The following is a 115343-nucleotide window of genomic DNA, read 5'->3' as shown; positions in this document are numbered from 1 at the left end:
CCGCTCCGTCCGACAGGCGCATGATCAGGGTCGGGTCGTCCTCGCCCCGGTTCGGGTCGATCAACAACCGGGAAAAGGTCGACAGACAGGCCGGAGCCTGCAGGCGCCGGGCCAGGTCCAGCGTAAGCGCGCGCGCACCGATATCATAACCGATATGCCGCTCGAACTGCTCAGGCGCAACACCGAGATCACCATATTCCGTTGGAACCCGGTTCTGCGCGTGATCGCACAGAAGCAGCACGCCCGCGCTCAAGTCGCCTTGCACATATTCATAGGGCTGAAAGAGGTCGCCGGAGGTCTCTCTTGGCATTGCTGCGGTCTGTCTCATTGTCTGGCATCATGGAAAGGGGCGCGCGGCCCGCGGCTCAAGGCGCTCAGGTTTACGGCAAACGGCTGCCGGAACCAAGCCGGAATGCACAAAACCGGTCTTTGGATAGGATTTGATTCGAACGCCCGGACAATTCGGGACAGCCTTTGGAAAAGTCTGTGAATTCAAATATCTGCAGTTGCAGGAAATCCACTTGTCACCGCTTTATTCATGGCTAACCTCTTTGCGGGCGGAAACTGCCATGTTCCCGCCCCAATTCTGGCCACATAGGTGACAGTCTGGGTCCTGCGGGCAATTTTTCGGGGCAGTTTTAATAATTCCGGTTGGCGCAACGCCCGCACTTAAACCGGCGAACGGCGTTGACAAGACCCTGTTGTCGACGCAAAAAGCGAATGTCAGTAAAGCAGCAAAGTGAACGACTGCATATGGTTGAAGTTGGGGAAGGGTACCAGGGGTGGTCTCGGGCTCGGGTTGCCGCGCCTGTGAGAACCTGTGCCGCCACTTTCCTCACCTTGCTGTTTCTCTCCGTAACCGGTAACGCCGCGAAAGCCGATCTCAGGCTTTGCAACAAGACCGACAGTCAGGTTGGTGTGGCCATTGGCTACAAGGACAAGGCGGACTGGGTCACCGAGGGCTGGTGGAATCTTGCCTCCAACTCCTGTGAAACGCTGGTCCCCGGCTCGCTTGTGTCGCGGTACTACTACATCTACGCGGTCGATTATGACCAGTTCGGCGAATGGGGGGGGCGCGCTTTCATGTGCACCCGGGAGAAGGAATTCACCATCCGCGGAATTGAGGACTGCGTGGCGCGCGGGTACGAACGGACAGGCTTTTTTGAAATCGACACGGGGGAGCAAAGCAGCTGGACGGTCCAGCTCACCGAACCCGTGCAACAAGGGACAGGTGGGCGATGAGGCGAAACCGGCGAGTCAAAATTCTGGCAACTCTCGGACCCTCTTCCTCAGAACAAGACATCATTGAAAAACTGTATCGCTCCGGTGCGGATGTGTTCCGCATCAACATGAGCCATACGGACCATGACCGTCTGAAAATGCTCGTTGAGCGCATTCGTTCTGTTGAGGAAACTATTGGGCGGCCGATCGGCATTCTGGCAGATCTGCAAGGCCCGAAACTGCGCGTGGGCACCTTCTCCGATGGTCCGGTGCAGCTGGAAAACGGCGCCACTTTCACGCTCGATGCAGACACGTCCGGCGGCGACGTTGCCCGGGTGCATCTGCCGCATCCGGAAATCCTCAAGGCTTTGGAACCGGGACACCGGCTGCTGCTGGATGACGGCAAGATCCAGCTGAAAGTGACCGAGGCCAGCAGCACCCGCGCCGTGACCGAGGTGGTTGTCGGCGGCAAGCTGTCGGACCGCAAGGGCGTCAGCGTACCGGATTCGGAAATCGCCACCAGCGCCATGACCGAGAAGGACCACAAGGACCTGATCGCCGCCCTCGACCAGAAGGTGGACTGGGTCGCGCTCTCCTTTGTTCAGCGTCCGGACGACCTTGCCGAGGTGCGCAAGATCACCCGGGGCCGCGCCGGGGTTCTGGCCAAGATCGAAAAACCCCAGGCCATTGGCCGCCTGGACGAAATCATTGAATTGTCCGACGCCATCATGGTCGCCCGTGGCGATCTGGGCGTGGAAATGCCTCTGGAACATGTGCCAGGCCTGCAAAAACGCATCACCCGCGCCTGCCGCCGGGCCGGCAAGCCGGTGGTGGTCGCCACCCAGATGCTGGAGTCCATGATCTCCTCCCCCGTGCCGACGCGCGCGGAAGTCTCAGACGTGGCCACCGCCGTGTTCGAAGGCGCCGATGCGGTCATGCTGTCAGCGGAATCGGCGGCCGGGGACTTCCCGGTGGAAGCCGTTTCCACCATGGACAAGATCGCCCAGCAGGTCGAGCAGGACGCCAACTACCGCACCATCATCGATGCCCAGCGGGCGGAGCCGGAAGCAACCGGCGCCGATGCGATTTCCGCAGCGGCCCGCCAGATTGCCGAAACGCTCAATCTGGCGGCTGTGGTCTGTTACACCACTTCCGGGGCCACGGGCCTGCGCGCCTCGCGCGAACGCCCGTCCTCGCCGGTGATCGTTCTGTCGCCGGTTCTGGCCACCGCCCGCCGCCTGTCCCTCGGCTGGGGGCTCCACTGCGTTGTCAGTGAGGATGCCGCCAGCGAGGAAGACATGGTGGACCGGGCCTGCCGGATCTCCTTTTCGGAAGGCTTCGCCAAGCCGGGCCAGCGCGTGATCGTGACCGCCGGTGTGCCGTTCGGAACGCCCGGATCCACCAACATGCTGCGCATTGCCTTTGTCGGCAATGACGGCCAGGGCGGCATCTGAGATCTGAAAAATCAGCATCCGGCCTGCCGAAGGACGAGCCGCCCCATGGGCGGCTCAAGTCTTTTCCGGAACCTTCCGGGCCCTTTCAGAGGGTATGGGCCCTTGCGCAGCGCCTGCCGGTGCTTTTCCTCCAGAAGCCTCTGAGACGACTGCCGCCACCAACTCCTCCAGAGCGCTGACAATCGTTTCGCCATGGGTGTGATGCGGCATGTGGCCAGCCCTGTCGAGCATAAGAAGCCGCGCGTTCGGTAAATCCCGGATCAGCCCCTCACAATGGATCGACGGCCATACGACCGTGTCTTCGGTACCCGTCACCACAAGCGCGGGCTGGGTCAGGCTAGTGTAGCGCTTGGACTGTTCGGCAATCACCCCTTTCAGCCTGGCGATCTGGCGGGCATTCGCCTGAAAGCTGGCAGGCCGGAACAGCAGCGGCAGGCGGATCTCCTGCGCATAGGTCTTGGGGGCCGGATCGGGAAAGAAGACATTATCCATGGACCGCCCGGCCAGCCGTTCCCCGGCCGGGACAACAAGCACCCAGGAAAACAGCGGCCCGATCACCGGCCAGGACGCCAAAGAGTAATACCAGGTCACGCCTCCGGGCCAGACATGGCTGACGGGCGCCAGAAAGGCAAGGCCCTTGACCCGGTCCGGCGCCAGAAGGCCAAGCGCCGCCGTTACCGCGCCACCATAGGAATGACCGATCACAATCGCCGACGAAATACACAAATAGTCCAGAAGACCGGCCAGCACTTTTGCCTGCCCCGCCGGCACGTCATGCCGGCCGGGAATGGCCTCGGAAAATCCGAGCCCGGGCCTGTCGGCAAACAGCACAGAATAGCGGCCCTTCACCCGGTCCAGAAAAGCCATCCGCGCATCATAGGCATTGCCGCTGGCCCCATGGACAAAGACCAGCACGGGCCCGGCGTCAGCCTCCCCCTTCCCGGCCTCCCTGCTCAAAGGGTAATAATGATAGTGGACCTTGATCCCGTCAATCTGTGCAAACTGGCCATCAGGCTGAAGCCGGGCTGCAAGCTGCCGGGTCCTGAACAACGTGTAACAATATCCAGATAGAGCAAGGGCGGCGGCCAGAAGAACAAGCGTGATCATGGCGGAGACAGAGGACTACTCTTGGCTGGACGGAAAGGCGGACGGTCTCAGGCCGGTTCCCCCTCGGCGGTTTTTTCCAGATCCTCAATCGACTCGACCGCATTCTCCAGGCCGGGATTGATGTCCAGAGCCCGCCGGAACGTGTCCAGTGCGTTCTCCTCAAACCCGAGGCGGCGCTGAATGATGCCAAGCCCGGAAAGCGCCCCCCAATGACGGGGCTCCAGGGCCAGAGTGCGTTCAATATCCACCAGGGACTTGCCGAAGTCTTCACGCATATAAAAGACGGTCGCCCGGCGGTTCCAGCCCTCGGCATAGGAGGGTTTGAGAACCACGACCACGTCCAGCAAATCGAGGGCCAGAGACAGGTCTTCCGCCTGGATCGCCTTGCCTGCCCGGGACATCAGGATATCCACTGTGGGACTGCCGGAGTCCATCCAGATCCGCTGGATTTCGCGCGCCACTTTCTTGGCGGCGGAGGGATCATCGGCTTCGGCCAGATCGGAGAAGAGTCCGTCAAGCCGGGACAGTTCCTCTTCCGGGTCCGCTTCGTCGACGGCCACCTGACCGCCTTCTTCCGGCTGGTCTTCCGGCAACGGACTGAAATCCTCCACGGAGGGCGGTTCCACTTCCGGTCCAAGATCGGGAACAGGCTGCGCCGCCGCAAGGGCAGGCATGAGAGCTATCAGGGCTGTAAACACAAAAATCCGCATCCAACGATTATGGGACGTTGAATGCGGCGGTCAATCCGGGAATTTGACACAACTTCGTGCGCGTTTTTGTCTGGCGCCAGAAACGGTCATCTACAATCAGACAACCATCTGGCGCCAAAGGACTTTCCGGGCCGACCCGAAGAGCCGCAGCGCAGGAGCTTAGCCCTGACGTGCCTTGAAGCGCGGGTTTTTCTTGTTGATGATGTAAACACGGCCTTTGCGGCGCACCATGCGGTTGTCGCGGTGGCGGGTCATCAACGCTTTGAGCGAGTTCTTGATCTTCATGTCACTGTCCCCCTGAAGGGCCCTGCTACTTTAAAACCAAATGAGCGCCTGAGGCGCTCACAATCGACTTGACCGATCCTAGAAGCAGCTGCAGGCCCTGCGCCTGTCTTCTGATCAATCCGCGCTTCATGAAACCTTCATTCAGCGCAACAATGGTGGGCGTGACAGGGATTGAACCTGTGACCCCTTCGATGTCAACGAAGTGCTCTCCCGCTGAGCTACACGCCCGAATTTCTCGGTAGTTGGCGCCGCCGCGCCGTGGTGGAGTGCGATATAACGGGGATCTTCCGCCAGTGCAACCCCCCTTTTTCACCGAACTGTCAAAATTTCCCCAGTCCAGTCAAACTCCTGCGAGGCGCCTGACATCAGGCCGCCAGCATGCGCTCCACTTCCTGCACGAGATCCTTCAAATGGAACGGTTTGGACAGCACCTTGGCATCTTTCGGCGCGTCCGATTCCGGATTGAGCGCGACCGCCGCAAATCCGGTGATGAACATGACCTTGAGATCCGGGTCCAGCTCGGTCGCCCGCCGGGCCAGCTCGATTCCATCCATCTCCGGCATCACAATATCCGTCAGAAGCAGGGAAAACGGCTCTTCCCGCAAGCGCTCATAGGCGCTTCTGCCATTATCGAACGAGACGACATCATGCCCGGCATTCTCCAGTGCCTTGGCAAGGAAGCGGCGCATGTCGTTATCATCTTCAGCAAGCAGGATACGCGGCATTTTCAACGACCAGTCTTCTTTTTAGGTTTGGTGGCGTAAGGTCACACCTTGTGTGGGTTATAGCTCGAATTCCACAGAATGATAGGGTGAATTGGTTCTCGAAAGGTTTTGATCCGGCGACTGTGGACTGCGTGTTGATTCCTTGGCACCATGGACCAGGGCTTTGAGAACCGTTGAAACCGGCGGCCCCATGGTCACAATGTGCAGGACAGACCCTTTGACGGACGACAAGCAGTCTTCAAACACACCGCCGTTCGAGGCCGATTTCAATGGCCTGCCTGCCTTCGATGTCCTGTGCCCCGCTGACCAGCGCGTGCCTTTTGTGTTCAACTCCCCCCATTCCGGCCGGCAATATTCTGACAGCTTCCTGGCCTCGTCCCGGCTCAACAGAACCTCCATCCGCCGCTCGGAAGATGCCTTTGTCGATGACCTGTTTGCCCATGTGGTGCCTCTTGGAGCGCCGCTCTTGCGCGCCCATTTCCCTCGCGCCTATCTGGATGTGAACCGGGAGCCATATGAGCTCGACCCGAAAATGTTCAACGGCCGCCTGCCGCCCTATGCAAATGTGCGCTCCATCCGGGTGGCTGGAGGGCTCGGCACCGTAGCCCGGATTGTGAGCGAAAATCACGAGATTTACCGGCACCGGCTGCCGGTGGAAGAAGCGATTGGCCGGATCGAGGAAATCTACAAGCCCTACCATTCCACCCTGCGCCGCCTGCTGGCCCAGACCCATGTCACCTTCGGCCATGCTGTGCTGATCGATTGCCACTCCATGCCCTCCAGCGTGAAGTGTCAGACGACCGATGCCCGGCCCGACTTTATTCTGGGGGACCGGTATGGGACGAGCTGCAACAGCGACCTGACCGAATATGCCTGTATGATCCTGCGGGGCATGGGCTACAGCGTCAGCCGGAACAAGCCCTATGCGGGCGGCTTCATCACCGAACATTACGGCCGCCCCGCCAGCGGGCTGCACGCGCTTCAGGTCGAAATCAACCGCGGCCTTTACATGAACGAGACCACCCAAGAGCCCTCAGAAGGCTTTGGCGATCTTTTTCACAATCTGAAGGATTTCGCCCAGCAGCTGGTGGCCATGCCCGACGCCGCCCTGCCCGCCGATCCGATTGCCGCTGAATAGAGCCAATCCGGCCCCGCACTCGCGCAAAGGTGATCGCGCCCTGCCAGGAAATGGACATAAAGACGCCACCACCCAGCCGCACACTCCGCAGCTGGTAAACTTAACAGGTGGACGGGCAGTTATACATGACACGCAGAACTTTCATGAAAAGCGGATTGGCGGCCTTGATCTTGAAATTGATCCAGCCCCGTGCCGCACGGGCTGAACAGGATAAAACCCCAGATAGCCTAGCGCTTGTAACGGTGGATCTTCCAAGTCCGGCCCAGCTGCGCGGCGCTTGGGCTGCAGTGGCGGCCCTCCATGCAGCCTATGGCTGGACACAATTTGTCTATGCCACCCCGGAGCAATGGTATTTCCATGATGGCGGCGGCAACTGGGCATGCCTGCGCTTCAAGGCCAAGGGCCAGGCAGTGCTTCTCGGCCATGACCACGAATATTCTGATACCTATTTCCGGGAGGCCGCAGCCTATTTCCAGGAACAGGAAACGGATCTGCTCGCAGGTGCGCCGGACTGGTGGGGCTTCAACCTCGACCCGCAACCCTTCGGCGAGTGGATCGGCTTTATCTATGGCTGGAACGGAACCGGCTGGCAGCGGGCTCCTTATGAAACGAAGGACGGCTTCAACCACGTCGGACTGCTGCGGGACCTGGCCCCGGCGTCCATGGCCGAGTTTGCCGCACAAGCCCCCGGCAATGAGGGCCGCAAACCGGATGAAGATCTTTTGAAGGCTCTCATTGCCGCGGACGGCAACCTCACGCATGAGATGCTGGAAAAGGCCGTGCCCGGCTGGAACTCAGAGGCAGGCCTTGAGGCTGCCGCAAAGTTTCTCCAAGCAGACGTCTAGTGACACAGCAGATTATTCTGAGAGTTTTTCCATAGATTTTTATCCGGCCCAAATTTGCCGACCAAAGAACCAATCATCACAGCCGCTGAGGTCCTCCACGGGTTTGGATACGGACCGCAGATCATGATTTCCACTCGGACCCAAGACAATTTCCGCTCTGGGAGGTGCCCGGACATCACGTGTCAGTCTTTGTGAAGGAACACGCAATGCCCACGACCCGAACCGCAGGTGCACGCCGCTCCCATTTCATTCAAAGCGCCCTGGGCGCCGCCGCTCTGATCCTTGCTTTGCTTCTGCCCAAGCTGGTGCAAGCGCAGGAACCGCGCGACATACTTGACGACAACGCCGCCTCGATTGCTGTTGTGATCGGCAACCGCGATTACAGACAGACGGTGCCGGTCGAGTATGCGGTCAATGACGCTAACGCGATCACAGCCTATCTGATCGAGACCCTGGGTTTCCGCCGCGAAAATATCTTCGTGCTTGAAAACGGCACCCTGAGCGAGATGACCCAGATGTTCGGCTCGGTTGCGCGCCCGCAATCGGGCAAGCTCTGGCGCAGTGTCAAACCAGGCGCGTCGAATGTCTTCGTCTATTACTCTGGACACGGGGTCCCTGATCTTGTGTCGGGTGAAGCTTTTCTGCTGCCCTCCGACGGCGATCCGAACTCCGCCGACAGCGGCTACCGCCTGGACACGCTCTACCGTAATCTGGAACTCGTCCGCCGCAAGGTTGGCGAGGATCGCGATGTCATCGTCATGATCGATGCCTGTTTCACCGGCGAAACCGGACGGGGGGAAACGCTTCTGGCAGTCTCCGCCCCCGGCTTTACGCCCGCCCTGCCTGAAACCGGAGAGGGGGTGATCCGGCTTGTGGCCACGTCGGGCTCATCACCCGCGAACTGGGACGAAGAGGCCCAGCTCGGTCTTTTCACCAGCCGATTTCTGATGGGCGCTGCGGGACTTGCTGATGCGGACGGCCCGGTCAGCTGGGATGCCCTCAGCACCTATCTGGTCTCGTCCGTTACGGAAGCGGCCTTGCGCGAGACGGGGCGCCGTCAGGTGCCTGAGATCGATGCTGCACCGCTGGCCCTGCCGAAGGGAGCACCCGTTGCGCCTGTGGCTGGCGCCGTCGCAAGAGCTCTTGACGAACGTGCATGGACCGCAGCTCAAACCGATCGCTCCCGCCTTGAGCGCTATGTCGCGGAATGCGACGGCTGCCTGCACAAGGAAGAAGCGCTGGCAGAGCTTGCCTCACTGGCGCAAGGGGCAGCAGCTGAAGAGGACCGCACAACATGGCGCCGCCTGTCCGCTGCCAAGGACTACCAGGGCTATCTCGATCAATGCGGCACGGTCTGCGCCTATCGGGGCGTCGCCGATTCTTATCTATCGGCAGACAACCCGTCACGCGATGCGCGGGTCGCCCGCTGCGACAGCATGGCCGCCGCCCCGGCCGATTCTGACCGGCCCGCCACTGTGAACGGTGTCGCCTGGCCGGGCATGGACGGGCATGGCGCGCTTGAAGCCTGCCGGGAGGCCGCACAGGCCTATCCCGGCCTGCGCCGGCTCTCCTACCAGATGGGCCGCGCGCTCGACCGACTGGGCCGGTATGACGAAGCCCTTGAGGCCTATGGCCGGGCCGCTGACATGGGCTCGACGGCGGCGCTCAACAACATGGCGGCCCTGCATGAGAATGGCGAAGGGGTTCCGGCCTCTCCAGAAACCGCTTTTCCCCTTTATGTGCGCGCTGCCGAAGGCGGCGACCTTCTGGCCATGACCAATGCAGCCCGCATGCTCGAATATGGCCGGGGCACACAAAAGGACGTTTCGGCCGCGATTGACTGGTACAAGCGCGCCGCAGAGGCAGGCGACGGCTTTGCGATCTCCAAACTGGTTCCCTACTACATTGAGGGTGGCCCTGGCATCGCGCCGGACACCCAAAAGGCAATGGAGCTGTACAGGAAGGCCATTGACCTGCGTGCGCCGCTCGCAATGGCAAGCATGGCGGTCCTGATTGACAACGGCTTTGCCAGGTTCTTCCCGGACCTGACCTCCGAGCAGGTGCTGATGGACGCGCTGGCTGTCGGCGATGAAGGGGTTGCTGCCGTGGTCGCCACCTCCTCCGGACCGCAGCAGCTTTCGCGCCAGACAATCGCGCGGCTGCAGCGCAGGCTGATCGACAAAAGTTTCTACACCGGACAGGAAGACGGCACCTTCAACCCCCTGTTTCTCCGCGCGCTTGACGCCTATGCGCGCTCGGCCAGCAGCCAGAAAAATGACTGACCGGCCTGGCCGTCTCTTGCGGAGCCTGGCGCTGGCAGCCCTCCTGAGCAGCGCTGCCACGGCGGCAGGGGCCAGCGAGCTCGCCGCAATGATCGAGGACTTCGCGGCCTGCACCGGGATCTCAGCACCGGTGCAGGTTGTGGTCGCGGGCCTGCCAAACGGCCAATCGGTTCTCAGCAAAGATGAAGCGGACCGGCTACGGATCGGCGTTGAGGCAAAGCTGCAACGCACGAACCGCGTTCACATCTCCGCTGCACGCGACGTGCGGAAACTACGCGCACTGTTTGAGGCGTCCGGATCCGTAAACACGGCTGGCACCAGGACCCTTCTGAGCACCGCCCATTCGGGTGATGCGGCGATTTTCATCATTGAGCCCGAGCGGCGCGGGGAAACCATCGCCTTCCGCCTTCAGGCCCTCTCCCCCGACGCCCGATGCAAGGTGATCAGCAAAGGTCTGGTAGTCTCGTTGCCGCCTGCAGGGGCCGAAAGCGCGGAACGCATTCTTGAGGCCGGACTTCGCCAGTTGCTGCAAACGGCACCCGATACGGAGGCGCTGGCAGCCTGCCCGGTTGTCACCGAAGCAGGATATAGCGGGTGCGCGCGAGCTGTCCGCGACCGCCTGATCGCAACAGCAACCGAGCTGGCGGCCAGCTCGAACCGGATCCTGTCAGGGCGCAGGCTGAAGGTGGTCCGGCCCGGTCCGGCCGCCTGCGCGGCAGAGGCGCCTTTTGCAGACGCAACGGTGCGCTCTGTCGTCCGGCTGTCCCAAGATTCGGGCGGCGGCATGTGGCTCGCCCTGGAATTCCGGCGGGGCGCAGAAATTGTCTCTGCCGGAAAACGGACGCGGGTCGATTTGGTCCCCCTGGGCTGCGACGCAACGGTCCGGCCACTGCTTGACCATGTCAGGGTTACGGCCAGCCGCAACCCGCAGCGGCTTGACCTGACCGCGCCGCCGTTCCGGGCGGGAGACCGGCTGAATGTCCGTGTGGAGCTGGGCGAACAGGCGGCGCTTTATTGCATGATCATCGCCCCGGACCAGACCGCTTACGTGATGCTTCCCGCACGCGCATCGGCGGAGTTTCCGCCGGGCAAGTACAGCTACCCCGGAGACTTCGGATTGAGCGATGTGGTCCTGTCCGGCCATTTTGAGAATCTGTTCCACTGCTTCGCCCCCTCAAGCCCTCTGCCGGCCGGCCTCGAAACCCTCTGGCAGAAGACCGGGCCTGCCCTGGGCACGCCAAAGCTGCTCGATGCCACCGGGATCCGGACCTTGCTGGACCGGATGCGGGCGTTGCCGGGAATGGATGAAGCCACAGCCAGGATCATTGTGCGGGAAACGAAGTGATGATGGAGGATAGTGTTGACAGGCGTGACCTGCCGCTTGGCCATGACGAGGTTTGCCTCGCCGATCTTCAGGCGGTCGTGCAGGGCCGCCTTCTGGATCGCGGTGACAGGTCCTGGCTTGCGCGGGCCGTCGCTGGCGCGGTCCGTCCCAGCCGGGACCGTCCGGTCTGGGATCTGGCCCACACGATTGCCGCTCTTGGTCTTGACGGGCTGGGACTGATCGATCTGGCACTGGACCCCCGGCTTGCCTCAGGCGCTGACTTTCAGGAACGGTTTCATGACCGGCCCGGGACGGATGAACGCGGCCTGCTTCTCTCAGAGCCTCGGGCCTGGCGCTGTTCGTGGAAGGGGCTGGCGCGGGTGATGGCGCTGGCTGAATTTCTGCTGACCGCCGATGAAATGGAGGGGTTTGCAGAGATTTCCAATGCGGTGGGACAGGGCCTTGCGCCAAAAGAGGCTCCCGCCTTCGCGCGGTGGCTGGCCGCCCGGCTGGCAGCCTACCGCAACGCTCATATGCCGGCCGCCCCGGTTGAGCAGCGGTTCCGGGCCATCCGGTCCTATTTGCGCGGACTTGGCCGGAGCAGCGGGTTTGATGACGATGATATTCTGGTGTTCTGGCAGACAAGACGCTCTGACGACATTCTGTATGCCACCGTCGTGGAGCACTTTATCACATATGACCGGGTTCGGGCCGAACTCGACACCCTGTCTCAGCTGACCGATGCTGAACGGCTGGAGACCTTAGAGACCTGGGACGCACGGCTTGAAGCGGCCGCGCAGCCCCATACGGATACACCCGTTCTGGCCGAGGCCCTCGCCCTGCTTCAGGGAACGCTTGATCAACCAAAGCTTTTGACAGGAACAGAGTTCAAGGCGCTCGAAGAAACGCTGCGCCTTGATCCCTTTCACAAAACCCGGCCTCTGACAGCTCTCAGAGTGCGGGTCTTCGGCCGCATTCAGTCGGGCATTGCGAACCGGTTGCGGCGCGGCTCCGGCGGGCCTGATATCGCCGAACGCGCCCGTTGCAGCGACGCAGATTACGGTTCGGCAGCCGAGACGGCCCGAAAGCTCTCAGACCATTTGCGCAATTGCCTGACAATCGCGCTGGCTCTGCGCAGCGGCGATGATGCAGATCCGCTTGTCGAAGCGGGCAAGCGGGCCCTGCGCACAACCCGGCGTGCAGGGTTCGATCTGCCTCGTGAACGACTGGCTGCAGCCATCGCGGAAGTGGACGATGCGTTGGCGACCACCGCCATGGCCCTGGAAGAGCACCGGGCCGGATTGGACCATCTGAACCGCGCCGAACCGCTGTCAGGCCGTCTGGAGCAGGACCGTGCGGCCTTCTCCAACACGTTTGCCACGATCTACAGCCAGCACATACAGCAGGAGGCCGTGCAATGACCGGCGCAGATGAGCATGATGAGGCCGGAATGGACGGCCTGATGGCAGCCATTCACATCGCCCGCCAGCTGTCACAGGCCCAGGGAACCGAAAGGATGCAAGCACCGGCAGCCGCCGAACTCTGGGCCGAGGTCCGGCGGGCTGGAAGCGCACCTGTTTCGCTCGCCGTCGCACGCGCCTTGCGAGAGGATGAGGCCGCAGCCGCACGCTATCGCAAGATGCTGGCGGCCGTCGCCGTGGCCCACTCCCCGGTGGCGCTTGCAGCCTCAGATGGCGAGGTGACCCGCCGGATCGGCGAAACGGTGCTGCGGCTCTTGCCCGCAACGGGGGACGGCGCGCCCCTGCTGCTGCTGGAAGGCCACCAGGCAGCCACCGCTCTTGAGATGGTCGGAGAGGACGGCCAGACACTCCGGCTCGACCTGCCGCAACCGGATCAGGACACGGTCATTCTCGCGCTCGGCCCCGATCTGCCCGAGACGCAGGTGGCGCTCGATCTGCTGGCCAATCCCGGCACCGCACTTTATCTGCTTGCCTGATGGCGATGGGGCGGTTTTCGATCATCGTGCCGACCACGGGTGCGGCGCTTATCTTGCGCACGCTGGCCGCGCGCCCCGGCCTGCCCCATGGCGCGGCTTTTGCCGAAGGCGACTATCGGCCCCTGCCGCTGTCGGCTGACTACCGCGCCCTGAGTGGCCCGGAAGGCCCCATCGCCCGGGCCTTGCGCCGCACCATTACACCGCACGAGTTGCGCCTGTCCGGCGCTCCCGACGGGGGAAAAAGCTGGGAAGCGCCTGTCGCGCTGGCGCATTTGCTTCTGGAGCAGGGCTGGACACTGGCCGGGCGGGACGAAGCGGCAGACATACTGATCTGGGCGACCGGAGCCGTGGATCTGGACCTCACCCTGCTGCCGGGCGAGTACGCACTGGAACAGAAGATCAAGCAGTCCCAGGACGCGATTTGCGGACCTGTCCCCTGCATAGCGGTCCTGCCACCTGGACCTGACCGGGAAGCGGCCAGCAAGATGCTGCATGCACTGGGGGTGAAGGTGCTGACTCCAGACCGGTTGGACGCTGTGCCCGCACGGCTTGCCGAAGCCCGCACCGGCCCCATGCAGGAAGCAGCTCCCCTTACCAGGAAGAAGCTCTGTTTTTTCATTGGACTGGCTGCTGCCCTTACGGCACTGGCAGCTGGCCTCGTCTGGAGCGGTCATCAACTGCCGGACACAGATCCGGCGCAAGCCAACGCGCCAACGCCCCCGGAAGCCCCTTCCCCCGCCCTTGTCTCAGCCCTGCCCAGCGCAAATGCGCCTGCGGATGCTGTCGCCGGACAGCGCGCAACCGGCACAGCAAGACAAGCCCCATCCGTTGCGCTTTTTGAGGTTCGGGCCCGGCCTGGAAGCTCCTGCCGCACCGCCCTGTTCAACCCGCCAGAGCGTATATTGACCCCTGTTCCCTGGGCTGAAAACGGATTTCCCCCGACCCGATATGGTGCTTCGCTCTGTGGCATCGCTCTGTCCGCTGGCACGGGGGCAGCAGTCCCTACGATCTCGCCCGAGCCGCCATCGGCCTTTGTCGAGGCGCCATCACACGATGGCGCGCGCACCTTCTTCCTGCGCGGGGCCGTGCAAAACGCCGTCTACACATTCCCTGATCCGGATCGAGGCCCAGAAGCGCCTCCACTGCGCCATTCGATTGTATCCCCTGAGTGAGAGGAGAAACACCGTGCATTTGCCCCGAACTGCCCTCGCCCTTGCTGCCGTCTTACTGACAAACGCACCTTCCCAGGCCCAGATCGCGGCCTTCGAGCCAGACACATATGGCAAGTCCAATCTGTCCGTCCGCCAGAGCACCGGAGATGCCGCCGCGTTCATTGCCGCCAGCGAAGGCGGTGCATTCGAGCCAATCGTGGAATTGTCACCAAACGACCAGATGGCGCTGCTCGCACGGCCGGTCGGCCGGGTGGATATCCTGATGCGCGATCCCAAGACGGGCGACATGCTGGCCAATACCTGCACCGGTTCCTTGCTCGGGGGCGGACTCCTGATCACGAACCACCACTGCCTGCCCCAGGACGGGGGGCATGAGATCGTCAAGGCCTCGATCCTGATGGGCTACAACTCCCTGGATGGGGCCGGCGCCGAGCGTTTCGCGATGGAACCCGCTCCGGTCGAGTGGAGCGCGAAGCTGGACTTTGCAATCGCCCGCGTTGATCCCGCCGCCGAGGAACGCTGGGGGCACGTTGCTCTGGGGCCTCTGGTCAAGGGGGCGAGCCCGGCGAGGGTCGTCCTGCACCATCCGCTAGGCCGCCCCAAGGTGATGAGCCGTTTCCGCTGTTTTGTCTTCAACGACCGTGGAGCCCCACCCATCGTTGCCCACCGCTGTGACACGCTTCCCGGATCGTCCGGATCCTTGCTGTTCGACAACCGGGGCATCGCCGTGGCCCTGCACCGGGCAGGCGGGCTCAAAGCCTCTGATCCGACGAGCTTCAATATGGCCATCGACATGGACACCATTCTCAAGGCGAGCCGGGTGTTGTCCAAAACCCCCGCCTCGCTCGCAGCAGCGCAAACTGGCCATACAGCCGCATCACAAAAGAACCAGGCAGGCAGCGCTGACGCCTCCACCAGCGAAACCACCCGTCCCGCAGATGGAAGAGACGCAAGCCAGTCTCTCTCCACCGAGCAGATGAACAACATCTTGAGCGGCAACTAAGCGGATCTCACACAATTTCCGCTCTGCCTTTCGCCTGTTCCCGATGAGGGCGCAATCAGGCCCTGAAAAGGAGAAACGAGATGAACAGAAAAGATTGGCTCTTGTCCATTCCTGCCGCCCTGCTGTGCCTGTCGCTTGGCGCGCCTGCAGGGGCGCAGTCGCCTTTGAACGAAGCGGCTCCCGGCCTCGAAGACGGGCAGCCTGCTGCGGCAGCCCCTGCCACACAGCCAGGGAACGCAGCGGACACCGGGACCGAGGCCGGGCCGGCCTCCGGATCAGAAGTGAATTATGGCAAGACGGATGTCCCGGCGACCAGCATTGTCCGGGAACTTGCCCCCATGGCGGGAGGCAACCCGGGCGCACCACGCCAGGTGAAGACGCCGCGTGGCACCGTGACGATCGACGCGGCCCGCTCCATCGATCTCACGGTGTTTTTTGCCTTTGACAGTGACCGTCTGCTGCCGGAGGCCCGGACACAACTTAACGCCCTTGGCGTTGCCTTGAACGACCCGGCCCTGCGGCCGCATTCCTTCCTGATTGCCGGTCATACCGATGCAAAAGGGTCCCGCAGCTACAATCTCGACCTGTCCGGCCGGCGTGCCCTGGCCGTCGCCAGCTATCTGATCCGCTACCACCGTATTGCACCAGGGCGGCTCGCCGCCCATGGCTGGGGCGAAGCCCGGCTGAAACTGCCCTCCGACCCGCTGTCGGGCGTGAACCGCCGCGTGGAGGTGTCGTTGCTGCTTCCGGGCCGGAGCAACGTGACCGCACCGCTAGGAGACTGGCATCACAGCGCCCCCAGGGGCGACCTCCGGCGGGTGACCTGGATCCCGTTCATGGAGACCCCGATCCGCCAGACACGGCACTATCACGAATTGAGCGATCCCCGCTGGTGGCTGTCCTCCGGCGCACTGGACGACTTCAACGCGGCCCCAACCCGCGCTGACGATTGACCCATTTGAACATAAGGAGTTTTTGAAATGCTCAGAACCTTTTCCCTTCTCGCCGGTCTCAGCGCCGCCCTGCTCGCCCCTGTTTTCCAGGCCTCCGCAGCCGAAACCCAGCCTCTCAACATTCTCATCATGGGAGAAGATGCAGACAAGGACAGCGTTCCGCGTGGCAACCGCGTCTTCAACCGTGTCATTTCAGCAATGAACGAGGAGCTGAATGTGAAAGGCTATCAGGTCTTCGACGAGACTGCGGTTGCGATGAACATCAACAAGGCCCACCGTGTCCGCCGCCGCGACAGTGAGCTGATCGATGTGGCCCGCGCGGTTCAGGCGCCCCCGCTTGATGTAATCGCGGTTTTCACCATCTATGCGTCGGTGCGAGAAGCCGCATATGCGGACATCAAAAGACCGAATGTGCGCATTCCAGGCCGGCTGCTGAATGTGCGGACCGGGCAGCAAATCGGCTCCTTCGAGGTTTCCGGTCTCGAACTGCCCCCGCTGCCGGTGGAATGCCAACGCGAGTGCTTGCTGGAAGAAGTGGGTAAAAACGCCGCGACACTCGGAGCAGAACTGGCCGATGCGCTCAGCCTGAAGCTTGCCGGGTTCACCACAGCACCGGCGCCGAACGCGTTGACAAGCCCCTCTGGCGCGAGCACGGCCGCCGCCACTGGCGATGGCTGCGGATCGCTGCCGACAGCCTATGTGATCCGCTTTGACGGTTTCGAGACAGAAGAAGTGACCGCGCTTGAGGAATACATCAACTCCTTCGCCTGTGTGGAAAGCGCCCGTGCGGTCCGCGCTTCGGGCCGCACGGCCGAGTATTGGTATGAAACCCGGTCGGATTCCTCGCGGCTGAACCGCAATCTTCGGCTGACGCTCGAGCATATGGGGGTTGAAGGGCAACTGAAATTTGCCGGCAACACCTTCGTGCTGGTCAAAGTCGCCACCCGCTGACCGGAACCAGAGGTTCCAGACTCATTGATCTCCCGGTGGCGCAGCTCCAGAGGCCGTGCCACCGGAAGCTTTGGGCCCGCTGCGAAGGCATGACGGGCCACTTGCAACGGCACCTGCGGCCTCTGCCCATCCCGCGCAGCGCGCAGCCTGTTCTTCCCCCAATCTTAAACAACTGCCCTGCCCCGAGGCCCCATAGCGTTGCGGAAACCGGTGCACAAAAAAAGAGGCCGCACTCAAATGAGGCGGCCCGAGTCTAGGGAGGAAACGCCCAAGGAGGGCGGCGCGATAACATATCGCACTGCAATAAAGTCGCATCGCACCGCACAAAGGTCAAGCAGGAAACAGAGAATATCCTGTATAAACTATGAGCAATTTATGCCGTTTTGCCGATTCAATTTTCAGCAGAAAGGGTTATACAAGCAGCAGACCGGTTGTCTTGAGACGCTTACAGGCATTCCACTAAAGGAAATTCCGATGACAGAGCCCGTTTACAGCTCGAACATGTTTGCCCCCTTTCTGGACCGGCTTGCAGATGCTTCCACAAAGGCGATCATGCCTCATTTCAGGCAGGCCTTTGCCATCGACAACAAGCTGGATCAGGGCTTCGATCCGGTCACCATCGCGGACCGGGACGGGGAAACCGCCATGCGGACCCTGATCAACAGCACCTATCCCGATCACGGCATCCTGGGGGAAGAGCATGGGCCGGAAAACCTGAGCGCAGATCATGTCTGGGTACTGGATCCGGTGGACGGAACCCGGGCCTTTATCACGGGACTGCCCACTTGGGGCACTCTGATTGGCCTGCGAAGTGGCAGTGTACCAAGTCTTGGCATGATGGTGCAGCCCTATGTCAATGAGCGCTTTGCCGGAGACGGCAAAACAGCCTGGTACCGGGGCCCGCTTGGCGACAAAACCCTCACAACCCGGCCCTGCAGCCGCCTGGAAGACGCGACGCTGTTCACCACGACACCCGCTCTTTTTTCTGAAAAAGAACGCAGTATCTATGACAAGGTGGAAGCCACAGCCCGCCTCGCCCGCTACGGCACGGATTGTTATGCCTATTGCATGGTGGCGGCCGGGCACGGGGACGCGGTGATTGAATCCGGCCTGCAGGCCTATGACATTGTTGCCCTGGTGCCGATTGTGGAAGGCGCCGGCGGTGTGGTCACCACATGGACCGGCGGGTCGCCCGCAGACGGCGGTCAGATCCTGGCGTCCGGAGACCCGCGCCTGCATGACCTTCTGCTAAGCGAGCTTGCCAAAGCCACCTGATCTCTTGATGTCGTTTGGTGCCTACCTCTGCCGCTCAAGGCCAAACAGCCTTGCCTTTTGCCGCGATCTCTTTGAGGTCAAACAGCGAATGGCTCCGCGTCAGACTTCCATTCTCGCCGGATCTTCTTCCGCCTCAAAACCGGGAATGAAAGCATCAAAAGCAGCCCAGAACTGATCCCGGAACACATCGCGTTCCATCATCAGTTCATGGGCCGCCCCGGCAATTTCCAGATAGGCCGCCGCCCGGGTTCTTGACACAAATTCCTCAATCGCCGGGCTGGAAACGATCCGGTCCTCACCGGCGGCCAGCAACAGGCAGGGCAGTTTGACCGACGGCCCAAAACCCCGCTGGCGCAGAGCGGTCATGGTGCGGGCCGCCGCATTGAGCCAGCCAACCGTTGGCGCGCCGATCCCAAGCTCTGGCGCCTGCTCCAGCACCTTGCTGAACCGCTCAAACCGGACCTTGTCCGAGGTCTGCCGGTTGCCCTTGAACGGCAGGAGCACCTTGCTGTTGCCGCCGGGCACAAACAGGCGGCCCAGCCCGGCAAGGGACAGGGCCCGGGCCAGGGGAAAGCCAATTTTTTCCAGAAAAACCGAGGTTTTGGGCTGCTGCGCTTTCAGCCGCACCTTGCCGAGCCAGCCAAGTGTGAGCTTGCGCAGGAGCCAGCGCAGCCCCCCGGCAAGGTCCAGGGTCCAGGCCCCTGACGGCAGACCCAGAAGCGGTGCGGTGATCACAGCCCGGTCCAGCATGGTACGCAGGCGCTGGGCATCCGACAGCAGCACAAGGCCGCCGGTGGAATGGGCCAGGGCAAAATGCGGCCCCGGATAGGTCGCAAGAGACACCTCTTTCAGCACCGTGCGCAGATCCAGCCGGAATTTCCGGAAATTCGACACATGGCCGCGTTTCGGATTGCGTGTGAGCCGCTGGGAGCCGCCCTGCCCGCGCCAGTCAAATGTGACCACATCAAAGCCGCGCTGGCGCAGGTCCGTGACCACTTCAAAGTATTTTTCGATAAATTCGGCGCGCCCCTGAAGCAGCGTGACCGCCCCCCGCCGGGGATGGCCAAGCGCGGGCCAATGGGCGTAGCGGATCCGGATTTTGTCCACGGTTGTGACAAACCCTGACTGCGCCCCGTCCGGCACCGGATTTTCGGGATGATCGAACAGTTTCATGGGAAAAAGTGATAGCGGGCTTCGCCCGGCCCCACAACAAGCTTTCAGGCCAGCCCTGAGGAAGGACTGGCCTTGAAACCCTTATCCACCGGCAAAGCGGTTACCAGCGCGGCTGCCAGTATCCACGGCCGCCAACCGGGTGGCTGCGCACGATACGGGCATTTCGGGAATCAACCACCAGCCGCACAGGCATGCCGCGCCAGCCAATGGCCTTGACGATAAACATCGGGCCGCGCCGGTCCACAATCTTGATCCGGTGAAAACCGCGATGGCGCAGGCTGCGGCGAATCTGACGCGGGCCCATATGGTCATGGTGGCCATGCCAGCCCGGACCACCCCAATGGCCACCCCCATGCCCACCCCCATGCCCACCTCTGGGGCCGCCGCGATGACCGTCAAAATGCTGGCCGCGATGCCCGCCCCGGCGGCCGTCATGACCATGTCCATGGCGGTGCGGCCGGTCGCGGTCATGCACCTTGACGACGGGCGGCTGCGACGCTTTTTCCTGGAGCGCGGGGGCTGCTTGCGGGCCACTCAGCTGCGCAGCCCCTGAAAGCGGTGCGGCAGCCGCCGTATGGGCAAGGCCGAGCGAGGCGGCAAGAACCACTGCTGCAATCGGAGCGGACAGTCGGGACAAAAAAGCGGGCATGGAAAATCTCCTGGTCCTGGGAACGTCTTGGGAACTCTTTGAACCGCCAGCGCCGGGCCGACGGTGAGTGCAAGATGCGCCGCGCCGCTTGAACCGGACCGGAAGGCTCCATTCATCTACCGTTCATCTGCACAAGACCGGCCAGGTTCCGGGCCTCTTGAAATCAATTCCCGCAATGCCCACCTCAGTTTTGCAGGCGCCGCTATGGGTCTGCGAAAACCTTCTGTCCCGCCACATTGGGGGACAGGAAACCGATGAAAACAGTCGTGAAGTATCTGTTGCTCACAGGAGGACACTTAAATGCGTCACTTGGATTTCTCCCCCCTTTACCGGTCTACCGTCGGGTTCGACCGCCTCTTCTCCATGCTGGATGCCGCCGGAAACGACGCTCCCAGCTATCCGCCCTATAATATTGAGCGCACCGGCGAAAACGCCTACCGCATCACCATGGCCGTGGCCGGGTTCACCGATGAGGAACTCTCGGTGGAAGCCAAGGAACATGTTCTGACCATCAAGGGTGAGAAGTCGGAAGAAGACAGCGACCGCGAGGTGCTCTACCGGGGCATTGCCTCGCGCACTTTCGAACGCCGGTTCCAGATTGCCGAACATGTGCGCGTTGACGGGGCACTGCTCCAGAACGGCCTGCTCCATGTGGACCTTGTGCGCGAGCTTCCCGAAGCGATGAAGCCGCGCAAGATCGAGATCACGTCTGGAACTGCATCCAGGCAGATCGAATCTCAGGCGCACTAAGCCGTTTCGAAAGACATAACAATGTTCATATGAACGTTGTTGTGTGATGATTGCGCGGCTGGCATATCGCCAGCCGCGCTTTTCTCAAAAGAAACACCTCACGCGGCCCTCCCCGGCTCGCCCCGGAGGTGACACGCGGACTGAGTAGGAAGTCCTATTTCGAACCTTCCCTCAGACAGACACGCTCTCTCATCTTGAGGAAACGGAGCGCGGCAGTCTCATGACACGCCACAAGCCGCCGGTTCCCCGTGTCCTCACGCATTCGCGCCGAGCGCAGTCAAAAAGGCCGTCACATCCTCATCCGTGGTGGCAAAGCTTGTAACCATGCGGAAGCAGATCTCGTCTGGCTGCACGGCATGGTCCGGCTCCAGGTTCTTGGCAGGCCATTCATATATCTTGGCACCTGCGGCCGTGAGCCTTTCGAACAGCTCCCGTTTGACAATCGGAAACACTTCGTTCGCTTCCACTGGCCAGGCCGTGCGCCCGCCTCCAGACCGGATGCCCTCCGCCAGCTTCTGTGCCATTCTATTGGCATGGCTTGCCGTGGTCAGCCAGGCGTCATCGTCGAAATAGCCCTCCAGCTGCGCGGAGACAAAGCGGCTTTTGGAAAACAAATGCCCGGCCCGTTTGCGGAAATATTCAAACCCCTTGGCCACGTCCAGATCAAAGAAAACAACGGCCTCGGCGCACCAGCAACCATTCTTGGTCGCGCCGAAGGAGAGCACATCCACCCCCGTCTTCCAGGTCATCTCCGCCGGTGTGCAGCCCAGTGTGACCAGGGCATTGGCAAAGCGGGCACCATCCATATGAAGCGGAACGGACCGGGAGCTGGCCGCATCCTTGAGCGCTGCAATTTCCTCCAGCGTATAGACCGTGCCGCTTTCGGTGGCCTGGCTGATGGAAACCGAGGCCACCTGACCATGATGCACCACCCCGTCCGGAAAGGCGGACATGGCCTCCGATAGCGCCTCAGCGGTCATTTTCCCGCCAGGGCCTGCAACACTTACCAGTTTGTTGCCGGAGGTCATGAATTCAGGGCAATTGCACTCATCCACCTGAATATGGCTGTCCGAATGGCAGAAAACCGCCCCACCCGGCTTGGCCAGCGCAGCCAACGCCAGCGCATTGGCCGCCGTGCCTGTGGCCACGTAGAAGACGGCGACCTGCCGCTCGAATATCTCGTTGAACCGCTGATGGATACGGTCGGTGGGCGGGTCGATGCCATAAGACGGCTCGAACCCGGAATTGTGGCGGGCCAGCGCCGACATCACCGCCGGAGCTGCACCCGCCCAGTTGTCGCTGGCAAAGTTCATGGTTCCGGTTTAAGCACCCTGGCTTTCACCCGGCAACCGGATTTTCAGGACTTGGCCACGTTTCACCCGCGTGCCTAGTAGTAGAGTTCCCGCTGCCGGTAGTAACGCCCCAGGAGAAAGTCCAGGGAAATCACCCCGGGCCCTTTCAGAGCCGGGACGAGCAGCAAGAAGATCCAAAGCAGGCGGTCATCGGCAATGATCGCATAAGGCTGGCCGTCAAACAGCGCCCCGATGGTTTTGGCATCCGCCCCGTGTCCGTAAACATCCACGTAACTCATAACAATGATGAAGACGATCATGCCAAGGCTGGCGAACCGGGTGAACAGGCCCAGCACCACCATCACCGGCAAGATAAATTCTCCCCAGGTCCCGGCCAGAACCATCAGACCATAGGGAAAGAAAGGCAGCTGGCTCGGATCGTAGCTGACCTGCTCCATGAGCTTGGGCAACATCTGGGCATAGGCCCCGGCCGTTGGGGAAAAGAGGTTCATGAAATCGCCGCCGATTTTCGTCAGGGCCGAGTTCCAAAAAAACTGAAACAGCACGGCCGCAAAAATGAAGCGTGCGGCAAATCCCATCAGCCAGCCATTGGTCAGCCGTTCCAGCGTGCCGAACACCGCCGTATACAACCGCACAAAAAAACCCGCGAGTGCGCCCATGAAATACCCCTTCCCTTGTCCATGTCAGGACCCCGGCCATCTTGGCTCAGTCAAATAAAAGGCCCTTGAAAACACCTTTTGAAAGACAATCCGACAGACAGCCGGACAGTGAAAACGTGGCCGTGTGTGCCACCGCCTGCGTTGCGGCCTCGCCAAGCATGGCGCCTTCCAGCAGCGCCGTCACGAAAAGACCGCCCCCGGGAGGCAGAAGATGCAGACCCACCTCCAGATCCGGACGTGTGACCAGAACCGATTGGGGCCGGTCCAGATCTGGCACAGATGCGTCTTCCGGCGCAAACCGGTTCGCCCGCGCCAGATCGAGAACCGGCCAGGGCGACACGACCACCGCAGTGGCCGGATGGGCGGCGAAACGGACGCCGCCAAGCCGGGCCGGATCCACCTGCCCCAACACTGCCGGATCCAGCGGCGCGGCATCTGCCGCATGATAAGACTGCAGCCACGCCCATTCCAGCCGGGCGACATCGGCCAAATAAGGATAGGCCTTGAGCGGCTCAAAGCCGTCGATGAACGCCGCGAAGTCCTGACCGTACCAGATCAAAACCGGGGAAGCGGGCGGATGTTGGGCAATAAAGGCGCGCGCCAGCGCGTTGAAATAGTCTTCGCCCAGGAGAGAGGACAGGGCGGGAAATGTCTGCCGGAGCGCTTCACACAGGGAAACGATGACGTTGTTGCGGTAGATATTGAACCGCTTGGGCGCAGGCGCCCCATCCGGGCCTGTCAGGCCGGCCGGGGGGGCCGCCTGCGGGTCCCACAGGGCCGCCCCAAAAGCCTTGGCTCCGACACTACGTCTCCGTCCGGCTGCACCCATGTCAGACCACCCGTTGCAAAGAAGGGTGTCCGGCCCGGGTCAGCAGCCGGTCGGCGGCCTGCACTTCGGCCTGCAAAACCGGCCAGGCGGGCACGTCATTGTCCCACTCGATCAGGGTCGGCAGCGCCCCGGTTTTCTGAAGCACTGTGTCATAAAGCGCCCAGACGGCCGCATCCACTTCCCGGTCATGGGCATCGATCAGCAGCGGACGGCCCTGATCATCCGTGTCTGGCGCATGGCCACCCAGATGGATCTCCTCGATCAGTGACAGCGGAAAGGCCGCCAGATAGTTCAGCGCCGACTGCTGGTGGTTGGTACACGAGACATGGACGTTGTTGACATCCAGAAGCAGGCCGCAGCCGGTGCGCCCGGCCACCTCGCCCAGAAACGCCAGTTCGCTCATGGTGCTTTGTTCAAACGCCACATAGGTGGACGGGTTTTCCAGAAGCATCCGGCGCCCGAGCGTTTCCTGAACCTCGTCAATATGGTCACAGACCCGGTCAAGCGCCGCCTTGTCATAGGGAACCGGCAGAAGATCATTGAAATAGGTGGTGTCATGGGTGGACCAGGCCAGATGTTCTGAAAACAGGCCCGGCTCGTAGCGCCGGTTGAGCGCGGCCAGCCGCTGCAGATGGTCCTTGTCCAGTGGACCTTCCCCGCCAATGGAAAGGCCAACCCCGTGAAGAGACAGGGGATAGTCGGCCCGCACCGCTTCAAGCTGGCGGTGAGGCACACCGCCCGCGCCCATGTAATTTTCCGCGTGAATTTCGAAAAAACCGATCCGGGCCCGGCTGTCGAGAATCGCGCCAACATGCTCCGCCTTCAACCCGGCTCCGGCCCGGGCCGGAATGGCGGCGGCAACACGCTGGCGGGACGGGTCAGATCGCTGATCAGACATGGCTGTCTCCCTGGCTAGGGACGCAGAGGGCAAGAACGGAAAAGACACGGGCAGGCGGTCACTGTCCACCGGCCCATACTCGCATCCCGGACGCTTGCCGGGCGGGCCCTGGTCAGGCTTTCGGCAGGTCGCGCTGCAATTCGGTCAAAGACCCCGTGCGCCCATCGGGAAGTTTCATGGTGGTGCAGGTGCCTTTGGGCACAAGCGTCCAGGCATTGCCCTGATAGTCAACGGTGGAGGTTCCGGCACAGGTGGTGCCCGGCCCGGCCTTGCAATCGTTCTTGCCCTTCAGGGATACGCCGTAGCATTTTTCCTTTGCCTGCGCCTGTGCAGGGCTGGTTGTGGCAAGACCGGCCACCGCAGTGGCAACAGCACCGGCAACGATTGCCGCAGACATAGCCTTGTGTTTCATTTCAGTCTCCTCTCATGAATAAAATCAATGTCTGCCTGCACAGTCCTGATCCCGTACGGGCACAAAAGTTACATGAGCCTATCGAGCTTCAATGGGAAATCAAAGGCCTGTGACCAATTTGCGAGCACATCGGACCAGAATTCCGCCGACGAAATATTCTTGCCAAAAACACGCTTGAATCGACCTTTCGAGATAATTGGCACAAGCAACATGAAACAATTATAATGAGGCAACGCAGAAAGACCCTTGCCCCTGGCGGGGAAATCTGTCATGTTCCGCCCGCCTAGAATAGGACAGGTATACTGTCCCAATTGCGGGGGGGGGGTGCTGGTGGGGAGAGCCGGACACCGCCAAACAAACGGCGATCAGACCAAGCGGTCGACGGATCCGGGGAGGATTCGCTGACACGACGGAACACATCAGTTTCGGCAGCGGTCAGTCCGCTGCGGCGATGTGGTGGTTTGTTTTCATGAACCGCCGCGGTAAATACAACGACAGAGCCGGGGCAGGAAAGCCAGGGTTCGCCGAGCCGCATTCTTGATGGAATGCGACCCGAACGGAACCCGACGCTTCAAGCCACGGCAACACTGGGCTTAACAGTGAGGGCGCACATGACGAGAGACGAGCTGACGACCAGCACAGCCATGCAGGCAGGCGGCGGGCAACACACGGGAACCGCACCCAAGACACTTGCCGAACGACTGGGCACGGCCGCCGAAAAAGGGCTCTATGATCCGTCACGCGAACACGATGCCTGCGGTGTTGGCTTTGTGGCCCATATGAAGGGTGAAAAATCTCACAAGATTGTGGCCGATGGCCTTCAGGTGCTGGAAAACCTGACCCATCGCGGCGCCGTTGGCGCGGACCCGCTGATGGGCGATGGCGCCGGCATGCTGGTGCAGATCCCGCACCGGTTCTTTGCCGAAGAAATGGACCAGGCCGGAACGCCCCTGCCCGAGGTGGGCCAATATGGCGTCGGTTTTCTGTTTCTGCCCCAGGATGACACCTTGCGCGCAACATGCGAAGAGATCGTGGAACGGGTGATCAAGGCCGAAGGTGAAGACCTGATCGGCTGGCGCACCGTTCCGGTCGACAATGCGTCCCTGTCCAAGGCCCCCGACATTGCGGCCACCGAACCGGTGTCCCGCCAGGTCTTCATCAAGCGCAAGAGCTGTGAAGACCCCGATGCGTTCGAGCGCCGTCTTTATGTGCTGCGCAAGGTGATTTCCAACACGGTGCGCGCAGAGACCGATGCGGTCGAGAAGGGCTTTTACATCGTCTCCCTGTCAAGCCGCACGCTGGTTTACAAGGGCATGTTCCTGGCCTATCAGCTGGGCGCCTATTATGCCGACCTGAAAGATGAGCGTTTCACTTCCGCTCTTGCGCTGGTGCACCAGCGTTTTTCCACCAACACCTTCCCCTCCTGGGACCTGTCGCATCCGTACCGGATGGTGGCCCATAACGGGGAAATCAACACCCTGCGCGGCAATGTGAACTGGATGGCCGCCCGTCAGGCCTCCGTTTCCTCCGCGCTTCTGGGCGACGACATTTCCAAACTCTGGCCAATTTCCTATGAAGGCCAGTCGGACACGGCCTGTTTCGACAATGCCCTGGAATTCCTGGTCATGGGCGGCTACTCGCTGGCCCATGCCGCCATGATGCTCATCCCGGAGGCCTGGGCAGGCAATCCGCTGATGGATGAAAACCGCCGCGCCTTTTACGAATACCACGCGGCTCTGATGGAGCCGTGGGACGGCCCCGCCGCCGTTGCCTTCACCGACGGGCGCCAGATCGGCGCAACGCTGGACCGCAACGGCCTGCGCCCAGCCCGCTACATTGTGACCGACGACAATTTTGTCATCATGTCCTCCGAAGTCGGTGTCCTGCCGGTAGCCGAAGAGCGCATTGTCCAGAAATGGCGGCTGCAGCCGGGCAAGATGCTGCTGATCGATCTGGAGGAAGGCCGCATCGTCTCCGACGATGAAATCAAGCGCCAGCTGTCAACTGCCAATCCTTACAAGGACTGGCTGCACCGCAGCCAGATCGTGCTGGAAGACCTGCCGGGCGTGCGCCAGCGTGCGCCTGTAGCGGGGGAAAGCCTGCTCGACCGCCAGCAGGCCTTTGGCTACACTCAGGAAGACATCAAGCTTCTCATGATCCCGATGGCCACCGTGGGCCAGGAAGCAATCGGTTCCATGGGCACCGACACGCCGATTTCCGCGCTGTCCGACAAGTCGAAGCTGCTCTACACCTATTTCAAGCAGAACTTTGCCCAGGTCACCAACCCGCCGATCGATCCGATCCGGGAAGAGCTGGTGATGAGCCTGGTCTCCTTCATCGGCCCGCGCCCGAATATTTTCGACCTGAAAGGCCTGTCCACTTCCAAACGCCTGGAAGTGCGCCAGCCGATCCTGACCAATGAGGATCTTGAGAAGATCCGGGCCATTGGCGACATTGCCGACAACCAGTTCTCCGCCAAGACGCTCGACATCACCTACAACGCCGAAAAAAGCGCCCACGGTATGGAAGGCGCGCTGGACGAATTGTGCGAACGGGCGGAAAAGGCCGTGCGCGACGGCTACAACATCATCATCCTGTCCGACCGGCTGATCAGCCGGTCCCGGATCGCGATCCCCGCACTTCTGGCGACTGCCGCCGTGCACCATCACCTGATCCGCAAGGGCCTGCGCACCTCCGTCGGCCTTGTGGTGGAAACCGGCGAAGCGCGTGAAGTGCATCACTTCTGCGTTCTGGCCGGGTATGGGGCGGAAGCCATCAACCCCTATCTGGCCTTCGAAACGCTGCTGTCCATGCATATGGAAATGGACTTCCCGGAAGAAGTGGACCAGTTCGAGGTTGTCGAGCGCTACATCAAGTCCATCGACAAAGGCATCTTGAAGGTCATGTCCAAGATGGGCATTTCGACCTACCAGTCCTATTGCGGCGCGCAGATCTTTGACGCGGTCGGCCTCGGTACGGACTTCGTGAAGAAATATTTCTTCGGCACCGCCACCATGATCGAAGGCATTGGCCTTGCGGAAGTGGCCAATGAAACGGTGCTGCGCCATTCCGAAGCCTTCGGGGACGTCGCCATCCTGCGCCGCTCGCTTGAGGTCGGCGGCGAATATGCCTACCGAACCCGGGGCGAAAGCCATATGTGGACCCCGGACTCCATCGCCCAGCTGCAGCATGCGGTGCGCTCAAATCTGCCCGAGATGTACCGGGCCTTTGCCGAGGAAGTGAACGGCAAGAGCGGGCGCTATGCGATTCGCGGTCTCTTCCGCATCAAGGGTGCTGAGGAAATCGGCTCCAGCCCGATTGCGCTGGACAAGGTGGAACCGGCGGAAAGCATCGTCAAACGCTTTGTCACCGGCGCCATGTCCTTCGGCTCGATTTCCCGCGAGGCCCATACGGCGCTCGCCGTTGCCATGAACCGGATCGGCGGCAAGTCGAACACCGGCGAAGGCGGCGAAGAGCCGGAACGGTTCAATCCGCTGCCCGACGGGTCCCAGAACCCCCGGCGTTCAGCGATCAAGCAGGTCGCCTCTGGCCGCTTCGGGGTGACCACCGAGTATCTGGTCAATTCCGACATGATTCAGATCAAGGTGGCTCAGGGGGCCAAGCCCGGCGAAGGCGGGCAGCTTCCCGGCCACAAGGTCGATGCGGTCATTGCCAAGGTCCGCCATTCCACGCCGGGGGTTGGCCTGATCTCGCCGCCGCCGCACCATGACATCTATTCCATCGAGGATCTGGCTCAGCTCATTTATGACCTGAAAAACGTCAATCCGGCTGCGGACATTTCCGTCAAGCTTGTCTCCGAAGTCGGGGTTGGCACCGTGGCGGCCGGGGTGGCCAAGGCCCGCGCGGACCACATCACCGTGTCTGGCTATGACGGCGGCACCGGCGCCTCCCCGCTGACCTCGATCAAACATGCGGGCAGTCCGTGGGAAATCGGCCTTGCTGAAACCCAGCAGACGCTGGTGCTCAACGGCTTGCGTTCGCGCGTCGCACTTCAGGTCGATGGTGGCCTGCGCACGGGCCGGGACGTGATTGTCGGCGCGCTTCTGGGCGCCGATGAATTCGGCTTCTCCACCGCACCGCTGATCGCGGCCGGCTGCCTGATGATGCGCAAGTGCCACCTGAACACCTGCCCGGTCGGCATTGCCACCCAAGACCCGGTTCTGCGCAAGCGCTTCAAGGGCACGCCCGAACATGTGATCAACTACTTCTTCTATGTCGCTGAGGAAGTGCGGGAGATCATGGCCGGGCTCGGGGTGGAAAAACTGGACGACCTGATCGGCCGGTCCGACTATCTCGACAAGAATGCGGCCATTGAGCACTGGAAAGCCCAGGGTCTCGACTTCACGCGGATCTTCTTCCAGCCGGACGCCGCGCCGGAAGCCACCCGCTGGACCGAGACCCAGGACCACCCGATTGACGACATTCTCGACCGGCGCCTGATTGCCGCCGCCAAACCGGCCCTTGAGACCAAGGAACCGACGGTGATCGAGGAGACGATCTGTTCCGTCGACCGGTCTGTCGGCGCCATGCTCTCCGGCGAGATTGCCAAACGCTATGGCAGCAAGGGTCTCAAAAAGCCCGACACGCTGACAATCAATCTGAAGGGCACCGCCGGTCAGGCCTTTGGTGCCTTCGTCTCCCGCGGCGTGACCATCAATCTCGTCGGCGATGCAAATGACTATGTCGGCAAGGGCCTTGCCGGTGGCAAGCTCATTGTGCGGCCACCGGATAACACCCGGATTGTTGCTGAAAACTCCATTATTGTCGGCAACACGGTGCTCTACGGCGCGACCGAGGGGGAATGTTATTTCCGCGGCGTGGCCGGGGAACGCTTCGCCGTCCGCAACTCCGGCGCCATTGCCGTTGTGGAAGGAGTAGGCGACCATGGCTGCGAATACATGACCGGCGGGGTCGTCGTGGTGATCGGCCAGACTGGCCGGAACTTCGCGGCCGGCATGTCCGGCGGCATTGCCTATGTTCTTGATGAGGACGGCACGTTCGGCTCCCGCTGCAACCTGGCCATGGTCGATCTGGAACCGGTGACGGAAGAGGACGACCTTCTGGAAAAGCTGCACCACCATGGCGGCGACATCGAGCACAAGGGCCGCGTCGACCTTTCCTCCGACATGACCCGCCATGACGATGAGCGCCTGCGCCAGATGCTGGCCAAGCATTTGGAACTGACCGGCTCTGCGAAAGCGCAGGCCATTTTGGACGACTGGACCAGTTTCCGGCCGAAATTCGTCAAGGTCATGCCGGTTGAATACCGTCGCGCGCTGCGGGAAATGGAAGAGCAGCGCCTGGGCATGGTCGCCGCCGAATAGGGCCAACAACACAAAAGGCTCTCGGCCGCAGCGCGCGGCCGATTGCAGCCGACTTGAGGACGCACACAGTTGAGGAGGTCACCTTGGGCAAGGTAACCGGTTTTTTGGAAATCGACCGTCAGGAACAGAAGTATCAGCCGGCTTCTGACCGCATCCGCCATTTCCGCGAATTCACCATTCCGCTGAATGAGCAGGAAGTCGCCAACCAGGCGGCCCGCTGCATGGATTGCGGCATCCCATTCTGCCATGGACCGACCGGATGTCCGGTCAACAACCAGATCCCGGACTGGAACGATCTGGTCTATCAGGGCGACTGGGACATTGCCCTGCGCAACCTGCATTCCACCAACAACTTCCCCGAATTCACCGGCCGCATCTGCCCGGCGCCCTGTGAAGAAGCCTGCACGCTGAACCTGGAAGACATTCCCGTCAATATCAAAACCGTGGAACAAGCCATTGCCGACAAGGGCTGGGAAGAAGGCTGGATCGTGCCCGAACCCGCAGCCAGCAAGACCGGCAAGGCGGTTGCGATCATCGGTTCGGGCCCGGCTGGCATGGCCGCCGCCCAACAGCTCGCCCGGGCGGGCCACACGGTGCATGTCTATGAGCGCGAGGCCAAGGCCGGCGGCCTGCTGCGCTACGGTATTCCCGATTTCAAGATGGAAAAACACTATATCGACCGGCGCGTCGCCCAGATGGAAGCCGAAGGTGTGACCTTCCACTATGGGGTTAATGTGGGCGTCGATACGTCGCTGGAAGAACTGGCCGAACGCCATGACGCGGTTATCCTGTGCGCCGGGGCCGAGCGCCCGCGCGATCCGGGTGTCTCGGGCATGGAACTGGAAGGCTGCCACTGGGCCATGGACTATCTCGTCCAGCAGAACCGCCGAGTCGGCGGCGAGCCGGAAGGCGACGCCCAGCCGGTCTGGGCAGGTGGCAAGCATGTGGTCGTGATCGGCGGCGGCGACACCGCGTCCGACTGTGTCGGTACCGCGTTCCGCCAAGGGGCGCTGTCCGTTACCCAGCTGGACATCCGCCCGATCCCGCCGCTGAAGGAAGACAAGATGGCGGTCTGGCCCTATTGGCCGACCAAGTTCCGCACCTCCTCCTCACAGGCAGAAGGCGCGGAACGGGAATTTTCCGCAGCCACCCTTGGCCTTGTGGGCGAAGACGGCGTGGTCACCGGCGTAAAATGCGCCCGGGTGGACGAAAAGCGCCGCCCGATTGAAGGCACGGAGTTCATCCTGCGCGCCGATCTGGTGCTGGCGGCCATCGGCTTTTCCGGACCGCTGCTGGAAACCTATATCGCCGAAGCCGGGGACAAGCTGGAACTGGACGGGCGCACCAACGTGAAGGCCAATACGGACGACTACAAAACCAGCATGAAAAAGGTTTTTGCTGCAGGCGACGTGCGCAAAGGCCAGTCGCTGGTCGTCTGGGCCATCCGGGAAGGCCGCCAGGCCGCCCGCTCTGTAGACGAATTCCTGACCGGGTCCTCGGACCTGCCGCGGTAAGCGCCCCGCAAAAGATAAGGCGCGCTTAGAGCATCGTGCGATAAGTCAGGCGCTTTGGCGAAACTCAAAAGCCCTCTTGCAGATCTGATGTGCAAGAGGGCTTTTTGTATCAGCTGGGGGTCTGGCTGGGAAACCGCAAAGCCTGCCGGCACGCCCGGATATCGGGGCAAGATGGGCACGCTCAGAGAAAATCGCGCTTGAACGGTACTTGCATGCCGCTGCCTGAACTCAGAGATTTCAATTCAAAAGACAACAGGGATTGGAACCTCTATGAACGCGGCGCGTTCTAAGAGCATCGTGCGATCAGTCTGCACCATTTGATGCTGGAAAGCAGATCATCCGGCAAGGCGCATCGCGCAGCGCGATGCGGTGTATCGGGCAAGCGACGCAACGCTGCCGATGGGCTGCTTTCAATCACCCCAGGGGCCGGTCTGCTTTGCCCGCTGACATCGTTGGATCGAACTTGTGGTGGGAAACACCACGGCGCGCGATCCGCCTCCTCAGCAGACAAAGCAGATCCGGCCAAATGGTGCAGACTGATCGCACGATGCTCTAAGAGCCGCTGGGAACCGCCCCGCCCAGGGCCGATGTGCCGTCGGCCTCCATATAAGGATCATCCACCCGGCCCGGCACGGGCTGAAGCGGCTCGCCCTTGACGAAAAAGCGGTAGGCGGCGCTGTCTGTATCGATTTCGCGCTGATCGTCCTCACCACCCAGCAGCAAGCCCTCAGGCGAAGTGGTCCGGCCGGTCAGCACGATGAAATTCGGGTCGTCCTCAATGCCCTCATAGGCAAGCCCGCCATATCCGCCCAAAAGCCGCAAAAGTTCCCGGTCAACAAAAAACGCCACCTTGCGGTAGCCCGGCCATGAAAAGCCGATCCGGTCCTGGGTCCGCAATCGTGTGTTCTTGCCGTCCACATCCGGGCCAAAGGAAGAGTAGCTGCCATCTTCAGCCAAAAAGATATCCCAGATATCCACATACCGGACCCGCCGGTCTTCGGACGCCGACTGGAAAATGGCATTCAGCTGGGTGAAATCCGCATTGACGCTCTTCTTGCTGGTGGGCGGCAGGCCGACCCAGACAATCGGCTTCTTCTCCTGGCGCACAACACGCACCAGCGCTTCCACCTTCTTGCGGTAGGCCGAGGTCCAGTCCTCGCTCATATATTCGATTAGCGGATCTTCCTCAAAGAGCTTGCCGAGATCCCTGCGGCCGATCATCACCACCATCGCCTTTACATCCGCGCCGCGGATCTTGGCCAGCACCTTTTCCGGCCAGTCAGGGCCCGCTTTTCCGGCAAATCCGGCCTTGTCCTCTGTCAGACGTTCCACCCGGATCTGGGGTTTGTCAGCCAGAATGTAATCGAGCCCGTCCGCGACCCCGCGCGCCATGCGGTCCCCCACCACCAGAATGGCACCGGCATCCGGGTTCTTGGGCTGGATCTGGAGCCTGGGCGGCGCCCCGGCGGCCCGGGAGGACGTGCTGCGCTTCTGGATGCTGCCCGGCGGCCGCTTCGTCTTGCGCCGTTCCTTGTTGCCAAAGAGCTTTTGCAGGGGAGCAAACGGATTGAAGCCACGCAAAAGACCATTTTGGGCAACTACAATGCCCTTATGCGCCCCTTGTCCGCCCGCAGGCTCCTCTGCGGCGGCAGGTGCCAGCCCCGCGCCCAGAACCAAGATGCATACAGCCAAAGCCAGCGGACACGCCAGCCCGGTCCGAATCTTCCAGAAATCGGTCACAAAAAACGCAGACACGGTCACCCTACTCTCCAGGAAGGACAGATCTGCGCCTAGCTTACCCGCCCATTTTCAGATGCGCCAGCAAAACCACGGACGGATAGCCATCCGGCACAAGGCCACGTGCACTTTGATAGGCCCGTATCCCTCTGCGTGTGGCCGGACCAGCCTTGCCATCTGCAGATCCGACAGAAAAACCCTGCCGGTTCAGGAGATTTTGCAGCTCTGCGGTTTCAGACCGGTTCAGCGGCAAATAATCCCGCGACCAGTCCCCCGCCAGCGGCCCGCCGCCGATCAGACGGTCTGCCAGATGCCCGACCGCAAGCGCATAGGCGGTCGCATTGTTGTAACGCTTGATGACATAGAAATTGCGCAGCATCAGAAAGGCCGGTCCCTTTGCCCCTGCAGGCAGAACCATGATTGCCTTGTCGGAGCGGCGCGGGAATCCCTTGCCATTGGACCTGCGCACGCCGCGCTTGGCCCACTCGCCAAGGGTCATGGTCAGATCGCCATCGGCCAGATGATAATCGAACCCGGCGGGCAGCTTGACTTCATAGCCCCAGGTCTTGCCGGTCTGCCAGCCGTGCTTTTTCAGATAATTTGCCGTGGAGGCAAGCGCATCGGGCACGGATGTCCAGATGTCCCGGCGGCCATCGCCGTTGTAATCCGCCGCATAGGCCTTCCAGCTGGACGGCATGAACTGGGTATGTCCCATTGCCCCGGCCCAGGACCCTTCCATATCCTGAAACCGCACATGGCCCGCCTGCACAATGGCGAGGGCAGTCAGAAGCTCCCGGTTCCAGAATTTCTTGCGCCTTGGCGCCGCATAGGCCAGCGTGGCCAGCGCCTGGATCACATTGTGGCGCCCCATATAGCCGCCATAATTGGTTTCCATACCCCAAATCGCCAGAACGGCTTCCCGGTCGACCCCGTAGCGGGCCTCGATCTGCGCCAGGACCGGCCCATATTTCTTGAGCAGCTCCCGGCCTTTTTCGACCCGGCTTTCAGACACCGCGCTGTCCAGATAATCCCAGATCGGCTTGACGAATTCCGACTGCTTGTTCATCAGCCGCAGGGTGTCGTCATCCGGCTTCATGCCGGTGAACACAGCGTTATAGGTGTTGGCGGAAATCCCGGCCGCCTTGGCTTTTGGCCAGAAATCACGCACGAACCGGTCAAATCCCGGATCGGCGTGGGCCGGGCACAACGTGGCTGTCAGACCAACGGCCACGAGCAGGCCACCGGCCAGCCGTTTCAGTCCACCTGCCGGCCAGATGGTCCGGGGCATCACCACAATTGCCTTCGCAGTCCGCAGCACAAAGCTCCGCATCAGGGCCTCCTATGCCCAGGTCCGTGTTCGCTTCTGCCCCCGCCCCATGAATGGCCGTTTTTTGGTTACCGTAAAGTTAATGACGGAACCGAAGACCGGCTTCCACTGCGTTTTCCGTGTAATCGCTTGCCTCTTCGGAACTGTCGAACCTGCGGTGGGTATAGTCCGCCGTCAGGGCCACGTTTCTGGTCAGGGCAAATGTCACGCCGCCAAACCCGGTCAGGGTCCGTTCCTCAATGGAAACGCCCTCATAGGTCCGGTAACTGTAGCCTGTGCCTGTTTCAGCAACGAGACGGTCGCTGAACGCATGGGCCAGACGCAGATCTCCTGAATAGATGATCGAGCCACTCGCCATGTCAATATCCGTTGCTTCAAAACGGGTGCCAACACCGGCCGTCACGGTTGTCAGGCGGCTGGGCGACCAGACCAGCGACCCGTCCACAATCAGCCCACTGAGATTGTCGAGCCGTCCGTCTTCCAGATCCTCGATCCGCCAGCCAGCCCCAAGGGTGCCGGTCACCTTGGGACCGGACGCAATGGCCAGGCCCCCGCGCAGCTGATAACCATTGGCATTACGCTTTTCGCACAAGGCGTCGCTGCAGCTCTCGTCATAACGGCGCAGCAGCAAAGCCCCTTCCACAAAAGGCGTCAGAATACTGCCGGTATCCGCATCCAGACGCAGGCTGGCTGAATAGAGCGTGTTGTCCCGGCCTCTATCTTGCGTGTCATCGGACGTATAGACGCTGCGGTCCACAGCAAAGGACGTGGTCACGGCCACCAGCCCCACGGCCCGGCTTGCGCCCAAAGATCCCGAATAGGTTTGGATATGATCGGTCTCCGAAGACGTTGATTCCGCACTGCCGTCTTCTTCGCGCGAATAGGTGTAGCTGACGCCAGACGTCACCTGGGTGGCGTCGCTGACATCAAGCCGCAGACTAGCGGCCGCAGAAACGCTGCCGTCATTGTCATCCGGCTTCTCCGGATAGCCGGTATAGCTGCCCCGCAAGGAGGCATCGAACCGGTGCCGGGACCAGTTGGACGTAAGCGCCAGATCCGGCGAGATCCGGTAAAGGGCCCCGGACGTGCCGGAGGCGGATTGGGCTGTGTTGTCCGTCCAGCCGGTGGAGACTGTGACTTGCGGAGTGAAGGTAAACGTGCCCAGCCGGATGCCCTGGGCCTCATCGAATGTGGTGTCCCCACCAAAGACACTGTCGTCAACAAGGTCATCGGAGAGCGGCACGGCCCGGTTCACAGCCGCCAGCCGGTCGGAAAAGGGCCGCACCGGCAGCACCTGCCCGTTCGTGCCGAGCCCGCTTGAGCCGGTTTCTGCTTCCGCACTGTTCAGGCTGCGGCGCAAGGCAAACACATTCGACTGCACCGGAGTGCTGTCCGCCGCTTCCACTGCCTGGTCAGAGGCCTCTTCGGAGCCCAGCCCATCCTCTGCTGAACCGGACCCACGCAAGCCTGTCACCGTCTGCGCAAACGGTGACCCCACCTGAAAGGCGGTCAGACAAACAAGGATAGGCAGAATACGGCGCATTCACATCTACTGTTCAAATCGCTCGAAACCGGCCGGTTCCAAGAACAGCCCCAACCTGACGAATGATGGTTAATGCTTCGTTTCCGTGTTGCAAATTGCCACAGGATTCCCTTTGGAGGAGATCTCACTCCGCCGGGTACCAGGCCTGGTCAACGCCATCGAAAAACCACAAAAAACGGCAGAGTTCTTGATCCCGACCGGCGTCTGGCATAGTCCTAGGCAGACCGCGCCCGGGGCGCTGGACGGGCGGCCAGTCCGTAAGGCCCGCGTCCGGTAAACCATGCGCCAAATACAAAGATAAGAAAGCCACAATGGCCACATCCCCAACCAATTCTCAATCCGGCCCGGTGTCAGAGACACTCGCCCAATGCCTTGTATCCGCTGAACGGACTTTCGAAACGGAAATTGCCGGTCTCAGCGCCGTTAGGGCCGCTCTGAAAAATGGATTGGCGGAGCCTTTCAAGCAAACCTTCGATCTGATCTGCAACAGCAAGGGCCGTGTGGTCGTGACTGGCATCGGCAAAAGCGGCCATATCGGCACCAAGATTGCCGCCAGCCTGGCCTCAACCGGCACGCCGTCCTTTTTTGTGCATGCGAGTGAAGCCAGCCATGGCGACCTTGGCATGGTCACCGGCGATGATGTGGTAATTGCCCTGTCCTGGTCCGGCGAGACCCAGGAACTGGCCAGCATCGTCAACTATTCAAGGCGCTTCAAGGTGCCGCTGGTGGCCATCACATCGCGCAGCGACAGTGCGCTTGGCCGGGCGGCCGATGTGGTGCTGAAGCTGCCAAGCGTGGCTGAGGCCTGCCCCCACGGGCTGGCGCCGACGACCTCTGCCCTCATCCAGTTGGCCATCGGCGATGCGCTTGCCGTTGCCCTTCTGGAAGGACGTGGCTTCACCGCTCAGGATTTCCGGGTGTTCCATCCGGGCGGCCGCCTTGGTGCCAGCCTGAAGACCGCCCGGGACATCATGCATACTGGCGATCATTTGCCGCTGGTCCCGCAGTCAATCCCCATGAGCGAGGGCATCGTGCTGATGACCCAGCGGGGCTTCGGCGTCCTGGGCGTCACGGATGAGCTCAACCGGCTCATCGGCATCATCACCGATGGGGATTTGCGCCGCCATGTGTCTGCAAATCTTCTGGAAAAGACGGCTGGCGACATCATGACCCGTGAACCGAAAACGGTCGCGCCCGACACCCTGTCCGCCTCGATCCTGGAGCTGGTGAACAGCCTGTCGATCACCTCCGTTTTTGTGATTGAGGACGGCCGGCCGGCCGGCATTGTCCATCTTCACGACCTGTTGCGCATTGGCACCGCCTGACCTGACCGGTCTGGCGCGCCTCCTTTTTTCCGCATTTTCACGGAGCTGGGACACTGAAAAGTTGATTTTCAGGCCCGCAAGGCGCGCCGCATTAGGATTTGATTAGCCATAGCGCCCTTAGACTGCAGCCAAGTTCAACCGGCATGATGCCGCAGACCTTGGTGTGTAGACAGAATGGATCTGGCGACCTTAATCGGAATTGTTGGTGCCTTCGGCATTGTTGTCACCGCGATTTTCCTTGGTGGCAGCTTCGGGCAGTTCATTGACGTGCCTTCGATCCTCATCGTGATCGGCGGCGGTCTGGCCGCGACCCTGATTCGTTTTCAGATCTCGGACATTGCCGCCGCCTTTGTGACCGGATTCAAGGTGGCTCTGGCCGGGCGGGGCGCCAGCCCGCGCGACCTGATTTCGGAAATCACCAATCTGGGTGAAATCGTACGCAAGTCCGGCCCGCTGGGTCTGGAAAATGTCGATGTCTCCGATCCGGTGCTGGCCAAGGGTGTCCAGTATATCGCCGACGGCTACGAACTGGACTTCATCAAGGAAGCGATGGAGCGGGAACGGGACCTGCAATTGTCGCGCCTGTCGGAAGGCAAGCGTGTCATGAAGGCCCTTGGCGATTCCGCTCCGGCTTTCGGCATGATCGGGACCCTTGTGGGTCTGGTTCAGATGCTGGCCAATATGGATGACCCGGCCGCCATCGGCCCCTCCATGGCCGTCGCCCTGCTGACCACCCTCTACGGCGCCCTCATCTCCAACATCATCTGTCTGCCGCTGGTGGACAAGCTGGACGCGAAATTCGATGTCGACGAGCTCAACCAGACCCTGATCATCGACGGTGTCTGCCAGATCCGGGAATCCAAGAGCCCGGCGCTCATCAAGGAAATGCTCATCGCATACCTTCCGGAAAAGGCCCGCGCCGAGCTGGCGGACGCCGCCTGACGCAGCGCACAGGAACGGACCAACAAGATGGCCAAGAAAAAACAGCAAGGCGGTGGCGGCGCTCCCGATTGGCTGGTCACCTTTGCCGATCTCATGTCCCTGCTTGTGTGTTTCTTCGTTCTGATCATTTCCTTCTCGATCCAGGACAAGGAAAAGCTGCAGGTTGTGGCCGGGTCCATGCGCGAGGCCTTCGGCGTGAAGGAAACCTCCAGCCGCACCGGCATCATCGAGGTCGAAGGCATTCCGATCCGCGACTACATGAAGGATATCAGCCAGGTCGAACAGGAAATGGATTCCGACTTTGCCACCGAGCGCCACGAGAAGCGGCGCAAACAGGGGCCGGAAGCCAACACCCACGACACGATGGAAGCCGATATCGAAAAGCCGCGCCAGTTCGCAACGGCAGCGGCCTCCCTGCGCCAGGCCTGGCAGGAAATGCCCGAAATCACGGAAGTCTCAACCAACATCATTCTGGAAGAGAGCGAGGATGGCCTGAACATCATGCTGGTCGACCAGGATGGCCGCTCCATGTTCCGCGAAGGCTCCAAATATCCTTATGAGACCACCCGGCGGCTGATCGCAAAGATGGCCCCGGTTCTGGCCCGTATGCCCAACCGGATCGAAATCACCGGCCACACCACCTCCGGCCAGCAGACAAGCGATCCGAGCTATACCGGCTGGGACCTGTCCACCGAGCGGGCAAACGTGGCCCGGCAGATCCTGTCCGAATATGGCGTACCGGATGATCAGTTCTATGCGGTGGTCGGCAAGGCGGACACCGAGCCGCTGTTTCCCAACGATCCCTATCTGGCCGCCAACCGGCGCATCGGCATCCTGCTGAAAGCCGAAGAGCCGCCAATCCCGCCGGGCCACAAGCTCTAAGACTGACCTGTTCAGGCTCATACCAACCTCAATAGATAGAAACCCATCTGATGGCGCTGGTCGAGATTGGCCGGCAAGGCGCGTTGCGCAGGACGGCCTTTATGGCCGTTCAAGCGGCGCAACGCAGTCCGGCGGGCCGGAGCAGGCCACCGAGGCCGTGTTTGAGGACTGTTCAGCTGCGTCCCAGGTTTTGAACGATAAACCATATCGCCCTGCAACCTGCTCCTTGCCGAACAGCCCCCAAACACGGTCAGATCGGTTCCTATCTATTGAGGTTGGTATCAACAAAGCCGCAGCGCCGGGAACCCATTTGAAAGCTGAAGGAGCCGGGCCGTTTTATCGTCCGGTCCGGGCCCGGTTCCCGTTACTCCGAGGCAGACACCACCAGCCGAGCGCCGTCCACCGCCTCGACCCGCACCTTTGTGCCTGCAGGCAGGTCCGGTCCAGTGATCCGCCAGACCGTATCGTCAATCGAAAGATTTCCCGCGCCGTCGCTCAAGGGTTTTTCCAGCGTGAATTTCCGGCCCACATAGCGGCTGCCGCGCCGGTTTAGGCCGGGATCACCGCTTTCTGAAGACAGGTTCACCATCAGGCGGCGCCCGATCAGAAGGCTTGTGATGGACAGCACCAGAAACAGGGTGATCATCACCTGCCAGCCCGGATCGGCGACCAGCGCGACGGCGCCCACCACCAGGGCCGCCAGGCCGAACCACAAGAAGATGCTGCCCGGTGCCACGATTTCCAGCCCCAGCAGGACAAGACCCAGGACAAACCAGCTCCAGGGTCCAAGGGCCGCAATGGTGCTTTCGATCAGCGTCACAAATTGCCTCCCTCAGGGCGCCCAAAGCCAGTGTTGGGAATACGGGAACCGCTCTGGCCCTCCTCATTGCGGCCGTCCTTGCTGAAGGCTTCCTTGGCAATCTCGCCGATGCCGCTCAAGGACCCGAGCAGCGAGGTCGCTTCCATGGGCAGGATCAGGGTTTTCTGATTGCGCGAGGTGGCCAGGGCGGTGAAGGCCTCCACATATTTGTTGGCCACAAAGTAGTTGATCGCCTGAACATCCCCGGCTGCGATGGCTTCGCTGACCATGCGGGTTGCCTTGGCTTCGGCTTCTGCCTCGCGCTCACGGGCTTCCGCGTCGCGGAAGGCGGACTCCCGGCGGCCTTCCGCCTCCAGAATGAGCGACTGTTTTTCACCTTCCGCCTTCAGAACTTCAGACTGCCGCTTGCCTTCCGCTTCCAGGATCGCCGCGCGCTTGTCACGTTCGGCCTTCATCTGCCGGGCCATGGCGTCTACCAGATCCCGGGGCGGGTTGATGTCCTTGATCTCGATGCGAGTGATCTTGACACCCCAGGGCTCGGCGGCCGCATCGACCACACGAAGGACCTGGGCATTGATTTCATCGCGGTTGGACAGGAGCGAATCCAGATCCATGGAGCCCATGACCGAGCGGATATTGGTCATGGTCAGATTGAGGATCGCATTTTTGAGCCCGAGCACCTCATAGGCCGCCCGCGCCGCATCCAGCACCTGATAGAAGGTCACCCCGTCGGCGGTCACCGTCGCGTTGTCCCGGGTGATCACCTCCTGGGAGGGCACATCCAGCACCTGTTCCATCATGTTCAGCTTGTGTCCAATCGTATCGATGAAGGGAATGATGAAATTCAGACCGGGAGTCAGTGTCTTGCGGTATTTTCCGAACCGTTCGACCGTAAAATTATACCCCTGGGGAACGGTCTTAACCCCGGCAAAAAACACCAGGACGACAAGAACAACAAGAAAGATCAGAACAACACTGTATGCATCAAAACCCGGCATGAATTTCTCCCGCTAAAGCCTGAGCCCCGGCACACCCGCCAAGGCGCGCCCAAGAGGCCCTCAGAGTCGGAATGGGATCGTCTTCACGATGGTCAATCGCCCCCTTTGACCATCCCGTGATCCACAAAACCAAAGTCACTATGCGCCGATCAGGCGCAAGCTTCCAGTGTCTTTCCCGCGTCTTCCCAGACACGGTAAAACACCGTCAGCGCAAATCTCGTTCCCCCGGATTTGCCTTTCGCAGCCTGAGATCGCAGATTTCAACGCAAAGACAAAATGGTTTGAGCCCCTATAAACGCGACACGATATAGAAGTGCCTTAAGTGCGATAAAGTCACGATACTCAAACGTCTTGTCCCAGTTACGAAAACACCTGCCCCGCCCTGTTATGGCGGAGCATAGCCAGACCACTCTCTTATTCTGGCCTCATCTCAAGACTTTTTGACGGCAGCCCGCGTTCGATTCGGGCACCAGATAAGAAATATGGGGCCTCTGTGTTGGGTTTGCCAGAATTACCAGTTCCGAAGCCTTGAGGATCAGCGCGTTATTTCACGTCGCATTTCATTGGATTAGCCTGTCGCTGGCTGACTTCAGAGCAGTCAACGCAACAGACAAAACAGCGTGTCCCGATTGAACGCGGCACGCTGCCTAGAGCCAGCCGCCAAGCTCACGGCGGACAATATGCTCAATCACCTTCATGCCGAGATCACTGTCATTGAGGCAAGGAATGTGGCTGAAATGGCCGCCGCCATTCTCCTCGAAGATCTCGCCCGCTTCTCCGGCGATTTCCTCAAGCGTTTCAAGACAGTCGGACACAAAGCCCGGGTTCATAACCGCGACATTCTTGACCCCGTCCTTGGCCAGCTGCTCCACGGTCTTGTCCGTATAGGGCTGCAGCCATTCTTCCGGGCCGAAGCGGGACTGAAACGTTACCCGCAGCTTGGCTTCGTCCCAGCCGAGCACATCGCGCATCAGCCGTGTCGTCTTCATACAATGGCAATGATAGGGGTCGCCGCGCTTGAAATAGGACTGCGGAATACCGTGATAGGAAGTCAGCACCACATCCGGTTCAAAATCGAGACTGTCCAGATGCTCCTTCACGGACGCGGCCAGCGCATTCACATAGACCGGATCGTCGTGATAGGGCGGCACCGTGCGGATGGCTGGCTGCCAGCGCATCTCCAGAAGCGTCTTGCAGACCACGTCATTGACGGTTGCTGTCGTGGTTGCCGAATATTGCGGATAGAGCGGGAACACCAGGATCCGGTCGCAGCCTTCCTCCTTCATCGCCTTCAGCTTGTCTGGAATGGAAGGCTGGCCATAGCGCATGGCCCAGTCCACCTTCAGGGACCTGCCCTCAGACCCCAGCATCCCGGCCAGTTTTTCCGACTGGCTGCGCGTGATCGTCCGAAGCGGAGATTCGTTCTTGTCGTGGTTCCAGATCTCGTCATAGGCCTTGCCGGACTTGCCCGGCCGGGTCATCAGGACGATCCCGTAGAGGATCGGATACCAGATCGCCCGCGGCCATTCGATCACCCGCTTGTCCGACAGGAACTCACGCAAATACCGGCGCATGGGCCAGTAATCCGTCGCATCCGGAGTTCCAAGATTGACCAGCAGAACGCCGGCCTTACCGCTTTTCACCGGCGGATGATCCTGTGGCAAATGCAGTTTGCGGAACTCTGCTGCCGTATCAGCAGCAAGAGGTGCGGTCGGATGAACGGTCATGGGTGTGGGATCCCTGAATGCGGTATGGTCTTTTGCCTTACATAGGCCAAGCGGAGGCCAACGCCAATGCGGCAAATATCATACGCGCCACAATCGCGCCGGATCACCTTTGCCCGCATGTTGCGGCAGGCCCCCTATTCAGGCCTTGCCGTCAGCCATAGTCCCTCTCATCGGCAATGACCTTGCCGTCATTGGGCAGCGCGCCGGGAGCCACAAGCTCCACCTCCCCCTTCAACCGGGTGACATCCCGCAAGGTCGCTGCGACCCGCTCCGCAAGCCCGCCGGCCGGGGCATCGCCCGGGGCTTCGGTTTCGACCGACAGGGTCATGGCGTCGGTCTCGCCCGCGCGACTGACGGCCAGGCGTGCCTTGCCGACTTCCGGATGCGCCGCCACGATCTGCGCGATCTGGGCAGGGTCCACAAACATACCCTTGACCTTGGTGCGCTGGTCAGCCCGGCCCATCCAGCCCGCCAGCCGCATATTGGTGCGCCCGCACGGGGACTCTCCCGGCACGATGCGTGACAGATCTCCGGTCGCAAAGCGGATCAGCGGATAAAGACGGTTGAAATTGGTGACCACAAGCTCGCCGACCTCTCCGTCGGCCACCGGATCTCCGGTGCCCGGACGGACAATTTCAACAAGATAGTCTTCATTGACGACCATTCCGTCCCGGGCCTCGGTCTCATAGGCGATCACGCCCAGATCGGCAGTTGCATAACACTGACTGACCCGAATGCCCTGGTCCTCATAGTCCTGCCGGAGTGAGGGAAACAGAGCCCCCCCGGACACAAGCGCCTTGGTGATGGAGGAGACATCGCGGCCCTGCTCCCGGCCCCTGTCCAGGAGGATCTTGAGATAGTCCGGGGTGCCGACAAATCCGGCGGGTTTCAAGACCTCGACAGCCTCCACCTGCATATCCGTGTTTCCGACGCCCGCCGGAAACACGGTGCAGCCAAGCGCAACGGCGCCCTGGTCCAGAATGAACCCGCCCGGCGTCAGGTGGTAGGAAAAGGCATTGAGAACAGTGTCGCCCTTGCGGAACCCGGCCGCATAAAGGCTTCGCGCACCGTTCCAGGCATCAAGGCCCGGCGCCTGCGGCTCCCAGATGGGCCCCGGCGACATGAACACCCGCGCGGCCTCCGACAGATCTCCCGCCAGGAACCTGCCAAAGGGCGGATCGGCCTTCTGCCGCTCCATCAGGACTGATTTGCGCAAAACCGGCAAGCGGGCCAGAGCAGACCGGCCGGACACGCCGGCCAGATCCTGTCCGGAGAGCTGCTCCGCCCACCCCGGTGCGGCGGTGGCCGCGTGGGCCAGCAGCTCCGGCAACCGGGCAAAAAGATCCCGTTCACGCTGAGCGGGGTCCTGCCGCTCGCGCGCATCAAACTGTTCGTTGCTCATGGTCTACTCCGCGTGTTCGGCCCCGGGTGCCCGGTCAGGCCAGCCAGCGTTTCCTTCGCTTGTAATGTTTGACATTCCGGAACGACCGGCGGCCTTCGCCGCCAACGCCCAGATAAAATTCCTTCACATCCTCGTTCTCGCGCAACGCCTTGGCGTCCCCATCCAGGACGATCCGGCCCGATTCAAGGATGTAGCCATAAGTGGCGTATTTCAGCGCCACATTGGTGTTCTGTTCCGCCAGCAGAAAGGACACGCCTTCCTTTTCGTTCAGCTGCCGGACGATCTCGAAAATTTCTTCGACCAGCTGGGGCGCCAGACCCATGCTGGGCTCATCCAGGAGGATCATTTTCGGCCGGCTCATCAGGGCCCGGCCAATGGCGCACATCTGCTGTTCACCACCGGATGTGTAGCCCGCCTGGCTTTGCCGACGTTCGCGCAGGCGCGGGAAATAGTCATAGACCATCTCAAGATCGGCCTTCACCGCCCCATGGCCATCCTTGCGGGTATAAGCACCGGTCAGAAGATTCTCTTCAATAGACAGATGGCCGAAACAATGGCGGCCTTCCATCACCTGAATGCAGCCGCGCCGCACCAGTTCATTGGGGGACAGGGCCTGAACCTCGTCTCTGTCGAACAGAATTGTGCCCTTGGTCACCTCCCCGCGCTCAGCGCTCAGAAGATTGGAGACCGCCTTCAAGGTCGTGGTCTTGCCCGCGCCATTGGCCCCCAACAGCGCAACAATGCCGCCTTTCGGCACGGTCAGGGACACCCCTTTCAACACCAGGATAACGTGGTCGTAGATCACTTCGATATTGTTGACCGAAAGGATCGTCTCCGCAGCCTCCGCCGAGGTCTTCGAACCGGTCTGATCTTCGTCCAGCAGTGCCATTCCATCCTCGCAAGGTTCCACACGCCCCAAAGCTGCAAAAGGGGCTGCAAAGGGCGTCAAGCGCCTCTCCAGTCCGGAGAGGGACGTCCCGGGTCCGGATGGGGGCAGACGGACCGGGCCTGCCGCTCCTTCCGTCCCCATCCCGGCACTTCCGCGTCCAGGCGGAGAGCCTTCAAGTTCCTGCCCTGCCGAACCTGTTGCAATCGGCCGGTCCGGCAAGGCAGGTCCGCCCATCAGTTCGGGCAGGGTTCCGTGCGCTCCGGCCAGGGCGCATTCTTTTCCGCGTATTCGGCTGCGGCCTTTTCCAGAAGCGGGCGCACCAGATCGGTCATCGGCTCGATCCAGCCGGAGGCCTGGCGCCATTTTTTGCCGTCCCACTCCTGAATGAACACCGGATGGCTGCCCGCATGGTCTTCACAAGTCACTTTCATGGGATGGGCAAAACCGGACAGGCCCAGCTCCTTCAGACGGGCTTCGTCCAAATTGAGCGCTTCCAGGCCCATGCGCATGTCTTCACCGGTGATGACTTTCTTGCCGGTGAGCTGCTGCGCACTGCGGATGCCTTCGGCAATGATGACCGAATTCAGGACACCCCGGTTGTAGAGCGTGCCACCGATGGTCTCCGCATCCGTGGAGCTCAGCCCCGCATCAACGACATATTTCCTGATGTCGTCCAGCGCCGGGAAGTCGCCGCCCACGCCGGAGAAGTTCATGGCCTTGTAGCCTTTTGCCCCGGCCCCGCCGGCGGCGGCATCATCGTCACCGGCCGACCACCAGACCCCAATGAACTTGTCCATCGGGTAGCGGATTTTCACCGCTTCCTTGATTGCCGTCGGGTTCATGGCGCCCCATCCCCACATGACCATGTAGTCGGGGCGGTCCCGGCGCACATTCAGCCACTGGGACGACTGGTTCTGCATTTCCTTCACACCAACCGGATATTGCAGCAATTCAAAGCCGTATTTCTCCGACAGCTGTTCCAGAAGCGGGATCGGCTCGCGGCCATATCCGGCATCCAAGAAGATATAGCCGATCTTCTTGCCTTTCAGATTCTCAAGACCGCCTTCCTGCTCGCCAATATATTTGATGGCCACCGAGGCACCGTCCCAATAGGTGTCCGGCACATTGAACACCCAGGGGAAGGTGGAGCCCACCGCCGCCGCCGACAGGCCATAGCCCATGGACAGGACCGGGATCTTGTCGACCCCTGCCTTGGGGATCAGCTGCAGGGTAATACCGGTGGAATAGGGGTTATAGACCAGCGCGCCTTTGCCCTTGGTGGCCTCGTAGCACTCAACTCCCTTTTGGGCGTTGTAGCCAGTCTCGCATTCTTCCAGCGCCAGCTTGACGCCGCCAATGCCGCCATCGCGCTCGTTCAGCATTTTCAAATAGTCATGCATGCCGTTGGCAATGTGAATACCGGACGCGGCGAACGGGCCGGTGCGGTAGGTCAGCAGCGGTACATAATTGGTGTCTTCCGCATAGGCAGCCGGTGTGGCAAGGCCGGACAAGGCGACCCCGCAGACTACCGCCGTTCCCAGCGCAAGTTGCTTGATGCTTTTCATATTTCACCTCCCATGCGGTCCCGGACCACCCGGCACCGCCAGACCAGTTGCGCCATTCCTCCCCGGACCGGTCCAAGCCCGGATGGCGTTGCGAAGGGCCTGTCCCGTCAATACGGGAAGGGCCAGACCCGCAGTTTCTGCTTTGCGATCTGCCAGAGCCGGGCAAATCCGTGGGGCTCGACGATCAGGAAAAAGATGATCAAGGCTCCGACAATCATGAAGGTGACATGCTCGACCGTTTCGGCCGCCACGTCGATGCCCATCATGCCGGGAACAAATTTGAGAAAGACCGGCAGGATCCAGATGAAAGCGGCTCCCATGAAGGCCCCGCCAAGACTGCCCAGCCCGCCCAGGATCACCATGAACAGGATTTGAAAGGACAGGGAAATCGAATAGGAAGACGGCTCGGCCGCGTTCAGCCAGAAGAACACCATCATCGCGCCTGCAACACCGCAGATGTATGAGGACACCGCAAACGCCATCAGCTTTGTCTGGAGCGGACGGATGCCCATCAGCTCGGCGGCGATGTCCATGTCGCGGATCATCATCCAGGAACGGCCGATACGCCCGCGCAGCACATTTGCCATCAGATAGGCAATCAGTGCGGTGATGCTGAGCACAATGAAATAGCGCACGATCGGTGTGGCCTCGGCGCCCGAGACCACCAGGCCGAAGGCTTCGCGGTGAGGCACTTCAATCGCGCCCGACGCATTGTCATTGTAGAGCCAGGAAATGCGGATAAAGCACCATTCCAGAAAGAACTGCGCCGCCAGCGTGGTCACGGCCAGATAGAGCCCCTTGATGCGCAGGCTCGGAAGTCCGAAGATCGCGCCAATGGCTGCTGAAAACACCCCGGACAACAACACCATCACGATGACATTGGCCTCGGGAAAGATCGTGGTCAGCTTGTAGGCAGCGTAGGCCCCCACACCCATGAACGCGCCCGTTCCGAGAGACAGCTGACCGCAGAACCCCGTGAGCACATTGAGGCCGATGGCCGCCAGCGAAAACACCAGGAACGGGATCATGATCGAGGTGAGGAAAAAGTCATTGGCAAAGAAGGGGATAACCACAAAGGCAAGGAGCAGGATCACCGTCAGGCCGATCCGGTCCTGCAGGATCGGCAGCAGGGCCTGATCCGCCTTGTAGCTTGTCTTGAATTGGCCAGCTTCGCGATAAAACATGAGGTCTTGTCTCTTGTCCGTTAGATGCGCTCGATGATGCGTTCGCCGAAGAGGCCTTGCGGGCGGAACAGGAGGAACACCAGGGCAATGATATAGGCGAGCCAGGATTCAATGCCGCCGCCCACCAGACCACCCCAATAGAGTTCGCCGATCTTTTCGCCGAAGCCGATGATCAGACCGCCGACAATGGCACCGGGTATGGAGGTAAAGCCTCCGAGGATCAGAACTGGCAGCGCCTTGAAAGCAACAATCTCCAGCGCGAAGGACACATCCGAGCGCGCGCCCCACATGATCCCTGTGGCCAGAGCCACCAGCCCGGCGGCAAACCATACGATTGCCCAGATCTGATTCAGCGAGATCCCGACGGAGAGCGCGGCCTGGTGGTCATCCGCCACCGCCCGCAGCGCCCGGCCGATGCGGGTCTTGTTAAAGAAGATGCCGAGCGCGGCCACCATGAGAACAGCAATCACCGCAGCGGCGATATCGATATGCTGCAGGATGATCAGGCCGCCATCGCCGAATTCGAACGCTGTCGACCCGGTGGGCAGGCCCAACTCCTCGGTGATCATCTGTTTCGGCTCGCCGCCAAAGACAAATTCGCCGAAACCGATCAGGAAATAGGTCAGGCCGATGGTCGCCATCAGCAGAATGATGTCCGGCTGGTTCACCAGCGGCCGCATGACAACCCGCTCCACCCCATAGGCCAGAACGCCCATGGCGACGATTGTCAGCGCCAGCGCCAGATAGGCCGGAACACCGTTTTCATGGAGGCCCACCAGCGTCAGACCGGCAAACACCACCATGATGCCCTGGGCGAAGTTGAACACGCCCGAGGCCTTGAAGATCAGCACGAAGCCGAGCGCGATCAGGGCATACAGAATTCCCGCGACGAAGCCTTCCCACAGGACCTGCAGAAAGAAGTCCGGCATCTGGTACATCTGAACGAAGGGATCGATGAAAATGTCGTAAAGCATGGTCCTGTCCCCTCTAGTGACTGACGCCGAGATAGGCATCGATCACGTTCTGATTGGCCTGTACTTCTTCCGGCGGGCCATCTGCGATCTTCTTGCCGTAATCGAGAACAACCACCCGGTCGGACAGGTCCATCACAACCCCCATGTCATGTTCGATCAGGGCAATGGTTGTCCCGAATTCCTGGTTCACATCGAGAATGAACCGGCTCATGTCTTCTTTTTCTTCCAGGTTCATGCCGGCCATCGGCTCGTCCAGCAAAAGAAGATCCGGCTCCATGGCCAGGGCCCGGCCCAGCTCCACCCGCTTCTGCAAGCCATAGGGCAGACGGCCCACCGGCGTCTTGCGGATCGCCTGAATCTCCAGGAAATCGATAATGTCCTCCACCTTGCGGCGGTGCTCGATTTCCTCCTGCTCCGCGGGCCCGTGCCAGATCAGCTGCCAGAAGAAATTGCGGTGCATCTTCAAGGACCGGCCGGACATGATGTTGTCCAGCGTGGTCATGCCCTTGAACAGCGCCACATTCTGAAAGGTGCGGGCAATGCCCTGGCTCGCCGCCTCATAGGGTTTCATCTTGCGCCGCTGCTGGCCGTGCCAGGTGATCGTGCCTTCCTGCGGGTGGTAGAACCCGTTGATGACATTCAGCATGGAGGTCTTGCCGGCACCGTTGGGTCCGATGATTGCGCGGATTTCCCCTTTCAGGATGTTGAAGGAAATGTTGGTGATCGCTTTCACCCCGCCAAAGGAGAGCGACACATTGTCGACCCGCAGCAATTCCTCCCCGGAGGCCGATGCAGCGGCCCCGGCGGGGGCAATCGCCTTGTCGGTTACAAAGGCATTCATTCGGCGGCCTCCTGAAATCCGGTGCCGGGCGCATGCGGGGTCATGTCCCGGATCTCGACCGTTGCCTCAATGGCCCCCTTGCGGCCATCTTCAAAGGTTACTTCCGTGCGCACATGTTTTGAGGACGAGCCGTCATAGAGCGCCTCGATCAGGGGCGCATAGCGGTCGGCGATGAAGGACCGGCGCACTTTCTGGGTGCGGGTCAGTTCGCCATCATCTGCATCAAGTTCCTTGTGCAGGATCAGGAACCGCCGGATCTGCGCCCCGGCCATCATCGGCTCATTGGCAAGATCCCGGTTCACCTGATCCACATGGCTTTCCACCATGCCGTAAACATCCGGATGGGCGGCCAGCTCCTGATAGGAAGCGTAGTTGACATTGTTGCGCTCCGCCCAGGAGCCGACGGCCGTCAGATCGATATTGAGAAAGACGGAGACCCTGTCCCGCTCATGGCCGAAAGCAACCGCCTCCTTGATATTGGGGAAGAACTTCAACTTGTTCTCGATGTATTTGGGGGCAAACAGGGCACCATCGGTGAGCTTGCCCACATCTTTGGCCCGGTCGATGATCTTCAGATGGCCGTTCTCGGCGATGATCCCGGCATCCCCCGTATGCACCCAGCCATCGGCCGTCTTGGTTTGGGCAGTGGCCTCGTCATTTTTGAAATAGCCCACAAAGACCCCCGGCGAGCGGTAGAGCACCTCGCCGCTTTCGGCAATTTTCAGCTCCACATCCGGGGCCGGTTTGCCGACCGTATCGCCATAGATCTCACCGTCCGGCTGGAGGGTGATATAGACGCTTGCTTCTGTCTGGCCGTAAAGCTGTTTCAGGTTGAGGCCAAGCGAGCGGTAAAAACGGAAGATCTCCGGCCCGATGGCTTCGCCTGCCGTGTAGCCGACCTTCATACGGGTCAGGCCCATGCGGTTTTTCAGCGGACCATAAACCATCAGCTCGCCAAGCCGGTAGCGCATCCGGTCGCCAAAGGCGACCTCCTCACCGTTCAGGATCTTCTCGCCGACCTTGCGGGCAACTCCCATGAAATAGTCGAACATGGCCCGTTTGGTTGTGCCCGCATCTTCCATACGCACCATGATCTGGGTGAGCATGCTTTCAAACACCCGGGGCGGGGCGAAGAAGTAGCTCGGCGCGATCTCCCGCCGGTCTACATCGATTGTATCCAGGCTTTCCGGACAATTGACGCAATAGCCGGCTGTGAAGGCCTGGGCGAGCGAGAACACGTGATCGCCGATCCAGGCCATGGGCAGATAGGCAAGCACCTCCTCGGTCTCGTTGAGGTGATCGAACTTGTTGGCGTTGCGCGCGGACACCGCCAGATTGTCGAAGGAGAGCATCACCCCCTTGGGACGCCCGGTGGTGCCGGACGTATAGAGCATGACGGCAATGTCCTTGCCCGCGGCCTCGGCAAATCCTGCTTCCCAGCGAGCGGCCAGGGCGCCATCGGCCGCAAGCAGCTCCCGGCCCTTGTCCTGAACCGCATCATAGGGGTGCAGGCGGCTGTGGTCATAGTCGCGCAGACCGCGCTGCTCATCATAGATGATGTGTTTCAGCCCCGGCACCTCTTCAGTCATGGACAGAAGCTTGTCGACCTGCTCCTGGTCTTCCACAACGGCGAAGGCAACCTCGGCATGGCCCAGCACGTAGGCCATTTCCTCGGCGACGGAATCCGCATAGACCGGCACCGGAATGGCCCCGAGCGCCTGGGCCGCCACCATAGCCCAGTATAGCCGCGGCCGGTTGGCCCCGACAATTGCCACCTTGTCTCCGGGCGCCAGCCCGAGGGTTTCAAGTCCGATTGAAAATGCGCGGATTTCTTCACACACCTCGGACCAGGTCCAGCTTTGCCAGATCCCGAAATCCTTTTCCCGGAACGCGGTCCGGTCTCCGAAAACCGCCGCGTTGCGCAGCAGAATTTTCGGAAAGGTGTCCTCCCCGCGCGCAGACGCGCTGGCCAACCCTACCATGCTTCGTTTCTTCCCTCCGGAGACTGTTCCAGGGGCCGTTCAGCCCGGCCGGACAGTGTCCTGTTTTGAGTTGCCCGCCGCTTCTTGTGACGAAGCTGGCCGGCCATCAAAGCGCCCCGTTTTCGAGGTCATTCTTTCAAGGAGCATGAAACAATCTAAAGCTGCAGGCTTCAACCTCTAAATGGTCAGCTGCAGACAGGAAGCCGGTCCACACTCCTCACCACCAGACGCTAGAGCAGCGGATTTGCAGCATTATGTGCCAATCCTATCGAATTGTTACAAATGCGCTGCGGGTGCGAAATCAAGACCCGAGACTGCAAGCTGCCTCCTCGGCTCTTTTGGGTATCAGGCCGCAGGTTTTCAGGCTCGGGCGCCCTCTGCTACCAAGCGCAATTGATGATTTGGCCGTCTGTAAGCAGCTGCTTGTGGACAGCAACCGCTCCAGGAATGAGGTTGCGGCAGGCTGTCGCGAGACATTTTGCCAGGGCTCAATTCAGTGAGCCTGCGGTATTGTTTGCAGCACTTGTTGTGCACTGCCCTTCGAAAGGCCAGGCTGTCTCTCAATGCCTCTGGCCCGCCTGGACCATTTGAAACTGAATTCATGCGTGGCAGAAGCCACCTGCCGCAGCTTGAGCTCAAAGGATTTTTATTGTGCGCTTTTCGCTGAACCGCCGCCGTTTCCGGGATTTAACCGAGCAGGAAATACTGGCTCTTGCAATTTCTTCAGAAGAGGACGACGCCCGGATCTATCGTCTTTATGCGAACCATTTGCGATCGCTTTATCCTGACAGCGCTCAGCTGTTTGACGGTATGGCCAACGAGGAAGACGGCCACCGGCAACGGCTGATCGACCTGCACCGCGCCCGGTTCGGTGACGTTATTCCGCTGATCCGCCGCGAGCATGTGGCCGGATATTATGCACGCAGGCCTGTCTGGCTGATGCAGAATCTGGGGGTTGAGCGCATTCGCGAAGAAGCGGACGCGATGGAACGGGAGGCCGAAACATTCTACCGCAAAGCCCTGGAACGCACATCGGATGCAGCGACCCGCAAACTGCTCGGCGATCTTGCCGCCGCAGAATCTGAGCATCGCGATTGGGCAGAAAGCCTTGCCAGAACCCATCTTGATGACGGACACAGAGACCGGGAGAACGAACACGCCCGCAGACAGTTTCTGCTCACTTGGGTACAGCCGGGCCTTGCCGGTCTGATGGATGGATCGGTGTCCACGCTAGCTCCGATCTTCGCAGCAGCCTTCGCGACCCAGGACACCACAACCACCTTTCTCGTTGGATTGGCGGCCTCGGTTGGTGCAGGAATTTCCATGGGTTTCACCGAAGCAGCATCTGATGATGGAGAACTGTCCGGCCGTGGGTCTCCACTCAAACGCGGTATCGCCTCCGGGATCATGACGACTGTCGGCGGCCTTGGCCACGCATTGCCCTACCTGGTTCCTCATTTCTGGACAGCCACGGCGATCGCGTTTGCGGTTGTCTTCCTGGAACTCTGGGCCATCGCCTGGATCCAAAACCGGTTCATGGACACGCCCTTCCTCAGGGCCGCGTTCCAGGTTGTTCTGGGCGGGTCGCTTGTCTTTGCCGCCGGTGTCCTGATTGGCAGTGGCTGAGGCCATCCTTTCCAACTGGCGGTCCCGACCCGACTTGAAGACGGTCACATCCGTCTTGTCCTTCAGGCGGTACAGCATCGCCGGACGATGCGCGCCCTCGGCGCGCTTGGCCCCGGTTTCCACCACGCTAGAATATCGTGCGAAAAGTCTGCGCCAACGGATGACATTCGGCGCCTCGTCTCACCCCTGCAGCGGCGCCGTGCTCTTGCGCGCCACCAGCCAGGGTTCCAGCTGAACTTTTTCAGCTTCCGGCGGGGCGCCGTTCAGGAGGCTGATCAGCAGATGGGCCGCCTGTTCGCCGACCGCCCGGCGGGGTTGGTGGATGGTGGTCAGCGGCGGCACAAAATGGGCGGCAATGTCGATATCGTCATAGCCGGCCACCGAACAATCCTCCGGCACCCGCACGCCCGCCTCAACCAGTGTGGAGATAAAGCCGAAGGCAGACCGGTCGCTGCCGCAGAACACCGCTGTCGGCCGGTCAGGCAACTCCAGCCAGGCGGCCGCCGCACGCGCACCGGTCGCAAGGCCATAATCGCCTTCGAACATCCAGGCAGCGCCCCCATCCTGCCCGGCCGCATTCAGCCTCTGGCGAAAGCCGTCCAGCCGGTCCCGGCCCGGCTTGTGGGTCAAAAGCCCGCTCACATGGCCGATTTTCCGATGGCCGAGCTCCAGAAGGTGAGACACGGCCAGATCTGCCCCCAGCCGGTTATCGATCACCGCAATCGGCACGTCCGGGTCATCACTCCATTCCCCGCAGGCCACGATGGGCGGCAGTTTCGGGCTTGTTGCACGGATGCCCGCAACCGAGAACTGCCCGTCCATGATGACGATGCCGTCGCAATTGTTGGTGCTGAAATAATCGTTGATCCGGGCCTGGGACATGGCGGGCTTGCGGGTATCGGCAATCAGCACCTTCAAATGGCTGTCGGCGCAAACGGTCTCGATCCCCTGCAGGATGTTGGAAAAATGGGAATTGCCGATATCCGGCACCAGGGCCACGACCGTGCCGGTGGCCCGCCGGCGCAGATTGCGCGCCGCGTGATTGAGCACATACCCGGTCTGCACGACCGCTCGTTCGACCTTGTCCCGGGTTTTTGGCGACACCTGTTCCGGCGCGGACAAGGTCCGGCTGACGGTCGCCGTTGACACCTCGGCGGCACGGGCCACGTCGTGAATGGTGGGAGATGCTGATGGAAGACCCGGTTTCGGCATGCTTTTGTCTGACTTTTGTTTGACTTTCGGTTTTACACGTCAAAGCCACGGGCTCAAAGCCCCTTCACACCCCGGCCCGCCCGGGCGGCCCTTGCACGTTGTGCCTCCCCCCTTACCGGTTTGGCTTATGCCGGAACGGTTCTGTCCGAGCCTCTTTTGATCTACTCTCCTTTTATGGAGGAAGCACATCATCTCAAGGCCCAGCTCGACCTGATGCAGGCCGCGCTGGATCATATCAACCAGGGTTTCACGGTGTTTGACCGGGATCTCAGGCTGGTCGCCTGGAACCGTGGCCTGAATGAAATGCTCGACATGCCAGCGGATATTATCCAGCGCGGTGCCCATCTGGAACAGTTCATCCGGGTGAATGCGGAACGGGGGGAATACGGCACCGGCGATATTGAAGGCAAGATCGCCCGGCGAATCGAACGGGCCAAGCGGTTCGAGCCCCATTATTTCGAACGGGTCCGGCCCAATGGCCAGATCATTGCCGTTTCCGGAACCCCTCTGCCCCAGGGTGGGTTTGTCACCATCTATTCCGACGTTACCGAAGAACGGCGCAAACAGGAAAGCCTGGAAAAGACGGTTGAAGAGCGCACCCGTGCCCTGCGCCAGAGCGAAGACTGGCTGCGGCTGGTCACCGACAATATTCCGGCTCTCATCGCCTATCTTTCCCCCGGCCCGGTGTTCCGCTTTGCCAACCGGCGCTATGCGGACTGGTTCGGCCAGTCGGTTGCCTCCATTGCCGGGCGTCCGGCGCCCGAGGTGATCGGATCCGAACTTTTTGAAGAGATCCGGCCCCATATCGAACACGCCTTTGACGGCAATGCGGTCAGCTATGAATATCAGCGCGACCGGCCTGACGGGTCCAAAGCCTATATGCGCTCCACCCTGATCCCGGACATGACCGTGGATGGCCGGACCCTCGGGATCTTTGTGCTCTCCCTGGACGCGACCGGACAGAAACAGGCGGAGGAAACGCTGGTCCAATCCCAGCGCATGGATGCGGTCGGCAAGCTGACGGGCGGGCTCGCCCATGATTTCAACAACCTTCTGGCCATCCTGATGGGCAATCTTCTGACCCTCAGCCGCATGGAAGCGCCTCTGCAAAAAGACGCCCTGGACCAGAAACTCACACCCATGCTGGAAGCGGCCAAACGGGGCACAGATCTGATCCAGCGTCTACTGGCCTTCAGCCGGGGCAAGGCAGTGGATCCGCAAACGGTTGCCCTGGCCCAGCCGCTCAGCAATGCCGGCCATCTTCTTGACGGCAGCCTGCCCGCGTCCATCACCCTGGTCACGGAGGTTTCAGACACGGGCATCGGGGCCAGGATCGATCCGACCCAAATGGAAACCGCGCTGATCAATCTGGCCTTCAATGCCCGCGACGCCATGCCGGAGGGCGGCACCCTGTCCCTCACCCTGGACGGCACACAGCTGGACCGGCGCGAAGCCGATGAGCTGGGCGTGCCGTCCGGCCGCTATGGGCGCATCACCGTGACCGATACAGGCCTGGGCATGGATGAGGACACGCGGCTGAAGATTTTTGAACCGTTCTTCACCACCAAGGCCTTCGGCACCGGCAGCGGCCTTGGCCTCTCCATGGTCTACGGCTTCATCCGCCAGTCCGGCGGCGCCATTGCCGTCGACAGCCAGCCCGGCAAGGGCACGACGCTGACCCTCTATCTGCCATTCCATCCCGCCCCCGACACGTGCGGTGAACCGCACTCGTCTGCGGCAGACCCGCCACATCTGCCCGGACAAGGCGACCTGCTGCTGCTGGTGGAGGATGACCCGGACGTGGCCACAACGGTGAGCGAACAGCTGCAACGGCTCGGCTTTGCGGTGCTGCGGGCCGAAGGCACGGAGGATGCGCGGCAGCTGGCAATTGACCTGCCCGATCTGAAGGGGGTTGTCAGTGACATCATCATGCCCGGACAGGCCAACGGATTGACCCTGGCTAGAGAGATCCGCCAGCACCGGCCCGACCTCGGCATTGCGCTGATGAGCGGATATGCGGACTGGTCGGAGCTGACCGGCCAGGATACGGCCTGTGAATTTCCGGTCTTGGCGAAACCTTTCGCAGATGATCAACTGGCCGCCACCCTGCAAAAGATTCTCTTCCGCCCGTCAGCTTCCAACCCCATATGAGACCGACCTTGCAGACACGTGCCGCGCCGCAGACAGCTCTGACCGTCTTCATCGTCGATGACGAGCCGGATATCGGCCAGTTGCTCCAGGACGCCATGGACCAGTTCGGCATGCGCGGGGTGGTTCATACGACTGCCACCGCCCTTTTGGCCGCCCTGGATGTGGACACACCCGACGCCTGCATTGTCGATCTCGGCCTGCCCGATATGGAAGGCATGGCCTTGATCAACGAAATCCGGCGCAAGTCTTCGGTTCCAATTCTTGTCCTGTCCGCACGCGGCCACGCCACAGACAGGGTCATGGGCCTTGAACTCGGCGCGGATGACTACGTGGTCAAACCCTTCGACCCACGGGAAGTGGTCGCCCGTATCCGCTCCATCCTGCGCCGGTCTGCAGAGCCACAATCGCCCACGTCTCCCGAGCAAGCCTGTTTTGAGGGATGGGTCTACCAGCCGGCCAGCCACAGCCTGATTTCTCCGGAAGGGCAAGAAACCTTCCTGTCCACCGGTGAGGCAACGCTGCTGGAAGCGCTCTTGCGGGCACCTAAACGGGTGCTTTCGCGGGACTATCTGCTGGAGCATGGCGGCCGGGATGAAAGCCTCGACCGGTCGATTGACGTGCGCATCTCACGCCTGCGCAAGAAACTTAACCGCAAGAATGAGCCCGCCCATATCCGGACCATCTACGGCTCCGGCTATATGTTTGCGACCGGCGTGACCTGGAAAAGCTGAGTTCGGGCAGCGAAAGAGAAATCCGCCCCAGAGCATCGGACGATAAGTTTGCAAGACGCTCTAATGGTGTCCCGCAAGGACAGACGCCAACCAGCGTCGGTCCTTGCGGGAACAGTTTCAGAAGCTCAGGGAAATATCCCTGTGATAGGACAGACACCCGGCCACATCGAGAGCCATTCCGGTCGGCAGGCGCGGCTGCTGTCTGAGGCCGATATTGGCGGCAACCGCCACATCATATGTCTGCAGCACCGGAAGCAGTTCTTGCGCGCCCTTCTGACGCCAGGCCAGATCGGCCTGAAGCGCAGCAATCGACTTGTCGATTTCCGCGACCGCCTTCGCCGCATCCGGTTGGCGGCTGCGCATAATTTTGCGCGCTTCCGTCAGCCCCTTGCGAATGTCGCTGGTGCCCTCGGCTTCCCCAACCTTGGAGCGCATGGCGGCAATCGCGTCAACAGCGGCTTCCGGCTCCAGACCCGGGATCTGCTCCTTGAGGGCCTCCAGCTCCGGCCCGAACGCGGCAACCTTATCCGCATCGCCCAGAACCGCCTTCAGCTCCAGCACCGGCTCATAGGCCTGATCCACCGTGCGGCGGTAGGACCGGCGGGCATTTGTCTCCTGCTTCTGGATTTCAGCGAAGGTGCCATAGACCTCATCCCAGTCATCCGGGATCTCGGCCAGGATCGCGTCATGTTGTTCCTTCAGCTGATCAATGGTGGCCTGGGCGCGGGCGCCCTGTTCCGCCGTATAGACCCGATTGTCACCGGACCGGTCGACAATAACCTGAAGGTCAGCAATCCGCTCGTCCACCCTGCGGGCGTCCCGCTCCAGGGCGCGCACCTTGATGTGCACCGGCCGGTAGTCACCGGAAACGGCCGCCACATCGCCTTCCGCATCATGGATGGACTGCATGAGCGGCAGGGCCTCACGGGCTTTTTCAAAGCCTTCTGTCAGGTTCTTCTGCAGTTTTTCCGGCAGGTAGCTGATATCCGCCCCGGCTGCCGTGTCGATGGCCTCCAGAATGCTGGTGCCATTTTGCTGGAAGTCCTCATAGACGAGCTGTTCCATGCAATATTGCAGACGCGGGTTTTTCGGGGGTGGTGCCGTCTCCGACAACAGGGTTGAGCGGTTGGGCAGATAGTTCACCAGCTGCGGATAGAACCCGACAATGCCGAGCGCCACCAGCTGCAGGGCAATAAAGGCAATCACGCCTTTGTACATGTCGATGGTCTTGACCACCGCAGGGGCCACCCCGCGCAGATAAAAGAGCGCAAAGCCAAAGGGTGGTGTGAGGAACGAGGTTTGAATGTTCAGACCGATCATCACCCCCAGCCACACGGCGGTGACGTTGGCAGACGGGTCTGCCAACAGGATCGGCGCCACGATGGGCACGACCACCACGGCAATTTCGATGAAGTCGAGAAAAAAGCCGAGCACGAAGATCACCAGCATGACGATCAGGAACTGGGCCCAGAACCCACCCGGCAGGCCTTGCAGGAAGTTCTTGACCAGTTCTTCGCCGCCAAAGGCCCGGAAGGCCGAGGTGAGCATCGCCGCCCCGAGCAGGATGATAAAAACCAGCGACGTTGTTTTCGCCGTTTCGATCATCACACCGCGCAGCGTGTCTTCCAGTTTAAGCGTGCGCCAGCCGGACCAGAAGATCGCGATCAGCAGCAGGGAGACCGCAATCACGGCCAGTACCAGACCAAGCACGTCCTGGCTGGTGTTGATCAGCTTGATGTTCACTGCACCGATGAAGCTGACGACAACCGCAATGGTGAGCAGGCCGACAATGGCGATGATCGCCGGGCTGTAGGCTCCGCGCTCGCCGTCCCGCAGTCGGTAACCGGCCATGATCATGGCGCCTACAGCACCAATGGCGCCCGCCTGGTTCACCGTTGCTACACCTGCAATGATCGAACCCAAAACCAGGAAGATCAGAGCCAGCGGCGGCACCAGGGTAAGCACAACCTTGCCTGCGAACTGACGGGTAAACGTGCCTTCCTCATGAACGGCCGGAGCCGCTTTCGGGTTCATCAGGGCGAAGCCGAGAATGAAAAGCATATAGAGTCCGACCAGAACCAGGCCCGGCAGGAAGGCGCCCAGAAACATTTCGCCGGCACTGGTTGAAACGACCGCATAGTCCGATGGCATGGACAATTCGCCGGTGCTCGCCTTGTAAAGCGTCTGGCGCAGGGACCCGGCCTGATCAACCGCGCTGGCCAGCTGGTCCGCCAGAATGATGAGCACGATCGACGGGGGAATGATCTGCCCCAGCGTACCGGAGGCCGCAATCGTGCCCGTGGCCAGCGGCACGGAATAATTGTTACGCAGCATGGCCGGCAGGGAGATCAGGCCCATCGCCACAACGGTCGCCCCGACAATGCCGGTGGTGGCCGCCAGCAGCGCACCAACAAAGACAACGGAAATGCCGAGACCACCGGGCACGGGGCCGAACAGGCGGGCCATGGTGACCAGCAGGTCCTCAGCAATTTTCGAGCGCTGCAACATGATGCCCATGAAAACGAAGAGCGGAATGGCAATCAGCGTATCGCGCTCCGCCTCCCAGTAGATGCCGCGAAAATTGGTCACGCCCGCGCTCAGCCACTGTCCGGGGCCGCCATGGGAGAAGAAGGCATCCGGGTCTCCGGCAAACAGATAGCCCGACCCGGCTGCGATGCCGATGGTCAAGATGGCGGATCCTGGCAGCGCGAAGGCGACCGGGAAACCCGAGCCGAGCGCAAACGCCATCAGGAGAACAAGAAGAAGAAGGAAAAACAGTTCCATATCAGGAGATCTCGCCGGGCCTTAATTGACAGGATGGTTATCGTGGTCCCGCCCGCCCGGCTCGCCGCGGATATCGGCGACGGCGTCGAGGAAATAGGACACGAACTGAACCAGCATTGTGACGGCGAACACGCCCAGGAAGCCTGCCATGAGATATTTCACGTAGAGACCAAAACCGGCCTGCGTGACTTCATAGGTCAGGATCGGGCTGTTGATGATGTTCTGCTTGCCCCCCATGCCGATCACCAGAATGACCGTGCAAAGGGTCATGCCCAGAATAACGGACCCGATGGCATTCACATACCCTTTGGTCTTCGCCTTCATGCCCGCATAAAAGACGTCGACGCGCACATGCCCCTCTTCCTTGAGGGTGTAGGCGCTGGCGAACAGGAACAGGGCCGCATACCAGAAGCGCACAAGGTCCGCGAGGAACGCCTGTTCATAGGAAAAGACAAAGCGGCAGATCACGATCAGCAATTCGGCCACCACGACCAGCAGCGCCAGCCAGGGAAAACCGAGGGTGCGGCGGATCAGAAGCGCCAGGACGACAGAAAGGCCGATCAGCGGCATGTGCACATAGGCGCCGCGGAACCTGGACTTGCCCAGCTCATGGGCCAGTGTCTCTCCGGTGACGCCTGGCAGCAGATCTTCAACCCGCAGGAAAGAGATCACGGTGTCGGTAATGGCAACGATCACCACGGCGAAAAACGCCGCGCGGATCAGGAAGGCGTTGAGGGCGCTGATACGCTCGGCGTCTTCCCGCAATGTCTTGCCCCTGGTGAAGACATAGGTGATCGCCCAGAGCAGGAAGGCCGCATAAAGGCCCAGCTGCAGCCACGACCACAAGATCGGCATGGACCCGTTCGCCGGCTTGCCGAAGATCGGATTGATGCCGGGCAGGTTCTGCCAATACGTGAGATAATTATTCAGCAGGAACGCTGCCATGATCGCCAGAACGATCCAGCCAAAGAGGCGGAAGATGCGGGCACTGCCGGGAGTGTGATCGCCGGACTTCATGGCAGGCGAGCCGTCTTGAACCGTGTCCAAGGCCGTCATCGTGGCTTTGCCTTCTTGTTTTTTCTAAATGAAAGAGGGACGGGATCGCTCCCGTCCCTTCAGGAAATTTACCCGCTTAGGACGGAATGCCCAGCACGCGGTTCCGCTTGTTGGAGTAGGCAACATCAGAGATTGCCATCCAGCTGCCGATTTCCTGGCGCGCATTGATGACCGCTTCGAAGATCTTCTTGGACAGCGGGGAATGATCCATCGCTTCTTCCAGAACTTCCTGGGAAGCTTCACCGAATGCGTCATAGATTTCGTCGTTGAACTCGCGCAGTTCAACGCCGTGCTCATCGATCAGGCGTTTCAGGTAGACACCGTTATTGGCGTTGGTTTCAGCCATGGTGTTGGCGTTTTCCTCGGCACAGGCCGCCTTGATGATCTCCTGATCGATCTTGTCGAGACTGTCCCACCAAGCCTTGTTGGATCCAAGTGTCAGCATGGAACCTGGCTCATGCATACCCGGATAGTAATAGTACTTGGCCGCTTCATAAAACTTCATGAAGTAGTCATTGAACGGACCGACCCATTCGGTCGCATCGATCGCACCTGAAACGAGGTTCTCATAGATCTGGCCGCCCGGCAAAGACACAGGAGACGCGCCCAGCTTCGCCATCACGTCGCCCCCCTGACCTGGGATGCGCATCTTCAGACCTTTCAGGTCGTCGGCTGTTTCGATTTCCTTGTTGAACCAGCCGCCCATCTGGACGCCGGTGTTGCCCATGGCGATATTCTTCAAGCCGAATTCGCCTGCAAGTTCGTCCCAAAGCTGCTGCCCGCCGCCATATTTGATCCAGGCGTCCATCTCGGTCACGGTCAGGCCGAAGGGAATAGCCGTGAAAGCCGCCCAGCCAGGATGTTTGCCCTTCCAGTAATAATCAGCGGCAATATAGGCTTGCGCGTTGCCGGAGGCGACTTCATCGAAGGAGTCAAACGCACCGACGCGCTCGCCAGCAGCAAAATACTGTACGTTTAGGCGGCCCTCGGTCAGTTGGGAAATACGTGCCGCCAGACGCTGTGCGGGAATACCGAGACCCGGGAAATCCCGCGGCCACGTGGACACGATCACCATGTCCTTGACACCCTGAGCGATTGCCGGCGCTGCAAGCGCTGAACCGGCTGCAACACCACCAGCGCCAATACCAGCCTTTTTGATAAACGAACGACGATCCATTAGTTACCTCCCTAATTGGACCAGTTAATTCAGGACCGGAATACACCCTTGCACCGATCTCGCCGTATGTCTAGTTGACTGAACTAAAGGAAGGCTATTCGTGGTTCTGCGCATACTCTCCGTAGTACTACTGAGATCCACGCAATAGCACGCAAACAACGCAACCCCTTGCGCAATATGAGGGCATCTTTCGTGACGTTTAAGACAAAATTGCTGCTGATCACGATTGTGCCCCTGATCGCGGTGTCCTTCCTGATCGGCGGGGTGACCTACTTTCAATCACGCAAGCTCATCGATGCCGAAACCCGGTCGGTCGAGCAGCGCATTCTGACGGCAAAGCGCCAGGAAATCCGCAACTATGTCAGCCTGGCATTGACGTCCATCAAACAGACCTACGAAGATGAACCGAACGGACGGGCCGCAGCCCAGAAAGAGGTCAAGGAGATCCTCCATAACCTGACCTTCGACCATGACGGCTATTTTTTCGTCTACACGCTCGATGGCACCAACATCGTCCACCCAAAGCTGCCTTCTCTGGTCGGCAAGAACTGGTGGGATCTTCAGGATGACAATGGCGACTATGTCATCCGGAATCTGATTGCCGAAGCCAAGAACGGTGGTGGCTTCCATCAATATGTCTGGCACAAGCCTTCTGTCGGCTATGTGGCAGAGAAACTCGGCTATGCCATTCTTCTGGAAAAATGGGGCTGGATGCTGGGCACGGGCCTTTACACCGATGACATAGCCCGCGAGGTGGCCTCGATCCGGGCGGATATTGCCCAGAACATCCGCCAGACCCTGCTGGTCACCTTTCTGATCTCCCTTGCCGGAATTCTCACCTCCGGCGCCCTGATTGCCGGAGTGCGCTTTTCCGAACAACGCTTTGCCGACAGCAGACTAAAGGAACTGACCGGCCAGATCTTTCACGTGCAGGAACAGGAGCGCAAACGGGTTTCGACCGAGCTGCATGACAGTATCTCGCAGCTGCTCGTCTCCGTGCGCTATGGCGTGGAGATGATCCACAGCGAGGCCGACTGCGATCTCGGTCTGCGGGGTCATGCCGCCAAATGCCTCAAGACCCTCGACGGGGCCATTGCTGAAGTCAGACGGATCTCCCGGGATCTGAGGCCGAGCGTTCTGGACGATATGGGCCTTGCGGCCGCACTTGGAAACCTGGGCAACGAAATCGAAAGCAGGTCAGGCATTAATGTTGAGGTGAATGCGGACCAATGTCACAGCCGCTTGTCCGACGGAGCCAAGACGGCTCTTTACCGCGTGGTGCAGGAATGCATGACCAATGTGGCACGCCATTCCAAGGCGGACCAGGTTAACATCACTCTGAAAGTGCGGGGCCATACGCTCACACTGTGTGTGGAGGACAATGGCGTCGGCCTGCCCAACCCGCTGCCGAAAACCGGCGGCCTCGGCTTCCGCAACATGCGCGAGCGGATCGAATCCTATGACGGCAAGCTGATACTCAGCCGGCCCAGTGCCGGAGGAACCCGGATCAAGGTACAAATTCCGCTGGACAATGTGGCTGAAAAGGCAGCATGAAGCGGAGATGCCCCTGACGACGACCTCCTCACTAGAAGCTGGCAAACCGATCCGTATTCTTCTGGCCGACGACCACGAACTGGTCCGCGACGGCATCCGCGCCCGCCTTCAGAAAGTTCCCGATCTGGAAGTGGTCGGCGAAGCCACCAATGGCCGCGAGGCCGTGGCCATGACCAAGGCCTTGAAACCGGACATCCTTTTGATGGATGTATCCATGCCCGTCATGAACGGGCTGGAGGCGGCTTCCCAGGTGCGTAAGGCGCAACCGGATGTCGCCGTGCTGATCCTGTCCATCTATGACAGTCCGGAATATGTGCGCGGCGTCGTTCAGGCTGGCGCGCGCGGCTATATTTTGAAAGATATTTCTGCATCGGAAATGATCACGGCAATCACGAGCGTTGCCTCGGGCGGCTATTTCTTTTCCTCCGCCATCGGCCCGACACTTGTCGGGGCCAGCGCCTCGGCCCCGGTGGAAGACCCTTACGGGCTTACGGAGCGCGAGCGCCAGGTGCTGCGGGAAATTGCCAAGGGCCATCCTAACAAGGAAGTGGCTACAGCCCTCGGCATCAGCGTGCGCACGGTAGAATCGCACCGTCTCAACCTGCGCGAAAAAGTCGGCAGCAAGAACGCCGCCCAGCTCTACCGGGTGGCCCAGGAGCTGGGCCTGCTGGAATAGCCCCCCGGCACACCCTTTCGGCTGCAGGCTACCCCCAGCCAACCGTGGCAATCAGCAGCGTGATGCCGAGCAGGAACACGATGGCCCCCCCGACAATTTCGATCGCCCGGTGGACTTTGCCCGCCATGGGACTGCCTTCCCCGAAAAGGCGTACAGCCAGATCCTTGGCGCCAACGGCCAGTCCCGCCAGAGAAGACACGGTGATCCCCGTGCCGACAGCCATGGCCAGGGTGGCGACAATACCGGCGCCGATCAACCCCTGGGACAGGGCAAAGACCAGAACAACAAGCGCCCCGGTGCAGGGCCTGAGGCCGACGGCCAGAATAATCGACCCGGCCCGGGCCAGGGTGATCTTGCCCTGAACCATGTCCGGTGTTGGCGCGTGGGCATGCCCGCATGTTGAACAGACCCCATCGGCACCGATCTCATGATGGTGGTCATGCCCGTGAGAATGACCGTGCTGGTGCTGCCCGTGAGCGTGGGCATGGGCATGTGCATGGTGTCCGTGACCATGGCTGTGACCCGCTTCGTGATCATGTTCATGCCCGTGGTCATGCACATGGACCCCGGTCGGCGCGCCAGCCAAGGCCAACCCGTTCCCGCTCATGCGCGCAGCAAGTCCGGACAGGAGCGGGCGGAAAGCTTTCTGCCAGAGCAGCCATCCACCCAGCCAGATGATCAGAAGATAGGAGCCGACCTCGAACCACCAGGCGGTGTCCTGGATCGCAACGCTGGTCAGGTTGAAGACAATTGCCAGGCCGCCCACCAGAACAATGGCCGTCAGCGCCTGGGCAAAGGCAGAGGCGAAGGATAGGACGATCCCCTTGCGCAAGGTCTCGTTGTTGGCCACCACATAGGACGTGATCACCGCCTTGCCGTGGCCGGGTCCGGCGGCATGAAAAATGCCATAGAGAAAGGAGATGCCGATCAGCAGCCAGCCTGCATGCGGGTTGGTGCGGAAGGCCCGCAGGCTGGAGACCAGCTTGTGGTAAAACTCCTTCTGCTTGAGAGCGATCGTGCCGAAGATCCGGTCCAGAAGGCTGATATGCACATTTGCCGAAACGGCCGGATCAATCACGGCGACGGCCGTCGACGCGGCAACATCGCTGGCCCGGCGCGTTGCAGGCGCTGCCGGTTGTGATCCGGTGGCGCTTGCGGAGGTCCCGGCCTTGTCTGCCGCCTCAGCAGGAGCAGCCATTGGAGCTGCCCCTGAGCCCGCCTCTGCGGAAGGGAGCGAAGCCGCACCATCAGTGGTACCAGCCTCAGCTGCAGCGGTCATTGCGGACCCGGCCACATCGGCGCTTTCACTCGCGGACCCCGTTGTGCTCCTGACGGCAGACCCGGTTGCACCTGCAGCTGCTTCGGACGACGAGGCCGTGGAAGGGGCAGGCGCACAGTTGACGATCATCTGGTTGACCTGACTGTCAGCAGCCCATTGCAGCTCCGGCGGCAGGTCCCGCTGATCCGCCCCTATCTGGGCGAGCGCATACGCAGTCGCATCATCCAGGGGCGGCGGTGCCTTGCGTGTCACTTGACAGGGACCCGGCGCATTCACTGTCCCGACTGCGTCGGGCGTATCAGCGAAGCGGAAGTCGACAAAATAGGTCGGGTCGTAAATATCAAGGGTGATCGGGTGAGTGGCATCGGTCGGCTGTTTCAAAGGCAGAACGAAATGCAGCTCCAGAAGATCAACGGTCTGGGAAATGGTATCCCCATTCATCTCCTGACTTTCCTTCATAGCCGCGAAATCTTCCGGCTTCATGACCCAGTATTTATCCATCGGCACCGTCACCACTTCCATCCAGTAGCTGGTGGGCAGGGTGAAATCGAGTTCAACCTTGGTGTTGTCGCCGAAGGTGAAGAAGCCGTAATCGGCCATGCTCTCCACGTTGATCTTGGCCAGATCGTGCAGTTCTTCGCGGGAATAGACCCCATCCTGGTTCTTGTCGAACCCCTGCATGGCAAAGGCGCTGAACGCGTCGTCGAAACGGAATACATGCTCAACGGACACCGCTTCGCCCTTGTCGTCGAAAATCAGTTTCGACCGGGTTTCAACAAACACATGCGGGTGCGCGAAGGCGCTGGCAACAGACAGGAGCAGGAACGCCAGGCATGCGGTAAGTTGCCCTGCCAGCGAAGGAAGGGCCTGACGGGAAAGGGCGGGGGAACAACGCACCGGGTTCACCTATCTCATGGGATGTATCACGCCTAAATGGCATGCGCCGCTCTCTGTGACCACAGAAGACGGCAGGAAAATGGCTGCCAACCCTTCCGTACCGCAAAATTGAAAAGGAACAAAATATTCAACAGATAGCATAATTTGAAAATTTTCACCTCAGATTGATCTATATATCGGGATAAAGAAGACAATTTTATTGCCTGAAAGGCTAAAATATTCGCAGTCAAAAACAAATGGCAGAACCAGACATGAATGCCTTGCACACATCTGTTTATCCCAGCGCCGTCTTCGACCATCCGGAAATGAAAGGTCATGAGAACGTCGTCTTTGTGAACGACCGGGACAGTGGCCTGAGCGCGATCATCGCGGTTCACGACACCACGCTGGGTCCTGCTTTGGGCGGGTGCCGGGTCTGGCCGTATGAAAAACCGGCCGATGCGCTGACCGACGCCCTGCGCCTGTCCCGTGGCATGACCTACAAGAACGCCCTCGCCGGCCTTGGCCTTGGCGGCGGCAAGGCGGTCATCATCGCCTGCCCACGCAAGGACAAGACCCCGGCAATGATGGAAGCCTTCGGCCGCCATGTGGAGCGCCTTTCCGGCACCTATATAACTGCGGAAGATGTGGGTGTTTCCACCGGTGATATGGAAGCCGTGGCCAGCCAGACCGGGCACGTGCGCGGCACACAGGCTACCGGACTGGGCGATCCGTCTCCCTACACCGCCCTCGGCGTCTTTGAAGGGATCAAGGCCTGCGTCCGCCATGCCTTTGAAACCGGCAGCCTTGCTGGCAAGACGGTCTCTGTGCAGGGGCTTGGCCATGTGGGTTTTGACGTTGCCCGCCAGCTTCATGATGCCGGGGCGAAACTGATCGTGTCCGACATTCATGCCCCGGCGGTGCTCCGGGCGATTGAGGAATTCGGAGCAACCGCCGTCGATCCGGGCGAGGCTCACCGGGTGGAGGCCGATATCTTTGTACCCTGTGCCCTGGGAGCAGGCCTGAATGCCCGCACGATCCCGCAGATCAGCGCCCGTATTGTCGCAGGCGCCGCCAACAACCAGCTGCAAACGCCAGCGGACGGGATCGCTCTGAAACAGCGCGGCATCCTCTATGCGCCTGACTATGCGATCAATGCGGGCGGTGTCATTTCCATTGCCCTCGCCGAACCGGGCGGAGACGATCTGAAGGTGCGCGAGAAAACGCTCGCCATCGGCAACACCCTCGCCCGCATATTTGAACGCGCTGACCAGGAAAACACCACGCCGGAACGGGTAGCAGATACTCTGGCCGAAGAACGCCTGCAAGGTGCCCGGGCAACCAACTGAGCCGCAAGCTTTTGTGGCAAGAAGAGCCGTGGGGAACGGCGGTCAGACCGCCGTTTCAAAAAAGATCCAGGCCCCTCTGTCAGGTCAGGAGCAACGCTCTTCCGCGGCAGCCTTGAACATCAGCCGCACCTGCCTCTTGGCATCTTCCACCGCCGTTTCACCCATTTCCCCATAACACGCGGTCACGCCCTCATGGAGCATATAGAGAGTAGTGGCAAACTGATCGCGGCCGCTGAGAAACCCGAAAAACGTCAGCAATTCACCCTTGTGCCGGGCCACTGTGGCCTTGATGCTGGCACTGTCCGGATTGGCAGCAAGGGCCTGACGGAAAAAACACTCCTTGCCCTGGGTGGCCCGCATCCAGCCGCCCAGCTTGTCGAACAGCTGTTCGGCTGCAGCAAGGCCCGGGGTCCCGGCACCTTCCTGCACATAGGCCAGATATCTTTGGTGCCGGTATTCAAGAGCCCCAAGGATCATGGCTTCGCGGGACGGAAAATAACGGTAGAGAGTGCGCATACTGACACCCACTCCAGCGCGCAGGTCCGGCACGCTCGGGTCCGCAAATCCCCGGCTCCAGAACACTTGTTCCAGACCGGCGGCGATTTCATTCTGGGTGTTTTTCATCGGCGCAGACTGATACGCATCAAGTGTATTTGCAAGTCAAACTTCCGCGACGTTTTCACACCCGCTCAACGGGCGCCCCCACAAGCCTCAGCACTCGGGTGTCCTGGAAGCCCATTCAACAAGAAAGTCTACGAAGGCCCGGACTTTGGCACTTAAATGACGCCGGTGCGGATAAACCGCATAAATGCCGCGCAAGGGCTCTTCATAGTCCTCCAGAAGAACCACAAGGTCCCCCTTCTCGATATCTTTCTCGACAAAGAAATGGGGTGTGCGCAGGAAGCCGAGCCCGGCCAGCCCGGCCTCGCGGGCCGCAGCCGCACTGTTGACCTCCAGCGGGCCTTTCACCGGAACGGTGAACCTTTCCCCGCCTTCATAAAAAACCCAATTCTGCTTGTTGCGGTAGTTCGTATCGACAAGACACGGCCGGGTCGCAAGATCCGCCGGAACTCTCGGCACGCCATAGCGTTCAATGACTTGCGGCGTTGCACAGACCAGAATCCGGAACGGGGTGATCTTGCGGGCAATAAGGCTGGAATCTTCCAGTTGCGTCACCCGCACGGCCAGATCAAAGCCCTCCTCGACCATATCGACAAACCGGTCTTCCAGGCGCAGATCCAGCTTGATCTCGGGATACTGAACCAGAAACTGCATGATCGCCTTGTTCAGCATATTGTCGCCCATCGACCGGGGCGCAGACACCTTGAGGCGGCCCCGGACTTCGCGATGGGTGGATTGCACCGAGGCCTGAAGATCATCGATCCGCTGCAGAATTTCGGCCGCTTCCTTGTAATAGGCTTCCCCGACCTCGGTCAGAGATACCTGCCGGGTGGTCCGGTTCAGGAGCCGCACACCCAGTTCGTCCTCCAATTCACCCACATATTTGGAGACAAGCGCCTTGGACCGGCCCATCTCCCGCGCCGCCGCTGAAAACCCGTTGGAATCGACCACTTGAATAAAACAGCGCATACGCGTGATTGCGTCCATCAGGTTTCCTTTCGCCTAGGGCCCGGTCCACCTTGATTACCTGATTTGACGGCACGGGGTCAAAGCAGCGACGGGCTCGAAACCGCTACCCCGCCTGCGGCCTGCGGCGCAAGCCGAACCTGCCAAGACCAACAAGAAGACGCATGAGCAAAAGCCCAGCTAATGCACCAGCCCCGGCGCATACAAAGCCCGCAAAGGTGACCGGCACTGCAGGCTCATAGGCTTGCGCCGTGGCCTGGGCCAGTTGCGGATCGAACCTGCGGGCAACCACGGCAAGCCGCTGCAAGGGACCGGCCGTTTGAAGCTGCACCTGCTGCTCTTTCAAGCGGGCCAGGCGTTCATCGGCCAGAGCCATGCTGTCGCCCCGGGCCCGGATGAACGGATCGTCCGCCGCCCGTTGCCGGGCAATCGCTTCGGAAATGCTCAAACCATAGCGCGCCGCGTCCCGGCGGAAATCGGCCAGCACCTCTTCCAAAGCATCAATGGCCCCGCCGAGCCGTTGCCGGTATTGCTGGGAAAATTCCGGCAATTGAGACGTTGCCGTACCGCTGAACAGCATGGCAAGAAGAAGGAAAATCCGTACCGTCACCGCCTTTACTCCTCCAGGCTGATGATCCCCGCTTCGCCCGCCTCGGTGCCGAACGCCAGCCTGCTTCCTTGCCGGTCCCAGCCCATGGAAGAAACAGGCCCCTGACCCGGCCGCCGCAGCAGAACCTCGGCCTGATCGGAAAACCGGCACATGAGAATGGACCCGTCCTGATAGGCAACCGCCACCACGTCTTCCTGGGGATGACAAGCCACCGCCGTTACCAGCAGATCAGAGCGCACCCCCAATTGCAGGGGCGATTGCCCCATGGGACCTGTCTTCCCGGAAAAGGGCCACAAGATGGCGGCATTCGCGCCCGAAGTCGCCAGATAGCGCCCCTTGAAAGACCAGCTGAACGACTTGACCTTCGCCGGATAGCCGCTCATGCGCATGTCCTGCGCATCGGACAGGCGCCATCCATGGAGGGCATTTTCCTGCATGCATGTGACAAGATATTTGCCGTCCGGTGAAAAATCCGTGGCGAAATGCGCACCTTTCCAGGTCAACTCCGCCGGGGCCCCATCCGTGCCCGGCCACCACAGCGTTGCCCCGTCATAATGGGCCACGGCCAGCCGTGTGCCCTTGGGCGCAAAGGCAAGACCACCAACAGCGCCATTATGGGTGAGCTCCTTTTCCCGGCCATCGCCGAGGATCACCCAGGCGACCCGGCCACTGGAAAAGGCAAGCCCCCCCGAAGCCGAGGTAGCGATCAGGTCGAGCCACTTGCGGGACCGTTCGGCCACAAGCTCATGGGATCCGTCCTGGCCACAGCGGTAGACACAGCCATCGTCGCCGGAGGTGATCAGCGAAAGCCCATCCTTTGCAGGCTCAGCGGCCAGCAGTCCGGCCTTATGCAGTTTCAGGACCTTTTCCCCCGCGCCGGACAAGGTCACATCACCTTCCCCGGACGCGAAATAGGCACAGTCTTTCAAGAACCCGGCCCGGACCACAAAGCCGCCGGTCTCAATGGGAGCAACAATTGGCACGTCTGATCAGCCCTGCTCGGCGCGGCACGCCTGGAAGCTCTCTTTCAGAACATCCCAGTTGAGATCCCGGCCGATGAACACAAGCCGGCTTTCGCGGGGCTCATCCTCTTTCCAGTCGCGCTGGTGATTCCCTTCGACAATCATGTGAACCCCCTGAATGACATAACGCTCCGGATCCCCCTTGAACGCCAGGATGCCCTTCATGCGCAGAATGTTCGGCCCCTGAACCTGGGTCACCTGGTTGATCCAGGGGAAAAACAGCTCCGGGTTCAGATCCCCTGCGGTCAGCGAAATGCTCTTGACCGAATGGGGATTGTCATCGTGATGGTGGTGATGGCCGTGGTCATGCGCGTGATCATGCCCATGGTCATGGTGATGATGGTCATGATCGTGGTCGTGATCGCAGTCAGGCCCGCAGACATGATCATCCTCGGCCTCGCCCAGAAATTTCGGATCAAGGGTCAGGATCCGGTCCAGATCAAACGCCCCCCGGTCCAGAACCATGGAAATATCGATCCCGCAACGTTCACTCCGGTGGAGAACCGCATAAGGGTTGATTGACCGGATGCGGGCCTCCACGGTGCGGATCTCGTCCGCAGACACAAGATCGGTCTTGTTGATCAGGATCACATCGGCAAAGGCAATCTGGTCCTCGGCTTCTTCCGTGTCTTCAAGGCGCTGCAACACATGCCGGGCATCGACAACGGCAACAACGGCATCCAGCCGGGCGGAGGCCCGCACATCATCATCCATGAAAAAAGTCTGCGCCACGGGCGCCGGATCGGCCACACCGGTGGTCTCCACGATGATGCCGTCGAAAGCTCCCTTGCGCTTCATCAGGTTCTGCACTGTGCGGATCAGGTCTCCGCGCACGGTACAGCAGATGCAGCCATTGTTCATTTCAAAGATTTCTTCGTCGGATTCGACAAGCAGGTCATTGTCGATCCCCACTTCCCCGAACTCATTCACGATGACCGCATATTTCTGGCCGTGCTGTTCGGACAGGATCCGGTTGAGAAGGGTCGTTTTTCCGGCACCGAGATAGCCGGTCAGCACGGTGACCGGAACCTGTGCCTGGGTGTCCTGTGTCAAAGACATGGTGAAACTTTCTGGCTGAATCAAAGGCTGGCCCGCCTGCTCCGGCAGGCCCGCCCCTGAAGGATTGCAAAGAGACAGAGCCTCTCTGCCTGCGGGCCCTGGAACGCAACATGCTTCAGGAAAGGAGTGTGCCCGCCCGGACGAGAAAGGTTGTTTTGCGCGCTATATAAGCATAATGGCAGCTGAATGGGAGGGACGCCGGAATTTTTCTGTGGCAACGGTCAGGCAGCAGCCCTCCGCCCAGCAAGAGGGCCGGTGCGAACAGTTCTGCCGCGATCCGGTCTTTCCAGACGCTGTACCGAAGCGCTAGGTTGCGCGCAACACACAAAAAGATCTCAGGGAGCAACCGATGCTGAAGACGATCAGCGGATTTGACCGGATCGGGGAAGAAAACGCCTTTGCGGTTCTGGCCCGGGCAACAGACTTGGCCGCCCAGGGCAGGGACATTATCAATCTGGGCATTGGCCAGCCGGATTTCAGCACACCGGAGCATATCGTGGAAGCAGCGGTGAAGGCCCTGCGGGACGGCCATCACGGCTACACACCCGCCCCCGGCATCGCCCCCTTGCGCGAAGCGGTCTGCGCCGATCTCCACAAGCGTCACGGAGCCGAGACCGACCCGGGCAATGTGATGATCGTGCCCGGCGGCAAGGTCACCATGTTCATGGCGATCCTTATGTTCGGCGAACCCGGCGTTGAAATCCTGTATCCGGATCCGGGCTTTCCGATCTACCGCTCGATGATCGAATTTACCGGAGCCACACCGGTTCCGGTGCCGATCCGTGAGGAAAACGGCTTCGCGTTTTCAGCCGAAGAAACCCTCTCCCTGCTGTCGGACAAGACCCGCCTGCTGATCCTCAACTCCCCGGCCAATCCGACCGGCGGCGTCACCCCGCGCGCCGAAATCGAGGCCCTGGTGGCCGGACTGGATGCCTGGCCGGATACCGCCATCCTGTCGGACGAAATCTACTCCCAGATGACCTATGACGGCACGGAGCACGTGTCCCTGCTGCAATTTGACAGCATAAGAGACCGGCTGATCCTGCTGGACGGCTGGTCCAAGACTTATGCCATGACCGGCTGGCGCATGGGGTTCTCCCTCTGGCCGGACGCCCTGGCCGACAAGGCGCGCAAGCTTGCCGTCAATGCCTGGTCCTGCGTCAATGCCCCGGCGCAGATGGCAGGCCTGGCCGCCCTCACCGGTCCTCAGACAGCCGTTGAGGACATGGTGCGCGAATTCGACAGCCGCCGGAAAACCATCGTGGAGGGGCTGAACGCACTTCCTGGCATTTCCTGCCGGACGCCCTTTGGCGCCTTCTATGCGTATCCGAACATCAAGGACACTGGCTGGAAAGCCAAGGAGCTTGCCTCTACGCTTCTGGAAAAGCAGGGCGTTGCAACCATCGGCGGACCAGATTTCGGCATACTCGGAGAAGGCTACATCCGACTTTCTTATGCGAATTCAACCGAGAATATCCTGCGCGCCCTTGAACGAATAAAGCAATTCCTTGCAGAATAAGACTACAGAAAAATACCAATACTAGGCTCAATACGAATATAAAAATATCTCTATTTCCAAAAAAGGAGATATGACACAAAAACATCCCTAAGTAAGATATTTTTTAATCTTCCTGCACCTTTAATACCTCCTCGGTTACACCTGCTTAGGCCGATACGGGGAGGCAATTCGTGGAGAGTTTTACACTCGACCTGGAAAAATCCTTCGGGGACCTGAACGAAAGCGTTCTGATCACCCGGCCGGACAGAACCATTGCATTTGCCAACCGGGCAATGGAACGGTTGCTGCGTGTCGGCGCGGGAGAGCTGACCGGAACCACCGCCAAGCGTTTTATCGCCGACCCCGCCCAGTTTGAGGCCATGGGAGAGTTCTACAAATCCCCGCAGGATCTGAGTCATCGCAGGCAATTGCCCCTGGACGTGATCCTCGGAGACGGAACCCGGACCGAGCTAGAGGTGGTCAGCTCACCGCTGTTCGATATCGATCAGACCCTGAAGGGGCTGTTGTTCATCGCCTGGGATGTCAGCGACCGCAAACAGCTTGAAATGAAGCTGAGCGACATTGCCCTGACCATGGAAGATGCCCTGGAGGCCATTCCGGAAGGGTTCGCGCTCTATGATGCCGAAGACCGGCTGATCATCTGCAATGAAAACTACCGGGAGATCTATGCCAGCTCTGCCCCTGCCATGTTTCCGGGCAACCGGTTTGAGGACATTCTGCGCTTCGGACTGAATCGCAAACAATACGACACCGGCGGCCTGGACGACGACACGTGGCTGGCAAAGCGGCTTCAGCAGCACCAGTCAGCCGATGGATCGATCCTTGAACAGCAACTGGAGGACGGCCGCTGGCTGCGCATTGCCGAAACCCGAACCCAGACCGGCGGCATTGCCGGCATCCGCGCCGACATCACGGAACTGAAAGAGGCAAAAGCCCTCACGGAAAAAGCCTACCGCAACCTGCATCTGATGGCCGACAGCCTGACCGCCTGCGTGGGAGAAGTGGCACTGGACGGCAGCTGCCTCTACCTCAACAAGACAGGGTGCGAATGGTTCAACGGCACAAGCGAAGAGCTGATCGGCACCCGCCTGCGGGAAAAGCTGCCCTGGAACGAAAGGGATGCGATCCGCACACTCTTAATGACCGCCCTTGGCGGCACCACGGCAACCGCCGAAGTGAGCCTGCACTTTCCTGATGGAATTTTCCGGGAATGCCAAGTGGATTGCAATCCGCGCTTTAACGCTGATGGCGCCGTCGACGGCCTCGTTGTCCTGATCAATGACATCACGGACCGCAAGAAGACCGAGCAGACGCTGTCCGAGCTATATTCCATCACCTCGACTCGCGCTCTGAGCCATGAAGACAAGATCCGGGAAATCCTGCGGCTCGGCTCCGCCCATTACGAATTGCCCTTCGCCATCATCAGCCACGTGAATGAGGGGCACTACACAATCAGCCACGCACACAGCCCGGACAATGCGATCACACCGGGCCAGACCTTCCCGCTCAAGGACACGTATTGCACCCTGACGCTGGCTGCAGATGAGCCTCTGGCCACCACCAATGCCGCCAACTCGAAGTTTGCCGGGCATCCCTGCTACGAGATTTTCGGCCTCGAGACCTATATCGGCGCCCCGCTTCTGGTGGACGGAGAGGTCCACGGAACAATCAATTTCACCGCTCCGGAAGTCCGCAAACGCCCCTTCACACCCGCAGATATTCAGATTGTCCGGCAATTCGCAGATTGGATCGGCCATGAGATTGCCCGCCAGCGGGATCATCAGGCCCTGATGGATGCAAAGATAAACCTGGAAAGGATTGCCAGCATCGACGACCTGACCAAGATCTTTAACCGCCGCGCCCTCCTGGAACGCGCCGCCACTGAAGTTCAGCGTTTCCGCAGAACGGAACAGCCCTTCACTGCCGTCATGATGGATATCGACAAATTCAAACTGATCAATGACCAATATGGTCACGCGGCAGGAGACGATGTCCTGAAAACCTTTGCCAATGTGGTGGGGGACGAATTGCGCGCTGTCGATATTTTCGGCCGGGTGGGCGGTGAAGAATTCTGCGTGGTTCTGTCCGCAACCGGGCTTAAGGATGCCATGACGGTGTGCGAAAGGCTGCGCAAGAAAATCATCTCGCACTGCCAGAAGGACTATATCGAGCAGACCATTACATGCAGCCTGGGGCTTGCGCTCTCCTGCCCGGAGGACGTGGATTTCTCCACCCTCATGCAGAAGGCCGACACCGCTCTTTACGAGGCCAAGACCAGCGGCCGTAACAAATGCGTCGCTTACACGCCTGCTCTCGCCCCGTCCCCTGAAGAAGACTGACAGCACCCGGGTACACCCGGCATCCTCCAAGCCACAAACTGCCGTAGGTGAGATGTCATTAAATTTCACCTGAGCGCCGTTTCTTTGACGTCTTGAAAACATAGGCGTAATATTTTTGAAACCGAGCGGGCAAAAACGAAAAATATTCGAGAATCGAAATAATCAGAAAATATCTCCCGTTCCATCATTTCCGTGATCAAGCCCCATCCTGCATCACCGGAATACGAAAGGGAGGACATTTTGTTCAAAAAAATACTGACTCCAATCGATCTGGGCCACGCGGACAAACTTGAAAAAGCAATCTCCGTGAGCGCCCAGATTGCCGGCACAAACGGCATTCCCGTTGTCTTTGCCGCCGCCACGGCGGCTGCCCCCAGCGCAATGGCGCATACGCCGGAAGAATTCCGCGGCAAGCTTGACCGGTTTGCCCAGCAGCAGGCCAGCAAACACGGGATCACAGCCTCCGCCCACACGATGATCGCCCATGATCCGGCTGCGGAACTGGAGCCTGCGCTTATGAAAGCCATTGCCGAAACCGGAGCCGACCTTGTGGTCATGGCAACCCATATCCCCAATGCGGTGAACCATGTCTGGCCCTCCAACGGCGGACGCATCGCCTCCCACGCAGATGTCTCTGTCTTTCTCGTCAGATAACAGCTCCCAAAATCACAAGGATTGCGCCATGAGCGACAACACTTCCAGCCAGGGGATCCCGGATCCGGAGGGCGCGGCCAGCCTCATCGACACGGATTATGAAATCGGCCAGGACAATATCGAAACCAAACTGGGACCGTTTAATCTGGACATTCACAACCCGGTTTTTCTGGTGTCCGGCCTGACCATCATCGCCTTCGTTTTTCTGACCCTCGCCTTTCAGAATGACGTCGGCCCGCTGTTTGATGCCATGCGCAAATGGCTGACTTCCAATCTCGACTGGTTCTTCATTCTCGCAGGCAATATTTTCGTTCTGGTCTGCCTGCTGCTGATCGTCACGCCGTTTGGCAGCGTGCGCATCGGCGGTAAGGCGGCGGAACCCGACTACAGCTATTTCGGCTGGTTTGCGATGCTGTTCGCTGCCGGCATGGGCATCGGCCTGATGTTTTTCGGCGTGCTGGAACCGGTCTATCACATGGCCTTTTCCTCCCCCATCGGCGTCCCGTCACCGTTTGATGATCAAGGCAATCTCATTGAGGACAACGTCGCTGCCGCAAAGGCGATGGGCATGGCGGCAACAATCTTTCACTGGGGCCTGCACCCATGGGCCATCTACGCCGTTGTGGCCCTCGCCCTGGCCCTGTTCTCGTTCAACAAAGGCCTGCCGCTGACCATGCGCTCAGTCTTTTACCCGATCTTCGGGGAACGGACCTGGGGCTGGCCGGGCCACATCATCGATATCCTGGCCGTCTTCGCAACGCTGTTCGGGCTGGCAACTTCCCTCGGCTTTGGCGCACAGCAGGCCAATGCAGGCCTTGATTTTGTCTTTGGCATTCCCGTCAGCACCACGGCCCAGGTGGTCCTGATCATCGCCATCACAGCCGTCGCGCTCGTCTCCGTTCTACGTGGCCTGGACGGGGGTGTGAAAGTGCTGTCGGAGGTGAACATGCTGGTGGCAGCGCTCCTGCTGGTCTTTGTCATTGCCGCCGGCCCCACAGCCCTTCTGGCCTCCGATTTCAATGCAAACTTGAGCTCCTACGCCCAGCAGATCCTGCCCCTTTCCATGCCCTTCGGCCGGGAAGATGACGGCTTCCGCCAGGGCTGGACCTCGTTCTACTGGGCCTGGTGGATCTCCTGGTCTCCCTTTGTCGGCATGTTCATTGCCCGGGTCAGCCGGGGGCGGACCGTCCGGGAATTTGTGATCTGCGTGCTGATCATTCCAACCTTTGTTTCCGTTTTGTGGATGACCGCCTTTGGCGGCACCGCCATCGACCAGGTTCTGTCGGACACGGGCAGCCAGGTCCGGCAATATGTGATCACCAGCTACAGTCCGGAACTGTCCCTGTTCGGGATGCTGGCAGATCTGCCACTGGCTCCAATCACCTCCTTTATCGCCATCATTCTGGTGATCGTCTTCTTCGTGACCTCGTCGGATTCCGGCTCCCTGGTCATCGACACGATCACGGCAGGCGGCAAGGTGGATGCCCCTGTGTCCCAGCGGGTATTCTGGTGCACCTTTGAGGGGCTGGTCGCGATTGCCCTTCTGCTTGGCGGCGGTCTCGGCGCGCTCCAGGCCATGGCGGTCTCCACCGGTTTCCCCTTCACCATCGTCCTGCTTCTGGCCTGCTACGCAATCTTCAAGGGCCTGAAAGACGAACCGCGCTGACAGAAAGCAGGCGCCGGTCACACCCTGGCGCCTGCTTTCTCCCTACAGTTTTCAGGATCTCTTCTGCGTCCGCCAGAGAAACGGCAGCCTGCGCCCCCTTTGAAAAGGGCGGCGACGCGGCAGGCAATGGCCGGGGAGTCCCGGGCCTCGCCTAATCCGCAAGCCGGGGGGCCAGGCGCACGCCCGGGGGCGGCGAACTCTCGCGGATGCGCAATTCCGGTTCGATCACGATCGGCGTGTTGGGCACCCGGTCCCCGGAAACCTGGCGCAGCAAGGTGAGCGCAGCCAGACGGCCGATCTTCTCCGGCTGATTGGCCACGGTGGTCAGAGCAGGCGTGCGCGCATCGGCGCCGTCAATATCGTCATAGCCGGTAACCGCCATATCCGGGCCCGGTTCCACACCGGCGCGGCGCAAGGTGGTCATCATGCCGAAGGCCACCAGGTCGTTGAAGCCAACCACGGCGGTTGGCCTGGTGGCCGCCTCCAGCAACGCGGCAACCGCAGCCCGCCCATCGGCCTGTGTCATCAACTCGGGCAGATCCACCTGACTGTCCGGATCGATGCACGCTTCCGCCATGGCCTTGCGCCAGCCCTCGTTGCGAAGGCGCCCCGTGGAACTGTCCCGGCGGCCACCCGCCATGGCAATCTCCCGATGCCCCTGCGCCAGAAGGTGTTTGGTTATCTGATAGGTGCCGGCCATATCATCGCCGCGCACACAGGGCGCCCAGACACCCGGAACTTCACGGGCCACCAGCGTCACCGGAATGCCCTGATCCACCAGCCGGTTGATCTCTTCAGCTGTCGTGCCGACCGAAGGGCACAGGATCAGGCCATCGGCCCGGTGCTGCAACAGTGTGTTGACGAAGCCGCGCTGGCGTTTCACGTCGTCCCGGTGGTTACAGATGAAGATCATCTGCCCCTGCTCTTCCAGAACATCCTCCAGCGCAGAAAACACTTCGGCAAAATACGGGTTCAGGATGTCATGCACCGCCACGCCGACAATCTGGCTGCGGGAGGTGCGCAGGGAGGCGGCCGACCGGTTGTAGATGTACCCGATTTCCTGCGCCGTCTGTTTGACCTTTTCCCGGGTCTCTTCCGCCACAAGCGGGCTGTCCCGCAAGGCGAGCGACACCGTGGCCGTGGAGATGCCCAGCTGGTCGGCAATATGGCCGAGGGTCAGCCGCTTTCCCGGTTTGGGGGGCAGGTCCGCAGAAGGCGGTGTGGAATCGTTGTCTTCAGACATTCAGCAGTGGTCTCTATTCCCGCAGAGGCGACGGCAACCGATACAGTTCCCCGCCCAGGCGGTAAACAGGCAATTTCGCCGGCTATGGCTTTTCGGAAGGCGCCTTACCGGGCCTGAGGCGCGGAATCGTCAAATTCCTCGCGCAGATTGACCACCACCCGCCGGTTCTGGGACTCGCATTCGATGGTGGCACAATCCGTCACCGGACGCTCCACCCCGTACCCCTTTACCCAGATCCGCTTCGGGCTGACCCCGAGGCTGACCAGTTCGGCCATGACAGCATTCGCCCGCTGGGTGGACAGCGTCTTTTGCGCCGCCTCGCTGCCCGGATCGTCCGAATGGCCCTGTACCTTGACCAGCCATTTCTTGTTGCGCTTCAACCACTCGGCCTGGCTCTTGATGGTCATCTCGGCTTCGTCGGTGACCGTTGCCGAGCCTTTGTCGAAATAGACCCGCCGTCCGACATTGATGATGAATTCCTCCTCCGACCCGGGCGCAATCTGCCCGAACCCGGCTGCCGTCGCATTTGTCACATCCGGCGAGGACAGGCCGCCCGCCGAGTTGCAGCCGGTCAATCCGGCCCCGATCACGATGGCTAGCGCCATCCCCTGGCCCCAACGGCCGCTCCGCTTACCCAAGAAAGCCCCCAATCCAAACGTCCACGTCAAAAAACAGCGTTTCCAGCCTTACCCCGCATTTGCGCCCAGATGCTCCAGCACAAGAACGCCAGTCCCTTTCGGGCACCGCTGGTAAAGGTCGATCACATCTTCCGGCAGCATGCGGATGCAGCCGGAGGACACATCATGGCCGATGCTCCAGGGCTCCAGCGTGCCATGCAGACGGTAGCCCAGATCGCGGCCATCCCGGTAAAGATAAAGCGCCCTTGGACCCAACGGATTGTTCGGAGCCCCACCGTCCACCTTGCGCGGCAGGTCCGGCTGGCGTTTGAGCATTTCAGGCGGCGGCACCCAGCGCGGCCAAAGCGCCTTGCGGTCGATGCGGGCCCGGCCATACCACTTGAAGCCTTCGCGGCCCACACCAACACCATATCTGAGCGCCGTATTGTTTTCCCAGACCCAGTAAAGAAAATGGTTCCCGGTATCTACAACCACGGTTCCAGGCGGCTCCGGGCTGAAATATTTGACCATCTGCCGGCGCCAGACCGGATCGATCCGGTTCAAATTTGTCCGGCGGTACTGGAACCCGTTGTCCTGCTGGTACCCGTTGAAATAGGCATTGGCGGCGGCATTGGCCTGCGCGGCCTGCGGCAGGGCCAAGGTGCCTGCGGCGGCCGCCATCCCGCCCAAAAACCTGCGGCGATCCATTTCCATCCCGTCCCTCCTGAAAAGGCCGGCCCCTTGCGGACCTTCTGCTGTCCGGGGCACTCCCCCGCATTCCCTTCAGCTGCGTATTAAGACGGAAAGTCGCACGTAGCGTCAACCTGCCATCGGCACCGGCCAGCCAGGAGACCGATAACAGCAGCATTCTCTCGTCAGATTTACCAGCATGTGAGCCCGGCCGGCCTGAAATCGCCACCGAAGGCCACGATGAGAGCGTTCCGCCGTGTCGCGCGTCCTGGACGATGCCCCACATCGCCCCGTGACACGCTCCTAGCTGAACGCTCTCATGTCACAGTCGAATAGGTGCTCATTTGGCAAGGTTGTTATGAGAGCCCGCGCACCCGTTCCCGGTAAAGAATATAGAGCCCCGACGCCACAACGATGGACGCACCCAGAAGCGTGGAGAGAGACGGCACATCGTCGAAAATCAAATAGCCCAGCGCAATCATCCAGACGATCTGGATATAGATGAACGGAGCCAGGACGGGCGCCGGGGCGATCCGGTGCGCCCAGATAAACAGGAAGTGGCCGCCGCCGCCGAAAACACCAGTCGCAAACAGCAAAAGCCAGCTCGTCAGATCCGGCGGGGTGACCCAGACGGAGAGACCTGCAGGCGCCATGGCAATCGCGGCCACAAGCCCGGACAGGATCAGCATGCCGGCGGAACTCTCGGTCGATGTCAGTTGCCGGGTGAAAATGGCATAGACAGCGTAGAAGATCATGGAGGCGACTGAATAGAGCGCCGCCCAATGCATGTTGCCTATACCCGGCTGGGTGACGACCAGAACCCCGATGAACCCGACGCCAATGGCGGCCCAGCGCCTGACCCCTGCCCATTCCCCGAGCATGGGCCCCGCCAGCGCGGTGATCACGAAGGGGGCGGCAAACATGATTGCCATGGTCTCTGCCAGCTGCAGATAGCGCACGGCCATAAAGTTGCAGATTGTGATGCCCAACAGGCAGAGCGCGCGCACGATCTGCAGCACCGGCCGGCCCGTTTTGAAAAGAGACGGGGCCCTCCACACCCGGAACAGCACAAGGCACAGCAGCACATGCGAGACGAAGCGCAGCCAGACAATCTGCAGGGTCGGCAGGCTGGAGGAGAGATATTTCGCCGTGGCATCCAGAAAGGAAAACCCGAGACAGGCCAGAACAATCAGGCCAATGCCCAGAACCGGCGCGGTTGCGGCAGCCGGACCGCTGGAAGAAGATGTCTGTTGGTCTAGTGACATTTGGACGGGGCCTTGTGCCGATCATCCGCAGATGAATAGATGCGTAAACCGGACCGGACAAAACCGCCAGTCCGGACGGGACGGGGAAGAGACCCGCTCCATACCATCTGGAAGCAGAGGCCACACATGCCTGTCTCGGAAGTTGAAACGTGGTTGGGGCGCCTGTCGATCACGGAATCGGACGGCGCGATTACCCACTTACACTGGAATAGTGCCGCGCGCCAAGAAGAAACACCCCCGGGGACGCCACCAGAAACACCCCTGCTGCAGGAAGCGGCGGCTCAGCTGCAGGCCTATCTGTCCGGCAAGCTGCGCTGCTTCGACCTGCCGCTTGCCCCCCATGGCGGCGACCTGCATCAGGCTGTGTTCCGGGCCATGCGCGCCATTCCCTATGGCCGGACCCGGACCTATGGAGAGGTCGCGAAGGAGCTTAACACCTATGGCCAGCCCGTCGGCCAGGCCTGCGGAGCGAACCCGATTCCGATCATCATTCCCTGCCACCGGATCCTGTCTGCCACCGGCCTTGGAGGGTATTCCGGGTCTGGCGGCCTGGACACCAAGATTGCGTTGTTGAAACTGGAAGGCGGATATCCGTTCCTTGTTTGAAAAGCGGATTTGCTCTCTTCCCTCCTCCTGCCGAGTGTCCTGCCCATGTCTAGATTTACGCTAAGGCAGATGAAAGCCTTTCCATAAATGACTTCAAAACCAATGGGTTTCAGCAACGTGAGAAAACAATCAAAAAGATTACAAACAAGAAAAACACTTATTGGTTGACTTCCGCAACTTTAACAAGGTAGTTTGTAACAGCGTAACGTTTTTTGTGATTTGCGACGCAGGATGTTCCAGAGGGAGACCACTTCCATGGCGGTGGATCAGAAGGTTTTTCACATTCCCGCAGAGACCCGGTATTCCTCAACACTCTCTCATCAGACGGCAGCAAATGCAGGCCGTCACGAGCCCGGAAATCCTTGCGATCTCCCCAGGCCCTGCTCCCGGTGAAGCAACAAGGACAGACACAGACCTTTCACACCATGGTCCTCGCATCCAGATCAGATTTCCGGCGCGGCGCGGTGCTCTGGACAGGAAAAGGAGTTTTTCGAGAGATGCGTCCCAGACCCTTTCAGCAGTCATTCTGGCCAAACGCTTTCCACTCAAGACACACCCCAATTCCCGTTTTGTCGAAGTGACATGTGCAGCAAGCCGGACCCGGCGCCTGTTTTGCCATTTTGCCAACCGTGGCGTCGTCCCACAGCGTTGAGCGCTGGCAAATGTGCAGAACAGGTCCCCGGTCCGGCCGAAAAGCACGGGGTTTCTTGAAACATCAAAAATTGCCCGGCTGACACTCAGGCCGGATGAACTGAAAGTCACTCTGCGCGCGTCGGCAGGTTGAGGCCGGTAAGTTCAACTCTTCAGGAGCCCGGCTTTCAGGTTGTCTGACTTGCGGCAAGAGCACACTTGCCGAATGTGCGTCGCTGGCAGGGACTGTGGGCGGATCTTGGAGGCCCATGAGGATCTGAAACCGGATTGAAATGGGTTCCAAACGGTCCTTCCGGATATATATGGGACGGTCCTTTGCCAGGGCGTCTTTAGAAGATCATGCTCCCGGCAGCAGCAATGACAATTGCCAGGGCGATCCAGATCATCAGCGCGGTTGCATCCTTGCGCAGGGAGGTCCCACCTGACCCAAAAGGCGAAACGTCAAACCCGCCAAAGGATGGCGCCCCGGCCGCCTTTCTGGAGGCGGCCCGGAATCGCCGCCGCAACTCGGCGGCCTTGCGGGCTCCGCGCTCTTCATTGATGGTCTGTGCAAAAGACCGGCCGGCTCCGGATGTCTCCTTGCCCGGGATCACAGTGAAACTGGTCATGGCATCTGCCTCCGAAAGCATCTGATGTGTTTCTACAGCGTTTAGCCTGGTGAAAACGGTTTTGTCTTTGCATCGGCAACTCGGTTTTCAGGCAGCGAAAGACAAATCCAGAGAAACACTATTTTCTCTAAATGGGATGTGGAGGCTGGCTGCGCAAATGACTCTTTCGTAATCTTACCAAAGGGCAACCAACGTCGCGCAGCCGTCACAAAAGCCGCGTAGGCAAGCCCGGTCAGAGCCGGGCGGTCTTCTGCCTGCCCGTCTCCAACACAGTCATCCGGACGTCTCAGACGCCCCCAGTAGCCAGGCCTTGCATGCTCAAAAACCCGCAAAACGGTCCCTCCGCCCCCAAAACACCGGCCGAACGCCCGTCTCTAGCGGACCTGACCCGGGTTTCCTTGAAGGTGGGGCTGCTGTCCTTCGGCGGACCGGCGGCGCAAATTTCGGTGATGCATCAGGAATTCGTCGAAAACCGCAAGTGGCTGTCGGAGGACCGGTTTCTGCATGCCCTGAACTACTGCATGCTTCTGCCCGGACCGGAGGCACAGCAATTGGCGACCTATTGCGGCTGGCTGAGCGGGCGCACTTTGGGCGGCTTGATTGCCGGGCTGCTGTTCATCCTGCCCGGCGCTTTCGCCATGGCTGTCGTCAGCTATATCTATGTGGCCTTTGGCGACACATCACTCGTCATGGCCCTTTTTTACGGCGTGAAGGCTGGCGTTCTGGCCATCGTGCTGCAAGCGCTGATGAAGATCGGGGCGAAGGCGCTCACCTCCCGGCTTGCATGGCTGATCTGTGCGGCTTCTTTCAGCGCCCTGTTTTTCCTGTCCGTGCCGTTTCCTCTGGTCATCCTGGCTGCCGCCGCCCTGGGCCTTGCCTTCGGGCGCCCTCCGGTGACCCCGCAGGAAAACGCTCATGAGATGCTGCCCGTCAAGGCCAGCCCTGCCGCGACGCTTCGGACCCTTGTCCTTGGAACGGTACTCTGGCTTGGCCCGCCCCTTGTCCTCCTTGCAGTTCTGGCCCCCGGCACGGTTTATGGGGAGATCACCCGGTTCTTCTCCGTGCTCGCGGTGGTCAGTTTCGGCGGCGCCTATGCGCTTTTGAGCTACATGGCCCAGGTGGCCGTCGATCTGGAAGGCTGGCTGACCGCAGGGCAAATGCTGGATGGTCTCGGGCTGGCCGAAACAACTCCCGGCCCGCTTATTCTGGTCACGCAGTATGTCGGGTTTCTGGGCGGCTGGCAGGCTCCGGCGCCGTTTTCGCCCCTGACCGGGGCCCTTTTGGCCGCAGCACTGACCACCTGGGTCACATTCGCCCCAAGTTTCCTGTTCGTGCTGGCAGGCGCTCCCTGGATGGAAAGGCTCCGGGGCAACCGCCCCCTTGCCAAGGCGCTCTCCGCAATCACTGCGGCCGTTGCCGGAACAATCCTGAACCTTGCCATCTGGTTCGCGGTGCATGTGCTCTTTTCGGAGACCCACCGGCTGACGGCAGGCCCGTTTGCCTTTTCATGGCCAGACCCGGCCAGCCTCGATCCGGTGCTTGCAGCCATCGCCGCCATTGCGGCCTGTCTGGTCTTTCTGGCCAAAAGGGGGATCGCCACCGTTCTGATAGCGACAGCCCTACTCGGTGCCCTCGCCCAGACCTTTCTGCCTTGAAGGCATCCAAAGAGCCCTGTCAGGCGGCTGAGAGTTCTTTGCTCTTGCCGCTTGCCTTGGGCGCATCCTTCTTTTCATCCCCGCCGGCGGTCTCATCCCCATCCGTGTCGAAATCGCTTTCATGCTCGGGGTCGTCATCAAGGGAAACCGACAGGTTCTTTTCCACCTGCCGCAGCAACTTGCGCAGTTTCTTGCGGTCCTTGTCATCAAGACCGGACATGGCCTCCCGCTCCAGCCGCTTCCACGCCTTGTCGACCGACACAACCAGGTCCCGGCCTTCCTCGGTCAGATAGACCCGCGCAAGACGGCCATCCGTATCGGACACCTGACGGCGCACGTAACCTTGTGTCGACAGGCGCGTCACCATTTTGGTGACCGTTGGCGGCTGCACACCCAGCGCAAGCGCCAGCTGGCTCATGGTCCGGCCGTCCGTATCGGCCAGAACCTTCAGAACAAGTTCCTGCCCAGGATGCAAACCGATGCGCATCAAATGCGCGCCCGATCGGGCCCGCTGGGCCTTGGCCGCCTGCACCAGCCGAAATGTTATGCTCTTTTTGTAGTTGAACGCCATCGCCCATACCTGCCCGAAGATCAGACCGAATCGTCATTTTTGACATCGCGGCAGAAACCTAGCCGGACTATTTAACCGTCAAATGACAGCCGGAGACAACCACACTTATTTTACCACGGCAAATGCCCTTCGCCCCTCGTGCATGCGCGAAAAAGAAAGGGGCCGCCACCCGCATCTGACGCTCATAAGCCGCCTTAGAAACCATTTCCGGCACTGGGTGGCAGGCTCAGACCCTTGTCAACGTGTCCGGGACGGTCATTCCTTTTACTTAGCGAAACTCGGGCGGCCATTCTCCCGAGCCTGGGATGCGAGATCGTAGAACAAGCCCAAAGAGAGCTGAAAGGAGAGTGACCACCGGAATTTCGCTATTCATGAACCTTCAACGCACCTGCAAGAAACGGCACAGCCAGCGTCAGCAGGGCCACCAGCGCAAAAGACGCCCCGAGCGAGAAGGCTTCGCCGACAAGGCCCAGCAACGGCGGGCCGAACAGAAACGCGCCATAGCCAAGCGTGGCAACAGCGGCAAGCGCCTGGCCTTTGGACATCCGGGTTTCGCCAGCTGCCCGGGACATGGCCAGCGGGAACAGCACCGCATAGCCGATCCCCATAATGAAACAGCCTGCCCATACGGCCCAGATGGACCAGCCGGACACCAGAAGCACCCCGCCCAGAAACGCCACAAGCCCGCTGACCCGGGCCACACGGACCGGTCCGTAAAGAGCCACCACCCGGTCACCGGCAAAGCGCATGATCACCATCGCGGCAGAAAAGACCGTGAAAGCAACCGGCGCAATCGATTCCGGATAGCCAAGATCATAGATCTGATAGAGCGCCGCCCAATCGGTCAGAGCGCCTTCGCCCAGCGCCGCGATCAGGGCAATCAGACCGGCCAGCAGCAAGGCGCCACGAGGCACGGCAAAAATCGGCGCCTTGCCCTCTTCTGCCCCGCCTTCCTGCGCGCGTGGCCAGGGCTGCCGGCACGCCCAGACCAGCACCGGTACAGACAGGAGGCTGCAAAGAAGGAAATGCTGAGCCACCGAAAGGTCAAGGCGGATGGCCAGGCCGCCCGCCGCCGCCGCGCTGCCCGCGCCCAGGCTGAACAGCCCGTGGAAGGAAGACATGACCGGGCGCGCCAGCGCTTTTTCCACCTCCGCGCCCCAGCCATTCATGGATACATCCAGCGCGCCGAAGAAAAACCCGCCCAGAAAGAGGGCAACCGTCAGAACCGGCAAGGACGGCGCAAGCCCCACACACAGAAAGGCCGCGACGGTAGTCACCGCCGTGAGCTTGGACACCAGAGCCGGCCCGTGCAGGTCCATAAGTTTTCCAGCAATCGGAAAGGCGGTGAACGCCCCGAAAGCCAGGACCAGCAACAACAGGCCGAACGCGCCTTCGCTCAAGCCGGTGAATGCCTTAATCTCCGGAATCCGGGATGCCCACAGGCCGATAATCGCACCGCCCAGGAAAAAGAGCGCCGCAACAACCCGGCGGGTGGCCAGAACCTGATGTCTTGGAACCTGCATGGAAGGACCTTGATGGGGCAAAGCCCTTTGGGCCCCTGGGGAAGCCCGGACCCGAAGCGCACAGCCAGTCTTTTGACAGTCTTAAGCTCCGGCTGTAGCGCGTTCACGCGCCGGGTTCAATCCTGACACCGCTGCGGACAAACGAAGCCACGCCGGAAGGATCATATCAGGCTGATCAGATGAGGCAGACCAGATGACACCGGTCAGGCCAGAACAGAGGCCAGTAAAGATTCCGCCTCCTGCGCCCTCTGAAGCGCAGACTGATAGGCCGCGGCGGCCTGGCCATTGGCTGGCTCTGGCCCGTTGCTCTGAAGCCCGCCACCTTGTGCCCTTTCACCTTCAGACATCTTGCCCTCTGACGCCGGCTTCTCCGGCCCCTTCTTCTCTGCTCCGGCACCGGGGCCGGACAAGGAATCGCTTGCCCCATCGCCCCCCTGCAGGTCCTCAGCCTTGGCCTGACGGGCCTCCGCCTGGGCTTCAGATAGCTGGGACCGGGCAAGCTGGGCCACTTTCAGGTCCTGGGACGAAGGTTCTGCCGGTGCGAGCGCCGCACGGATGACAATCTGCATCTTGCGGATAGTTTCTTGCGGGGTCTTTTCCTTGGATGTGTCGATCTGAACTTCGCCGCCAATTGCATAGCGTTTGCCGTCGGGGCCTTGCTGGAACGTGTAGCTCGGCGCCCCGGCATAAGCCCCACCCACCCGGGCATGGGCCTGTTCATGAGCCCGAACTTCCCGGTCGCGCTTGGCCAGTTCTTGCACCTGTTTTTCTTCAGCTTCGTTCAGCCCGTCGCCATCCGGGTCCTCCTCCTGGGCGCCGCCCTGCGTCCCGTCTTGCGTTTGTGCAGGGGTCAGTCCGCCCTCCTGGCCGCCGGGCGCCTGTCCCCCGGCGCCCTGACGCCCTAACGGGCCCTCCGATGCGCTGGCAGAAGCTGGCCCGCTGTCAGCAGGCCCCTCGTCGGCAACACGACCGGAAGACTGTGCGGACAGATCTGCGGACGGCCCTTCTGAGTGGGCACCGCCGCGCTGCGCCTGAGCCGGATCGGTTTCCTGAAGGGCCAGAACCGCCTGCTTGGTCAGCACACCACCGGAACCGCTTCCGGCGGCGCGGACCGGCCCGCTGGCCAGACTGTCGCGCACGGCGTCCCGCTCCCGGCCGGAAGCACCCGCTCCCCCGCCGGGCTCCAGTTCGCCCGCGACACCACTGCTTCTCAAAAGGTTCGCCGGCGTATTGGACAACAAAGCGCCGATCATGAAGCCCACTTTGCCGGGAAACAATCAGCAATATCTTAAAGCCGGAGCATGCCGCACGATCATATCTTCGTGAGGGCCTTGCTCTTCTTTGTTGTCTCTTTGCGGCACTTGCCTGACCGGTCAGGGTGTGCAAAGCAAGGGCCGAACTTGCGATAGAACAGTACGGGACGGGACAATGCTGCCCAGGCACTTCTGGCATGACATGACAACGGAGGATTTCAACTCCCCCGGCCGGGAACACTGGATCGCCGTTCTCCCGGTCGCAGCCATTGAACAGCATGGGCCCCACCTGCCCGTCTTCACCGACACTGCCATTGCGAACGGCCAGATCCAGAGGGTTCTGGAGCTTTTGCCCGACACTCTACCGGTGACCTTTTTGCCGACACAGCAGATCGGCAAGTCGGACGAGCACATTTCCTCTCCCGGGACGCTGACCCTTTCCTGGGAGACCGTCACCAAGGCCTGGATCGAAATCGGCGAGAGCGTCGCCCGGACCGGTCTCCGCAAACTGGTGCTGATCAATGCCCATGGGGGCAATGTGCCCATTCTCGACATAGTGGCCCGGGACCTGCGCGTCAGGCACAACATGTTCGTCACCGCCACCAACTGGCTGCGGTTCGGTCAGCCGGACGGACTGTTTCCGCAAGACGAATTTGCCTATGGTATTCATGGCGGCGACATTGAAACATCGCTTATGCTGCACCTTCACCCGGAGCTGGTGCGCATGGAGCTGGCGCAGGATTTTGTTTCCGAGCAGCAGACCTATCTGACAGAATTCAAACACCTGCGCGGCCACGGCAAGGCCCAGTATGGCTGGAAAGCCCAGGACCTCAATCCAACCGGCGCCCTTGGCAATGCCACCCGTGCCACAGCCGAAAAAGGCCGCCTGTCGCTGGACCATGCCGCGAGGGGGTTTATCGAGCTGCTGGAAGACGTTGCCGCTTTCGACCTGACCCGCCTTTGGGACGCGGAAGAATGATCTGGACATCTTTCGGCCCAGGCGCAAACGCGCTGTCAAATATTGCTACCCGGCAATCAACCGGGAGTCGAACGCAATCGGCCAGCACCGCAAGTGGACAGGGCCCGGCCCGTAATCCCGTGCTAAATCAGTGAAATTCCAGAGGTTTTATTGACAGTGGTTGACCTTGAGCCCCTTAGGCGACACACTAATGGCCCTGTGAGCTAGGGGGGCGCAGTTCGAGTACTCATGAACCTGTCAATCCGGCAATTGGCGACATTTCGCGAAGTGATGCGCAGCGGTTCCATTTCGGAAGCTGCCCGCACGCTCGGGCGTACCCAACCGGCTGTCAGTTCCACAATTGCCGGACTGGAGACGGAGCTGGAGCTGAAACTGTTCGTCAGGGAACAGGGCCGGCTGGTTCCGACGCCGGAAGCAGAGTTCTTTCTCGAAGAAGCCGAAGCCATTCTGAAACGCCTGGAAATCTCCAAGCGGACCCTGCGGGGCCTGGCAAACCGGGAGCATGGCCAGCTGCGCATTGCCGGCATTCCCGAAGCCGTCGCTGATTTCCTGCCCAACAGCCTGTCGAAATTCGTCGCCGACAAGCCGAGCGTGAAAGTGGCGCTGGCAAGCCGCTCTTCCTCGGAAATCGAGGAGCTGATCGCCGCCCAGCAATTCGACATTGGCTTTACCGAAACGCCCCGGGCCCGCAATTCCTTTGACCAGATCGATTTTGATCTGGAATGCATGTGCGCCATTCCCTCAACGGACCCTCTGGCCGCCAAGGAAGTCATCACCCCGGAAGAGCTGGACGGCTATCCGCTGGCGCTTCTGCATTCCGAACATCGCAGCCACAAGCAAACCTTGGCACGGTTCCGCGATGCGGGGGTGGATTTCAACCAGCGCTTTGAGCTTCAGACCGCCGTGTCCGGCCTCAAATTTGTCGAAGCAGGTCTGTGCGCGCTCATCTGTGACATGCTGACGGCCTATAAAGCCCAGGAAGACGGTCGCCTTGGGATGGGGCCGCCCCGGATCGTGTTCCGCCCCTTTCGCCCGCGCATCCAGAACGGCCTGTCGATCCTGACGCCGACCCACCGGCCGATCTCCATCGTCGCCAAGGATTTCTGCGATTTCCTGAGCGCGGAAATGGCGACCATGCGCTCCGCCATGATCAAGAAAACCGCCTAGAGCCTCGGGCAGCCCCATTTTCTTGAAATTCAAACAGGAACTCATGGGCCAAGCGTGCTGGTTCCGCCCGGCCGCACGCGGCATAGTTCCGCAATCACTCAATCAAGCGGGATCATGCGCTGTGCCAAACTCTCTCTACGCTCCCAAGGGCGGCCATCCCGGCCAGGACACCCTGTTGACCGACCGCGCCGTTTTCACCGAGGCCTATGCGGTGATCCCGCGCGGGACCATGCGCGATATCGTAACCAGCTTCTTGCCCTTCTGGTCCAACACCCGGCTCTGGGTGCTTTCAAGGCCCTTGTCCGGCTTCGCCGAAACCTTTTCCCAATACATTATGGAAGTGTCGCCCAAAGGCGGCTCGGACCGGCCGGAAACGGACCGGGCCGCGGAAAGCGTGCTCTTTGTCGTGGACGGCAGCGCGACCCTGACGGCAGAGGGCCAAACCCATGCGCTGGAGGAAGGCAGCTATGCCTTTCTGCCGCCGGAGACGGACTGGAGCTTGTGGAACCACGGCGATCACCCCGTGCGCTTTCACTGGATCCGCAAGGCCTATGAACCGGTCGAGGGACTGGACCGGCCTGCGTTGTTCGTCACCCATGAGCGCCAGGCAACGACGGTCGCCATGCCCGGCACGGAGGGCAAGTGGGCCACCTCCCGTTTTGTCGATCCGGAAGATCTGCGCCACGACATGCATGTGAACATCGTCACCTTTCAGCCCGGCGCGGTCATTCCCTTTGCCGAAACCCATGTGATGGAACACGGGCTTTACGTGCTGCAGGGCAAGGCGGTCTACCGGCTCAATCAGGACTGGGTCGAGGTGGAGGCCGGGGACTATATGTGGCTGCGCGCCTTCTGCCCGCAGGCCTGTTACGCAGGCGGGCCCGGCCCGTTCCGCTATCTGCTTTACAAGGACGTCAACCGGCACATGCCGCTGCGTTTGGCTGCCCGTTTCGGCTAACTCCGCTAAGGCAAGATCCGGCGGCCCAAGATTGTCCTTAAGGACAATATAAATAAGATCAAGACGTTAAAAGGTGATAGGCCTTTCAAAAGACGGCCCGAGACAAGAGGCTCCTTTTAACTTCGATCAACGTTCCGGCGCCCCTCTGGGCCAGTTGCGCCGGCTGATCCAGGCAGAGACAAAACAGGTCCTTGCAATGCGGATTGTCATCAACGGGTTCGGCCGGATCGGCCGGACCGTTTTGCGTCAGATCCTGGCGTTCCCCCAGCCCTCGGACATCAAGGTGCTGCGGATCAACGATATCGCCCCCCTGGAGACCTGCGCCTATCTGTTCAGATATGACAGCGTCTTCGGCCCTTATCCCGGGGAGGTTGCTGCCGGTGACGGCAGTCTCATCGTCGACGGGCTGACGATCCCCTTTTCCCGGGAATCGGATCTGACTGCCGTCGATCTGACCGGCGCCGATATTGTTCTGGAATGCACCGGCAAGGCCAAAACACGGGACATCGCCGAACGGGGTCTGGTGGCAGGCGCAGCCAAAGTACTGATTTCCGGCCCATCCCCGGCCGCCGACATCACCCTGGTTCTGGGCGCCAATGATCATCTCCTGAAAGATCAAATGGTGGTCTCCAACGGCTCCTGCACCACCAATGCGCTGGCCCCGCTGCTGCGCGGCCTGGAAGAGGCCGTCGGCATTGAGACCGGGCACATGACCACGATCCACTGCTACACAGCCAGCCAGCCCATGGTGGATGCGCCGCGCGGCCCACTGGAGCGCAGCCGCGCAGGCGGGGTGTCCATGGTGCCCACGACCACCAGCGCCACACACCTCGTCACTCGGGTTCTGCCGCATCTGGAGGGGCGCATCACCGGCGCCGCCGTGCGCGTGCCCGCCATCAGCGTATCGGCAGTCGATCTGACCGTCACATTTAAACAGACCGTTGCGAAACCGGTGAATGACCTGCTGCTGGAGATCTTCGCCGGCAATCCCGTGATCGGCTTCACGTCAGACAGGGTTGTCTCCACAGACTTGCGCGCCCGCCCGGAGTCCCTGGTGATCGCCCTGCCCGAGACCTTGAGCGCCGGAGACCGGCAGGCCCGGATTTTCGGCTGGTATGACAATGAATGGGGATTTTCCCGGCGCATGATCGACATGGCCAGACGGATGACCGCGCCCGGCTGAGCCCCGCCTCACCGGATAGCTCGCTATCCGCTGTCCGGTAGAGAACGGCAAATCCGATGGCAGGGGATGTTCCCTACTGCACAACGGCTTCAACGATATAGGGCTCGGGAAACCAGAATTCTTCCAGATTGTCCCCTTCGCCGATCCGGTCAACCACAACGAACCTGCCGGGTTTCCCAAGCGGAGCGAGCACCCCGTGCCAGGTGCCCCGGTGCAGATTGACCGACTGCCCGGGCTGGCTGACAAAGGCTTTCAGGTTGACCGGCTGACCATCCTTGTCGCTGGCAACAATCACCAGCATGGGCACCCCATCGACCGGAATGAAGGCCTGGCTGCCGTCCGGGTGCCGCTCCACCATATCGACCTTGTAGGGCAGCGCGCGCGCCTTGGCATCAAACAGGCTGATGCCGGCGCGCCCGGATCCGAAGTCGAGCGCTGCCAGATCGTGGTGACGGCCGCACATGCCCTGATTGATAATCTTGTCCGGGGCGCCCGACACCTCCATCACCTCACCATAGGGCGCAAAGGCGGCCACAGTCAGCGGCACGGCCGTCAGGCCGGGGTTTGGTTTCCCGGTCCCCGTCACGGCAAAAGGTCCTTCAGCCGGTGCCGGGCAATGCGCTCCACCTGAAAACAGGCTTCGCGGAATTCGGTCTCCCGGTCATTGCCGATCCGCCGTTCAAAAGCGGCCAGAATGGATGGCTTGTCATGATCCCGAACGGCAATGATGAACGGAAACCCATGTTTCTCCACATAAGCTGAATTGAGCGCAGTGAAGGTCTCCCGCTCCTCGTCGGTCAGAAGATCCAGTCCGGCCTGCGCCTGTTCAGAGGCGCTTTCCGCCGTCAAACGCCCCGCCTGGGCAAGTTTGCCCGCCAGATCCGGATGGGCGTTCAAAACCCCAAGACGCTCGTCTTCGCTGGCGGAGCGGAACATGCGGCACAGGGCATTGTGAACCCCGGCGGCGCAATCATGGGCCGGGCCGAGTTCCAGATCAAAGGCGCGCTCCGCAATCCAGGGTGAATGCTCAAAAATGCCACCAAAACGCTCCACAAACTCCGCGCGGTCCATCCGGCTCGGCTTCAGGCTGCGCCGATGCGGATGCTGGGCCCGCCAATGGGCTGCGATATCGATCCGGCGCGGGCACCAGACCCCGTCATGGGCCTGGATATGCTGAAGAAATTTCTGCAGCGCGGTGATCTTTCCCGGACGCCCGGCGAGACGGCAATGCAGACCGACCGACATCATTTTCGGCACGTCCTCATCGCCTTCCGCGTAGAGCACGTCAAAGGCATTGCGCAGATAGTTGAAGAAATCCTCCCCGTCGGTCCAACCGGGAGAGACGGCAAAGCGCATGTCATTGGCTTCCAGGGTGTAGGGAATGATCAGCTGATCCCGGTCCTCCACTTCCAGCCAATAGGGCAGATCGTCATCATAGGTGTCGGAGATATAGTCAAAGCCCCCTTCTTCGGCGACCAGACGGACCGTGTTTTCCGAACAGCGGCCGGTATACCAGCCGCGCGGGCGTTCCCCAACGACTTCCGTATGCAGACGGATGGTTTCGGCAATCGCCGCCCGTTCTTCCTCTGCAGGCATGTCCTTGTGCTCAACCCATTTCAGGCCATGGCTCGCGATTTCCCAGCCCGCTTCCTTCATGGCCTCGACCTGCTCCGGACTGCGGGCGAGCGCTGTCGCCACCCCGTAGATGGTCAGCGGAATGCCGGCCCTGGTGAACAGGCGGTGCAAGCGCCAGAATCCGGCCCGGGCGCCATATTCATATATGGATTCCATGTTCCAGTGCCGCTGCCCCTGCCATGGGGCGGCTCCGGCAATATCGGAAAGGAAAGCTTCTGAGGCCGCATCCCCATGCAGCACGCAATTCTCTCCGCCTTCCTCGTAATTGAGGACAAACTGAACCGCCACCCGGGCGTTGCCCGGCCATTTCGGGTCCGGCGGAAACGGGCCATAGCCCCTGAGATTGCGAACATAGCGTGACACGTATCACCTCCGGTGTTTTTCTTTTTATAGACCAAAATCCGGCCTGCAGTTTCAGGCATTTCTTGAAACAGTCACCTGCGATCCGGTGTCTGCTCCCGTTGGCTCCGGGTCATGCCGGTGCGCTGCAATAGGCTGCCAGAAACGCATCCACACCGGCGTCGACATGACGGTTGATTTCGTCATCTGAAGGCGCTTCCTGCAGAATGGCAAACAGCCGTTTGCGCCACAGATGCCCCGCCACCAGATCGTTGAAATGATAAACGGCCAAGTCGATCTCCCTGACCTGAAGCCGCCCGGCTGCGATCTCCGTTTGAAGGAAGCGGCCAAGCAGGGCCGCTGCTCTGCCAGCGCCTTCACTGTAAAACCGGGCTCCCAGATCCGGCATCTTGTTTGCCGCACCTATGACCACTCGTTGTGCTTGGATAACCTGTTCCGAACTCAGGATCCCGGCGATACAGCGCCCGAAGGCGGCCAGCTTGTCGCGCATGGACCCTTCGACCTCAAGCGCGGCTGCCATCTCGGGATAAAACCGTTGGCGTTCGCGGTCCACAAGGGCCTCGAACAGATCGACCTTGTCGGCAAAATAGACATAGAGCGTGCCCTTGGACACACCTGCTGCGCGGCAGATGTCGTTCATGCTCGCCGCGTCAAACCCCTTTTCAAAAAACACCTTGCCCGCACCATCTAATATCAGGTCTCGCTTGACCGGGTCCTCGCCTGCGGCATGGCGGCCGGGTTTGTCTTCGCAGGTGCGCTCGCGCGATCCGTCCGGGGCCAAAATTCGTGTATCCATCAAAACCTCCAGAGTCTGGAATATAATCGAACCATCTGGTTCGATAAACCCTTGAAACCCGGCATCGTCAGCGCTATCTGCTCAATCGAACCAACTGGTTCGACGCATTTCGACCGGCAAATCATATCCCGGGCAGGCAAAACCCGTCTCCCCGAACCCCGAAAAGCCCTTTTCATGAAACACGATCCGATTGATCAGCCTCAGCGCTCACAGTCACAGCCGGTGACCAGGGACAGCCTGGATCAGTCCCCAGCGTCCGGGACGCCCGCAAAGGCAAGACGCTCCTGGCGCAAACGCGTGCTTCCCGGCCTCATTGCTCTGGCCGCTCTCACAGGGGGGGCCTATGAGGGACACGCATGGTGGACCACCGGCCGCTTCATGGTCTCAACCGACGACGCATATGTTCAGGCCGACATCACCCTGATTTCCTCCCGGGTGCAGGGATATGTGAAGGTGCTTTCGGTTTCCGACAACGACCATGTCAAGGCCGGAGACATTCTGGTTAAGCTGGACGATGGCGATTTCCGGATCGCTCTCAATCTGGCCAAACGCAAGGTCGAGACTGCCAGCCAGACACTCAAACGCATCAAGGCCCAGATCGAAGCCGCCCGGGCTTCCGTTGCCCAGGCCGAAGCGAACCGGGACGCTGCCAAGGCCCAACTGCGCAATGCGAGGATCAGCTTCAGCCGGATCAGCGACCTTGTGGCCCGGAAGGTCACCTCTCAGGCCCAGATGGACAGCGCCACCGAGGACCAGGATACGGCCCAGGCCAAGCTGGCCAGTGCCAAAGCGGCCGCCGACAGCGCCAAAGCCGAAATCGCGGTGCTTGAAGGGCAATATGGCGAGGCAAGGAGCCAACGCCAGGAACTGGAGCTGGACGTGGCCCAGGCACAGCGCAATCTCGACATGACAGTGCTGCGCGCGCCCACCAGCGGCACCATTGCCAATATTGCGATCGAAAAGGGAGATCTGGTGACAGCCGGCAAGCGTCTTGCCGCGCTGGTCCCGGACCGCAGCTACTATATTGAGGCCAACTTCAAGGAAACCCAGATGGAAGGGGTTGCCCCCGGTGCCAAGGTCCATCTGACCTTCGACGCCCTGCCGGGGCGGAGCTTTGACGGCACGGTTGCCTCTGTAGCACCAGCGACGGGCGCCATTTTCTCCCTGCTGCCCGCCGAAAACGCCACCGGAAATTTCACAAAGATTGTCCAGCGCGTTCCGGTCCGGATCAACATTCCCCAAAAGGCCCTTGAAACGCGCGCCATTCGCGCGGGCCTGTCGGTCGTCGTGGATGTCGACAGCCGCACAGCCGGAGACCATCCGGTCTCTGTCGCCCACGCGGACTGATCAGATGGCCGCCGCAGAAGCCGCCGCCGCCCCCCTGACCCGCCGGCGGCTTTTTGCCTTCCTGATCATGGTCGTCGGCATGTTCATGGCGATCCTTGACATTCAGATCGTTTCAGCTTCGCTCAAGGATATTCAAGCGGGCCTGTCCGCCAGTTCCGACGAGATCAGCTGGGTTCAGACCAGTTACCTGATTGCCGAAGTGGTCATGATCCCGCTGTCGGGATTTCTTGCCCGGATGATGTCGACCCGGTTGCTGTTCACGCTTTCTGCCCTTGGTTTCACGGTTTCCTCGCTCCTGTGCGCTGCCTCCGGGTCCATCAATGAAATGATCCTGTGGCGTGGCCTGCAAGGGTTCCTGGGCGGCGGCATGATCCCCTCGGCCTTTGCCGCCGCTTTTACCATCATCCCACCCGACAAGCGCAATATCGTCTCACCCCTGATTGGCCTGATCGCCACCCTGGCCCCAACGGTCGGCCCGACGGTCGGGGGCTATCTCGGCCATGCCTTTTCATGGCACTGGCTGTTCCTGATCAATGTCGGCCCCGGGATCGCCGTAACCCTTGGGGCATGGACCCTGATCGATTTTGACAAGCCGGACTGGACCCTGTTGCCCCGCTTCGACTGGTGGGGGCTTATAGCCCTGGCCGCGTTTCTCGGTGGCCTTGAATATGTGCTGGAAGAAGGACCCTCCAATGACTGGCTGCAGGACGAGACCGTCGCGGTCCTGGCCGCCGTCATGATTGTGGGCGGCCTTATCACCTTCTGGCGGGCCCTCACCCGTGACGAGCCGGTGGTCGATCTGTCTTCCTTCCTGAACACCAACTTCGCCGTTGGCTCCCTGTTCAGTTTTGTTATGGGAATCGGCCTTTACGGTCTGACCTATCTTTACCCGCTCTATCTGGGGTCCGTCCGGGGATATGACAGCCTCATGATCGGCGAGACGGTCTTCGTCTCCGGTATTGCCATGTTCTGTTCCGCGCCTCTGGCCGGTTTCCTGTCGGCCCGCATGGATCTGCGCGTCATGCTGCTCATTGGCTTTCTCGGCTTCGCCACCTCAACATGGCTGCTGACAGGCATGACCGCAGAGTGGGACTTCAATCAATTGCTACTGCCACAGATCCTGCGCGGTCTGTCCCTGATGATCTGCATGGTGCCAATCAACAATCTTGCACTCGGCACCCTGCCGCCATCCAAAATGAAGGGCGGCTCAGGCCTGTTCAATCTCACGCGCAACCTTGGGGGCGCCGTCGGGCTTGCGGGCATCAACACGATCCTGTCCGACCGCCAGGACCTTCACAGCTTGCGCCTGTCGGAGGCCGTGTCCTGGAGCAATCCGGAAGCCATGCGGCAGCTCAACATGATGGCGGCGAATTTGCAGGCCCGTGGGATCGATGGCCAGACGGGTGCACTCAAGCAGATGGCAGACCGGGTTGCGGCCCAGGCACTAGTTCTGTCCTATATTGACGTTTTCCTGCTGATTTCCCTGCTGTTTGCGACTTTGGCCGCCGGGGCGCTGCTGATGCGGAAACCGCCTGCGGCGGCCTCTGCCCCGTCCCATTGATTTGGGGAATAGCTGTTGCCTCGCGCCGGTCAGATTGCACAAGGAGGAAGCCCATCCCCCCCGGCCAGGCAGCTGTTGCAGGCACGCGCGCAATTTGCCGGTGACGAATTCCATAACCAGCACGATTACAAAGATCACCAGAATGATGGTCCATTCCAAGAATGCGGACCTGAAGGGCCGCGTCATCGAAGCTCAGCCGGGCTGCTGGCCCCTGACAAGCGTTGAGCTGGTCTCTTCAAATGCCTGTTTCCCGGCGCTCCACAGGCCGCCTCCGGCAGCGCCGTCACCGCGCCGGCAAACCGGCCAGAAACGCCTGGATGTGCCGGATCATGAAATCCAGAAACAGACGCACTTTGGGGTCCTGCCGCTTGCGGTGGGTAAACAGGCAGGCCATCTGTACCGGCACCGGCGGCTCGTTTTCCAGCACAGGCACAAGCCGCCCGGCCGCCAGGTGATCGGCAACTTCAAAAACCGGTTTCAGGACAATGCCATGGCCCTCCAGCGCCCAGCCGGTCAGAACATCCCCGTGATCGGATTCAAACGGGCCGCGGACACTCACCCGTTTGACACCCTCGCGGGTTTGCAGGGGCCATTGGAATTCGGGCGCCCCGGGATAGCGCATGTTGAGGCAGTCATGGGCACCGGAGCCCAGATCCTGGCTGCCGCGTGGCGCGCCCTTGCGTTCCAGATAGTCCGGGGCGGCGCATAACACCCGCGCACAGTCCGCAATGGTGCGGATCTTCAAGGTGGAATCTTCCGGAAGGCCCAAAAAGAAGGCTGCATCCAGCCCTTCTCCGGTCAGATCCACCTTGCGGTCCGACAGGCGCAGCCGGATATCGATCAGCGGATTGGCCTGTTTGAACTGCGGGATGGCCGGGGCGATCAGCCTTTGGCCCAGGCCGATGGGCGCGGCAATGAACAACGTGCCCCGGGGTGAGCGGGTCGCGGTGCTGATTTCCGCCTCCGCCTCTTCCACTGCATCGATGATCTTGGTCGCCCCCCGGTAAAACAAGGTGCCATGCTCGGTCGGGCTCAGCGCCCGGGTGGTGCGCTGAAACAGGCGGACATTCAAATGCTCTTCAAGCTGGGAAACCCGCGCGGAGGCAACAGCAGAAGAAATGCGCAGATCACGTGCCGCAGCGGACATGTTGCCCAATTCATAGACCCGCAAAAACGTCCGAATATTCTCCAGATAGGCCACAGCCCGATTATTCCGTTTTTTTTGAAACTGCTCGGAATTATGTCGAGATACCAGAGAAATTCAAGTTAGACTAGGCTTGGCGGGACGATAGGACTGGAGAGACATTCATGCTGGACATCGCCATCATCTGGGACTGGCTGGAATTTGCCGTCAGATGGCTGCACGTGGTTACGGCGATTGCCTGGATCGGGTCGTCTTTCTATTTCATCGCCCTGGATCTCGGCCTGCGCAAATCCCCCCATTTGCCAGCCGGTGCCTTTGGCGAGGAATGGCAGGTCCATGGCGGTGGGTTCTACCACATCCAGAAATACCTGGTGGCACCGGAAAACCTGCCCGAGCATCTGGTCTGGTTCAAATGGGAAGCCTATTCCACCTGGCTGTCCGGCGCCGCCCTCTTGATGATCGTCTACTGGGTCGGCGGGGAACTGTTCCTGATCGATCCGGAAAAGACGGATATGGCCCTGTGGCAGGGCATCCTGATCTCTGCCGGGTCCCTCACGATCGGCTGGCTTGTCTATGACCGGCTGTGCAAATCAAGGCTCGGTGACAGCCCCACCCTGCTCATGATCCTGCTGTTCCTGCTGCTGGTGGCCATGGGCTGGGGCTACACCCATGTCTTTACCGGCCGGGCGATGATGCTGCATCTGGGCGCTTTCACCGCCACCATCATGACGGCGAATGTGTTTCTCATCATCATTCCCAACCAGAAGATCGTTGTGGCCGATCTGAAGGCCGGGCGGACGCCGGACGCAAAATACGGCAAGATCGCCAAGCTGCGCTCCCTGCACAACAATTACCTGACCTTGCCGGTCGTTTTCCTGATGCTCAGCAATCACTACCCGCTTGCCTTTGCCTCCGAATACAATTGGGTGATTGCCGGGCTGGTCTTCCTGATGGGCGTTACAATCCGGCATTATTTCAACACCAAACATGCGGGCAAGGGCGCGCCCATGTGGACCTGGCTGATCACCGCCATCCTGTTTGTGATCATCATTCAGCTGAGCATGGCGCCCATGTGGAAGGACAGCAGTCTGGAGACCTCCGAAGCCCGGCCGCTGACCCCGGCCGAACAGGTCTTTGCTGACGCGAAGGGATTTGAGGATGTCATGGCCATCGTGCCGGGGCGCTGTTCCATGTGCCATGCGCGCGAGCCCTTTTATGACGGCATTCACTGGGCGCCCAAGGGCATCGTCCTGGAGACCAGGTCCGATGTGATCCGCGCGGCCCAGAAGATCTATCTGCAGGCGGGCCTGACCAATGCCATGCCACCGGCCAATGTCTCCTTCATGGAAGCGGACGAGCGGCGCACCATCGTCAACTGGTACCGGGATGCCCGCTCCAAGTCCCCGTTTGGCATCGCTGCGAAATAAAACCGCCGCAAAGTCTCTTTCTGCCTTCCTCTTGAAAAGTCGCCGAGTCCGGCCGCCCTCTTGCTACTGGTGGCACCGGGCGGCTATCGTAGCGGTACGGACTGGGCAGAGAGTGCTCTGGCCGTTCCCTCCTGCAAAGCCGATACGCCATGTTCACTGTCCTTGCCAACCGCACCTACTGCCACCTGTTTGCCGCGCAGATCCTGGCGCTGTTCGGCACCGGCCTGATGACCGTGGCTCTCGCCCTTTTGGCTTATGACCTTGCCGGGCCCAATGCGGGTGCGGTGCTTGGCACCGCGCTCGCCATCAAGATGATCGTCTATGTGACCCTGTCGCCGGTGGCGGCAGGGCTTACGGCACGCCTGCCCCGCCGGGCCGTTCTGGTTACGCTGGACCTGATCCGGGCAGGCACCGCGCTTGCCCTGCCCTTTGTGACGGAAGTCTGGCAGATCTTTGTGCTGATCGCCGTCCTGCAATCCGCCTCCGCCGCCTTCACCCCGACCTTTCAGGCCACCATTCCCGATGTGCTGACAGAGGAGGACGATTACACCAATGCGCTGTCGCTCGCCCGCCTGGCCTATGACATGGAAAACCTGCTCAGCCCCGTGGTGGCCGCAACGCTGATCGGGCTGGTTGGTTATCACTGGCTGTTCAGCGGCACCGTCGCCGGTTTTCTGCTGTCTGCCCTTCTGGTTGTCACCGTAACCCTGCCGGTGGCCAATGCCGTCAAGGGCCTGTCCGCTTTCAAACGGATTTCCCAGGGCTTGCGGATCTATCTCCAGACCCCGCGCCTGAAAGGCCTTTTGGCCCTCAACCTGACCATCGCCGGAGCCGGGGCCATCGTTATCGTGAACTCGGTCGTCATTGTCAAAACCCTGCTGAACGGCACGAACAGCGATCTGGCGCTCGCCATGGCCGCCTATGGCGGCGGCTCCATGGCAATGGCTCTTGCCCTGCCCCGCGTGCTGACCATGGTCAACGACCGGACCCTCATGTTCTGGGGCGCCATCGCGCTGCCGCTTCTGGTGTCAGGTTTTGCCGCAATGATGGTTTTTGCGCCTCCGGCAGACCTGTGGCCCTGGCTGTTGGTGACCTGGCTGCTGATGGGGCTCGGCAATTCGGCTGTGCTGGTGCCCTCCGGACGGCTGCTGCGCAAATCCGCCCATCCGGAAGACCGGCCCATGGTCTTTGCCGCGCAGTTCGCTCTCTCCCATGGCTGCTGGCTGATCACCTACCCGCTGGCCGGGTGGCTGGGCAGCAGCGCCGGTCTGCCGGTGACCCTGATCACCCTTGCTGGCGTTGCCGCCATCGGCACGCTTTTAGCCTCCCGGCTGTGGCCCTCGGACGACCGGGACGTGATTGCCCATGAGCATCCCGAGCTGCCGCCCGATCATCCCCATCTGAAGCACGCCCATGGCAAACATCACGCCCATATTTATGTGATCGACACCTTGCACGCGACCTGGCCCGCCCAGCGGTTCTAGAGCATCGTGCGATAAGCCGCCGCGCCTGCTTTTTCCCGAAACACGCCACGGCCCATCTGATCGCGCAAAGCTGCCGCAAGATCGGGCAGCCCCCATCCTTCGCGGAGCATCCGGCAAATACTTAGAGCACCGCAAAAGACAAACCGGTTTGAAACCGAAGGAACCCGGCCCGCTCAGGTCATCACATCCGGCGCCGTGCGCCCGGTATGGGCCTGTAAACGGCTGATCGCGGAGACCGCCCCGGCAATCTCCTGAAGAGCTGCCTGGGTTTCAATGCCCAGGTCACCGGTCTCCGGCTCATAACGCTCCAGATAGACCCGGATGGTGGCGCCTTCCGTCCCCGTGCCCGACAGGCGCAAGACACCGCGCCCGCCGCCCTCGAACCAGATCCGGATGCCCTGATTGCGGCTGACGGAACCGTCGACCGGATCTTCATAAGAGAACTGGTCAGCCGCCGTGACCGCGCAGCCCCCGGCGTCCGTTCCTTCCAGTCCCGGCAGTTCCTCCACCAGCTCCGCAAAGAGGGTCTTGGCCGCTTGCGCATCCACCGCTTCATAGTCGTGACGCGAATAATAGTTCCGGCCATAGGTGGCCCAATGGCGGGTCAGGATGTCCTGAACGGAGCCGCCGCGCACCGCCAGAATGTTCAGCCACAACAGCACAGCCCACAGGCCGTCCTTTTCGCGCACGTGGTCAGAGCCCGTACCTGCGCTTTCCTCACCGCATAGGGTCACCTTGCCCGCATCCAGCAGATTGCCGAAGAATTTCCAGCCTGTCGGGGTCTCATAACAGCCGATGCCGAGCTTTTCAGCGACCCGGTCACAGGCCGAGCTGGTGGGCATGGACCGGGCAACACCGGCCAGCCCTTTGGCATAGCCCGGCGCCAGATGGGCGTTGGCGGCCAGCACTGCAAGACTGTCTGAGGGCGTGACATAAATGCCCTTTCCCAGGATCATGTTCCGGTCGCCATCGCCATCGGATGCGGCCGCAAAATCCGGCCCGTCCGCAGACATGACCAGATCCACCAGCGGCTTGGCCCAGATCGGGTTCGGATCTGGATGGCCTTTGCCGAAATCAACAGAAGGCACAGCATTGAGAACCGAGCCGGGCGCCGCCCCCAGCTCGTCTTCCAGGATCGCCTTGGCATAGGGGCCGGTTACTGCATGCATGGCATCAAAACGCAAAGAGAACCCACTCTCGAACAGGGCCCGGATCTTCGCAAAATCAAACAGGGAACGCATCAGCTCCGCATAGCTGGCCACGGGATCCACGATCTCCACCACCATGGCCCCAAGCTGCTGTTCCCCCGGCACCGTCAGATCAAGGTCTTCACTGTCCAGCGTGTGGTATTCGCTGATCTTTGTGGTTTCCTCATAAATGGCGGCGGTCACCGTTTCCGGAGCCGGGCCGCCATTGGAAATGTTGTACTTCAGACCGAAATCCGCATCGATCCCGCCCGGATTGTGGCTCGCCGAGAGGATCAGCCCGCCATCCGCCTTGCTTTTGCGGATCAGGTTGGAGGCTGCCGGGGTCGACAAAAGCCCGTTGGCCCCGACGATCAGGCGCTTGGCCCCATTGGCCGCCGCCATGCGCAGGATCGTCTGAATGGCTTCGGCATTAAAGAACCGGCCGTCGCCACCAACAACCAGCGTCTTGCCGGCGGCTCCACCCGTGCCGTTGAAGACCGACTGGACAAATGCTTCCACATAGCCGGGGGCCATGAAGACCCGGGTCTTCTTGCGCAGCCCGGACGTTCCAGGCTTTTGCCCTTCGAACGGCGTACAGCTATGGGTAACCTTGGACATGATGGTCAGTGCTCCTTACGCAAACGGTCGTGGACGGGGAAAGAGGGCTGCCGCTTTCCGCCGTCCGCTTTTGAAACTGGTATGGGGGATGAAGTGTTCTGGCAAATTATGTGCGTGCCTCTTGAACGAGCCGCTTGAAACCTGTTCGGGACCGGCAGATCAAACATGAAGATGCGATCCCTTCCCGGGCGCGTACCGTAGCGGCCTCCACCCCTTAAAACAAGACAAGCGGATGCCTGCCGATTCGGCAAATTAGTCCTTGGAGATGTTGGTTTTATGATCCGCTTCGGACAGAAGCGGCATGAACAGGGAAAACAGCTCCGCCTGGGACGAGATGGTACATTTGCGGTAGAGTTGCTTGCGGATCACCTTGACCGTCTGAAAGCTGATGCCGAGCCGGAGCCCGATCGACACGGACGAATGTCCGCGCAGGATCAACAGCGCCACCTCTGCCTGGCGCGGGCTGAGCCGGACTCCAAGCTTCTGTTCCCCGGCCGCGATCAGCCGCCGGGTCAGATCCGCCTCCGAATAGACCCCGCCTGTTTCCAGTGCGCACCAGTGCTGCCCGGCAAGACTGCACACGATGGGGGCCAGACGACTGGCCAGATGCAGGTCCCGGCTGGAATAGCGCCGCGCAGAAGACGCATCTCGTCCAAGGCAGATATGCACCGAAACGCCTTTTGACGGATAGGCGATATAGCCGATCTCATCGATCAGCGTGGTCCGCTGATAATAGGATGCGTAATATTCGTTGCGCTGGAACTGGTCCGGCGCAATGTCTTTCAACCGGTAGAGCCCGGCGGGCGCTTCCTCCACATGCAGGGTGTGGAACGGATCCAGCAGGTAGATCCCGGCGACATAGTCACTGTCGAGTTTTTCATGCACCCGCTTTTCAACCGCCTGGGCAAACAGGACTTCCGGCTGCCGGTCCTGGAAATAAGCCAGCATGGTGGTGTTGTCGATCTGGAAGCAGCGGTTGAGCCATTGATACAGCACCCCTTCAAAGCGCTCACTGCCAAGCGCTGCGATCGCCTCGCCCAAATGGCCTTCCGCTGAATTTGGCAGATGCACCGCCGCCCCCTTTAAGATACCTCCTTGGGGGTATATACCCCTAAATTGGTTCTTTTTACGCTCAAAAACATAAAAAGAGGGGTATCATGCAAGACGCGCAGATGACCAGCCCGGAAATTGCCGTTTCCGTTAATCAAGTTGTCAAACGCTATGGCAGCTTCACTGCGCTGCATGGGGTTTCGCTCGACATCAGAGAACGGGAATTCTTCACCCTGCTGGGGCCGTCCGGCTGCGGTAAGACCACGCTTTTGCGCACCATTGCCGGGTTTGAGGACGTCAGCAGCGGCCATATCCGCCTGAAGGGGACCGATCTAACCGCGCTGCCGGCCCACAAGCGGCCGGTCAACACCGTGTTCCAGCAATATGCCCTTTTCCCCCATATGAGCGTTACCGAAAACGTCCTGTTCGGTCTTTTGCGCAAGGGCTGGAGCCGGGTGGACGCCGAGCGCCGCGCGCAGGATGTGCTGGAGCTGGTGCAGCTTTCCGAGTTCGCCAAACGCAAACCTGCGCAATTGTCCGGTGGCCAGCAGCAGCGGGTTGCGCTCGCCCGTGCCCTTGCCCCCCGGCCCGAAGTTCTGCTGCTGGATGAGCCACTCTCCGCCCTGGACCTGAAACTGCGCCAGGCCGTTCGCACCGAGCTGAAGACACTGCAACGGGAAACCGGCATCGCCTTCATCTTTGTGACCCATGACCAGGAAGAAGCGCTGACGATGTCAGACCGCATTTCGGTCATGTCCAACGGGCGGGTTCAGCAGATCGGCTCGCCCAGAGAGATTTATGAAACGCCTGTGAACCGCTTCGTGGCCGATTTCATCGGCGAGACCAACCTGCTTGACGTGAACGTCATCGCCATTGACGGGGATCTGGCCTCCGTGGTCCTGCCCGGCGGCACCCCGTTCCGGTGTCCTGCTGCCGCCGTTGTCGATCCGGGCCTGGGTCATTTGTCCGTCCGGCCGGAGCGCATTCAGGTTACTGGTGCAGGCGCCGGAGAACTGAGCGCAACAGTGACGGGCCACACCTATCTGGGCACGGATATTCAGCTGCATGTCCGCCTTGCCGATGACGAAACCCTGACGGTTCGCCTGCAAAATGCGGAAACCACCCAAGTGCCTGAAAAAGGCACGGAAGTTGGCCTGAAACTGGAAGCAGGTGCCGCGCGCCTGCTGGCAGACTGATGGCAGCCGGTGCGCCCATGGGCGCCGGCACCTCATCGGAAATCTACAAGGGCAATGCGGGCCGGCTGATGCTGCCCACCTGGGTCTTTATCGGCATTTTCCTGCTGGCTCCGGTTGCCATGATGGCGGTCTACTCGGTCCTGACCAAAGAGTTCCGGGGCGGGGTTATCTGGGATTTTTCCCTTGCGGCCTATGACCAGTTCTTTTTCGACCGGGGCCTGTTTGGAGACGAGCCGCCGCGCCTTGAATGGACCTATATCGGCATTTTCTGGCGCTCGATCTGGCAGGCCGGTCTGGCGACTTTTGTCTGCCTGCTGATCGGCTTTCCGACCGCCTGGTTCATCGCCACACGGGAGGCCAGAACACGCTCCATCTGGCTGTTTCTGATCACCATTCCTTATTGGGTCAATCTTCTGATCCGCACGGTGTCGATGAAATTCCTGATCCGCGACACCGGGCCGCTCAACGAATTCCTTCTGGCCAGTGGCGTCGTTTCCGAGCCGCTTGGCCTGATCAACACCAACTTCGCCGTTCAGCTGGGCCTGTTCTATTCCTACCTGCCCTTCATGGTTCTGCCCATCTATGCGGCTGTCGAACGGTATGACTTTTCCCTTTCCGAGGCCGCTGCCGATCTTTATGCAGGCACCTGGACGATCCTGCGTCTGGTGATCCTGCCGGTGGTCAAGCCGGGCATTGTCGCTGGCTGTATTCTGGTGTTCGTTCCCTCCCTCGGCGCCTTTCTCGCCCCCGACCTGCTGGGCGGAGCCAAGACCTTCATGATCGGCTCCCTGATTGAGGAACAGTTCAAGGGCAATGCGGGCAACTGGCCCTTTGGCGCTGCCGCCTCGATGATCCTTCTGACGCTGGTTCTGTGTATCCTGCTGATCTATGCACGTAATCAGACCCGGGCGGAGGCACGGTCATGACCGCCAAGACAGACATCCGCCGTTTTCCCGGTTTTCTTGCCATCACGCTCACCTGTCTCGTCGTACTCTACGCGCCGCTCATCGTCGTGGCCGTCTATTCTTTCAACGCCTCCACCTCGATCACCAATTGGGGCGGCGTGTCGCTGAAATGGTATCTGGATGTCTTTACCGGTCCTGAGGCCCCGAAGTTTCAGCAGGCGGCCGTCAACTCTCTGACCATCGCCGTCTGTGCGGCCGTCACCGCGACCGCCATTGCAACGGCCGCCGCCGTGGCCATGACCCGGGCCGGGCGCTTTCGCGGCAAGACCTTCAGCTTTGCCCTGATCAATCTGCCTTTGATGGTGCCCGAAGTGGTAACCGCAGTTGCCAGCCTGGTGTTCTTTTCCGCCATCGGCTTCACCACCGGCCTCCTCACCATCCTGATCGCCCATATCGTCTTCTGCATTCCCTTTGCCTATCTGCCGATTTCGGCAAGAATGCAAAGCGTTTCCGACATGTATGAACAGGCGGCGATGGATCTTTACGCCACCCCGCGCGAAGCCTTTACGCTGGTGCTGCTGCCCCTGATGATGCCCGGCATTCTTTCCGGCTTTCTTCTGGCCTTCATCATCTCCCTGGATGACTTCCTGATCACCAATTTCGTGAAAGGCGCAGGGATCGAAACCCTGCCGACCGCCATTTTCGGCTCGGTCAAACAGGGTATCAAACCGAATATCATGGCCATTTCCACCCTCATGCTGGGGGTATCGATCGTCTTTGTTTCCCTGTCCTGGCTGATTGGCCGGGCAGGCCAAACCCGAAAATAACAATAAAAGAGCACACCCAGACAGAGTGGAGTTTGAAATGAAGAAATTGCTTCTCACAACCGCACTGGCCCTCGCCAGCCTCACCGGCGCGGCCCAGGCCGAAGGAAAATTGTCGATCTATCACTGGTTCGAATACATCCCCCAGGAGCTGCTCGACAAATTTGCCAAGGAATACGACGTCGAAGTCACCATGGACACGTTCGACAGCAACGAGGCGCTGCTGGCCTCTCTTAAAGCCGGCAAGCTCGGCAGCTATGACGTGGCCGTGCCCGGCGACTACATGGTGGAGATCATGAAGGGGGAAGGCATGCTCGATACATTCGAGCCCTCGGAACTCTCCAATTTCGGCAATATTGAAGACAAGTGGCTGGATGTGTCTTTTGATCCGGGCCGCAAGAGCTCCATTCCCTATCAGTGGGGCTCCACCTCCTTTTCCGTCAACAAGGATGTCTATGGCGGCAAGCTGGACAGTCTCGCCCTGATCTTTGATCCGCCCGCCGAGCTGAAGGGCAAGATCAACGTGCTCGACACGGCCGGAGAAACCCTGACACTGGCCTCGCTCTATCTCGGCATTCCCCAGTGCACCAGTGACCGCGCCCAGCTGAAGGAGCTGAACGCCCTGGTGCAGAAAGCCAAGGCCGATTGGGCCTCCTTCGGCTCCGACGTTGCCAAGGACGTGCTTGTGTCCGGGGACGCCGCTGCGGGCATGATCTGGTCCGGCTTTTCCGCCAAGGCCCGTGGAGAAGGCGCCAATATCGAATATGTCTTCCCGAAAGAAGGCATGATCGTCTGGATGGACAATGTGGTGCTTCTGAAGGACGCTCCGAACCGGGAAAACGCCCTGAAGTTCATGAACTTCCTGCTGGAGCCGGAAAACGCGGCGGCTGTTACCAACTATGCCCAGTATACCGCCGGGGTGAAGGGCGTTGAAGAGTTCCTGACGCCGGAAGTTGCCAATTCGCCGGAATCCAACCCGCCTGCAGACCAGAAGGGTGTCTTCGTTCAGGCCTGCCCGGAAGAGGTGCAGGTGCTTTATGACGCCATCTGGACCAATTTGAAAAAGTAAGCTGGGAACTGCGGCCATGAAACTGGCTCTCTACCAGGGTCCGCCGATCGGCGGTGATATCGAGGCGGGCTTTGCCCGTCTCGAAACCCAGCTGGCAGCAGCAGGACGGGCCGGGGCCCAGATGGCCGTTTTCCCGGAACTGTTCCTGCCCGGCTACAACCGGCCGGACCTGCACCAGGACCTGTCCCAGCCCCTGGGCGGCCCCTGGTGCGAACGGTTTTCATTCCTTGCGAAACAGACCGGCTGCGGCCTTACCCTTGGCTGGGCCGAGCGGGATGGCAGCACCGTTTACAACAGCGCAAGTGCCTATGACGGGGCAGGCAATCTGCTCGGCCACTACCGCAAGATCCAGCTTTTCGGGGACATGGAAAAGGCAAGCTTTTCTCCGGGCGACAGCTACAGCCTGTTCGACTTTGCGGGCCACAGAACCGCGCTCTTGATCTGCTATGACATCGAATTTCCCCAGCATTGCCGCGCACTGGCAGATCAAGGCGTCAGCCTGGTTCTCGTGCCGACCGCCAATCCCGCGCGCTTTGAGCATGTCTCGCAGACATTCGTTCCCGCCCGGGCGGCGGAAACCGGCGTGACCATCGTCTACGCCAATTTTTGCGGCTCGGAAAACGGCCTCACTTTTGCTGGTCACTCCGTCATGGCCGGTCCGGACGCGCAGATGATGGCCGCTGCCGGGCGCGGCGAAGCCCTGCTGGTGGCCGATATTGGCCCGGTCCGGGAGATCGCTCCGGATCTTATGTCCATGCAACACAAAGACTTTCGGGAGGCAAAACTCACATGACCCTTCAGAGCCAGATCACCACCGATGCGGTGCTGACCGCCGACACCCACCTAATCCAGTCTTTTGCCGATCTGGACCTTTTGAAACAAAATGGCGCCCGCACGGTGATTGTCGGTGCCAAGGGCGCCATGGTGCGCGACAGTGAAGGCAATGAGCTGATTGACGGAATCGGCGGCCTGTGGTGCGTCAATGCCGGTCATGGCCGGGCGGAAATCATCAGCGCCATCACCGAGCAATTGCAGCAGCTCGATTTCTATTCGACCTTTTACAATTTCACTCATCCGGCCGCGGCCGCTCTTGCCCGGAAGATTGCAGAACTGGCCCCCGGCCACCTGAACACGGTCTATTTTGCCAATTCCGGCTCGGTGGCCAATGACAGCGCCGTGCGCATCCTGCACCATTACAACAACCGTCTGGGCCGGCCGAACAAGAAAAAGATCCTGAGCCGCTTTGGCGCCTATCACGGCTCCACCCACCTTGCCATGGCCATGACGACCCCGGTCTATTCGGAAGGCTGGGACGCTGCGGACGGCCTTGTCCATCACCTCAAGAGCCCGCACCACTGGCGCGAGGGGGAAGGCCTGACGGAAAGCGAATTCTGCGATCTGCTGGTCGCCGATCTCAAAGATACGGTTGAGCGCCTTGGCGCGGACAATATCGCAGCCTTCATTGCCGAGCCCATCCAGGGCGCGGGCGGGGTCATCACGGCACCGAACGGCTATCACAAGCGCATGGCGGCAGTCTGCGCTGCCTATGACATCAAATATATTGCCGATGAGGTTGTCACCGCTTTCGGGCGGCTCGGGCATTTCTTTGCCTCTGAAGAGGTCTTCGGCCACACGCCCGATATCATCACCACCGCCAAGGGCCTCACCTCCGGCTATCAGCCCCTGTCAGCCACCATTGTGTCCGACGAGATTCACGAGGTGATCTCCCGCCCAGGCGGCATGTTCCTGCATGGCATGACCTATTCCGGCCACCCGGCCGCCGCCGCCGCAGGCCTTGCCAATATCGCGCTTCTGGAACGCGAGCGCATTCCGGAAAAGGTGCGCACCAGCGGCAAACTGTTTGAAAGCACGCTGCACAAGCTGGCGGAGCACGGGATCGTCGGCGAAGTGCGTGGCAGCCATTTCATGATGGGTATCGAATTCGTCAAGGACAAGGCCACCAAGCTGGGCTTTCAGCCAGAAGACAAGATCGGCCTGAAACTGGCCCGTGCGGCCCAGAAACGCGGCCTGATCGCCCGCCCTCTTGGAAATATCCTGATCCTGTCCCCCACCCTGATCATGACCGACGACCAGATCCGTCAGGTTGGCGCCATTTTGGAAGACAGTATCGAGGACGTCGCCAAAAGCGTTTGAGACGCAGCAAAGGCCGGCCCATCAGAGGCTTGGCCCCTATGCCATGAACGGGAGATGAGCCCCATGACAGCGGAAAAAGTGGAGGCCCTTGTGGTTGGCGGTGGACAGGCCGGGATCGCCATGAGCGAACACCTGACCGGCCACGGCCTCAGCCATGTGGTTCTGGAACGGGGCCGCATTGCCGAACGCTGGCGGTCCGAGCGCTGGGATTCCCTTGTCGCCAACGGTCCGGCCTGGCATGACCGGTTCCCCGGTCTCATCTTTCATGAAGACGGACCCGAAGCTTTTGTGCCCAAGGAACGGGTGGCGGACTATTTCGTCCGCTATGCGGAGCATATCAAGGCCCCGGTGCGCTGCGGTGTCGAGGTGACCAGCGTGACGCAGCTAAGGGGCAAACCGGGCTTCCAGGTTGACACAAGCGCCGGGACTTTTGAGGCCCGTGCCGTCATCTCCGCAACCGGCGCCTTTCAGACACCGCTGATCCCGGACATTCTCCCCAGGGACAGCGGCCTGCACCAGATCCACTCGGCCCACTATAAAAACCCGGAAGAGCTGCCGGAGGGGGCCGTGCTGGTGGTGGGAGCCGGATCCTCCGGCAGCCAGATCGCCGAAGAGCTATTGACCGCCGGGTGCAAGACCTATCTTTCGGTCGGGCCCCATGACCGCCCGCCCCGGCGCTATCGCGGCCGGGACTTTGTCTGGTGGCTCGGCGTCCTGAACAAATGGGACAAGGAAGCCTCCCCCGCAGATGAGCATGTCACCATCGCGGTGAGCGGCGCCAGGGGCGGCCGGACGGTGGATTTCCGCCGCTTTGCAGAAAGAGGCATGGTGCTGCTCGGGCGCACGGAACGCTATGCGGATGGCAGTTTGCATCTGGCAGACGATCTTGCCGCCAACATCACCCGGGGCGACGCGGCTTACCTTGCGCTTCTGGACGAGGCCGACGCCTATGTTACCCGCACAGGTATCGACTTGCCGGAAGAACCTGAGGCCCGGCAGATCGGCCCGGCTCCCGATTGCATGACCCACCCTTTGCGGCAGCTGGACCTGAGGGCGGCGGGCATTTCAACCGTCATCTGGGCCACAGGCTTTACCCGCAATGACAGCTGGCTAAACCTGGATGCCTTTGACGCTAAAGGGGCGCCTGTTCACCGGCGCGGCATATCCCCCGTGCCCGGCCTTTATTTCCTCGGCCTTCCCTGGCAGACCCGGCGTGGCTCGTCCTTCATCTGGGGCGTGTGGTATGACGCCCGATATCTGGCCGACCACATCGCCAAACAGGCCGCCTATCTGCGCTATCCCGGCCCGGCTTGACCATCAACATCTGGAGCGGCTCATGGCCCATAAAAGATTCCGCAAGTTCAACACCAAGGACACCTATCCCGACCAGAAGCTGGACAATGACCTTTGCCAGGTGGTCGCCGCCAGGGGCACAATGATCTTCGTGCGCGGCCAGATCGGCCAGGACCTAGAGACATCACACTCCGTTGCCATCGGCGATGCGGCGGGTCAGGCGGAGCAGGCCATGGCCAATATCAAGATGCTGGTGGAAGAGGCCGGCGGCAAGCTGGAGCATATCACCAAGGTCACCATCTATCTGGTCGATCCCCGGTTCCGGGAAGACGTCTACCGGGTGGTGGGCAAGTGGCTGAAAGGGGTGTTTCCGGTTTCCACCGGTCTTGTTGTCTCCGCCCTCGCCCGGCCCGAATGGCTGGTGGAAATCGATGCCATTGCCGTTGTTCCCGATGCTGACACCTAGCTCGTCCGCCACGGTCCAAAGGAGGCCACGATCATGACCTTTTCCATCGCCGCCCGCTGCCAAACAACCGGCAGCCTGGGCATGGCCATTTCGTCCTCCTCCCCGGCCGTTGCCGCCCGCTGCGCTTTTGCAAGGGCCGGCACTGGGGTTGTCGCCACCCAGAATATCACCGATCCGTCCCTTGGCCCCAAGGGCCTTGACCTGATGGCGGGAGGGCTTGGTGCGCAAGCCGCCCTTGCCCGCCTTCTGGAAGGCTACGACACGGCGGACTGGCGCCAGCTTATCTTCCTGGATGCAAACGGACAGACGGCGGTCTTCTCAGGCCGGCATACCCTTGGCACCAACGCCACGGCCCTGGGGCCGGACTGCGCGGCAGCCGGAAACCTCCTCGCCAATCGCGATGTCCCTCAGGCCATGACCGACGCCTTCAGCGCCTCAACCGGCGCTTTGGGCGACCGGCTGATCGCAGCCCTTGAGACGGGTCTTGCCACAGGCGGTGAAGCTGGCCCGGTCCATTCCGCCGGTCTTTATCTGGTGCGGGATGTCAGCTGGCCGGTCGCTGATCTCAGGGTCGATTGGGCCGAGCAAGACCCGATCGCAGACCTCAAAACCCTCTGGAACCTCTACAAGCCCCAGCTGAACGACTATGTCACCCGTGCCCTGAACCCGGCCTCGGCACCGGACTACGGAGTTGCCGGAGAAGCGTGAGCGCCTGATCCTCGCCCTAATACCACCGAGCATTACTGTCCGGGAAAATTCTGATTTAGGATAAAAAAGGCCCGTTTTGTAAGGAGATAGTCTAGAATCGTGGTTGCAACGCCTGATTCAGAATCTCTCCCAAAAACGGAC

The 115343-nt window shown here is 60.7% G+C and carries 97 protein-coding genes and 1 tRNA gene (1 of these 98 running past the window's edge); 48 read left to right on the top strand and 50 right to left on the bottom strand.

What is annotated here, in order from left to right; genetic code table 11:
- Positions 1 to 328 carry the 5' end (the start) of an N-formylglutamate amidohydrolase gene (locus ACXAH0_RS05600; RefSeq protein ID WP_475173521.1) on the bottom strand. Its footprint begins 494 nt before the window's first position, so the window shows 328 of its 822 coding nt (coding positions 1-328); the start codon lies at positions 326 to 328; its stop codon lies off the left edge, out of view.
- 482 nt (positions 329 to 810) lie between these two features.
- Between ACXAH0_RS05600 and ACXAH0_RS05595 the strand changes: the two genes are divergently transcribed.
- The gene (locus tag ACXAH0_RS05595; protein WP_475189626.1) at positions 811 to 1242 is read left to right on the top strand and encodes a DUF1036 domain-containing protein; all 432 of its coding nucleotides are present in this window, start codon (positions 811 to 813) and stop codon (positions 1240 to 1242) included.
- Complete coding sequence (gene pyk / locus ACXAH0_RS05590; protein ID WP_475173516.1) at positions 1239 to 2675, top strand: pyruvate kinase; 1437 nt, start codon at positions 1239 to 1241, stop codon at positions 2673 to 2675. Before ACXAH0_RS05595 ends, pyk begins: the two co-directional genes overlap by 4 nt.
- Before the next feature lie 54 nt (positions 2676 to 2729).
- On the opposite strand, the gene ACXAH0_RS05585 is transcribed toward pyk, so the two are convergent.
- The 5 genes from ACXAH0_RS05585 to cpdR form a co-directional block, all read right to left on the bottom strand.
- Positions 2730 to 3782, bottom strand: a complete 1053-nt coding sequence (locus tag ACXAH0_RS05585; RefSeq protein WP_475189624.1) for an alpha/beta fold hydrolase — start codon at positions 3780 to 3782, stop codon at positions 2730 to 2732.
- A gap of 47 nt (positions 3783 to 3829) precedes the next feature.
- Positions 3830 to 4456, bottom strand: a complete 627-nt coding sequence (locus ACXAH0_RS05580) for a tetratricopeptide repeat protein (RefSeq protein WP_475189622.1) — start codon at positions 4454 to 4456, stop codon at positions 3830 to 3832.
- 195 nt (positions 4457 to 4651) lie between these two features.
- Positions 4652 to 4777 (bottom strand): type B 50S ribosomal protein L36, encoded by a 126-nt coding sequence (gene ykgO / locus ACXAH0_RS05575; RefSeq protein ID WP_006932207.1) that lies wholly within the window; start codon positions 4775 to 4777, stop codon positions 4652 to 4654.
- Between the two features lie 153 nt (positions 4778 to 4930).
- Positions 4931 to 5005, bottom strand: a tRNA-Val gene (locus ACXAH0_RS05570).
- Positions 5006 to 5142: 137 nt separating this feature from the next.
- Positions 5143 to 5502: a cell cycle two-component system response regulator CpdR gene (cpdR, locus tag ACXAH0_RS05565; RefSeq protein ID WP_006932209.1), complete on the bottom strand. Its 360-nt coding sequence runs from the start codon at positions 5500 to 5502 to the stop codon at positions 5143 to 5145.
- Between the two features lie 274 nt (positions 5503 to 5776).
- Between cpdR and ACXAH0_RS05560 the strand changes: the two genes are divergently transcribed.
- From ACXAH0_RS05560 to hisN, 11 genes are all read left to right on the top strand, one after another.
- Entirely contained in the window at positions 5777 to 6640 is an 864-nt protein-coding gene (locus tag ACXAH0_RS05560; RefSeq protein ID WP_475173855.1) for an N-formylglutamate amidohydrolase, read from the top strand.
- Positions 6641 to 6765: 125 nt separating this feature from the next.
- Positions 6766 to 7485, top strand: a complete 720-nt coding sequence (locus tag ACXAH0_RS05555) for a hypothetical protein (protein WP_475173511.1) — start codon at positions 6766 to 6768, stop codon at positions 7483 to 7485.
- A 206-nt stretch (positions 7486 to 7691) separates the two neighbouring features.
- Positions 7692 to 9767, top strand: a complete 2076-nt coding sequence (locus ACXAH0_RS05550) for a caspase family protein (protein ID WP_475189620.1) — start codon at positions 7692 to 7694, stop codon at positions 9765 to 9767.
- Positions 9760 to 11112 (top strand): hypothetical protein, encoded by a 1353-nt coding sequence (locus tag ACXAH0_RS05545; protein WP_475189619.1) that lies wholly within the window; start codon positions 9760 to 9762, stop codon positions 11110 to 11112. Before ACXAH0_RS05550 ends, ACXAH0_RS05545 begins: the two co-directional genes overlap by 8 nt.
- Positions 11112 to 12512, top strand: coding sequence for a hypothetical protein (locus ACXAH0_RS05540; RefSeq protein WP_475189617.1), 1401 nt, complete (start codon positions 11112 to 11114; stop codon positions 12510 to 12512). The genes ACXAH0_RS05545 and ACXAH0_RS05540 overlap by 1 nt, the downstream gene beginning before the upstream one ends.
- Positions 12509 to 13048 carry a hypothetical protein gene (locus tag ACXAH0_RS05535; protein ID WP_475173502.1) on the top strand — a complete coding sequence of 180 codons (540 nt, stop codon included), beginning with the start codon at positions 12509 to 12511 and terminating at the stop codon, positions 13046 to 13048. The genes ACXAH0_RS05540 and ACXAH0_RS05535 overlap by 4 nt, the downstream gene beginning before the upstream one ends.
- Entirely contained in the window at positions 13048 to 14220 is a 1173-nt protein-coding gene (locus ACXAH0_RS05530; RefSeq protein WP_475189616.1) for a hypothetical protein, read from the top strand. The genes ACXAH0_RS05535 and ACXAH0_RS05530 overlap by 1 nt, the downstream gene beginning before the upstream one ends.
- 13 nt (positions 14221 to 14233) lie before the next feature.
- Positions 14234 to 15223 (top strand): trypsin-like serine peptidase, encoded by a 990-nt coding sequence (locus ACXAH0_RS05525; RefSeq protein WP_475173499.1) that lies wholly within the window; start codon positions 14234 to 14236, stop codon positions 15221 to 15223.
- 80 nt (positions 15224 to 15303) lie between these two features.
- Positions 15304 to 16176: an OmpA family protein gene (locus ACXAH0_RS05520; RefSeq protein ID WP_475189613.1), complete on the top strand. Its 873-nt coding sequence runs from the start codon at positions 15304 to 15306 to the stop codon at positions 16174 to 16176.
- 27 nt (positions 16177 to 16203) lie between these two features.
- On the top strand, positions 16204 to 17127 hold the full coding sequence (locus tag ACXAH0_RS05515; protein WP_475173494.1) for a hypothetical protein: 924 nt from the start codon (positions 16204 to 16206) through the stop codon (positions 17125 to 17127).
- A gap of 474 nt (positions 17128 to 17601) precedes the next feature.
- Positions 17602 to 18402 (top strand): histidinol-phosphatase, encoded by an 801-nt coding sequence (gene hisN, locus ACXAH0_RS05510; RefSeq protein WP_475189611.1) that lies wholly within the window; start codon positions 17602 to 17604, stop codon positions 18400 to 18402.
- Between the two features lie 99 nt (positions 18403 to 18501).
- Here the strand turns inward: hisN and ACXAH0_RS05505 are convergent, their stop codons facing one another.
- Positions 18502 to 19575: an alpha/beta fold hydrolase gene (locus ACXAH0_RS05505; RefSeq protein ID WP_475189608.1), complete on the bottom strand. Its 1074-nt coding sequence runs from the start codon at positions 19573 to 19575 to the stop codon at positions 18502 to 18504.
- A 100-nt stretch (positions 19576 to 19675) separates the two neighbouring features.
- Positions 19676 to 20224 carry a hypothetical protein gene (locus tag ACXAH0_RS05500; protein WP_475189606.1) on the bottom strand — a complete coding sequence of 183 codons (549 nt, stop codon included), beginning with the start codon at positions 20222 to 20224 and terminating at the stop codon, positions 19676 to 19678.
- 300 nt (positions 20225 to 20524) lie between these two features.
- Here ACXAH0_RS05500 and ACXAH0_RS05495 point away from each other — a divergent pair, with 300 nt between their 5' ends.
- Positions 20525 to 20974 (top strand): Hsp20 family protein, encoded by a 450-nt coding sequence (locus ACXAH0_RS05495; protein WP_475189604.1) that lies wholly within the window; start codon positions 20525 to 20527, stop codon positions 20972 to 20974.
- 254 nt (positions 20975 to 21228) lie between these two features.
- Here ACXAH0_RS05495 and ACXAH0_RS05490 read toward each other — a convergent pair whose 3' ends face one another.
- The 5 genes from ACXAH0_RS05490 to ACXAH0_RS05470 all read right to left on the bottom strand — a co-directional run bounded on the left by ACXAH0_RS05490 (position 21229) and on the right by ACXAH0_RS05470 (position 25085).
- Positions 21229 to 22287: a threonine aldolase family protein gene (locus ACXAH0_RS05490; RefSeq protein WP_475189603.1), complete on the bottom strand. Its 1059-nt coding sequence runs from the start codon at positions 22285 to 22287 to the stop codon at positions 21229 to 21231.
- A gap of 74 nt (positions 22288 to 22361) precedes the next feature.
- Positions 22362 to 22946 (bottom strand): DoxX family protein, encoded by a 585-nt coding sequence (locus tag ACXAH0_RS05485; protein ID WP_475173479.1) that lies wholly within the window; start codon positions 22944 to 22946, stop codon positions 22362 to 22364.
- A gap of 46 nt (positions 22947 to 22992) precedes the next feature.
- Complete coding sequence (locus ACXAH0_RS05480; protein ID WP_475189602.1) at positions 22993 to 23775, bottom strand: HvfC/BufC N-terminal domain-containing protein; 783 nt, start codon at positions 23773 to 23775, stop codon at positions 22993 to 22995.
- A gap of 1 nt (position 23776) precedes the next feature.
- Positions 23777 to 24673 (bottom strand): MNIO family bufferin maturase, encoded by an 897-nt coding sequence (gene bufB / locus ACXAH0_RS05475; protein WP_475173474.1) that lies wholly within the window; start codon positions 24671 to 24673, stop codon positions 23777 to 23779.
- A gap of 112 nt (positions 24674 to 24785) precedes the next feature.
- Positions 24786 to 25085 carry a BufA1 family periplasmic bufferin-type metallophore gene (locus ACXAH0_RS05470; protein WP_475173472.1) on the bottom strand — a complete coding sequence of 100 codons (300 nt, stop codon included), beginning with the start codon at positions 25083 to 25085 and terminating at the stop codon, positions 24786 to 24788.
- 644 nt (positions 25086 to 25729) lie between these two features.
- On the opposite strand from ACXAH0_RS05470, the gene gltB reads away from it, so the two are divergent.
- The gene (gene gltB, locus ACXAH0_RS05465) at positions 25730 to 30430 is read left to right on the top strand and encodes a glutamate synthase large subunit (protein WP_475173852.1); all 4701 of its coding nucleotides are present in this window, start codon (positions 25730 to 25732) and stop codon (positions 30428 to 30430) included.
- Positions 30431 to 30513: 83 nt separating this feature from the next.
- Complete coding sequence (locus ACXAH0_RS05460) at positions 30514 to 31944, top strand: glutamate synthase subunit beta (protein WP_475173469.1); 1431 nt, start codon at positions 30514 to 30516, stop codon at positions 31942 to 31944.
- A 552-nt stretch (positions 31945 to 32496) separates the two neighbouring features.
- On the opposite strand, the gene ACXAH0_RS05455 is transcribed toward ACXAH0_RS05460, so the two are convergent.
- The 3 genes from ACXAH0_RS05455 to ACXAH0_RS05445 form a co-directional block, all read right to left on the bottom strand.
- The gene (locus ACXAH0_RS05455; protein ID WP_475173466.1) at positions 32497 to 33699 is read right to left on the bottom strand and encodes an SGNH/GDSL hydrolase family protein; all 1203 of its coding nucleotides are present in this window, start codon (positions 33697 to 33699) and stop codon (positions 32497 to 32499) included.
- Positions 33700 to 33739: 40 nt separating this feature from the next.
- Entirely contained in the window at positions 33740 to 34969 is a 1230-nt protein-coding gene (locus ACXAH0_RS05450) for a lytic murein transglycosylase (protein WP_475173848.1), read from the bottom strand.
- A gap of 118 nt (positions 34970 to 35087) precedes the next feature.
- The gene (locus tag ACXAH0_RS05445; protein ID WP_475189600.1) at positions 35088 to 36551 is read right to left on the bottom strand and encodes an outer membrane beta-barrel protein; all 1464 of its coding nucleotides are present in this window, start codon (positions 36549 to 36551) and stop codon (positions 35088 to 35090) included.
- A 311-nt stretch (positions 36552 to 36862) separates the two neighbouring features.
- On the opposite strand from ACXAH0_RS05445, the gene ACXAH0_RS05440 reads away from it, so the two are divergent.
- From ACXAH0_RS05440 to ACXAH0_RS05430, 3 genes are all read left to right on the top strand, one after another.
- Positions 36863 to 37876: a KpsF/GutQ family sugar-phosphate isomerase gene (locus ACXAH0_RS05440; RefSeq protein WP_475189598.1), complete on the top strand. Its 1014-nt coding sequence runs from the start codon at positions 36863 to 36865 to the stop codon at positions 37874 to 37876.
- 174 nt (positions 37877 to 38050) lie between these two features.
- Positions 38051 to 38818 (top strand): motility protein A, encoded by a 768-nt coding sequence (locus tag ACXAH0_RS05435; protein ID WP_475189596.1) that lies wholly within the window; start codon positions 38051 to 38053, stop codon positions 38816 to 38818.
- 27 nt (positions 38819 to 38845) lie between these two features.
- On the top strand, positions 38846 to 39700 hold the full coding sequence (locus tag ACXAH0_RS05430) for a flagellar motor protein MotB (RefSeq protein ID WP_475189594.1): 855 nt from the start codon (positions 38846 to 38848) through the stop codon (positions 39698 to 39700).
- Between the two features lie 364 nt (positions 39701 to 40064).
- Here ACXAH0_RS05430 and ACXAH0_RS05425 read toward each other — a convergent pair whose 3' ends face one another.
- From ACXAH0_RS05425 to ACXAH0_RS05380, 10 genes are all read right to left on the bottom strand, one after another.
- A complete protein-coding gene (locus ACXAH0_RS05425) occupies positions 40065 to 40520 on the bottom strand; it encodes an NfeD family protein (RefSeq protein WP_475189593.1) in 456 nt (151 codons plus the stop codon).
- Complete coding sequence (locus tag ACXAH0_RS05420) at positions 40517 to 41518, bottom strand: SPFH domain-containing protein (RefSeq protein WP_475173449.1); 1002 nt, start codon at positions 41516 to 41518, stop codon at positions 40517 to 40519. The genes ACXAH0_RS05425 and ACXAH0_RS05420 overlap by 4 nt, the downstream gene beginning before the upstream one ends.
- Before the next feature lie 647 nt (positions 41519 to 42165).
- Positions 42166 to 43245, bottom strand: coding sequence for a ferrochelatase (gene hemH / locus ACXAH0_RS05415; RefSeq protein ID WP_475189591.1), 1080 nt, complete (start codon positions 43243 to 43245; stop codon positions 42166 to 42168).
- A 151-nt stretch (positions 43246 to 43396) separates the two neighbouring features.
- Entirely contained in the window at positions 43397 to 44647 is a 1251-nt protein-coding gene (locus ACXAH0_RS05410) for a phenylacetate--CoA ligase family protein (RefSeq protein ID WP_475189589.1), read from the bottom strand.
- A gap of 34 nt (positions 44648 to 44681) precedes the next feature.
- A complete protein-coding gene (locus tag ACXAH0_RS05405) occupies positions 44682 to 45536 on the bottom strand; it encodes an ABC transporter ATP-binding protein (RefSeq protein WP_475189588.1) in 855 nt (284 codons plus the stop codon).
- 233 nt (positions 45537 to 45769) lie between these two features.
- Positions 45770 to 47101 carry an ABC transporter substrate-binding protein gene (locus tag ACXAH0_RS05400; RefSeq protein WP_475173439.1) on the bottom strand — a complete coding sequence of 444 codons (1332 nt, stop codon included), beginning with the start codon at positions 47099 to 47101 and terminating at the stop codon, positions 45770 to 45772.
- 107 nt (positions 47102 to 47208) lie between these two features.
- Positions 47209 to 48285: a branched-chain amino acid ABC transporter permease gene (locus ACXAH0_RS05395; protein ID WP_475173437.1), complete on the bottom strand. Its 1077-nt coding sequence runs from the start codon at positions 48283 to 48285 to the stop codon at positions 47209 to 47211.
- Positions 48286 to 48305: 20 nt separating this feature from the next.
- Entirely contained in the window at positions 48306 to 49259 is a 954-nt protein-coding gene (locus tag ACXAH0_RS05390; protein ID WP_475173434.1) for a branched-chain amino acid ABC transporter permease, read from the bottom strand.
- 13 nt (positions 49260 to 49272) lie between these two features.
- On the bottom strand, positions 49273 to 50100 hold the full coding sequence (locus ACXAH0_RS05385) for an ABC transporter ATP-binding protein (protein ID WP_475189586.1): 828 nt from the start codon (positions 50098 to 50100) through the stop codon (positions 49273 to 49275).
- Positions 50097 to 52082, bottom strand: coding sequence for an AMP-dependent synthetase/ligase (locus ACXAH0_RS05380; RefSeq protein ID WP_475189585.1), 1986 nt, complete (start codon positions 52080 to 52082; stop codon positions 50097 to 50099). The genes ACXAH0_RS05385 and ACXAH0_RS05380 overlap by 4 nt, the downstream gene beginning before the upstream one ends.
- A gap of 642 nt (positions 52083 to 52724) precedes the next feature.
- On the opposite strand from ACXAH0_RS05380, the gene mbfA reads away from it, so the two are divergent.
- Positions 52725 to 53708, top strand: coding sequence for an iron exporter MbfA (mbfA, locus tag ACXAH0_RS05375; RefSeq protein ID WP_475173846.1), 984 nt, complete (start codon positions 52725 to 52727; stop codon positions 53706 to 53708).
- Between the two features lie 180 nt (positions 53709 to 53888).
- Here the strand turns inward: mbfA and ACXAH0_RS05370 are convergent, their stop codons facing one another.
- Positions 53889 to 54920: a LacI family DNA-binding transcriptional regulator gene (locus ACXAH0_RS05370; RefSeq protein ID WP_475184312.1), complete on the bottom strand. Its 1032-nt coding sequence runs from the start codon at positions 54918 to 54920 to the stop codon at positions 53889 to 53891.
- Positions 54921 to 55094: 174 nt separating this feature from the next.
- On the opposite strand from ACXAH0_RS05370, the gene ACXAH0_RS05365 reads away from it, so the two are divergent.
- Together ACXAH0_RS05365 and ACXAH0_RS05360 are read left to right on the top strand one after the other, a co-directional pair.
- Entirely contained in the window at positions 55095 to 57071 is a 1977-nt protein-coding gene (locus ACXAH0_RS05365) for a PAS-domain containing protein (protein ID WP_475189581.1), read from the top strand.
- 8 nt (positions 57072 to 57079) lie between these two features.
- Entirely contained in the window at positions 57080 to 57802 is a 723-nt protein-coding gene (locus tag ACXAH0_RS05360) for a response regulator transcription factor (RefSeq protein WP_475184306.1), read from the top strand.
- Positions 57803 to 57919: 117 nt separating this feature from the next.
- On the opposite strand, the gene ACXAH0_RS05355 is transcribed toward ACXAH0_RS05360, so the two are convergent.
- The 3 genes from ACXAH0_RS05355 to ACXAH0_RS05345 all read right to left on the bottom strand — a co-directional run bounded on the left by ACXAH0_RS05355 (position 57920) and on the right by ACXAH0_RS05345 (position 62819).
- Positions 57920 to 60586, bottom strand: a complete 2667-nt coding sequence (locus tag ACXAH0_RS05355; protein WP_475189579.1) for a TRAP transporter large permease — start codon at positions 60584 to 60586, stop codon at positions 57920 to 57922.
- Between the two features lie 21 nt (positions 60587 to 60607).
- Positions 60608 to 61642: a TRAP transporter small permease subunit gene (locus ACXAH0_RS05350; RefSeq protein WP_475184300.1), complete on the bottom strand. Its 1035-nt coding sequence runs from the start codon at positions 61640 to 61642 to the stop codon at positions 60608 to 60610.
- Between the two features lie 76 nt (positions 61643 to 61718).
- Positions 61719 to 62819: a TRAP transporter substrate-binding protein gene (locus ACXAH0_RS05345; protein WP_475184298.1), complete on the bottom strand. Its 1101-nt coding sequence runs from the start codon at positions 62817 to 62819 to the stop codon at positions 61719 to 61721.
- A 192-nt stretch (positions 62820 to 63011) separates the two neighbouring features.
- Between ACXAH0_RS05345 and ACXAH0_RS05340 the strand changes: the two genes are divergently transcribed.
- Together ACXAH0_RS05340 and ACXAH0_RS05335 are read left to right on the top strand one after the other, a co-directional pair.
- Positions 63012 to 64373: a cache domain-containing protein gene (locus ACXAH0_RS05340; RefSeq protein ID WP_475184297.1), complete on the top strand. Its 1362-nt coding sequence runs from the start codon at positions 63012 to 63014 to the stop codon at positions 64371 to 64373.
- A 7-nt stretch (positions 64374 to 64380) separates the two neighbouring features.
- The gene (locus ACXAH0_RS05335; RefSeq protein ID WP_475184294.1) at positions 64381 to 65049 is read left to right on the top strand and encodes a response regulator; all 669 of its coding nucleotides are present in this window, start codon (positions 64381 to 64383) and stop codon (positions 65047 to 65049) included.
- A gap of 28 nt (positions 65050 to 65077) precedes the next feature.
- Here ACXAH0_RS05335 and ACXAH0_RS05330 read toward each other — a convergent pair whose 3' ends face one another.
- Positions 65078 to 67225, bottom strand: a complete 2148-nt coding sequence (locus ACXAH0_RS05330; RefSeq protein ID WP_475184291.1) for a HoxN/HupN/NixA family nickel/cobalt transporter — start codon at positions 67223 to 67225, stop codon at positions 65078 to 65080.
- A gap of 251 nt (positions 67226 to 67476) precedes the next feature.
- Here ACXAH0_RS05330 and ACXAH0_RS05325 point away from each other — a divergent pair, with 251 nt between their 5' ends.
- Positions 67477 to 68553 carry a Glu/Leu/Phe/Val dehydrogenase dimerization domain-containing protein gene (locus ACXAH0_RS05325; protein ID WP_475189768.1) on the top strand — a complete coding sequence of 359 codons (1077 nt, stop codon included), beginning with the start codon at positions 67477 to 67479 and terminating at the stop codon, positions 68551 to 68553.
- 84 nt (positions 68554 to 68637) lie between these two features.
- Here ACXAH0_RS05325 and ACXAH0_RS05320 read toward each other — a convergent pair whose 3' ends face one another.
- The 5 genes from ACXAH0_RS05320 to ACXAH0_RS05300 form a co-directional block, all read right to left on the bottom strand.
- Complete coding sequence (locus ACXAH0_RS05320) at positions 68638 to 69177, bottom strand: TetR/AcrR family transcriptional regulator (protein ID WP_475184288.1); 540 nt, start codon at positions 69175 to 69177, stop codon at positions 68638 to 68640.
- 87 nt (positions 69178 to 69264) lie between these two features.
- Complete coding sequence (locus tag ACXAH0_RS05315; RefSeq protein ID WP_475189576.1) at positions 69265 to 70161, bottom strand: LysR family transcriptional regulator; 897 nt, start codon at positions 70159 to 70161, stop codon at positions 69265 to 69267.
- Positions 70162 to 70246: 85 nt separating this feature from the next.
- Positions 70247 to 70750, bottom strand: coding sequence for a DUF2937 family protein (locus ACXAH0_RS05310; protein ID WP_475189574.1), 504 nt, complete (start codon positions 70748 to 70750; stop codon positions 70247 to 70249).
- Between the two features lie 5 nt (positions 70751 to 70755).
- Positions 70756 to 71733 (bottom strand): WD40 repeat domain-containing protein, encoded by a 978-nt coding sequence (locus ACXAH0_RS05305; RefSeq protein ID WP_475189572.1) that lies wholly within the window; start codon positions 71731 to 71733, stop codon positions 70756 to 70758.
- Between the two features lie 6 nt (positions 71734 to 71739).
- On the bottom strand, positions 71740 to 72831 hold the full coding sequence (locus tag ACXAH0_RS05300; RefSeq protein WP_475189571.1) for a CobW family GTP-binding protein: 1092 nt from the start codon (positions 72829 to 72831) through the stop codon (positions 71740 to 71742).
- 349 nt (positions 72832 to 73180) lie between these two features.
- Between ACXAH0_RS05300 and ACXAH0_RS05295 the strand changes: the two genes are divergently transcribed.
- From ACXAH0_RS05295 to ACXAH0_RS05280, 4 genes are all read left to right on the top strand, one after another.
- The gene (locus tag ACXAH0_RS05295; protein ID WP_475184277.1) at positions 73181 to 74350 is read left to right on the top strand and encodes a pyridoxal phosphate-dependent aminotransferase; all 1170 of its coding nucleotides are present in this window, start codon (positions 73181 to 73183) and stop codon (positions 74348 to 74350) included.
- A gap of 170 nt (positions 74351 to 74520) precedes the next feature.
- The gene (locus ACXAH0_RS05290; protein WP_475189565.1) at positions 74521 to 76689 is read left to right on the top strand and encodes a diguanylate cyclase; all 2169 of its coding nucleotides are present in this window, start codon (positions 74521 to 74523) and stop codon (positions 76687 to 76689) included.
- A 240-nt stretch (positions 76690 to 76929) separates the two neighbouring features.
- Positions 76930 to 77343: a universal stress protein gene (locus tag ACXAH0_RS05285; protein ID WP_475184274.1), complete on the top strand. Its 414-nt coding sequence runs from the start codon at positions 76930 to 76932 to the stop codon at positions 77341 to 77343.
- Between the two features lie 28 nt (positions 77344 to 77371).
- On the top strand, positions 77372 to 79009 hold the full coding sequence (locus tag ACXAH0_RS05280) for a BCCT family transporter (RefSeq protein ID WP_475189563.1): 1638 nt from the start codon (positions 77372 to 77374) through the stop codon (positions 79007 to 79009).
- A gap of 151 nt (positions 79010 to 79160) precedes the next feature.
- On the opposite strand, the gene ACXAH0_RS05275 is transcribed toward ACXAH0_RS05280, so the two are convergent.
- From ACXAH0_RS05275 to ACXAH0_RS05260, 4 genes are all read right to left on the bottom strand, one after another.
- The gene (locus tag ACXAH0_RS05275) at positions 79161 to 80252 is read right to left on the bottom strand and encodes a LacI family DNA-binding transcriptional regulator (protein WP_475189560.1); all 1092 of its coding nucleotides are present in this window, start codon (positions 80250 to 80252) and stop codon (positions 79161 to 79163) included.
- A gap of 104 nt (positions 80253 to 80356) precedes the next feature.
- A complete protein-coding gene (locus ACXAH0_RS05270; protein WP_475184270.1) occupies positions 80357 to 80857 on the bottom strand; it encodes an OmpA family protein in 501 nt (166 codons plus the stop codon).
- Positions 80858 to 80938: 81 nt separating this feature from the next.
- Positions 80939 to 81583 carry a L,D-transpeptidase gene (locus tag ACXAH0_RS05265; RefSeq protein ID WP_475189558.1) on the bottom strand — a complete coding sequence of 215 codons (645 nt, stop codon included), beginning with the start codon at positions 81581 to 81583 and terminating at the stop codon, positions 80939 to 80941.
- 332 nt (positions 81584 to 81915) lie between these two features.
- Positions 81916 to 82824 carry a DMT family transporter gene (locus ACXAH0_RS05260; RefSeq protein ID WP_475184266.1) on the bottom strand — a complete coding sequence of 303 codons (909 nt, stop codon included), beginning with the start codon at positions 82822 to 82824 and terminating at the stop codon, positions 81916 to 81918.
- A 126-nt stretch (positions 82825 to 82950) separates the two neighbouring features.
- Between ACXAH0_RS05260 and ACXAH0_RS05255 the strand changes: the two genes are divergently transcribed.
- A complete protein-coding gene (locus ACXAH0_RS05255; RefSeq protein ID WP_475184264.1) occupies positions 82951 to 83430 on the top strand; it encodes a methylated-DNA--[protein]-cysteine S-methyltransferase in 480 nt (159 codons plus the stop codon).
- 980 nt (positions 83431 to 84410) lie between these two features.
- On the opposite strand, the gene ACXAH0_RS05250 is transcribed toward ACXAH0_RS05255, so the two are convergent.
- Positions 84411 to 84689 (bottom strand): hypothetical protein, encoded by a 279-nt coding sequence (locus tag ACXAH0_RS05250; protein ID WP_475184261.1) that lies wholly within the window; start codon positions 84687 to 84689, stop codon positions 84411 to 84413.
- 314 nt (positions 84690 to 85003) lie between these two features.
- Here ACXAH0_RS05250 and chrA point away from each other — a divergent pair, with 314 nt between their 5' ends.
- Entirely contained in the window at positions 85004 to 86344 is a 1341-nt protein-coding gene (chrA, locus tag ACXAH0_RS05245) for a chromate efflux transporter (protein WP_475189555.1), read from the top strand.
- Between the two features lie 19 nt (positions 86345 to 86363).
- On the opposite strand, the gene ACXAH0_RS05240 is transcribed toward chrA, so the two are convergent.
- The 3 genes from ACXAH0_RS05240 to ACXAH0_RS05230 form a co-directional block, all read right to left on the bottom strand.
- Positions 86364 to 86915: a MarR family winged helix-turn-helix transcriptional regulator gene (locus ACXAH0_RS05240; protein WP_475189554.1), complete on the bottom strand. Its 552-nt coding sequence runs from the start codon at positions 86913 to 86915 to the stop codon at positions 86364 to 86366.
- A gap of 365 nt (positions 86916 to 87280) precedes the next feature.
- Positions 87281 to 88438 (bottom strand): MFS transporter, encoded by a 1158-nt coding sequence (locus ACXAH0_RS05235; protein ID WP_475184255.1) that lies wholly within the window; start codon positions 88436 to 88438, stop codon positions 87281 to 87283.
- Between the two features lie 203 nt (positions 88439 to 88641).
- Positions 88642 to 89691, bottom strand: a complete 1050-nt coding sequence (locus ACXAH0_RS05230) for a putative metalloprotease CJM1_0395 family protein (protein ID WP_475184253.1) — start codon at positions 89689 to 89691, stop codon at positions 88642 to 88644.
- Positions 89692 to 89866: 175 nt separating this feature from the next.
- Between ACXAH0_RS05230 and ACXAH0_RS05225 the strand changes: the two genes are divergently transcribed.
- The 4 genes from ACXAH0_RS05225 (at position 89867) to ACXAH0_RS05210 (ending at position 93978) form a co-directional block, all read left to right on the top strand.
- Positions 89867 to 90670: a creatininase family protein gene (locus ACXAH0_RS05225; protein WP_475189553.1), complete on the top strand. Its 804-nt coding sequence runs from the start codon at positions 89867 to 89869 to the stop codon at positions 90668 to 90670.
- A gap of 228 nt (positions 90671 to 90898) precedes the next feature.
- The gene (locus ACXAH0_RS05220; RefSeq protein WP_475184249.1) at positions 90899 to 91837 is read left to right on the top strand and encodes a LysR substrate-binding domain-containing protein; all 939 of its coding nucleotides are present in this window, start codon (positions 90899 to 90901) and stop codon (positions 91835 to 91837) included.
- 121 nt (positions 91838 to 91958) lie between these two features.
- Positions 91959 to 92795, top strand: a complete 837-nt coding sequence (locus tag ACXAH0_RS05215; protein ID WP_475189551.1) for a bifunctional allantoicase/(S)-ureidoglycine aminohydrolase — start codon at positions 91959 to 91961, stop codon at positions 92793 to 92795.
- A 196-nt stretch (positions 92796 to 92991) separates the two neighbouring features.
- Positions 92992 to 93978, top strand: a complete 987-nt coding sequence (locus tag ACXAH0_RS05210) for a type I glyceraldehyde-3-phosphate dehydrogenase (protein WP_475184245.1) — start codon at positions 92992 to 92994, stop codon at positions 93976 to 93978.
- 73 nt (positions 93979 to 94051) lie between these two features.
- Here ACXAH0_RS05210 and ACXAH0_RS05205 read toward each other — a convergent pair whose 3' ends face one another.
- From ACXAH0_RS05205 to ACXAH0_RS05195, 3 genes are all read right to left on the bottom strand, one after another.
- Entirely contained in the window at positions 94052 to 94564 is a 513-nt protein-coding gene (locus ACXAH0_RS05205; protein WP_475184243.1) for an ureidoglycolate lyase, read from the bottom strand.
- Positions 94561 to 95976, bottom strand: coding sequence for an allantoinase PuuE (puuE, locus tag ACXAH0_RS05200; protein WP_475189548.1), 1416 nt, complete (start codon positions 95974 to 95976; stop codon positions 94561 to 94563). Before puuE ends, ACXAH0_RS05205 begins: the two co-directional genes overlap by 4 nt.
- Before the next feature lie 109 nt (positions 95977 to 96085).
- Complete coding sequence (locus ACXAH0_RS05195; protein WP_475184239.1) at positions 96086 to 96769, bottom strand: TetR/AcrR family transcriptional regulator; 684 nt, start codon at positions 96767 to 96769, stop codon at positions 96086 to 96088.
- Positions 96770 to 96943: 174 nt separating this feature from the next.
- Here ACXAH0_RS05195 and ACXAH0_RS05190 point away from each other — a divergent pair, with 174 nt between their 5' ends.
- Together ACXAH0_RS05190 and ACXAH0_RS05185 are read left to right on the top strand one after the other, a co-directional pair.
- Positions 96944 to 98116: an HlyD family secretion protein gene (locus ACXAH0_RS05190; protein ID WP_475189546.1), complete on the top strand. Its 1173-nt coding sequence runs from the start codon at positions 96944 to 96946 to the stop codon at positions 98114 to 98116.
- A gap of 4 nt (positions 98117 to 98120) precedes the next feature.
- Positions 98121 to 99677 (top strand): DHA2 family efflux MFS transporter permease subunit, encoded by a 1557-nt coding sequence (locus tag ACXAH0_RS05185; protein WP_475189545.1) that lies wholly within the window; start codon positions 98121 to 98123, stop codon positions 99675 to 99677.
- A 283-nt stretch (positions 99678 to 99960) separates the two neighbouring features.
- Here the strand turns inward: ACXAH0_RS05185 and ACXAH0_RS05180 are convergent, their stop codons facing one another.
- Complete coding sequence (locus tag ACXAH0_RS05180) at positions 99961 to 100878, bottom strand: LysR family transcriptional regulator (protein ID WP_475184233.1); 918 nt, start codon at positions 100876 to 100878, stop codon at positions 99961 to 99963.
- A gap of 107 nt (positions 100879 to 100985) precedes the next feature.
- Here ACXAH0_RS05180 and ACXAH0_RS05175 point away from each other — a divergent pair, with 107 nt between their 5' ends.
- Both ACXAH0_RS05175 and ACXAH0_RS05170 read left to right on the top strand, forming a co-directional pair.
- On the top strand, positions 100986 to 102248 hold the full coding sequence (locus ACXAH0_RS05175; protein WP_475189543.1) for a urate hydroxylase PuuD: 1263 nt from the start codon (positions 100986 to 100988) through the stop codon (positions 102246 to 102248).
- A 149-nt stretch (positions 102249 to 102397) separates the two neighbouring features.
- Positions 102398 to 103732 (top strand): MFS transporter, encoded by a 1335-nt coding sequence (locus ACXAH0_RS05170; protein ID WP_475184228.1) that lies wholly within the window; start codon positions 102398 to 102400, stop codon positions 103730 to 103732.
- Positions 103733 to 103905: 173 nt separating this feature from the next.
- On the opposite strand, the gene ACXAH0_RS05165 is transcribed toward ACXAH0_RS05170, so the two are convergent.
- Positions 103906 to 105537, bottom strand: a complete 1632-nt coding sequence (locus ACXAH0_RS05165) for an alpha-D-glucose phosphate-specific phosphoglucomutase (RefSeq protein ID WP_475189542.1) — start codon at positions 105535 to 105537, stop codon at positions 103906 to 103908.
- Between the two features lie 252 nt (positions 105538 to 105789).
- Entirely contained in the window at positions 105790 to 106608 is an 819-nt protein-coding gene (locus tag ACXAH0_RS05160; RefSeq protein ID WP_475184224.1) for a helix-turn-helix transcriptional regulator, read from the bottom strand.
- A gap of 86 nt (positions 106609 to 106694) precedes the next feature.
- Here ACXAH0_RS05160 and ACXAH0_RS05155 point away from each other — a divergent pair, with 86 nt between their 5' ends.
- The 9 genes from ACXAH0_RS05155 to ACXAH0_RS05115 all read left to right on the top strand — a co-directional run bounded on the left by ACXAH0_RS05155 (position 106695) and on the right by ACXAH0_RS05115 (position 115202).
- On the top strand, positions 106695 to 107783 hold the full coding sequence (locus tag ACXAH0_RS05155; protein ID WP_475189541.1) for an ABC transporter ATP-binding protein: 1089 nt from the start codon (positions 106695 to 106697) through the stop codon (positions 107781 to 107783).
- Positions 107783 to 108709, top strand: coding sequence for an ABC transporter permease (locus ACXAH0_RS05150; RefSeq protein WP_475189539.1), 927 nt, complete (start codon positions 107783 to 107785; stop codon positions 108707 to 108709). Before ACXAH0_RS05155 ends, ACXAH0_RS05150 begins: the two co-directional genes overlap by 1 nt.
- Positions 108706 to 109515 (top strand): ABC transporter permease, encoded by an 810-nt coding sequence (locus ACXAH0_RS05145; protein WP_475189537.1) that lies wholly within the window; start codon positions 108706 to 108708, stop codon positions 109513 to 109515. The genes ACXAH0_RS05150 and ACXAH0_RS05145 overlap by 4 nt, the downstream gene beginning before the upstream one ends.
- A gap of 37 nt (positions 109516 to 109552) precedes the next feature.
- Entirely contained in the window at positions 109553 to 110581 is a 1029-nt protein-coding gene (locus ACXAH0_RS05140) for an extracellular solute-binding protein (protein WP_475184217.1), read from the top strand.
- Between the two features lie 16 nt (positions 110582 to 110597).
- Positions 110598 to 111374, top strand: coding sequence for a carbon-nitrogen hydrolase family protein (locus ACXAH0_RS05135; protein WP_475189536.1), 777 nt, complete (start codon positions 110598 to 110600; stop codon positions 111372 to 111374).
- Entirely contained in the window at positions 111371 to 112735 is a 1365-nt protein-coding gene (locus ACXAH0_RS05130) for an aminotransferase class III-fold pyridoxal phosphate-dependent enzyme (protein ID WP_475189534.1), read from the top strand. Before ACXAH0_RS05135 ends, ACXAH0_RS05130 begins: the two co-directional genes overlap by 4 nt.
- Positions 112736 to 112798: 63 nt before the next feature.
- Positions 112799 to 114049: a flavin-containing monooxygenase gene (locus ACXAH0_RS05125; protein ID WP_475189532.1), complete on the top strand. Its 1251-nt coding sequence runs from the start codon at positions 112799 to 112801 to the stop codon at positions 114047 to 114049.
- Between the two features lie 22 nt (positions 114050 to 114071).
- The gene (locus tag ACXAH0_RS05120; protein ID WP_475184210.1) at positions 114072 to 114494 is read left to right on the top strand and encodes a RidA family protein; all 423 of its coding nucleotides are present in this window, start codon (positions 114072 to 114074) and stop codon (positions 114492 to 114494) included.
- Between the two features lie 33 nt (positions 114495 to 114527).
- Complete coding sequence (locus ACXAH0_RS05115) at positions 114528 to 115202, top strand: DUF1028 domain-containing protein (RefSeq protein ID WP_475189531.1); 675 nt, start codon at positions 114528 to 114530, stop codon at positions 115200 to 115202.
- Positions 115203 to 115343 lie beyond the last annotated feature (141 nt).

The sequence above is a fragment of the Roseibium sp. AWQ4_290 genome, assembly GCF_056160985.1.
Note: the sequence above shows the minus strand (reverse complement) of the source record. Positions and strands in the feature narration are given on the sequence as shown.

What these genes read in the sequence shown, in the direction of transcription:
- ACXAH0_RS05150 (WP_475189539.1), top strand. Translation starts at nt 107,783, where the DNA reads ATGGCAGCCGGTGCGCCCATGGGCGCCGGCACCTCATCGGAAATCTAC.
- ACXAH0_RS05315 (WP_475189576.1), bottom strand. Translation starts at nt 70,161, where the DNA reads ATGGACGCAATCACGCGTATGCGCTGTTTTATTCAAGTGGTCGATTCC.
- ACXAH0_RS05235 (WP_475184255.1), bottom strand. Translation starts at nt 88,438, where the DNA reads ATGCAGGTTCCAAGACATCAGGTTCTGGCCACCCGCCGGGTTGTTGCG.
- ACXAH0_RS05255 (WP_475184264.1), top strand. Translation starts at nt 82,951, where the DNA reads ATGCCTGTCTCGGAAGTTGAAACGTGGTTGGGGCGCCTGTCGATCACG.
- ACXAH0_RS05270 (WP_475184270.1), bottom strand. Translation starts at nt 80,857, where the DNA reads ATGGCGCTAGCCATCGTGATCGGGGCCGGATTGACCGGCTGCAACTCG.
- ACXAH0_RS05450 (WP_475173848.1), bottom strand. Translation starts at nt 34,969, where the DNA reads ATGCCCCGGACCATCTGGCCGGCAGGTGGACTGAAACGGCTGGCCGGT.
- ACXAH0_RS05225 (WP_475189553.1), top strand. Translation starts at nt 89,867, where the DNA reads ATGCTGCCCAGGCACTTCTGGCATGACATGACAACGGAGGATTTCAAC.
- ACXAH0_RS05275 (WP_475189560.1), bottom strand. Translation starts at nt 80,252, where the DNA reads ATGTCTGAAGACAACGATTCCACACCGCCTTCTGCGGACCTGCCCCCC.
- ACXAH0_RS05470 (WP_475173472.1), bottom strand. Translation starts at nt 25,085, where the DNA reads ATGAAACACAAGGCTATGTCTGCGGCAATCGTTGCCGGTGCTGTTGCC.
- ACXAH0_RS05350 (WP_475184300.1), bottom strand. Translation starts at nt 61,642, where the DNA reads ATGACGGCCTTGGACACGGTTCAAGACGGCTCGCCTGCCATGAAGTCC.
- ACXAH0_RS05520 (WP_475189613.1), top strand. Translation starts at nt 15,304, where the DNA reads ATGAACAGAAAAGATTGGCTCTTGTCCATTCCTGCCGCCCTGCTGTGC.
- ACXAH0_RS05535 (WP_475173502.1), top strand. Translation starts at nt 12,509, where the DNA reads ATGACCGGCGCAGATGAGCATGATGAGGCCGGAATGGACGGCCTGATG.
- ACXAH0_RS05220 (WP_475184249.1), top strand. Translation starts at nt 90,899, where the DNA reads ATGAACCTGTCAATCCGGCAATTGGCGACATTTCGCGAAGTGATGCGC.
- ACXAH0_RS05195 (WP_475184239.1), bottom strand. Translation starts at nt 96,769, where the DNA reads ATGGATACACGAATTTTGGCCCCGGACGGATCGCGCGAGCGCACCTGC.
- ACXAH0_RS05500 (WP_475189606.1), bottom strand. Translation starts at nt 20,224, where the DNA reads ATGCCCGCTTTTTTGTCCCGACTGTCCGCTCCGATTGCAGCAGTGGTT.
- ACXAH0_RS05490 (WP_475189603.1), bottom strand. Translation starts at nt 22,287, where the DNA reads ATGAACTTTGCCAGCGACAACTGGGCGGGTGCAGCTCCGGCGGTGATG.
- bufB (WP_475173474.1), bottom strand. Translation starts at nt 24,673, where the DNA reads ATGTCTGATCAGCGATCTGACCCGTCCCGCCAGCGTGTTGCCGCCGCC.
- hisN (WP_475189611.1), top strand. Translation starts at nt 17,602, where the DNA reads ATGACAGAGCCCGTTTACAGCTCGAACATGTTTGCCCCCTTTCTGGAC.
- ACXAH0_RS05380 (WP_475189585.1), bottom strand. Translation starts at nt 52,082, where the DNA reads ATGGTAGGGTTGGCCAGCGCGTCTGCGCGCGGGGAGGACACCTTTCCG.
- ACXAH0_RS05420 (WP_475173449.1), bottom strand. Translation starts at nt 41,518, where the DNA reads ATGCCGGGTTTTGATGCATACAGTGTTGTTCTGATCTTTCTTGTTGTT.
- ACXAH0_RS05365 (WP_475189581.1), top strand. Translation starts at nt 55,095, where the DNA reads ATGGAGGAAGCACATCATCTCAAGGCCCAGCTCGACCTGATGCAGGCC.
- ACXAH0_RS05410 (WP_475189589.1), bottom strand. Translation starts at nt 44,647, where the DNA reads ATGAGCAACGAACAGTTTGATGCGCGCGAGCGGCAGGACCCCGCTCAG.
- ACXAH0_RS05445 (WP_475189600.1), bottom strand. Translation starts at nt 36,551, where the DNA reads ATGCGCCGTATTCTGCCTATCCTTGTTTGTCTGACCGCCTTTCAGGTG.
- cpdR (WP_006932209.1), bottom strand. Translation starts at nt 5,502, where the DNA reads ATGCCGCGTATCCTGCTTGCTGAAGATGATAACGACATGCGCCGCTTC.
- ACXAH0_RS05585 (WP_475189624.1), bottom strand. Translation starts at nt 3,782, where the DNA reads ATGATCACGCTTGTTCTTCTGGCCGCCGCCCTTGCTCTATCTGGATAT.
- ACXAH0_RS05550 (WP_475189620.1), top strand. Translation starts at nt 7,692, where the DNA reads ATGCCCACGACCCGAACCGCAGGTGCACGCCGCTCCCATTTCATTCAA.
- ACXAH0_RS05165 (WP_475189542.1), bottom strand. Translation starts at nt 105,537, where the DNA reads ATGTCCAAGGTTACCCATAGCTGTACGCCGTTCGAAGGGCAAAAGCCT.
- ACXAH0_RS05405 (WP_475189588.1), bottom strand. Translation starts at nt 45,536, where the DNA reads ATGGCACTGCTGGACGAAGATCAGACCGGTTCGAAGACCTCGGCGGAG.
- ACXAH0_RS05385 (WP_475189586.1), bottom strand. Translation starts at nt 50,100, where the DNA reads ATGAATGCCTTTGTAACCGACAAGGCGATTGCCCCCGCCGGGGCCGCT.
- ACXAH0_RS05390 (WP_475173434.1), bottom strand. Translation starts at nt 49,259, where the DNA reads ATGCTTTACGACATTTTCATCGATCCCTTCGTTCAGATGTACCAGATG.
- ACXAH0_RS05435 (WP_475189596.1), top strand. Translation starts at nt 38,051, where the DNA reads ATGGATCTGGCGACCTTAATCGGAATTGTTGGTGCCTTCGGCATTGTT.
- ACXAH0_RS05155 (WP_475189541.1), top strand. Translation starts at nt 106,695, where the DNA reads ATGCAAGACGCGCAGATGACCAGCCCGGAAATTGCCGTTTCCGTTAAT.
- ACXAH0_RS05495 (WP_475189604.1), top strand. Translation starts at nt 20,525, where the DNA reads ATGCGTCACTTGGATTTCTCCCCCCTTTACCGGTCTACCGTCGGGTTC.
- ACXAH0_RS05280 (WP_475189563.1), top strand. Translation starts at nt 77,372, where the DNA reads ATGAGCGACAACACTTCCAGCCAGGGGATCCCGGATCCGGAGGGCGCG.
- hemH (WP_475189591.1), bottom strand. Translation starts at nt 43,245, where the DNA reads ATGACCGTTCATCCGACCGCACCTCTTGCTGCTGATACGGCAGCAGAG.
- ACXAH0_RS05185 (WP_475189545.1), top strand. Translation starts at nt 98,121, where the DNA reads ATGGCCGCCGCAGAAGCCGCCGCCGCCCCCCTGACCCGCCGGCGGCTT.
- ACXAH0_RS05505 (WP_475189608.1), bottom strand. Translation starts at nt 19,575, where the DNA reads ATGAAACTGTTCGATCATCCCGAAAATCCGGTGCCGGACGGGGCGCAG.
- ACXAH0_RS05240 (WP_475189554.1), bottom strand. Translation starts at nt 86,915, where the DNA reads ATGGCGTTCAACTACAAAAAGAGCATAACATTTCGGCTGGTGCAGGCG.
- ACXAH0_RS05140 (WP_475184217.1), top strand. Translation starts at nt 109,553, where the DNA reads ATGAAGAAATTGCTTCTCACAACCGCACTGGCCCTCGCCAGCCTCACC.
- ACXAH0_RS05345 (WP_475184298.1), bottom strand. Translation starts at nt 62,819, where the DNA reads ATGGATCGTCGTTCGTTTATCAAAAAGGCTGGTATTGGCGCTGGTGGT.
- ACXAH0_RS05515 (WP_475173494.1), top strand. Translation starts at nt 16,204, where the DNA reads ATGCTCAGAACCTTTTCCCTTCTCGCCGGTCTCAGCGCCGCCCTGCTC.
- ACXAH0_RS05545 (WP_475189619.1), top strand. Translation starts at nt 9,760, where the DNA reads ATGACTGACCGGCCTGGCCGTCTCTTGCGGAGCCTGGCGCTGGCAGCC.
- ACXAH0_RS05115 (WP_475189531.1), top strand. Translation starts at nt 114,528, where the DNA reads ATGACCTTTTCCATCGCCGCCCGCTGCCAAACAACCGGCAGCCTGGGC.
- ACXAH0_RS05430 (WP_475189594.1), top strand. Translation starts at nt 38,846, where the DNA reads ATGGCCAAGAAAAAACAGCAAGGCGGTGGCGGCGCTCCCGATTGGCTG.
- ACXAH0_RS05370 (WP_475184312.1), bottom strand. Translation starts at nt 54,920, where the DNA reads ATGCCGAAACCGGGTCTTCCATCAGCATCTCCCACCATTCACGACGTG.
- ACXAH0_RS05265 (WP_475189558.1), bottom strand. Translation starts at nt 81,583, where the DNA reads ATGGAAATGGATCGCCGCAGGTTTTTGGGCGGGATGGCGGCCGCCGCA.
- chrA (WP_475189555.1), top strand. Translation starts at nt 85,004, where the DNA reads ATGCTCAAAAACCCGCAAAACGGTCCCTCCGCCCCCAAAACACCGGCC.
- ACXAH0_RS05440 (WP_475189598.1), top strand. Translation starts at nt 36,863, where the DNA reads ATGGCCACATCCCCAACCAATTCTCAATCCGGCCCGGTGTCAGAGACA.
- ACXAH0_RS05335 (WP_475184294.1), top strand. Translation starts at nt 64,381, where the DNA reads ATGCCCCTGACGACGACCTCCTCACTAGAAGCTGGCAAACCGATCCGT.
- ACXAH0_RS05395 (WP_475173437.1), bottom strand. Translation starts at nt 48,285, where the DNA reads ATGTTTTATCGCGAAGCTGGCCAATTCAAGACAAGCTACAAGGCGGAT.
- ACXAH0_RS05325 (WP_475189768.1), top strand. Translation starts at nt 67,477, where the DNA reads ATGAATGCCTTGCACACATCTGTTTATCCCAGCGCCGTCTTCGACCAT.
- ACXAH0_RS05485 (WP_475173479.1), bottom strand. Translation starts at nt 22,946, where the DNA reads ATGGGCGCACTCGCGGGTTTTTTTGTGCGGTTGTATACGGCGGTGTTC.
- ACXAH0_RS05295 (WP_475184277.1), top strand. Translation starts at nt 73,181, where the DNA reads ATGCTGAAGACGATCAGCGGATTTGACCGGATCGGGGAAGAAAACGCC.
- ACXAH0_RS05145 (WP_475189537.1), top strand. Translation starts at nt 108,706, where the DNA reads ATGACCGCCAAGACAGACATCCGCCGTTTTCCCGGTTTTCTTGCCATC.
- ACXAH0_RS05580 (WP_475189622.1), bottom strand. Translation starts at nt 4,456, where the DNA reads ATGCCTGCCCTTGCGGCGGCGCAGCCTGTTCCCGATCTTGGACCGGAA.
- ACXAH0_RS05120 (WP_475184210.1), top strand. Translation starts at nt 114,072, where the DNA reads ATGGCCCATAAAAGATTCCGCAAGTTCAACACCAAGGACACCTATCCC.
- ACXAH0_RS05190 (WP_475189546.1), top strand. Translation starts at nt 96,944, where the DNA reads ATGAAACACGATCCGATTGATCAGCCTCAGCGCTCACAGTCACAGCCG.
- ykgO (WP_006932207.1), bottom strand. Translation starts at nt 4,777, where the DNA reads ATGAAGATCAAGAACTCGCTCAAAGCGTTGATGACCCGCCACCGCGAC.
- ACXAH0_RS05135 (WP_475189536.1), top strand. Translation starts at nt 110,598, where the DNA reads ATGAAACTGGCTCTCTACCAGGGTCCGCCGATCGGCGGTGATATCGAG.
- ACXAH0_RS05260 (WP_475184266.1), bottom strand. Translation starts at nt 82,824, where the DNA reads ATGTCACTAGACCAACAGACATCTTCTTCCAGCGGTCCGGCTGCCGCA.
- ACXAH0_RS05250 (WP_475184261.1), bottom strand. Translation starts at nt 84,689, where the DNA reads ATGACCAGTTTCACTGTGATCCCGGGCAAGGAGACATCCGGAGCCGGC.
- ACXAH0_RS05125 (WP_475189532.1), top strand. Translation starts at nt 112,799, where the DNA reads ATGACAGCGGAAAAAGTGGAGGCCCTTGTGGTTGGCGGTGGACAGGCC.
- ACXAH0_RS05320 (WP_475184288.1), bottom strand. Translation starts at nt 69,177, where the DNA reads ATGAAAAACACCCAGAATGAAATCGCCGCCGGTCTGGAACAAGTGTTC.
- ACXAH0_RS05355 (WP_475189579.1), bottom strand. Translation starts at nt 60,586, where the DNA reads ATGGAACTGTTTTTCCTTCTTCTTCTTGTTCTCCTGATGGCGTTTGCG.
- ACXAH0_RS05400 (WP_475173439.1), bottom strand. Translation starts at nt 47,101, where the DNA reads ATGAAAAGCATCAAGCAACTTGCGCTGGGAACGGCGGTAGTCTGCGGG.
- ACXAH0_RS05130 (WP_475189534.1), top strand. Translation starts at nt 111,371, where the DNA reads ATGACCCTTCAGAGCCAGATCACCACCGATGCGGTGCTGACCGCCGAC.
- ACXAH0_RS05230 (WP_475184253.1), bottom strand. Translation starts at nt 89,691, where the DNA reads ATGATCGGCGCTTTGTTGTCCAATACGCCGGCGAACCTTTTGAGAAGC.
- ACXAH0_RS05170 (WP_475184228.1), top strand. Translation starts at nt 102,398, where the DNA reads ATGTTCACTGTCCTTGCCAACCGCACCTACTGCCACCTGTTTGCCGCG.
- ACXAH0_RS05210 (WP_475184245.1), top strand. Translation starts at nt 92,992, where the DNA reads ATGCGGATTGTCATCAACGGGTTCGGCCGGATCGGCCGGACCGTTTTG.
- ACXAH0_RS05530 (WP_475189616.1), top strand. Translation starts at nt 13,048, where the DNA reads ATGGCGATGGGGCGGTTTTCGATCATCGTGCCGACCACGGGTGCGGCG.
- ACXAH0_RS05555 (WP_475173511.1), top strand. Translation starts at nt 6,766, where the DNA reads ATGACACGCAGAACTTTCATGAAAAGCGGATTGGCGGCCTTGATCTTG.
- ACXAH0_RS05540 (WP_475189617.1), top strand. Translation starts at nt 11,112, where the DNA reads ATGATGGAGGATAGTGTTGACAGGCGTGACCTGCCGCTTGGCCATGAC.
- ACXAH0_RS05480 (WP_475189602.1), bottom strand. Translation starts at nt 23,775, where the DNA reads ATGGGTGCAGCCGGACGGAGACGTAGTGTCGGAGCCAAGGCTTTTGGG.
- ACXAH0_RS05300 (WP_475189571.1), bottom strand. Translation starts at nt 72,831, where the DNA reads ATGTCTTTGACACAGGACACCCAGGCACAGGTTCCGGTCACCGTGCTG.
- pyk (WP_475173516.1), top strand. Translation starts at nt 1,239, where the DNA reads ATGAGGCGAAACCGGCGAGTCAAAATTCTGGCAACTCTCGGACCCTCT.
- ACXAH0_RS05175 (WP_475189543.1), top strand. Translation starts at nt 100,986, where the DNA reads ATGCTGGACATCGCCATCATCTGGGACTGGCTGGAATTTGCCGTCAGA.
- gltB (WP_475173852.1), top strand. Translation starts at nt 25,730, where the DNA reads ATGCAGGCAGGCGGCGGGCAACACACGGGAACCGCACCCAAGACACTT.